97 protein-coding genes, 1 pseudogene and 1 riboswitch (1 of these 99 only partly in view) are annotated in these 113127 nt (G+C 74.7%); of the genes and pseudogenes, 55 read left to right on the forward strand and 43 right to left on the reverse strand.

Annotated features, from left to right (window positions below; genetic code table 11):
• Positions 1 to 268 precede the first annotated feature (268 nt).
• Positions 269 to 1057: a neocarzinostatin apoprotein domain-containing protein gene (locus tag ACVMYR_RS21385; protein ID WP_228987047.1), complete on the forward strand. Its 789-nt coding sequence runs from the start codon at positions 269 to 271 to the stop codon at positions 1055 to 1057.
• A gap of 9 nt (positions 1058 to 1066) precedes the next feature.
• Here the strand turns inward: ACVMYR_RS21385 and ACVMYR_RS21390 are convergent, their stop codons facing one another.
• Both ACVMYR_RS21390 and ACVMYR_RS21395 read right to left on the reverse strand, forming a co-directional pair.
• The gene (locus tag ACVMYR_RS21390) at positions 1067 to 2617 is read right to left on the reverse strand and encodes a WD40 repeat domain-containing protein (protein WP_457122542.1); all 1551 of its coding nucleotides are present in this window, start codon (positions 2615 to 2617) and stop codon (positions 1067 to 1069) included.
• A 104-nt stretch (positions 2618 to 2721) separates the two neighbouring features.
• Positions 2722 to 3342, reverse strand: a complete 621-nt coding sequence (locus ACVMYR_RS21395) for an L-threonylcarbamoyladenylate synthase (protein ID WP_043969213.1) — start codon at positions 3340 to 3342, stop codon at positions 2722 to 2724.
• An 85-nt stretch (positions 3343 to 3427) separates the two neighbouring features.
• Between ACVMYR_RS21395 and ACVMYR_RS21400 the strand changes: the two genes are divergently transcribed.
• Positions 3428 to 3829, forward strand: a complete 402-nt coding sequence (locus ACVMYR_RS21400; RefSeq protein WP_357749605.1) for a hypothetical protein — start codon at positions 3428 to 3430, stop codon at positions 3827 to 3829.
• 55 nt (positions 3830 to 3884) lie between these two features.
• On the opposite strand, the gene ACVMYR_RS21405 is transcribed toward ACVMYR_RS21400, so the two are convergent.
• Genes ACVMYR_RS21405 through ACVMYR_RS21420 form a run of 4 tightly spaced genes read right to left on the reverse strand, consistent with a single transcriptional unit; the run spans position 3885 to position 14407 of the window.
• Positions 3885 to 4127 (reverse strand): acyl carrier protein, encoded by a 243-nt coding sequence (locus tag ACVMYR_RS21405; RefSeq protein ID WP_077940401.1) that lies wholly within the window; start codon positions 4125 to 4127, stop codon positions 3885 to 3887.
• On the reverse strand, positions 4127 to 7255 hold the full coding sequence (locus ACVMYR_RS21410) for a non-ribosomal peptide synthetase (protein ID WP_457122543.1): 3129 nt from the start codon (positions 7253 to 7255) through the stop codon (positions 4127 to 4129). The genes ACVMYR_RS21405 and ACVMYR_RS21410 overlap by 1 nt, the downstream gene beginning before the upstream one ends.
• Before the next feature lie 19 nt (positions 7256 to 7274).
• Positions 7275 to 8777 carry a class I adenylate-forming enzyme family protein gene (locus ACVMYR_RS21415; protein WP_457122544.1) on the reverse strand — a complete coding sequence of 501 codons (1503 nt, stop codon included), beginning with the start codon at positions 8775 to 8777 and terminating at the stop codon, positions 7275 to 7277.
• Positions 8774 to 14407, reverse strand: a complete 5634-nt coding sequence (locus ACVMYR_RS21420; RefSeq protein WP_457122545.1) for an amino acid adenylation domain-containing protein — start codon at positions 14405 to 14407, stop codon at positions 8774 to 8776. Before ACVMYR_RS21420 ends, ACVMYR_RS21415 begins: the two co-directional genes overlap by 4 nt.
• A gap of 144 nt (positions 14408 to 14551) precedes the next feature.
• Here ACVMYR_RS21420 and ACVMYR_RS21425 point away from each other — a divergent pair, with 144 nt between their 5' ends.
• A complete protein-coding gene (locus ACVMYR_RS21425) occupies positions 14552 to 17392 on the forward strand; it encodes a condensation domain-containing protein (protein ID WP_457122546.1) in 2841 nt (946 codons plus the stop codon).
• 160 nt (positions 17393 to 17552) lie between these two features.
• On the forward strand, positions 17553 to 23006 hold the full coding sequence (locus ACVMYR_RS21430) for an ATP-binding protein (RefSeq protein ID WP_457122547.1): 5454 nt from the start codon (positions 17553 to 17555) through the stop codon (positions 23004 to 23006).
• A 208-nt stretch (positions 23007 to 23214) separates the two neighbouring features.
• Here ACVMYR_RS21430 and ACVMYR_RS21435 read toward each other — a convergent pair whose 3' ends face one another.
• From ACVMYR_RS21435 to ACVMYR_RS21445, 3 genes are read right to left on the reverse strand one after another with little or no spacing between them, the layout of a single operon-like run.
• Positions 23215 to 23679 (reverse strand): hypothetical protein, encoded by a 465-nt coding sequence (locus ACVMYR_RS21435; RefSeq protein ID WP_052504067.1) that lies wholly within the window; start codon positions 23677 to 23679, stop codon positions 23215 to 23217.
• Positions 23654 to 24286 carry an RNA polymerase sigma factor gene (locus ACVMYR_RS21440; RefSeq protein WP_077940395.1) on the reverse strand — a complete coding sequence of 211 codons (633 nt, stop codon included), beginning with the start codon at positions 24284 to 24286 and terminating at the stop codon, positions 23654 to 23656. The genes ACVMYR_RS21435 and ACVMYR_RS21440 overlap by 26 nt, the downstream gene beginning before the upstream one ends.
• Positions 24287 to 24314: 28 nt before the next feature.
• On the reverse strand, positions 24315 to 25625 hold the full coding sequence (locus ACVMYR_RS21445; protein WP_228987045.1) for a S8 family peptidase: 1311 nt from the start codon (positions 25623 to 25625) through the stop codon (positions 24315 to 24317).
• 187 nt (positions 25626 to 25812) lie between these two features.
• On the opposite strand from ACVMYR_RS21445, the gene ACVMYR_RS21450 reads away from it, so the two are divergent.
• Positions 25813 to 28422, forward strand: a complete 2610-nt coding sequence (locus tag ACVMYR_RS21450) for a CHAT domain-containing protein (RefSeq protein ID WP_457122548.1) — start codon at positions 25813 to 25815, stop codon at positions 28420 to 28422.
• Positions 28423 to 28548: 126 nt separating this feature from the next.
• On the forward strand, positions 28549 to 29346 hold the full coding sequence (locus ACVMYR_RS21455) for a S1 family peptidase (protein WP_077940392.1): 798 nt from the start codon (positions 28549 to 28551) through the stop codon (positions 29344 to 29346).
• A 61-nt stretch (positions 29347 to 29407) separates the two neighbouring features.
• On the opposite strand, the gene ACVMYR_RS21460 is transcribed toward ACVMYR_RS21455, so the two are convergent.
• Positions 29408 to 30694, reverse strand: coding sequence for a YncE family protein (locus ACVMYR_RS21460; protein WP_077940391.1), 1287 nt, complete (start codon positions 30692 to 30694; stop codon positions 29408 to 29410).
• Positions 30695 to 30875: 181 nt separating this feature from the next.
• On the opposite strand from ACVMYR_RS21460, the gene ACVMYR_RS21465 reads away from it, so the two are divergent.
• Positions 30876 to 32120, forward strand: coding sequence for a PucR family transcriptional regulator (locus ACVMYR_RS21465; RefSeq protein ID WP_457122549.1), 1245 nt, complete (start codon positions 30876 to 30878; stop codon positions 32118 to 32120).
• Positions 32121 to 32356: 236 nt separating this feature from the next.
• Here ACVMYR_RS21465 and ACVMYR_RS21470 read toward each other — a convergent pair whose 3' ends face one another.
• Together ACVMYR_RS21470 and ACVMYR_RS21475 are read right to left on the reverse strand one after the other, a co-directional pair.
• Positions 32357 to 32923, reverse strand: coding sequence for a GNAT family N-acetyltransferase (locus tag ACVMYR_RS21470; RefSeq protein WP_457122550.1), 567 nt, complete (start codon positions 32921 to 32923; stop codon positions 32357 to 32359).
• Complete coding sequence (locus ACVMYR_RS21475) at positions 32920 to 35046, reverse strand: penicillin acylase family protein (RefSeq protein WP_457122551.1); 2127 nt, start codon at positions 35044 to 35046, stop codon at positions 32920 to 32922. The genes ACVMYR_RS21470 and ACVMYR_RS21475 overlap by 4 nt, the downstream gene beginning before the upstream one ends.
• Before the next feature lie 46 nt (positions 35047 to 35092).
• On the opposite strand from ACVMYR_RS21475, the gene ACVMYR_RS21480 reads away from it, so the two are divergent.
• From ACVMYR_RS21480 to ACVMYR_RS21500, 5 genes are all read left to right on the forward strand, one after another.
• Positions 35093 to 35803, forward strand: coding sequence for a siderophore-interacting protein (locus ACVMYR_RS21480; RefSeq protein ID WP_077940386.1), 711 nt, complete (start codon positions 35093 to 35095; stop codon positions 35801 to 35803).
• The gene (locus tag ACVMYR_RS21485) at positions 35800 to 37278 is read left to right on the forward strand and encodes an MFS transporter (RefSeq protein WP_457122552.1); all 1479 of its coding nucleotides are present in this window, start codon (positions 35800 to 35802) and stop codon (positions 37276 to 37278) included. Before ACVMYR_RS21480 ends, ACVMYR_RS21485 begins: the two co-directional genes overlap by 4 nt.
• Positions 37279 to 37610: 332 nt before the next feature.
• On the forward strand, positions 37611 to 39824 hold the full coding sequence (locus ACVMYR_RS21490; RefSeq protein ID WP_457122553.1) for a carbohydrate-binding module family 20 domain-containing protein: 2214 nt from the start codon (positions 37611 to 37613) through the stop codon (positions 39822 to 39824).
• Positions 39825 to 40000: 176 nt separating this feature from the next.
• Entirely contained in the window at positions 40001 to 40579 is a 579-nt protein-coding gene (locus ACVMYR_RS21495; protein WP_077940384.1) for a GNAT family N-acetyltransferase, read from the forward strand.
• A gap of 139 nt (positions 40580 to 40718) precedes the next feature.
• The gene (locus ACVMYR_RS21500) at positions 40719 to 41618 is read left to right on the forward strand and encodes a siderophore-interacting protein (RefSeq protein WP_396792567.1); all 900 of its coding nucleotides are present in this window, start codon (positions 40719 to 40721) and stop codon (positions 41616 to 41618) included.
• A 51-nt stretch (positions 41619 to 41669) separates the two neighbouring features.
• On the opposite strand, the gene ACVMYR_RS21505 is transcribed toward ACVMYR_RS21500, so the two are convergent.
• Both ACVMYR_RS21505 and ACVMYR_RS21510 read right to left on the reverse strand, forming a co-directional pair.
• Entirely contained in the window at positions 41670 to 43280 is a 1611-nt protein-coding gene (locus tag ACVMYR_RS21505) for an RICIN domain-containing protein (protein ID WP_457122554.1), read from the reverse strand.
• Positions 43281 to 43453: 173 nt separating this feature from the next.
• Positions 43454 to 43903 carry a septum formation initiator gene (locus ACVMYR_RS21510; protein WP_457122555.1) on the reverse strand — a complete coding sequence of 150 codons (450 nt, stop codon included), beginning with the start codon at positions 43901 to 43903 and terminating at the stop codon, positions 43454 to 43456.
• Positions 43904 to 44004: 101 nt separating this feature from the next.
• On the opposite strand from ACVMYR_RS21510, the gene ACVMYR_RS21515 reads away from it, so the two are divergent.
• From ACVMYR_RS21515 to ACVMYR_RS21530, 4 genes are all read left to right on the forward strand, one after another.
• The gene (locus ACVMYR_RS21515) at positions 44005 to 44697 is read left to right on the forward strand and encodes a response regulator transcription factor (protein ID WP_043969193.1); all 693 of its coding nucleotides are present in this window, start codon (positions 44005 to 44007) and stop codon (positions 44695 to 44697) included.
• A complete protein-coding gene (locus tag ACVMYR_RS21520; protein WP_457122556.1) occupies positions 44694 to 45977 on the forward strand; it encodes an ATP-binding protein in 1284 nt (427 codons plus the stop codon). Before ACVMYR_RS21515 ends, ACVMYR_RS21520 begins: the two co-directional genes overlap by 4 nt.
• Before the next feature lie 100 nt (positions 45978 to 46077).
• On the forward strand, positions 46078 to 46578 hold the full coding sequence (locus ACVMYR_RS21525; RefSeq protein ID WP_198956789.1) for a PepSY domain-containing protein: 501 nt from the start codon (positions 46078 to 46080) through the stop codon (positions 46576 to 46578).
• Positions 46579 to 47018: 440 nt separating this feature from the next.
• On the forward strand, positions 47019 to 47627 hold the full coding sequence (locus ACVMYR_RS21530) for a sigma-70 family RNA polymerase sigma factor (protein WP_396792556.1): 609 nt from the start codon (positions 47019 to 47021) through the stop codon (positions 47625 to 47627).
• Between the two features lie 85 nt (positions 47628 to 47712).
• Here ACVMYR_RS21530 and ACVMYR_RS21535 read toward each other — a convergent pair whose 3' ends face one another.
• Entirely contained in the window at positions 47713 to 48510 is a 798-nt protein-coding gene (locus tag ACVMYR_RS21535; RefSeq protein ID WP_457122557.1) for a zf-HC2 domain-containing protein, read from the reverse strand.
• Between the two features lie 342 nt (positions 48511 to 48852).
• Between ACVMYR_RS21535 and ACVMYR_RS21540 the strand changes: the two genes are divergently transcribed.
• The gene (locus tag ACVMYR_RS21540; protein ID WP_457122558.1) at positions 48853 to 49569 is read left to right on the forward strand and encodes an AAA family ATPase; all 717 of its coding nucleotides are present in this window, start codon (positions 48853 to 48855) and stop codon (positions 49567 to 49569) included.
• 56 nt (positions 49570 to 49625) lie between these two features.
• Positions 49626 to 50642: a methyltransferase gene (locus ACVMYR_RS21545; RefSeq protein ID WP_363634119.1), complete on the forward strand. Its 1017-nt coding sequence runs from the start codon at positions 49626 to 49628 to the stop codon at positions 50640 to 50642.
• Positions 50643 to 50685: 43 nt separating this feature from the next.
• Here the strand turns inward: ACVMYR_RS21545 and ACVMYR_RS21550 are convergent, their stop codons facing one another.
• From ACVMYR_RS21550 to ACVMYR_RS21570, 5 genes are all read right to left on the reverse strand, one after another.
• Positions 50686 to 51711, reverse strand: a complete 1026-nt coding sequence (locus ACVMYR_RS21550) for a methyltransferase (RefSeq protein WP_457122559.1) — start codon at positions 51709 to 51711, stop codon at positions 50686 to 50688.
• Positions 51708 to 52886: an aminotransferase class V-fold PLP-dependent enzyme gene (locus ACVMYR_RS21555; protein ID WP_228987088.1), complete on the reverse strand. Its 1179-nt coding sequence runs from the start codon at positions 52884 to 52886 to the stop codon at positions 51708 to 51710. Before ACVMYR_RS21555 ends, ACVMYR_RS21550 begins: the two co-directional genes overlap by 4 nt.
• A complete protein-coding gene (locus ACVMYR_RS21560) occupies positions 52883 to 54196 on the reverse strand; it encodes a tryptophan 2,3-dioxygenase family protein (RefSeq protein WP_457122560.1) in 1314 nt (437 codons plus the stop codon). The genes ACVMYR_RS21555 and ACVMYR_RS21560 overlap by 4 nt, the downstream gene beginning before the upstream one ends.
• Before the next feature lie 63 nt (positions 54197 to 54259).
• Positions 54260 to 54964 carry a tryptophan 2,3-dioxygenase family protein gene (locus tag ACVMYR_RS21565; protein ID WP_457122561.1) on the reverse strand — a complete coding sequence of 235 codons (705 nt, stop codon included), beginning with the start codon at positions 54962 to 54964 and terminating at the stop codon, positions 54260 to 54262.
• A 230-nt stretch (positions 54965 to 55194) separates the two neighbouring features.
• The gene (locus tag ACVMYR_RS21570) at positions 55195 to 55962 is read right to left on the reverse strand and encodes an HAD family hydrolase (RefSeq protein ID WP_457122562.1); all 768 of its coding nucleotides are present in this window, start codon (positions 55960 to 55962) and stop codon (positions 55195 to 55197) included.
• Between the two features lie 87 nt (positions 55963 to 56049).
• On the opposite strand from ACVMYR_RS21570, the gene ACVMYR_RS21575 reads away from it, so the two are divergent.
• Both ACVMYR_RS21575 and ACVMYR_RS21580 read left to right on the forward strand, forming a co-directional pair.
• Positions 56050 to 58851, forward strand: a complete 2802-nt coding sequence (locus ACVMYR_RS21575) for a DEAD/DEAH box helicase (RefSeq protein WP_077940369.1) — start codon at positions 56050 to 56052, stop codon at positions 58849 to 58851.
• A gap of 165 nt (positions 58852 to 59016) precedes the next feature.
• On the forward strand, positions 59017 to 59907 hold the full coding sequence (locus ACVMYR_RS21580) for an MHYT domain-containing protein (RefSeq protein ID WP_077940368.1): 891 nt from the start codon (positions 59017 to 59019) through the stop codon (positions 59905 to 59907).
• Between the two features lie 107 nt (positions 59908 to 60014).
• Here ACVMYR_RS21580 and ACVMYR_RS21585 read toward each other — a convergent pair whose 3' ends face one another.
• Entirely contained in the window at positions 60015 to 60935 is a 921-nt protein-coding gene (locus ACVMYR_RS21585; protein WP_431896624.1) for a 5'-3' exonuclease, read from the reverse strand.
• 49 nt (positions 60936 to 60984) lie between these two features.
• Positions 60985 to 61209: a hypothetical protein gene (locus ACVMYR_RS21590; RefSeq protein ID WP_178065474.1), complete on the reverse strand. Its 225-nt coding sequence runs from the start codon at positions 61207 to 61209 to the stop codon at positions 60985 to 60987.
• A gap of 247 nt (positions 61210 to 61456) precedes the next feature.
• Here ACVMYR_RS21590 and ACVMYR_RS21595 point away from each other — a divergent pair, with 247 nt between their 5' ends.
• From ACVMYR_RS21595 to ACVMYR_RS21605, 3 genes are all read left to right on the forward strand, one after another.
• Positions 61457 to 62599: an acyl-CoA dehydrogenase family protein gene (locus ACVMYR_RS21595; RefSeq protein WP_396792538.1), complete on the forward strand. Its 1143-nt coding sequence runs from the start codon at positions 61457 to 61459 to the stop codon at positions 62597 to 62599.
• Between the two features lie 126 nt (positions 62600 to 62725).
• Complete coding sequence (locus ACVMYR_RS21600) at positions 62726 to 63610, forward strand: peptidoglycan DD-metalloendopeptidase family protein (RefSeq protein WP_077940364.1); 885 nt, start codon at positions 62726 to 62728, stop codon at positions 63608 to 63610.
• Positions 63611 to 63703: 93 nt separating this feature from the next.
• Positions 63704 to 64210, forward strand: a complete 507-nt coding sequence (locus tag ACVMYR_RS21605) for an Lrp/AsnC family transcriptional regulator (RefSeq protein WP_077940363.1) — start codon at positions 63704 to 63706, stop codon at positions 64208 to 64210.
• Here ACVMYR_RS21605 and ACVMYR_RS21610 read toward each other — a convergent pair.
• Positions 64140 to 64751, reverse strand: a complete 612-nt coding sequence (locus tag ACVMYR_RS21610; protein ID WP_457122563.1) for a histidine phosphatase family protein — start codon at positions 64749 to 64751, stop codon at positions 64140 to 64142. The two genes, ACVMYR_RS21605 and ACVMYR_RS21610, sit on opposite strands and share 71 nt — an antisense overlap.
• A gap of 105 nt (positions 64752 to 64856) precedes the next feature.
• Between ACVMYR_RS21610 and ACVMYR_RS21615 the strand changes: the two genes are divergently transcribed.
• The 4 genes from ACVMYR_RS21615 to ACVMYR_RS21630 all read left to right on the forward strand — a co-directional run bounded on the left by ACVMYR_RS21615 (position 64857) and on the right by ACVMYR_RS21630 (position 66371).
• Entirely contained in the window at positions 64857 to 65201 is a 345-nt protein-coding gene (locus tag ACVMYR_RS21615) for an ArsR/SmtB family transcription factor (RefSeq protein WP_077940361.1), read from the forward strand.
• Positions 65198 to 65632 (forward strand): SRPBCC family protein, encoded by a 435-nt coding sequence (locus tag ACVMYR_RS21620; protein WP_077940360.1) that lies wholly within the window; start codon positions 65198 to 65200, stop codon positions 65630 to 65632. The genes ACVMYR_RS21615 and ACVMYR_RS21620 overlap by 4 nt, the downstream gene beginning before the upstream one ends.
• A 24-nt stretch (positions 65633 to 65656) precedes the next feature.
• Positions 65657 to 66013: a nuclear transport factor 2 family protein gene (locus ACVMYR_RS21625; RefSeq protein WP_077940359.1), complete on the forward strand. Its 357-nt coding sequence runs from the start codon at positions 65657 to 65659 to the stop codon at positions 66011 to 66013.
• Positions 66014 to 66176: 163 nt separating this feature from the next.
• The gene (locus ACVMYR_RS21630) at positions 66177 to 66371 is read left to right on the forward strand and encodes a CsbD family protein (protein ID WP_043969178.1); all 195 of its coding nucleotides are present in this window, start codon (positions 66177 to 66179) and stop codon (positions 66369 to 66371) included.
• 84 nt (positions 66372 to 66455) lie between these two features.
• On the opposite strand, the gene ACVMYR_RS21635 is transcribed toward ACVMYR_RS21630, so the two are convergent.
• Both ACVMYR_RS21635 and ACVMYR_RS21640 read right to left on the reverse strand, forming a co-directional pair.
• Entirely contained in the window at positions 66456 to 67421 is a 966-nt protein-coding gene (locus ACVMYR_RS21635) for a golvesin C-terminal-like domain-containing protein (protein ID WP_077940358.1), read from the reverse strand.
• On the reverse strand, positions 67421 to 67573 hold the full coding sequence (locus ACVMYR_RS21640) for a hypothetical protein (RefSeq protein ID WP_198956787.1): 153 nt from the start codon (positions 67571 to 67573) through the stop codon (positions 67421 to 67423). Before ACVMYR_RS21640 ends, ACVMYR_RS21635 begins: the two co-directional genes overlap by 1 nt.
• 239 nt (positions 67574 to 67812) lie before the next feature.
• Between ACVMYR_RS21640 and ACVMYR_RS21645 the strand changes: the two genes are divergently transcribed.
• The gene (locus ACVMYR_RS21645) at positions 67813 to 68685 is read left to right on the forward strand and encodes a CPBP family glutamic-type intramembrane protease (protein WP_457122564.1); all 873 of its coding nucleotides are present in this window, start codon (positions 67813 to 67815) and stop codon (positions 68683 to 68685) included.
• A 90-nt stretch (positions 68686 to 68775) separates the two neighbouring features.
• Here the strand turns inward: ACVMYR_RS21645 and ACVMYR_RS21650 are convergent, their stop codons facing one another.
• On the reverse strand, positions 68776 to 70182 hold the full coding sequence (locus ACVMYR_RS21650) for a KamA family radical SAM protein (RefSeq protein ID WP_077940356.1): 1407 nt from the start codon (positions 70180 to 70182) through the stop codon (positions 68776 to 68778).
• 95 nt (positions 70183 to 70277) lie between these two features.
• Between ACVMYR_RS21650 and kdd the strand changes: the two genes are divergently transcribed.
• The 9 genes from kdd (at position 70278) to ACVMYR_RS21695 (ending at position 80552) form a co-directional block, all read left to right on the forward strand.
• Positions 70278 to 71387 (forward strand): L-erythro-3,5-diaminohexanoate dehydrogenase, encoded by a 1110-nt coding sequence (gene kdd, locus ACVMYR_RS21655; protein WP_457122565.1) that lies wholly within the window; start codon positions 70278 to 70280, stop codon positions 71385 to 71387.
• Positions 71388 to 71391: 4 nt separating this feature from the next.
• Positions 71392 to 72963 carry an amidohydrolase gene (locus ACVMYR_RS21660; protein ID WP_091284563.1) on the forward strand — a complete coding sequence of 524 codons (1572 nt, stop codon included), beginning with the start codon at positions 71392 to 71394 and terminating at the stop codon, positions 72961 to 72963.
• Positions 72960 to 74519, forward strand: coding sequence for a lysine 5,6-aminomutase subunit alpha (gene kamD / locus ACVMYR_RS21665; RefSeq protein ID WP_457122566.1), 1560 nt, complete (start codon positions 72960 to 72962; stop codon positions 74517 to 74519). Before ACVMYR_RS21660 ends, kamD begins: the two co-directional genes overlap by 4 nt.
• Before the next feature lie 26 nt (positions 74520 to 74545).
• On the forward strand, positions 74546 to 75319 hold the full coding sequence (gene kamE / locus ACVMYR_RS21670) for a lysine 5,6-aminomutase subunit beta (protein ID WP_096761755.1): 774 nt from the start codon (positions 74546 to 74548) through the stop codon (positions 75317 to 75319).
• Positions 75316 to 75708, forward strand: a complete 393-nt coding sequence (gene kal, locus ACVMYR_RS21675; RefSeq protein ID WP_077940353.1) for a 3-aminobutyryl-CoA ammonia lyase — start codon at positions 75316 to 75318, stop codon at positions 75706 to 75708. The genes kamE and kal overlap by 4 nt, the downstream gene beginning before the upstream one ends.
• A complete protein-coding gene (locus tag ACVMYR_RS21680; protein ID WP_457122567.1) occupies positions 75705 to 77042 on the forward strand; it encodes a glutamate mutase L in 1338 nt (445 codons plus the stop codon). The genes kal and ACVMYR_RS21680 overlap by 4 nt, the downstream gene beginning before the upstream one ends.
• 454 nt (positions 77043 to 77496) lie before the next feature.
• Positions 77497 to 79119 carry an apolipoprotein N-acyltransferase gene (gene lnt, locus ACVMYR_RS21685; protein ID WP_457122692.1) on the forward strand — a complete coding sequence of 541 codons (1623 nt, stop codon included), beginning with the start codon at positions 77497 to 77499 and terminating at the stop codon, positions 79117 to 79119.
• A gap of 55 nt (positions 79120 to 79174) precedes the next feature.
• Positions 79175 to 79969 carry a polyprenol monophosphomannose synthase gene (locus tag ACVMYR_RS21690; protein ID WP_374199689.1) on the forward strand — a complete coding sequence of 265 codons (795 nt, stop codon included), beginning with the start codon at positions 79175 to 79177 and terminating at the stop codon, positions 79967 to 79969.
• Positions 79970 to 80030: 61 nt separating this feature from the next.
• Positions 80031 to 80552: an FxsA family protein gene (locus ACVMYR_RS21695; RefSeq protein ID WP_457122568.1), complete on the forward strand. Its 522-nt coding sequence runs from the start codon at positions 80031 to 80033 to the stop codon at positions 80550 to 80552.
• Positions 80553 to 80615: 63 nt separating this feature from the next.
• Here the strand turns inward: ACVMYR_RS21695 and ACVMYR_RS21700 are convergent, their stop codons facing one another.
• Complete coding sequence (locus ACVMYR_RS21700) at positions 80616 to 80957, reverse strand: RNA polymerase-binding protein RbpA (protein WP_007070998.1); 342 nt, start codon at positions 80955 to 80957, stop codon at positions 80616 to 80618.
• 331 nt (positions 80958 to 81288) lie between these two features.
• Positions 81289 to 81882, reverse strand: a complete 594-nt coding sequence (locus ACVMYR_RS21705) for a LysE/ArgO family amino acid transporter (RefSeq protein WP_457122569.1) — start codon at positions 81880 to 81882, stop codon at positions 81289 to 81291.
• Between the two features lie 69 nt (positions 81883 to 81951).
• On the opposite strand from ACVMYR_RS21705, the gene ACVMYR_RS21710 reads away from it, so the two are divergent.
• Positions 81952 to 82833, forward strand: coding sequence for a LysR family transcriptional regulator ArgP (locus ACVMYR_RS21710; protein ID WP_457122570.1), 882 nt, complete (start codon positions 81952 to 81954; stop codon positions 82831 to 82833).
• A gap of 32 nt (positions 82834 to 82865) precedes the next feature.
• On the opposite strand, the gene ACVMYR_RS21715 is transcribed toward ACVMYR_RS21710, so the two are convergent.
• Both ACVMYR_RS21715 and ACVMYR_RS21720 read right to left on the reverse strand, forming a co-directional pair.
• The gene (locus ACVMYR_RS21715; RefSeq protein ID WP_457122571.1) at positions 82866 to 84011 is read right to left on the reverse strand and encodes a hypothetical protein; all 1146 of its coding nucleotides are present in this window, start codon (positions 84009 to 84011) and stop codon (positions 82866 to 82868) included.
• A gap of 116 nt (positions 84012 to 84127) precedes the next feature.
• The gene (locus ACVMYR_RS21720) at positions 84128 to 85468 is read right to left on the reverse strand and encodes an MFS transporter (RefSeq protein ID WP_457122572.1); all 1341 of its coding nucleotides are present in this window, start codon (positions 85466 to 85468) and stop codon (positions 84128 to 84130) included.
• 73 nt (positions 85469 to 85541) lie between these two features.
• On the opposite strand from ACVMYR_RS21720, the gene ACVMYR_RS21725 reads away from it, so the two are divergent.
• Positions 85542 to 86207: a TetR family transcriptional regulator gene (locus tag ACVMYR_RS21725; protein ID WP_439709635.1), complete on the forward strand. Its 666-nt coding sequence runs from the start codon at positions 85542 to 85544 to the stop codon at positions 86205 to 86207.
• Between the two features lie 20 nt (positions 86208 to 86227).
• Here the strand turns inward: ACVMYR_RS21725 and ACVMYR_RS21730 are convergent, their stop codons facing one another.
• Positions 86228 to 86974: an SAM-dependent methyltransferase gene (locus ACVMYR_RS21730; protein WP_457122573.1), complete on the reverse strand. Its 747-nt coding sequence runs from the start codon at positions 86972 to 86974 to the stop codon at positions 86228 to 86230.
• A 149-nt stretch (positions 86975 to 87123) separates the two neighbouring features.
• On the opposite strand from ACVMYR_RS21730, the gene ACVMYR_RS21735 reads away from it, so the two are divergent.
• From ACVMYR_RS21735 to ACVMYR_RS21745, 3 genes are all read left to right on the forward strand, one after another.
• The gene (locus tag ACVMYR_RS21735) at positions 87124 to 88443 is read left to right on the forward strand and encodes a flavin-containing monooxygenase (RefSeq protein ID WP_457122574.1); all 1320 of its coding nucleotides are present in this window, start codon (positions 87124 to 87126) and stop codon (positions 88441 to 88443) included.
• Positions 88440 to 89267, forward strand: coding sequence for an SDR family NAD(P)-dependent oxidoreductase (locus tag ACVMYR_RS21740; protein ID WP_457122575.1), 828 nt, complete (start codon positions 88440 to 88442; stop codon positions 89265 to 89267). Before ACVMYR_RS21735 ends, ACVMYR_RS21740 begins: the two co-directional genes overlap by 4 nt.
• A gap of 61 nt (positions 89268 to 89328) precedes the next feature.
• On the forward strand, positions 89329 to 89904 hold the full coding sequence (locus tag ACVMYR_RS21745; protein WP_457122576.1) for a GNAT family N-acetyltransferase: 576 nt from the start codon (positions 89329 to 89331) through the stop codon (positions 89902 to 89904).
• A gap of 16 nt (positions 89905 to 89920) precedes the next feature.
• Here ACVMYR_RS21745 and ACVMYR_RS21750 read toward each other — a convergent pair whose 3' ends face one another.
• Positions 89921 to 90940: a GlxA family transcriptional regulator gene (locus tag ACVMYR_RS21750; RefSeq protein WP_457122577.1), complete on the reverse strand. Its 1020-nt coding sequence runs from the start codon at positions 90938 to 90940 to the stop codon at positions 89921 to 89923.
• Between ACVMYR_RS21750 and ACVMYR_RS21755 the strand changes: the two genes are divergently transcribed.
• Together ACVMYR_RS21755 and ACVMYR_RS21760 are read left to right on the forward strand one after the other, a co-directional pair.
• On the forward strand, positions 90935 to 91270 hold the full coding sequence (locus ACVMYR_RS21755) for a cupin domain-containing protein (protein ID WP_457122578.1): 336 nt from the start codon (positions 90935 to 90937) through the stop codon (positions 91268 to 91270). The genes ACVMYR_RS21750 and ACVMYR_RS21755 overlap by 6 nt on opposite strands.
• A gap of 79 nt (positions 91271 to 91349) precedes the next feature.
• Entirely contained in the window at positions 91350 to 91838 is a 489-nt protein-coding gene (locus ACVMYR_RS21760; protein WP_457122579.1) for a DnaJ family domain-containing protein, read from the forward strand.
• A 9-nt stretch (positions 91839 to 91847) separates the two neighbouring features.
• Here the strand turns inward: ACVMYR_RS21760 and ACVMYR_RS21765 are convergent, their stop codons facing one another.
• Entirely contained in the window at positions 91848 to 93014 is a 1167-nt protein-coding gene (locus ACVMYR_RS21765; protein WP_457122580.1) for an erythromycin esterase family protein, read from the reverse strand.
• Between the two features lie 73 nt (positions 93015 to 93087).
• Positions 93088 to 94236, reverse strand: coding sequence for an FAD-dependent monooxygenase (locus ACVMYR_RS21770; protein WP_077940339.1), 1149 nt, complete (start codon positions 94234 to 94236; stop codon positions 93088 to 93090).
• 75 nt (positions 94237 to 94311) lie between these two features.
• Between ACVMYR_RS21770 and ACVMYR_RS21775 the strand changes: the two genes are divergently transcribed.
• Positions 94312 to 94926 (forward strand): TetR/AcrR family transcriptional regulator, encoded by a 615-nt coding sequence (locus ACVMYR_RS21775; RefSeq protein ID WP_096761754.1) that lies wholly within the window; start codon positions 94312 to 94314, stop codon positions 94924 to 94926.
• 63 nt (positions 94927 to 94989) lie between these two features.
• Here ACVMYR_RS21775 and ACVMYR_RS21780 read toward each other — a convergent pair whose 3' ends face one another.
• Positions 94990 to 96060, reverse strand: coding sequence for an adenosine deaminase (locus ACVMYR_RS21780; protein WP_457122581.1), 1071 nt, complete (start codon positions 96058 to 96060; stop codon positions 94990 to 94992).
• Between the two features lie 50 nt (positions 96061 to 96110).
• Positions 96111 to 96185: riboswitch (S-adenosyl-L-homocysteine riboswitch) on the reverse strand.
• A 133-nt stretch (positions 96186 to 96318) separates the two neighbouring features.
• Here ACVMYR_RS21780 and ACVMYR_RS21785 point away from each other — a divergent pair.
• Positions 96319 to 96822 carry an NUDIX domain-containing protein gene (locus ACVMYR_RS21785; RefSeq protein WP_457122582.1) on the forward strand — a complete coding sequence of 168 codons (504 nt, stop codon included), beginning with the start codon at positions 96319 to 96321 and terminating at the stop codon, positions 96820 to 96822.
• A 103-nt stretch (positions 96823 to 96925) separates the two neighbouring features.
• On the opposite strand, the gene ACVMYR_RS21790 is transcribed toward ACVMYR_RS21785, so the two are convergent.
• From ACVMYR_RS21790 to ACVMYR_RS21800, 3 genes and pseudogenes are all read right to left on the reverse strand, one after another.
• Entirely contained in the window at positions 96926 to 98122 is a 1197-nt protein-coding gene (locus ACVMYR_RS21790) for a WD40 repeat domain-containing protein (RefSeq protein WP_457122583.1), read from the reverse strand.
• A gap of 180 nt (positions 98123 to 98302) precedes the next feature.
• Positions 98303 to 98677: pseudogene (locus tag ACVMYR_RS21795) on the reverse strand (helix-turn-helix domain-containing protein); the annotation flags it as partial.
• Positions 98678 to 98818: 141 nt separating this feature from the next.
• The gene (locus tag ACVMYR_RS21800) at positions 98819 to 99394 is read right to left on the reverse strand and encodes a maleylpyruvate isomerase N-terminal domain-containing protein (protein ID WP_457122584.1); all 576 of its coding nucleotides are present in this window, start codon (positions 99392 to 99394) and stop codon (positions 98819 to 98821) included.
• Between the two features lie 259 nt (positions 99395 to 99653).
• On the opposite strand from ACVMYR_RS21800, the gene ACVMYR_RS21805 reads away from it, so the two are divergent.
• Both ACVMYR_RS21805 and ACVMYR_RS21810 read left to right on the forward strand, forming a co-directional pair.
• Positions 99654 to 100349 carry a hypothetical protein gene (locus tag ACVMYR_RS21805; RefSeq protein ID WP_077940333.1) on the forward strand — a complete coding sequence of 232 codons (696 nt, stop codon included), beginning with the start codon at positions 99654 to 99656 and terminating at the stop codon, positions 100347 to 100349.
• Entirely contained in the window at positions 100346 to 100687 is a 342-nt protein-coding gene (locus ACVMYR_RS21810) for a transcriptional regulator (RefSeq protein WP_091284448.1), read from the forward strand. Before ACVMYR_RS21805 ends, ACVMYR_RS21810 begins: the two co-directional genes overlap by 4 nt.
• Before the next feature lie 135 nt (positions 100688 to 100822).
• On the opposite strand, the gene ACVMYR_RS21815 is transcribed toward ACVMYR_RS21810, so the two are convergent.
• Entirely contained in the window at positions 100823 to 101557 is a 735-nt protein-coding gene (locus ACVMYR_RS21815) for an alpha/beta hydrolase (RefSeq protein ID WP_457122585.1), read from the reverse strand.
• A 275-nt stretch (positions 101558 to 101832) separates the two neighbouring features.
• On the opposite strand from ACVMYR_RS21815, the gene ACVMYR_RS21820 reads away from it, so the two are divergent.
• Both ACVMYR_RS21820 and ACVMYR_RS21825 read left to right on the forward strand, forming a co-directional pair.
• Positions 101833 to 102624 carry a phosphotransferase family protein gene (locus ACVMYR_RS21820; protein WP_457122586.1) on the forward strand — a complete coding sequence of 264 codons (792 nt, stop codon included), beginning with the start codon at positions 101833 to 101835 and terminating at the stop codon, positions 102622 to 102624.
• A gap of 250 nt (positions 102625 to 102874) precedes the next feature.
• Complete coding sequence (locus ACVMYR_RS21825; RefSeq protein ID WP_457122587.1) at positions 102875 to 103741, forward strand: alpha/beta fold hydrolase; 867 nt, start codon at positions 102875 to 102877, stop codon at positions 103739 to 103741.
• A 51-nt stretch (positions 103742 to 103792) separates the two neighbouring features.
• Here the strand turns inward: ACVMYR_RS21825 and ACVMYR_RS21830 are convergent, their stop codons facing one another.
• Positions 103793 to 104500, reverse strand: coding sequence for a dienelactone hydrolase family protein (locus ACVMYR_RS21830; RefSeq protein WP_457122588.1), 708 nt, complete (start codon positions 104498 to 104500; stop codon positions 103793 to 103795).
• 144 nt (positions 104501 to 104644) lie between these two features.
• Between ACVMYR_RS21830 and ACVMYR_RS21835 the strand changes: the two genes are divergently transcribed.
• From ACVMYR_RS21835 to ACVMYR_RS21850, 4 genes are all read left to right on the forward strand, one after another.
• Positions 104645 to 105433 carry an aminoglycoside phosphotransferase family protein gene (locus ACVMYR_RS21835; protein ID WP_457122589.1) on the forward strand — a complete coding sequence of 263 codons (789 nt, stop codon included), beginning with the start codon at positions 104645 to 104647 and terminating at the stop codon, positions 105431 to 105433.
• 110 nt (positions 105434 to 105543) lie between these two features.
• The gene (locus ACVMYR_RS21840; RefSeq protein ID WP_077940327.1) at positions 105544 to 105969 is read left to right on the forward strand and encodes an Hsp20/alpha crystallin family protein; all 426 of its coding nucleotides are present in this window, start codon (positions 105544 to 105546) and stop codon (positions 105967 to 105969) included.
• A gap of 268 nt (positions 105970 to 106237) precedes the next feature.
• Positions 106238 to 107902, forward strand: a complete 1665-nt coding sequence (locus tag ACVMYR_RS21845; RefSeq protein WP_457122590.1) for an ABC-F family ATP-binding cassette domain-containing protein — start codon at positions 106238 to 106240, stop codon at positions 107900 to 107902.
• A gap of 13 nt (positions 107903 to 107915) precedes the next feature.
• On the forward strand, positions 107916 to 108917 hold the full coding sequence (locus ACVMYR_RS21850; RefSeq protein ID WP_077940325.1) for a tyrosine-type recombinase/integrase: 1002 nt from the start codon (positions 107916 to 107918) through the stop codon (positions 108915 to 108917).
• 4 nt (positions 108918 to 108921) lie between these two features.
• Here ACVMYR_RS21850 and ACVMYR_RS21855 read toward each other — a convergent pair whose 3' ends face one another.
• Complete coding sequence (locus ACVMYR_RS21855) at positions 108922 to 110655, reverse strand: acyl-CoA dehydrogenase family protein (protein ID WP_457122591.1); 1734 nt, start codon at positions 110653 to 110655, stop codon at positions 108922 to 108924.
• A gap of 93 nt (positions 110656 to 110748) precedes the next feature.
• On the opposite strand from ACVMYR_RS21855, the gene ACVMYR_RS21860 reads away from it, so the two are divergent.
• Positions 110749 to 111207 (forward strand): Rv0361 family membrane protein, encoded by a 459-nt coding sequence (locus ACVMYR_RS21860; protein WP_457122592.1) that lies wholly within the window; start codon positions 110749 to 110751, stop codon positions 111205 to 111207.
• 19 nt (positions 111208 to 111226) lie between these two features.
• Here the strand turns inward: ACVMYR_RS21860 and ACVMYR_RS21865 are convergent, their stop codons facing one another.
• Entirely contained in the window at positions 111227 to 111946 is a 720-nt protein-coding gene (locus tag ACVMYR_RS21865) for a thymidine kinase (RefSeq protein WP_043969141.1), read from the reverse strand.
• Positions 111947 to 111999: 53 nt separating this feature from the next.
• Positions 112000 to 113127: the 3' portion of an MFS transporter gene (locus ACVMYR_RS21870; RefSeq protein WP_457122593.1), read on the reverse strand. 261 nt of this gene lie beyond the right edge of the window; the window shows 1128 of its 1389 coding nt (coding positions 262–1389); the start codon falls outside the window, past its right edge — the gene reads right to left on this strand; its stop codon occupies positions 112000 to 112002.

Consider the following 113127-nt stretch of genomic DNA (forward strand, 5'->3'; position numbering starts at 1 on the left):
CAGCCCCGGCTGCGAAAGCCTCCGGTCATCAAGAGAAAAGCGTCGGGCTGAAGATCTACTCTGACACTTTCCTCTTGATCACCGGAGGTGCTGGCGGGCGTCGCGTCCAGGGCGGCGAGCCGCGGTGCGGCGCTGTCTGACAGCCGACAGCGGCCGGTCCCGTCTCCGGGACTCTCCTCGACTAGGGTCGATTCTGCAACGACGAGTGTCGATAGCCGGCTTGTTGTGGAAGGGGCGCCGCATGAGGTTCCGGTCATGGTTGTCCGCAGTGGTCCTGGCGGTGGGCGTGGTGGCCGTGAGCCCGTCCGCCCCTGCGGCGTCGGCCCAGCTCGACCGCGCGCCGTCGGTCACGGCGCGCCCGTCGACCGGGTTGTCGGCCTCGTCGGTCGTCAGGGTCACGGCGACCGGCCTGCCCAAGAGGACCGAGGTCTCCATCGTCCAGTGCGACAAGGAAACCTACGACTACGACGGCAGCCGCCTCGGCTGCGCGGTCGTGCACACGACGACCACCAGCCGGCTGGGGCGGATCTCCGAGCAGGTGAGCGCCAGCACCAGGGTCTACCGCAGCCGCCCCTACGGTGACGACGAGCCGGTCTACTGCCGCGCGGACATCTGCCGATTCTTCGTCGAATGGGTCGTCGACGATGATTGGCAGTCGGTCGCCACCGCGCCCCTGGAGTTCACCGGCGACCCGGCCACGATCACCGCGACCCCGCACAGTGGCCTGGTCGACGGGCAACTGGTGGAGGTCACCGGCACCGCGAAGGGCTCACCCAGCCGGCACGTGACCATCATTCAGACCGCGTGCTACGACATCATCCAGGACAGCGGCTGCTATGGCGACACACCGCTGGCCACGGTGCCGCTCACCGAGGACGACACGTTCACGGCATCCGTGAACGTCCAGTACTGGCCCAACTGCGCGCCGGATGACTACATGACGACGTGCGAGCTGCACGTGGTGGTGTACGACGCGCAGGGAAAGCCCGACGGCTCGTTCGGCTCCGGCTGGTCCGGCCCACACAGCGCCTACCTCGGCTTCGCCCCGGTCGCCTAGCGTCGAAGGTCAGGCCAGGGCCTGTAGCGCCGGGCGGAGGCGGATCTGGCCGACTGCGCGGTCGTACCCGGCGAACATCAGGAACGCGTCGTCGCCGCTGCCGACCTGGCACATGGACCGGATCCAGCCCGTCGGTCTCGGGTTCAGCAGCATCTGCAGCACGGGCCCCGTGCCCAGGGAACCCCGGCGCGTCCTCGTCGCCGGATCGAACAGCGAGATGCCCACGCCGTCGCCGGCCGCCGCGACCAGGACCTCCCCGTCCAACTCCACGGGGCAGAGCGCGTACCGGGGTGAGCTGTCGTCGAAGGAACCGAGCGCCTTGCCGGTGACGAGGTCCCACAGGCGTACGGTGCCGTCGTTGGCGGCCGAGGCGAGCCAGCCCGCGCCGTCCACGGTGCCGGTGCAGAGGGCGTTGACGCTGCTGGAGTGGGCGGCGATCTGGAGGATCGGCCGTCCGTCGACCGGGTCCCACACCCGGATCCCGCCGTCGGTGTACGCGGCGGCGAGGAGGGCCCTGCCCCCGTCGTCGCGGGCGACGGTGCACAGCGCCTGGACGCCCGCTCGCACTCCGTGCCCGATCATCCTGACCTGCCGACCGGCCTCGGGGTCCCAGATCCGGACCCCTCGCTCGCCGCCGCCGGAGGCGAGCAGGACCGTCCCGTCGACCGGCACGACGCACAGGGCGTTCACGGGGGCCAGGTGGCCGGCGAGGGCGCGCACCGCCTTCCCGGTCGCCGGGTCCCACAGGTGCACGGCCTCGCCGTAGCCGGCGGAGGCGAGCAGCGTGCGCTGCGGCGTCTCGACCGCGCAGAGCGCCCGCACCAGGCCGGGGGTGAGCCGGCCGGCCTGCCGACGCACCGCGTCGGGCGTCGGGTCCGGCAGGAAGCCCGCGAGGTCGAGGAGCACGCCGGAGGAGCCCATCACCCGCAGGTCCGCGCCGGTGTGCGGGTCACCGATCCCGACGAGGTGCCCGAGCCCGCCGTACGCGGCCCTGACGGCGCCGTCCACCGTCACCGGCGTCACGGCGGCGTGCCAGGGCCGGGTGAACGCCAGCACGGCGCCGGTGACGAGGGTGCCGCCCGCGACGATGCCGCCCAGCAGCGCGCCCGGCCAGCGCTGCGCCGACTGCACCCCCGGCACCACGGCGACGGCGGCGAGATACCAGAGCGCGGGCACCGCGAACCGCCCCGCGAGGCGGCCCACGGCGAGCATGTCCGGCGGGAACGGCTCCGCGCGGAGCGTGCCGCCCCGCAGCAACGAGAACAGCAGCGACAGCGCCAGCAGCACCGCGCCCACGATGACGACGGGACCGAAGTCGCCGGTGAACGAGGCCACCAGGGCGAACGCGACGGCGGTGGAGAGCACCCCGCGCACCCACGGTGCCAGCCGCGTGAACAGCACCCGGGACAGCCGCAGGGTCAGGGACGCCCCGGCCGCCGTCACGAGCGCGACCGCCGCCAGCGACCAGAACCCGTCGACCCGCAGGGCGTCCGGTTGTGACCACCGCACCACGACCAGCAGGAGCAGCGTCGCGACGATGGTCAGGAGGAGTCGTACCATCGGATGACCTCGCAGTGCCCGGCCCGGCGCGGCCGGGATCGATGATGTCGAGCGAATGCGGGTCCGATTGTGTCAAGTGGACGCCACGCCGGTGGGGGGCCGGGCTAGGCGAAGCGGGACGGGTCTCCCGCGCCGACGCGCACGATCTCGGGGTCCCCGTCGGAGAAGTCCACCACGGTGGTGGGCTCGGTGCCGCAGTCGCCGGAGTCGACGACCGCGTCGATGGCGTGGTCGAGGCGTTCCTTGATCTCCCAGCCCTGGGTCATCGGCTCGTCGTCGCCGGGCAGCAGCAGGGTGCTCGACAGCAGCGGCTCGCCCAGCTCGGTGAGCAGGGCCTGGGCGACGGTGTGCGCGGGGATGCGGACGCCGACGGTCTTCTTCTTCGGGTGCAGCAGCCGGCGCGGCACCTCCTTCGTGGCGGGCAGGATGAAGGTGTAACTGCCGGGGGTGGCCGCCTTGACGGCCCGGAAGACGGCGTTGCCGAGGTGCACGAACTGGCCGAGCTGCGCGAAGTCGCGGCAGACCAGGGTGAAGTGGTGGCCGCTGTCGAGGTGGCGGATCTCCCGGATCCGGTCCATGCCGTCCTTGTTGCCGAGCCGGCAGCCCAGGGCGAAGCAGGAGTCCGTGGGGTAGGCGATCAGCCCGTCCCGGCGGATGAGGTCGGCCACCTGGCCGATGGTGCGGGGCTGCGGGTTGTCCGGGTGCACGTCGAGGTACTTCGCCATGGCGGGAAGCTTAGGCCCCCGCCCCGACCTGTCGTCTTCCTGACAGTGTTCAAGAGACGTAAAAGTAGACGGTCATCGTTGTGCCATGGCCGTTCGATCGTTCCGTGGGGGCGGATACGGGGACCTGCTGGGTTCCCCGCCGATGCCCGGCCCCGTGCGGGTCACCGTGCTCGTCTTCGCGGTCCTGACGCTGCTGTTCGCCCTGGCGACGGTGCACCGGCTGCTGGTCGAGGACGGCTCGCTCGGCGCCGCGGTGTTCTTCGCCACCATGGCGGCGGCCTGCGCGCTGGTGGCGGGCACCCTGGCGGCCCGCCGGCCGTGGGCGGCCTACCCGGCGTACGCGCTGTCCGGGCTGTTCGCCGCGGCCTCGCTCGGCCTCTTCGGCGCGATCACGATCGTCGGGCTGGGGCTGCTCGCCTGGGTGCTCTGGTCGCTCAACACGCGGCCCGCGCGGGAGTGGTTGAGCGGGCGTCGCCGGCTGCGGTGACGCCCGACCGGGGTGGCGGTGGCGCGGCCCGGGGGGCGCCACCGCCACCCGACGGTCAGCCCCGCGCGACGATCGCCACCAGGTCGTCGACCGTGTCCAGCCGCTGGCCGGGCGCGGTCAGCTCCACCTCGACGCCGTACTCCAGCTCGAGGGCGTCGACGAGGCGCAGCAGGCCCAGGGAGTCCACGCCGAGGGCCATCAGCGAGCCGCCGCCGAGCACGTCGACGGCGGACACCTCGCCCCCGGTGGCCTCGCTGACCAGTGCGGCGATCCGCGTACGCGGGTCGGTGGTGCCCATCAGAGTTCCTCTCGGGACTGTCGGACGATCTCGGCGATCTCCGCGATCGTGGGGGTGTCGAAGAAGGCGTCGAGCGGCACCTCGACGCCGAGCCGCTGCTGGATCCGCCCGCTGATCCGGGTGATGGTCAGCGAGTGCCCGCCCAGGTCGAACAGGTCCTCGTGCAGCCCGATGTCGGGAATCTTCAACACGTCCTGCCAGATCTCGCGCAGCGCCTGCACCACCGGGTCGGCGTCGGTCTCCGGCACGGGGGGCGTCGCCTCCTCGGGGGCGTCGCGGCGCGCCGGCGCGGGCAGCGCGGCGCGGTCGACCTTGCCGTTGGGGCCGACGGGCAGCCCGTCCAGCAGCACCCAGTCGGTGGGCAGGACCGCCGCCGGGAGGCTGAGCGCCAGGTGCCGCCGCAGCTCCGCGGCGTCGACGGCCGAGCCGGCGCGGGGCACGGCGTACGCGACGAGGCGGGCCTCGCCGTCGGCGTCGGCGTGCAGCGTCGCGGTCGCCTCGGCCACCCCCGGGTGCTCCAGCAGGCGGGCGGTGACCTCGCCCAGTTCGAGCCGGTGCCCCCGGACCTTCACCTGGTCGTCGGCGCGGCCGAGGAAGTCGAGGCGGCCGTCCGGCAGCCACCGGCAGCGGTCCCCGGTGCGGTACAGCCGCCCGTCGGCCGCGCCGAACGGGTCCGGCACGAACCGTTCGGCGGTCAGGTCGTCGCGCCCCCGGTAGCCGACGGCGAGCCCCGCCCCGGCCAGGTACAGCTCGCCGGGCACCCCGACGGGCACCGGCCGCAGCGCGGCGTCCAGCACGTACGCCCGCACGTTCGGCAGCGGCCAGCCGATGGTCACCGTGTCCGGGTCGGCGGGGACGTCCTCGACGGTGGCGTAGACGGTCGCCTCGGTCGGGCCGTACCCGTTGACGAGCCGGGCGGTGCGCGCCCGCAGCTCGCGGGCGAGGGCGACCGGCAGGGCCTCCCCGCCGGCGATCGCCACCAGCGACCCGGCCGCACCCGCCGCGCCCGCCGCATCGGCGGCGTCGGCGGCATCGGCCGCGCCGAGGCCCGCCGCCAGCAGCACCCGCCAGCCCGACGGGGTGGCCTGAGCATGGGTCACCCCGGCGTCGCGGACCAGCCGCAGCACGGCCGCGCCGTCGAGGGCGCTGACCCCCGAGGCGACGACCACCCGGCCGCCGGTGACCAGCGGCAGGAACACCTCCACGGCGGAGATGTCGAACGACGGCGAGGTCAGGTGCAGCCAGCGGTGCGCGGGCCCGGCGTCCAGCAGGTCCCGCAGGCCCAGCAGCAGGTTGGTCAGCGCGCCGTGGCCGACCGCCACGCCCTTGGGCCGCCCGGTCGAGCCGGAGGTGTAGAGCACGTACGCGAGGTCGCCCGTCGTCGGGGCGTCGGCGTCGACGTCGGTGTGCCCGCCGCCGAGCAGGTCGACCTCGTCGAGGGCGAGCACCGGCGGCCCGGCGTCAGGGCCGGCGTCCGGCGCGGCGGCGGTGACCACCAGCGTCGGGGCGGCGTCGGCGAGCACGAGCCGCTGCCGCGCCGGGGGATGGCCCGGGTCGACGGGCAGGTACGCCGCCCGGCAGCGCAGCACCGCCAGCATCGTCACCACCGTCCGCCAGGAGCGGTCCAGCGCCACCGCGACCAGCGAACCCGGGCCGACGCCCCGGCCGCGCAGCAGCGCCGCGAGCCGGCCGGCGGCGGCGTCGAGCCGGGCGTAGCCGAGCCGCACGTCGCCGTCGACGACGGCCACCGCGTCCGGGTCGGCGGCGACCCGGGCGGCGAACAGCTCGGGCACGGTGACGTCCGGGTACGCCCGCGCCGTGCCGGTGCCGGCCCGGGTGACCCGCTCCCGCTCGTCGGCGGGCAGCACCGGCAGATCGGCGACCGGCCGCTGCGGGTCGGCCACGACGGCGGCGAGCAGCGTGCGCAGGTGGCCGCCGATGCGCTCTACCGCGTCGGTGTCGATGGCGGCCGGGCTGTGCTGGAGGCCGACGTCGACGCCGGTGGGGCCGTCCACGACCTGCACGTGCAGCGCGTTGCGGGCCGCGCCGCCGAACAGGGTCCACTCCACGGCGGCGGCCACCCCGGCGAACGCGGGGTCGTCGCCGCGCCGGCGGTAGCCGACCGACACGGCCGTGAGCGCGGGCGCGGGGCGCAGCCCCGACACGGCGTGGGCCAGCGGCACGTGCCGGAACCGGTACACCTCGCGCAGTCGGGCCCGCACGGCGCGGGCGTGCTCGGCGAACGAGCCGGCGGCGGGGTCGTCGGCGGTGACGGGCAGCTCGTTGACGAACAGCCCGACCCGGTCGGCCTGCTCCGGCGCGCGGGTGGACAGCGTGACGCCGACGGGCACGCCCCGGTTGCCGTAGCGGTGCAGCAGGGCGTGCACGGCGGCGAGCAGCAGCTCGAACCGGGTCACCCCGAGGCTGCCGGCGACCCGGCCCACGCCGTCGACCAGGTCGGCGGGCAGCGCCACGGCCACGACGGCGCCCGGCTCCGCGCCGGTGGGCACCCGGCGCAGGCCCGGCAGGACCACGTCGGCGGCGTCGGGCCGGTGCCGCGCCCAGAACTCGCGGGCGGCCGGCAGGTCGACGGCGACGCGGTCCCGCTCGGCCGCCGCGTCCCCGGCGTACCCGTCCGCGGGGGGCGTGGCCTGCGCCGCCGTCCCGGCGAGCGCGGCGGCGTACGCGTCGGCCAGGTCGCGGGCCAGCACGTCCTTCGACATCCCGTCGAAGGCGAGGTGGTGGACGCAGACCAGCAGCAGGTGCCGGCCGTCGGTGGCGGTCAGCAGCGTGAACCGGGCCAGCGGGCCGACCCGCAGGTCGTGCGGGCGGGCCAGTTCCTCGGCGACCCGGGCGTCGGTCCACTCGCCGAAGGTCACCGAGGCCCGCCCGTCGGCGGGGGCCAGCCCCGGCGTGCCGTCGGCGTCGGTGACGACCCGGGCGCCGAGCACGGGGTGCCGGTCGGCCACGGCGGCGCACGCCTCGACCAGGGCCCGGCGGTCCAGGTCGGCGGCGAACCGGACGCCGAGCGCCATGTGGTACGCCGTGCCGGCGACCCCGGCCTGCTCGGTGAACCAGACGGCGTGCTGCGCGTATGTCGCCTCGGCGGTGCCCACATGCTCTCCCATGGATCGTTTTCGGGGTGGATCAGTTGTCGAACAGGCCGGTGAGCTGCCGCTTGAGCACCTTGCCGCCCTCGTTGCGGGGCAGTTCGGCGAGCAGCAGCAGCCGGGCGGGAAGCTGGTAGTCGGCGAGCCGGTCGGCGAGGAAGGCGCGCAGCGCCGGCAGGGTCAGCCCGGCGGCGTCGGCGTGCGGCCGGGCCACCACGGCGGCGGCGACGGCCGAGCCGAGTACCGGGTGCGGCACGCCGACGACGGCCGCCTCGGCGACGAGGGGGTGCTCGTGCAGCGCGGCCTCGACCTCCAGGCTGGAGACCTTGAACGCGCCGGACTTGATGACGTCCTGGTGCCGGTCGGTGAGGTAGAGGTAGCCGTCGGCGTCGATGCGCCCGACGTCGCCCATCCGCACCCACCCGTCGCGGAAGGTGGCCCGGTTGGCGGCGTCGTCGCGGTAGTAGGCGCGGGGGTACGGCGCGCGCAGCCACACGTCGCCGGTGGTGCCGGGCGGCAGCGGGTTGCCGTCGGCGTCGGCGACGCGCAGCTGCCCGCCGACCGGGCGGCCCACCGCGTCCCGGCGCGCCGGATCCCAGATCATCGTGGTCTGGGCGGGGGCCGCCTCGGTGGAGGTGTAGTAGTTGACGATGGTCGCCTCGGGAAAGGCCGCGGCGAGCCGGGCCGCCACGGCCGGCGGCAGCGCCGCCGCGGTCGACCCGATCAGGTGTACGCCAGTGCAGTCCCGGCCGCGCAGCGCCCCCGAGTCGAGCAGCTCGATGGCCATCGACGGGACGACGAACAGCGTCCCCGTGCCCGGGGTCTGCACCAGCCGGGCGAACCGGACCGGCGTGAACGCGGGCAGGGTGAGCGCCCCGGCCTTCGCGGTCAGCGCGTTGAACAGCATCGTCTGCCCGGCGTTGGTGCCGATGGCGAACGCGTGCAGGAACCGCTCCGAGTGGGCCAGCGCCAGCCGGCGCGGGTGGGTCGGCGCGCTCGCGGTCAGGTTGGCGTGGCTGGCGGCGACGCCCTTCGGTCGGCCGGTGGTGCCGGAGGTGTAGAGGATCTGCGCGAGGTCGCCGGGGCGTACCGGCGGGGGGTCGGCCGCGTCGGCGGGGCTGGCGGCCAGGTCGGCGGCCCGCCACACCGGCAGCCCGGCGGGGGCGGGCGGCGCGGCCGTGGCGTCGCCGTGCACGACGGCGGCGGCCCCGCAGTGGGTCAACGCGTGGCCGAGCTGGCCGGCGGCGAGCCGGTCCGACAACGGCACCGCGACCCCGCCGGCCCGCAGCACCCCGCAGTACGCCACCGCGAAGCCGGTCCAGTCGCGGGCGCCGAACACCAGCCCGACCCGGTCGCCGGGGCGCACCCCCCGGCCGTGCAGGCCGGCGGCGACCGCCGCGGCGTCGGCCGACCACTCCGCGAAGGTCAGCGCCCGCACCCCGGCCACCTCGACGGCGACCCGGTCGGGGTGCAGGGCGGTGCGCCAGGCCAGCAGCTCCGGGACGGTCCGGGCGGCCGGCGGGGCGGCCGTCGCCGTCACCGTGGCCCGCCCGGGGTGGTGCCCTGGGCCTGCCCCGTGTCGGCGGCGGCGCGGGCCGGGTGCCCGGCGGCGCGGGCCTCGCGTTCGGCGATGCCGACCAGATCGTCCGGCGGCGCGTCGGGCACCTCGTCGTCGAACCGGGCCAGCACCGGCGTGGCCAGCGCGACGAGGGCGGTCAGCGCGATGCACACCCCGAAGACGACGTACAGCAGGCCGTGGCCCCGGCCGGGGCCGACGCCGATGACCGCGCCGACCGTGCCGGCGAGCGCGCCGCCGGGCAGCAGCAGCGGCTCGGCGACCCGCGCCGCGAACGGGGCGACGAGCCCCCACCCCAGCGGCATCGTCGACCAGGCGATCATCTGGTTGAGCGCGAACACCCGGCCGTGGAAGCGCGGCGGCACCTTCGTCTGGATGATCGTGTTGTAGACGCCGTTGACGACGCCCAGCGCCAGGTACATGCCGAACGCGCCCGCGCCGACCACCAGCGGGTCCGGCCGCAGCCCGGTCAGCACGGCGGCCGCCGCGATGCCGAGGGTGCCCAGCAGCACGGCCCGCATCCGGCGGTGGCTCGGGCCGCCCCAGAGGAGCATCACCAGGCCGCCGACGGCCGCGCCGACGCCGCCGGTCAGCGCGATCCGCGCCACCTGGTCCAGGTCGGCGAAGCCGAGCACCAGCGGGGAGAGCAGGTACAGCGCCGGGAACAGGAACAGGTTCAGGGCGGCGAAGAACGTCAGCATGGCCCGGAACTCGCGGCGGCGCAGCGCGTACCGCAGGCCGGCGACCATCTCCTCGCCGATGCCCTCGCGGCGTTGCAGGGCCAGGGTGCGGGGGAACCTGACGAGCCCCAGCACCCCGACCGCGAACACGTACGACGCCACGTCGATGAGCAGGATGCCGCGCAGCCCGACCGCGTCGAGCAGGGCCACCGCGACCAGCGGGACGGTGAACTGGGTCAGCCCCATCGCCGTCTGGGTGACGCCGTTGGCGTGACCGAGGAAGCGTTTGGGCACCAGCTGCGGCACCGCCGAGACGAACGCGAGGCGTTGGAACGCCAGCGCCACCGACAGCCAGGCGACCAGCGGGTAGAAGTGCCACACCTGCGCCCGGTCGGTCAGCACCAGGGCGGCCAGCACCGCGTTCGCGCCCCCGGCGGCGAGGCCGGCGGCCAGCAGCACCCGCCGCCGGCTGGTCCGGTCGATCACGGCCCCGGCCAGCGGCGCGACCAGCAGCCCCGGCAGCAGGCCGAGCACGGCGAACAGGGCGAACCGGGCCAGCGACCCGGTCTCCAGGTAGATCCACAGGGGGATCGCGAAGTTGGTCAGCGCGGTGCCCATGCCGGAGACCACCTGACCGGCGGCGACCAGACCGAACCGGCGCATGCTCGGCTCCGGGGCGCCGTCCGCGCCGGCCGTCGGCCCCGACGGCTGCGGTGCCCCGGGCGGGCCGGCGGGCTGGCGGGAGATCCCGGCCAACTGCCACGCGGGCTCGCTCGCGACCACGGGGGTGGCCGGGGGCGCTGGCGGGGCCGGCGCGTCGAGCCGCCGGTGCACGGTCGTGACGATCTCCGCCAGCTCGGCGGCCCGGTACTTCAGGAAGTAGTGCCCGGCCTCGTCGACCACGGCGAGGGCGGTGCGGTCGCTGAGGAAGTGCCACTCCCGGAACCGCTCGGCGTGGTAGTCGGTGCTGCGGTCCCGCTCGCCGACCACCGAGATCAGCGGGGCGCGCAGCGGGGTGACCCGCCGATGCATCAGCTCGGTGAAGTACTCCTCGGAGACCCGGGCGTCGTGGCGCATCGCCCGGATCAGGAACGCCACCTCGTCGGGGGCGAGCGAGCCGACCGAGGTGCCCTGCGCCTGCAACCAGGTGCGGTAGATCCGGTCGCTGCGGATCCGCTCGGCCAGCCGCAGCCGCAGCAGCGGACCGAGCAGCCCACCGGCGGGACGGCCGAACGGGAACACCGCGCCGAGGTACACGGCGTCGAGGTCGCGCCCCCGCGCCTCCAACAGCCGGGCCACCTCCACGGCGAGTGCGCCGCCGGGGCCGCAGTGCCCGTACAGGATCAGCGGGCCCGACACCCGGGCCAGGATCTCCTCGGCGACCCCGGCGGCGACCTGGTCGATCGGCGCGGGGTCGTCGGCGAGGCCGATGTCGTGGCCCGGCATGGCCACCGACAGCAGCCGGTAGCCGGCGGGCAGCGCGTCGGCCAGCGGCTGGTAGACCACGGCGCTGCCGCCGCCGTACGGGACGCAGACGAGCGTGGCCACGCGGTCGGCGGCGGCCACCGGCGGGGTCAGCTCGTGCAGCAGCCCCGCCGGCCCGGTGTCGCCCCCGGCGGCCAGGGCGGCCAGCTCGCGGACGGTCCGGTGCCGGAACAGGTCCATCACGCTGACCGTGCCCGTCGCGCCGCCGGCCACGGCGGGCAGCTCCCGGCGCAGCCGGGCCACCACCTGCGTGGCCAGCAGCGAGTGCCCGCCGAGGTCGAAGAAGTCGTCGGTCGCGCCGACCTCGGCCACCCCCAGCACGGCCTGCCAGATCGCGGCGACCAGCGTCTCCACCGGCCCGGCCGGCGGCACCCGCTCGCCGGCGGGGACCTCGTCGCTCGGCGCGGGCAGCGCCCGCCGATCCACCTTGCCGTGCTCCTGCAACGGCAGCCGGTCCAGCACCACCCACCGGCCGGGCACCATGTGCTCGGGCAGCCGGTCGGCCAGGGCGCGGCGTAGCCGCGCCGGCTCCAGGGCCTGCGCGTCGGGCGTCGGCTCCAGGTAGGCGACGAGGCGGTCGTCGCGCAGCAGCACCGCCGCCTGGTGCACGCCGGGGCAGTCGCGCAGCGCGGCCTCGACCTCGCCGAGTTCCACCCGGTAGCCGCGGATCTTCACCTGGTGGTCGCGGCGGCCCAGGAACATCAGCTGCCCGTCGGCGCGCCACCGGCCCAGGTCACCGGTGCGGTACAGGCGGGCCCCCGGCGGCCCGTACGGGTCGGGCACGAACCGCTCGGCGGTCAGGCCGGGCCGGTTGAGGTAGCCGCGCGCCAGCCGCTCCCCGCCCAGGTACAGCTCGCCGGGCACCCCCACCGGCACCGGCCGCATCCGCTCGTCGAGCAGGTACACCCGGGCGTGCGGCAGCGGCCGGCCGGTCGGCACCGGGCCGGTGGCGGGACCGTCGGCGGTCACCTCGTAGGTGGCGACGCCGACCGTGGCCTCGGTGGGGCCGTAGTGGTTAAACACCCGGGCCGTGCCGGCGGCGGCGAGCGGGGCGATCCGCTCCAGGTCGGACGCCTCGCCGCCGAGGATCAGCGCGCGGGCGGGCAGCAGGTCGCCGGGCTCGGCGTCGGCGGCCAGCGCCGCGAGGTGCGACGGGGTGATCTTCAGGTAGTCGATGCGGTGCGCGCGCAGCTGCTCGGCCAGTTCGGCGCCGGTGCAGCGGCGCGGCACCAGGTGCACCGTTCCGCCGGTGGCCAGCGCCAGGTAGAAGACGGTGACGGCGAAGTCGAACGACATCGACTGCAGCAGCGCGTACCGGGCGGCCGGGACGACGGCGAACCGGTCGGCCACCCCGTCGAGGTAGCGCAGCACCTGCCGGTGTGCGACGGCCACGCCCTTCGGGACGCCGGTGGACCCGGAGGTGTAGATGACGTACGCCAGGTCGTCGCCGCCGGCTCCGGCCTCCGGGGGCGTGTCGGGCCGGGCGGTGACCTCGGCGGCGATCTCGGCCAGGCAGGCCACCGCGCAGCCCGCGGCGTCCGGGTGGGCCCCGGGCGGCGCGGTCGGCTCCACCGGCAGCCGGTCGCGCAGCCCGGCGCTGGTCAGCACCACGGCGGGCCGGGCGTCGGCGAGCATCAGGCCCAGCCGGGCCGGCGGCTGCTCCGGGTCCAGCGGCAGGTACGCCCCGCCGGCCCGCAGCACCCCCAGCAGCGTCACGGCCAGCTCCACCGACTGCTCCAGCAGCACCCCGACCAGGACGTCGGGGCCGACCCCGCGCCCGCGTAGCCAGTGCGCCAGCCGGTTGGCGCGCCGGTCCAGCTCCCGGTAGGTGATCGCGTCGGCGCCGCACACCACGGCCGGCGCGTCGGGGGTCGCGGCGGCGTGCGGGGCGACCAGGTCGGCCAGGGTGGCCGCCGCGCCGGTGACCCCGGGCCCGCCGCCGGGTTCCGGGTCGCCGCCCCCAGGCCGGGCCAGCGCCAGCACCCGGTCGCGCCCCGCGTCGCCGAGCAGGTCCAGGTCGACCACGGGCAGGTCCGGGCGGGCGACCGCCGCGCGCAGCAGGGCGTCGAGGCTCGCGGCCAGCCGGGCGACCGTCTCGGCGTCGAACAGGTCGCTGTTGTAGACGAACATGCCGCGCAGCCCGTCGGCGGTCTCGCTGACGTACAGCGACAGGTCGAACCGGGCCGTGGCGGCGTCCGCGCCGAGGCTCTCGCTGCTCAGCCCCTGCGGCCACCGGCTGCCGCTGCGGGCGTAGTTCTGCAGCGTGAACAGCACCTGGAACACCGGGGCGCGGCTGACGTCGCGGGGCACGTTCAGCTCCCGGACCAGCCGCTCGAAGGGGATCTCCTGGTGGGCCAGGGCGCGGACGACGGTGCCCCGGGTGCGCCGCAGCAGGGCGGCGAAGCTCGGCTCGGCGGGAGCGTCGCCGGCCAGGGAACCCGCGCCCGCCCCGGCGGCGGGCGGGCCCGCCGCCGGGGAGAGGTCGGCGCGCAGCGCCAGGGTGTTGACGAACAGGCCGATCAGGTTCTCCAGCTCCGGCACCACCCGCCCGGCCACCGGGGAGCCGATGGCGAAGTCCCGCTGGCCGCTGTAGCGGAACAGCACCGCCTGCAGGCCGGTGAGCAGCGTCATGTAGAGGGTGGCCCGGTGCGCGCGGCTCAACCGGCGCAGCGCGTCGGTCAGGTCGGCGTCGACGGTGAACCGGTGGGTGCCGCCCGCGTACGACTGGACGGCCGGGCGGGGCCGGTCGGTGGGCAGCTCCAGCGGGGGCACCCCGGCCAGCGCACCGGTCCAGTACGCGAACCCGTCCCCGCTCGCCGGCCCGTCGAGGCGGTCGCGCTGCCAGGCGGCGTAGTCGACGTACCGCGTGCCGGGGGCCGCCGGCGGCGGAGCGCCGTCGCGCAGCGCGGCGTAGCCGGCCGCCACCTCGCCCAGCAGCAGGTCCAGCGACCAGCCGTCGCTGACGATGTGGTGCATGGCCAGGTGCAGGACGTGGTCGTCGTCGGCGAGGCGGATCACCAGCGCCCGCAGCAGGGGCGCGGCGTCGAGGTCGAACGGGGTGCGCAGGGCGGCGGCCACCTGCTCGCGGGCATCGGCCAGCGACGGCGCGTCGGTGACGGTGACCGGCACCCGCACCTCGGGCAGCACCTCCACGACGGGTTCGCCGTCGGCGTTCTCGGTGAACCGCATGCGCAGGCTGTCGTGCCGGGCGGCGGCGCCGTCGAGGGCCGCGCGCAGCAGCTCGACCGCCAGGGGGCCGCGCAGCCGGGTCGTCGACCACACGAGGTACGCGGCGGTGCCGGGGGTCAGCTGTTCGGTGAACCAGATCCGCTCCTGGCCGAATGACAGCGACGGTTTCTCCGCAGAACGGTGGAACGTCGTTTTCGGCGGGGTGTATGTGGCCCGCGTCGGTACGTCAACATTGGTCACGCGGAAGCCTTCTCACACGCCAGGGTCGGTCAGGAGCACGTAGTCTGCATGCTGCAAACAGAGCATCGCGTCGTCTGATCGGTCCACTGTGGAAAATCCGATCGACCGACCCGGCGCGCCCTACCGCCCGTCGTACGGTCGGGAATGCGATTCGCCGATGCCGTCGTGCCCGCCGAGTGGGCGTCCGAGACCCTGCTGCACGCGCCATTCCGTGGCGTCGGCTCCCCGCCCGCCCCGCTGACCTGGGCGCAGCAGGTGACGTGGCGGGCGGACGCCCGGTACGGCTCCAACCACCGGTTCCTCAGCCTACGCCGCGTCGTGCCGGTCTCGGCGCGGGCCGGTGCGGATCCCGACCGCGCCGTCCGGGCGCTCGGCGCGCTGGTGGGCCGGCACGCCTCGCTGCGCACCCGGGTCCGCGTGGTCGACGGCGAGCCGCGCCAGCAGGAGGCCGCGACCGGCCACCTGCCGGTGCTGGTCGTGCCCGGCGTGGACGACGGCGCGGCCGCCGCCCGGGCCGCCGCCGACCGGCTCGCCGACGTCGCGTTCGACCACGCCGCCGAGTGGCCGGTGCGGGCCGCCGTGGTCACCGTGGACGACCGGGTACGCCAGGTCGTGCTGGTGTTCAGCCACTCGACGGTGGACGCCCACGCCGCCGAGGTGGTGCTGCGGGACCTGCGGCTGCTCCTGCTGCGCGGTCGCCTCGACACCCCGCCCGGCCCCCAGTCGGCGGACGTGGCACGGCTCCAGCACACCGCCGACGTGCGGCGCTCCGCGCGGACGGTGGCGTACTGGCTGCGGGAGTTCGACCGGCTGCCGACCGCACCGCTGCCCGACGGCGGCCCCGGCCTGACCCCCCGGCTGCGCCGGGGCGTGCTGGTCTCCTCGGCCGTCGACGTGGCGTCCCGGATGATCGCCGCCCGGCACCGGGTCAGCACCTCGGCGGTGCTGCTGGCCGGGGTGGGCGCCCTGGCCGCCGCCCGGTCCGGCCGGGAGGTCTGCGGCGCTTTCCCGATGGCGCACAATCGGTTCCCGGCCGGTTACGCGAATGCCGTGGCCAACCTCGGCCAGATCGGATTCTGCGTGCTCGACCTGACCGGCCGGCCGGCATTTGCGGAGGTGCTCTCCCGCGTGTGGCAGGCGTCGCTGAACGGCCTGCGGCACGCCTATTACGATCCGGCCGCGCTGCGCGCGGCTTTCGCCGCGAGCGGCCGCGACTACGACTCGGCATTCCTGCCCCACTACTATTTCAACGACGTCCGGCTGCCCGTCGGCGGCCCGGCCGCCGCGCCGGAGGCGACCCGGGGCGAGCTGCGGGCCGCTGCGGCGCGCAGCGACTTTTCCTGGACGGCCGGGCTGAACCGGTCCTCCTGGCACCTGTTGACCCACGTGGTCGACACCCCGGGCGGGGTGGGGCTCACCCTGAGCGCCGACACCCGGCACGTCGCCCTCGACGCGGTCGAGGTGTTCCTGCGCGAGTTGGAGGAGTTGCTGGTGGAGGCCGCGTTCGCCGAGGTGCCCTGGCCGTCGCCCGTCCCGGCGGCACCCCCGCCGGTGCCGCCGCCCGCCGTGCTCCCGGCCGCCGCCGACGAGGAGCTGGCGTACGCGGAGTTCACCGGCGGCCGGGACGCGACCGGCCCGCTCACCTGGGGCCAGCGGGCGATGTGGCGGGCCGTCGAGGTGTTCGAGTCGCCGCGCCACAGCGTGCTCAACCTGCGCCGCACGCTGGCCGTGTCCCGGCGCGCCGACGTCGACGTGGCGCGGGCCGTGCGGGCCGTCGCGGCGCTGGTGCGGCGGCACGAGTCGCTGCGCACCCGGGTCCGCTCGGTCGACGGCGAGCTGTACCAGTCGGCCACCGGTGCGGGCCGGCTGCCCGTGCTGGTGCACCCGGTGGCGTCGGCCGCGGCGGATCCGGACGGCCGGGCCGCCGCCTCGGCGCTGGCCGCGCGGCTGGGCGACCCCCGCTTCGACCACGCCGCCGAGTGGCCGGTGCGGGCCGCGGTGGTCACCGTCGACGACCGGGTACGCCAGGTCGTGCTGGTCTTCAGCCACTCCACGGTGGACTTCCACGCCGCCGAGACGGTGCTGCGCGACCTGCGGATGCTCGTGCTGCGGGGGTCCGTGCCCACCCCGGCGGGCCCGCAGTCGCTCGACGTCGCCGAGCGGGAGGGCGACGGCGAACGCCGCCGGGGCGACCGGGCGGTGGCGTACTGGACGCGGCACTTCCCCGACCTCACCGTGGGCCTGTTCGACCCGGTCGGCCCGGGCCTGACCCCCCGCTACCGCCGGGGATCGCTGGTCTCGCCGGCCGTGCGCCACGCGGCGCGGATCGTCGCCGCCCGGCACGGGGTCAGCGACGCCACGGTCCTGCTCGCGGCCACGGCCGCCGTGCTCGCCGCCGACGGCGGCGGCGACGTCTGCGGCGTGTTCACGATGGTCAACAACCGCTTCCAGCCCGAGTACGACGGGGCGATCAGCAAGCTCAACCAGATCGGGCTCTGCCGGATCGACCTGGCCGACCGGCCCGCCTTCGCCGAGCTGCTCACCCGGGCCCGCACGGCGTCGCTGGACGCCTACCGGCACGCCTACTACGACCCCCGGGAGCTGGAACGCGCGTTCGCCGCGCGGGGCCTCGACTACCACACCGCCCTGGCCCCGTTCTGCTACCTCAACGACATCCGGCTGCCGCACGACGCCGGCGTCGACCCCGCCGGCTGCGACGAGGCGACGCTGCGGGCGGCGGCGGAGCGCAGCGCGTTCCGCTGGGTGGAGGACCTGGAGGCGTTCAGCTGGCGCTGCCGCCTCCAGGTCCTCGACGCCCCCGGCGCGGTCGAGCTGTCCGTGACCGTGGACACCCGCTACCTGCCGCCGCAGCGGGCCGAGGCGTTCCTGCGCGCCGTGGAGGCCCTGCTCGTCGAGGCGGCCTTCCGGGACGTCCCGTGGCCGTGGTCGCCGCCCGCCGCCCCGCCCGGCGAGTGCCCTGGTTAGGCGTGTGCGGCCAACGGTCTTTGGTGGTTTCCTACAACGTCGGCCGCGCAGCCTGCGCTGTCTGCGACATGGCGCAGCCGCCCCGTAGACGGAAGGGTGAACACTGCCGGGGTCGCAGTGTCGCGTGCGCCCGTCGTCGGTCTACAGGAGGGCTGGGTCGGTGTTCAGTCGTGTCGCCATCGTCAACCGTGGAGAGGCCGCGATGCGGCTCATCCACGCCGTCCGGGACCTGGCCGCCGAGACCGGGACACGGATCGAGACCGTCGCCCTGCACACCGACGTCGACCGCGCGGCCACCTTCGTCCGCGAGGCCGACCTGTCGTACGACCTGGGCCCCGCCTCGGCGCGGCCGTACCTCGACCTGAAGGCCCTGGAGCGCGCCCTGGTGGAGACCGGGGCCGACGCCGCGTGGGTCGGCTGGGGCTTCGTCGCGGAGGACCCGGCGTTCGCGGAGCTGTGCGAGCGGGTCGGCGTCACCTTCGTCGGGCCGAGCGCGGACGCCATGCGCAAGCTCGGCGACAAGATCGGCGCGAAGCTGATCGCCGAGGAGGTCGGCGTGCCGGTCGCGCCGTGGAGCCGGGGCGCGGTCGAGACCCTCGACGACGCCCTGGCTGCCGCGGAGCGGATCGGCTACCCGCTGATGCTCAAGGCCACGGCGGGCGGCGGCGGGCGCGGCATCCGGGTGGTCACCAGCTCCGCCGAGCTGGCCGACGCCTACGAGCGCACCAGCCAGGAGGCGGCGCGCGCGTTCGGCAGCGGCGTCGTGTTCCTGGAACGCCTCGTCACCGGCGCCCGGCATGTCGAGGTGCAGGTGATCGCCGACGGCGCCACCGCGTGGGCGCTGGGCGTGCGCGACTGTTCCGTGCAGCGGCGCAACCAGAAGGTCATCGAGGAGTCGGCCTCGCCGGTGCTCAGCCCCGAGCAGGCCGCCGAGCTCAAGGCGTCGGCCGAGCGCCTCGCCGTCGCGGTCGGCTACCGGGGCGCCGCCACCGTCGAGTTCCTCTACCACCCCGGCGACCGGCTCTTCGCGTTCCTGGAGGTCAACACCCGGCTGCAGGTCGAGCACCCGATCACCGAGGTGACCTGCGGGTTCGACCTGGTCAAGGCGCAGCTGCACGTGGCCTCCGGCGGCCGGCTCGACGGCGCGCCGCCGGTCGAGCGCGGGCACGCCATCGAGGCCCGGCTCAACGCCGAGGACCCGGACCGCGACTTCGCCCCCTCCCCGGGCCGCATCGCCCGGCTCGACCTGCCCGCCGGGCCCGGCATCCGGGTCGACACCGGCGTCAGCGCGGGCGACACCATCCCCGCCGACTTCGACTCCATGATCGCCAAGATCATCGCGTACGGCCGCGACCGCCACGAGGCGCTCGGCCGGCTGCGCCGCGCCATGGCGGAGACCACCGTGATCATCGAGGGCGGCGCGACGAACAAGAGCTTCGTGCTCGACCTGCTCGACCAGCCCGAAGTGATCGACGCCAGCGCCGACACCGGCTGGATCGACCGCGTCCGGGGCGAGGGCCGGCTCGTGACGCACCGGCACTCCGCCGTCGCCCTGGCCGCCGCCGCCATCGAGGCGTACGAGGAGGAGGAGCGCGCCGAGCGGCAGCGGCTGCTGTCGACGGCGTTCGGCGGGCGCCCGCAGGTGCAGCACGCCAGCGGCCGGCCGCTGGACCTGAAGCTGCGCGGCGTCGGCTACCGGGTCCGGGTGGCGCGCGTCGGCGCGCACCGGTTCCGCGTCGGCATCGAGGCCGGCGACGGCGTGCGCACCGCCGACGTCGAGCTCGACCGCTTCGACCGGCACACCGGGCAGATCGCCGTCAACGGCACGCGCTACCGCCTGCTCACCGGCACCCACGGGCCGGTGCACCTGGTCGAGGTCGACGGGGTGACCCACCGGGTCAGCCGCGACGAGGGCGGCGTCGTCCGCTCGCCCGCCCCCGCGCTGGTCGTCGCCACGCCGCTGGAGGTCGGCGCGGAGGTAGAGGCGGGCGCGCCGGTGCTCGTGCTGGAGAGCATGAAGATGGAGACGGTGCTGCGCGCGCCGTTCCGGGCGCGGCTCAAGGAGTGCGCCGTCTCCGTCGGCAGCCAGGTGGAGACCGGCGCGCCGCTGCTGCGGCTGGAGCCCCTCGCCGACGACGACGCCGCCGAGGACACATCGTCCGGTCCGGCCGTCGAGCTGGACCTGCCCGCTGCCGCCGCGACCATCCCGGCGCGCGAGCGCGCCACGCGCGGCCAGGAGGACCTGCGCAGCCTGCTGCTGGGCTTCGACGTCGACCCGCACGACGACCGCCGGGTGCTCGACGACTACCTGGTCGCGCGCCGGGCCGCCGCCGAGGAGGGCTACCGGCCGCTGGCCGAGGAGTTCGGGCTCGTCGACGTGTTCGCCGACCTCGCCGAGCTCAGCCGCAACCGGCCGGCCGGCGAGGACGGCGACGGCCACGTCTTCAGCGCCCGCGAATACTTCCACACCTACCTGCAGTGCCTCGACGTCGAGCGCGCCGGCCTGCCGGAGACGTTCCAGGCCAAGCTCGCCAAGGCCCTCGGGCACTACGGCGTCACCGAGCTGGAGCGCACGCCCGCCCTCGAGGCCGCCGTGTTCCGGATCTTCCTCGCCCAGCAGCGCGCCGCCGCCGACGCCACGGTCGTCGCGACGCTGCTGCGCGAGTGGCTGCGCGAGCCCCCGCCGGACGACGTGCTGCGCGAGCCCGCCGGCCTCGCGCTGGAGCGGCTGGTGGCCGCCACGCAGGTCCGCTTCCCCGTCGTCGCCGACCTCGCGCGCGGGGTGGTCTTCGCCTGGCTGGGCCAGCCGCTGCTGCGCCGCAACCGGGCCCGCGTCTACGCCGCCGTGCGCCGGCACCTGCGCCACCTCGACGCCCACCCCGACGCGCCGGACCGCGCCGAGCGCGTCGCCGAGATGGTCCGCAGCACCGAGCCGCTGGTGCGGCTGCTCGGCCAGCGGCTGGTCCGCGACCACCTCGACAACGCGGTGATGCTGGAGGTGCTGACCCGCCGCTACTACGGCAACAAGGGCCTCACCGGCGTACGCACCAGCTCCGTCGCCGGCTGCACGTTCGTCGTCGCCGACCGGGCCGACTCGCGGGTGGTCTCCGCCGCGGTGCGGTTCGAGGCGCTGGGCGACGCGCTGCGCGGGCTGGCGGAGCTGGCCGGCGGCGAGGAGGCCGTCGACGCCGACGTCTACCTCGCCTGGGAGCGGCAGCCGGAGGACTCCGACGCGATGGCGGCGGCGCTGCACGAGGTCATCGGGGCCTACCCGCTGCCCGCCCAGGTCCGCCGGATCACCGCCACCGTCGCCGGCCGCAGCGGCGCGGTGATGCACCACCACTTCACGTTCCGCCCGTCGACCACCGGGATGGCCGAGGAGCGGCTGGTCCGCTTCCTGCACCCGTACATCGCCCAGCGGATGCAGCTGGAGCGGCTGCGCAAGTTCGACCTCACCCGGCTGCCGTCCTCCGACGAGGAGGTCTACCTCTTCCGGTGCGTGGCGCGGGAGAACCCGTCCGACGAGCGCCTCGTCGCGTTCGCCCAGGTGCGCGACCTGACCGAGTTGCGCGAGCACGACGGCCGGCTGGTGTCGCTGCCGACGGCCGAGGACACCGTCGCCACCTGCCTGGACTCGATCCGGCGCGCGCAGTCGCGGCGGCCGTCGAACAGGCGGGTCAACACCAACCGGATCGTGGTCTACGTCTGGCCGCCGAGCGACATCACCCGCGCCGAGCTGGAGACGATCGCCGGGCGGGTGCTGCCGACGACCGCCGGCGCCGGGCTGGAGGAGATCCTGTTCATCGCGCGGCAGCGCGACCGGGTCACCGGCGAGCTGACCAAGATCGCCGTGCGGGTCTCCTTCGACGCCACCGGCGCCGCCGAGCTGACCGTCGGCGAGCCGTCGGACGAGCCGGTCGAGCCGCTCGACGACTACCGGCAGAAGGTGCTGCGGGCGGCCAGCCGCAACACGGTCTACCCGTACGAGCTGACCGGCCTGCTCGGCGAGTTCGTCGAGCACGACCTCGACGAGCGGCACGCGCTGGTGCCGGTCGACCGGCCCCGGGGCCGCAACCGCGCGGCGCTCGTCGCGGGCGTGGTCACCACCCGCACGACGCGCTACCCGGAGGGTGTCACCCGGGTCGTGCTGCTCGGCGATCCGACGAAGTCGCTCGGCGCGCTGTCGGAGCCGGAGTGCCGGCGGGTGATCGCCGCGCTGGACCTGGCCGAGTCGATGCGGGTCCCGCTGGAGTGGTATGCGCTGTCCTCCGGCGCGCGGATCTCCATGGAGTCCGGCACGGAGAACATGGACTGGGTGGCCGCGGCGCTCAAGCGGATCGTCGAGTTCACCCAGGACGGCGGCGAGATCAACATCGTGGTCGCGGGCATCAACGTCGGCGCGCAGCCGTACTGGAACGCCGAGGCGACGATGCTCATGCACACCAAGGGCGTCCTGGTGATGACGCCGGACTCGGCGATGGTGCTCACCGGCAAGCAGTCGCTCGACTTCTCCGGCGGCGTCTCTGCGGAGGACAACTTCGGCATCGGCGGCTACGACCGGGTGATGGGCCCGAACGGGCAGGCGCAGTACTGGGCGCCGAACCTGACCGCCGCCCGGGACGTGCTGATGGCGCACTACGACCACACGTACGTCGCCCCCGGCGAGTCCGGGCCGCGCCGGGCGACCACGACCGACCCGGTCGACCGTGACGTCTCGGACTTCCCGCACGTCATGGCGGGCAGCGACTTCGCCACGGTCGGCGAGATCTTCTCCGCCCAGGCCAACCCCGACCGCAAGAAGCCGTTCGACATCCGCAGCGTCATGCGGGCCCTGTCCGACCAGGACCACCCGGTGCTGGAGCGCTGGGCGGGGATGGCCGACGCGGAGACCGCGGTGGTGCAGGACGTGCACCTGGGCGGCATGCCGGTGTGCCTGCTCGGCATCGAGTCGCGGTCGGTGCCCCGGCGCGGCTTCCCGCCCACCGACGGCCCGGACACCTACACGGCGGGCACGCTGTTCCCACGCTCGTCGAAGAAGGCCGCGCGGGCGATCAACGCGGCCAGCGGCAACCGGCCCCTCGTGGTGCTGGCGAACCTGTCCGGCTTCGACGGCTCACCGGAGTCGATGCGCAAGCTCCAGCTGGAGTACGGCGCGGAGATCGGCCGGGCGATCGTCAACTTCCGCGGGCCGATCGTGTTCTGCGTGATCTCCCGCTACCACGGCGGCGCGTTCGTCGTCTTCTCCAAGGCGCTGAACCCGAACATGACCGTGCTGGCGCTGGAGGGCTCGTTCGCGTCGGTGCTCGGCGGCGCGCCCGCCGCGGCAGTGGTCTTCTCCGGCGACGTCAACGCCCGCACCGCCGCCGACCCGCGGGTGCGGGACCTGGAGGCCCGCGTCGCGGCGGCCTCCGGCACCGAGCGGGCCGCCCTGACCGCCGAGCTGGACGAGCTGCGCTCGTCGGTGCGGGCGGAGAAGCTGGGCGAGGTCGCCGCCGAGTTCGACCGGGTGCACAACATCCAGCGCGCGGTCGAGGTCGGCTCCGTCGACGCCGTCATCCGCGCGGCCGAGCTGCGGCCCCGGATCATCGAGGCCATCGAGTCCGGTCTGCGCTGAGCCGAGCTCCGGCCGGCCGGTGCCCTCGGGCGTCGGCCGGCCGGAGCCCACCAGCCGGTGGCTCCTTCTCTCGACGCATAGGGAGCTGAGTCGAATACGACATCAAGCGGCCGCCGTGATTCCGGCCGGGTTGATGTCGTGACCGACTCAGCTCCCTATCGCTGACCCGCGGCCTCGGTGGGCCCTGCTCCCCGCTGCGCCACGGGCGTCAGCCCAGGCTGACCCAGTCGGTGGCGACGGCGTACCCGTCGGCGCGGGCGGACAGCCGGACGGGGCCCGTCGGGGGAGCACCCAGCGAGAAGAAGCCCACCTCGTCGACCGGCGACTCGTCGTAGGGGCCGGTGGCCGTGCGGGCGGTGACCCGGCCGCCCCGGGGCGGGGAGAGCTGGCCGACGATGCCGGCCTCGGTCACCTCGATCTCCAGCACCACCTGCCCGCTGCGGAACGACAACGTGCGCGCGGAGCCGCCCGAGCGGGTCAGCCCGGCCGGTTCGGCGTCGCACGCCGAGTCGAACATCAGCTCGGCGACCGCCAGCTCGGCGTCGACCGTCCGCCAGGCGAACGCCGCCCGCGCCGCGGTCAGGAACTCCTCCGGGACCGGCCCGGTGTCCCACAGCGCGGCGCCCAGCTCCACGGTCAGGGCGTCGTCATCGGCCGGCGGCCACGGCGCCATCGCGTTCACCCCCGCTCGTCTCCAGGCCACGGCGCACCCCGACGAACGGGGCGAGCGCCGGGCAGGCGCGCAGCTTGCGCAGGCAGCGCGCCTGGGTCGGGCCGATGCTACCCACCGGCATGCCCAGCCGTTCGCCGATCTCCCGGTAGCTGACCGGCGGGTCGGCCGTCAGCAGCGCCAGCAGGTGCTGGCAGCGGGGCGGGAGCTGCGCGAAGCCCTCCCGCAGCGCCTGCCGCCGTTCGGCCCGCAGCAGTTCCTCGTCGGGCGTCACCGCGTCCACCAGCGACCCGTGCCGGGCGTCGAGCGCGTCGTCGTACGGGTCGACGGGCCGCATGCGGCGGTCGAGGCGGGACAGCCGGTAGCACTCGCGCCGGGTCGTGGTCGCCAGCCAGGCCGCCAGCGCCTCCGGGTCGCGCAGCTGGTCGAGCCGCTCCACCAGGCGCAGCCACACGGTCTGGTTGACGTCGGCGGCGTCGGCGCGGCTCATCCCGTGGGCCCGGATCACCGCCACCACCAGCGGCGTGTAGCGGCGCACCAGTTCCGCCCAGGCCGCCTCGTCCCCACCGGAGGCCGCCGCCACCAGGCGCGTCGCCGTCGCGTCGGTCACCGCGCCTCCCTGTGGCCCGTCGCGCGGCTCATGCGACGAGCACCCCGTAGTCGGGATGCCAGCGGGGGTTGGCCAGCAGCGCGAGGCGCGCCGCGTCGGCGCTCAGGCCACCGGCGGTCATCATCGCGGCGAGCCTACCGGACACGTGGCCCGTGGCGAAGGAGCTGCCGGCCCACGTCGCGAAGCCGTGGAACACCTGGGTCGGCCGCCCCGGCAGCGGCAGCTGGCCCTCGACGTACGTGCTGTCGCGCTCGCCGAGGGCGCAGGCGTCGACCCACGGGCCGAAGCCGCTGTAGGACGCCGGCACGAGGACCCCGCCGTCGCGGGACACCGCGGCCACGGCGAGCACCCGTTCCAGGGCGGCCGGCCAGGCGGGACGGCTGCTGCCGGCGTTGCCGGCGGCGGCCACCACGGCGGTCTGCGCCGGCAGCGCGGCCACGGCGTTGACCAGCGGCAGCGGGGGCACGTCGTCCTGGGTGAAGCCGCCGAGGGACAGGTTGACCACGGTCACCTGCGACCCGAGGCGGGACATGGCGGCCACCAGCATCGCCTCGTCGCCGACGCCGGTGGGGTTCAACGCCTGCTCGGGGTCCACCCGTACCCCCGGCGCGGCCTGCCGGACGACCCCGGCGACGAAGGTGCCGTGCCCGCCCTGCGGGGCCAGCGTGGTGCCGGAGACGTACAGCGCGTCCAGGTCGTCGGCCTCCGGCAGGTAGCTGCCGCCGAGCCACTGGGGATGCCAGGCGCCGGCCTGCTGCCAGATCCCGGTGTCGCAGACCCCGACGGTGACGCCGGCGCCCTCGCCGAGGCGGGCCGGGTCCGGCGGCGGCAGTGCCGCCGCGGCCCGGGGCGGGCTGCCGGGGTTGCCCATGATGTTGCCCAGGCCCAGCAGCACGTGGTGCGGCTGCACCCGGGGGACCTGCTGGCCGGGCCACTGCCTCGGGTCGCGCAGCGCCGTCACCACCGCCGGCACGTCGGTCTCCTTGGCGAACAGCAGCCGGGTGACGCCGGCGAAGCCGGCCCCCACGCTCACCTGGTGCCCGCGCGAGCGCAGCCAGGACAGGACCCGTTGGGCGTCGGCGTTGGCGGCGAGCAGCTGCCGGGGACGGTAGAGGAACTCCCGGCCCGGCGCGGTGTAGCGCCGCACGTCGGGGTCGGCGGCCAGCGCGGCGGAGAACGCCTTCTGGTACGCGTCGTCGTCGGTGCCCTCGGCCGCGGCGGCGGCCGGTCGCAGCACGTCGCCGAGCGGTGCCGCCGCGGCGCACGCGGCCAGGGTGAGCAGCCCGCGCCGGGACAGTCGACCGGCGGGCGGTGGCGTGCGGGGGCGGTCAGGAAGCACCGGTCCTCCAGGCGGTCGCGACGTGCGCGGTCGGCGGTGTCCCGGTGCGACAGCACGTCGGGGCGCTGTCGATTCTTCCAAAGCATAGTTGAAAGTCAATTGGAGGAATGGGCGGTCCAATGCCGGCAATTTCCACTGTCGGACCCCGGATTGACGGTGGCCGGGTCCATCGGGAACGCTGTCTGTCATGGCCGACAGCGCCGGTTCCGCCGGCGCGGCCCAGTCCGCGCTCGACGCCGTGCAGCGCTATCCCCGCGAGGCGATCGCGATCGCGCAGCGGGTGCTCGCCGCCGGTCGCGCCGTCGCCGGTGACGAGCGGTCCACCGCCGAACGGGCGATCGGCCTGGCCCTGCGGGAGCTCAACGACCTGCCCGGGGCGCTGCGGCACCTGCGCCGGGCGGAACGGGCCGCCACGACGCCCCGGGCGCGGGCCCTGGCCCGGATGAGCCTCGGCTACGTGCTGGCCAACGCCGGCCGCACCGCCGCGGCGCTGCGGGCGGTGACCGCCGCCCTGCCGCAGCTCACCGGCGCCGACGCCGGGCGGGCCCGGATGCAGCGGGGCGTGGTGCTGCACTACCGGGGCCGCTACGACGAGGCGGTGCGCGACTACTCCCTCGCCGTCGACATCGCCCAGCGCGAGGGCGACCGGCTGCTGGAGGCCCGGGCCCGCAACAACCGGGGCCTGCTCAACGCCCACCGGGGCGCGCGGGGCCGCGACGACGACCTCGCCCGGTCGGCGGCCATCTTCGAGGGGCTGGGGCTGGACCTCGCCGCCGCCGACGCCCGCTGGAACCTGGGCATCGCGGCCGGCCAGCGCGGCGACACGGTGGGGGCGCTGCGCTGCTTCGCCGAGGTCGAACGGGAATACCGGCGGCTCGCCGTGCCCCGGCCGGCGCTGCTGCTGGACCGCTTCGAGCTGCTGCTGTCGGTGCCCCTGCTCGACGAGGCGGTCGAGGTCGCCGCCGTGGCCGTGCGGGAGCTGAACCGCCGGGGCATGGCCTCCGACCTCGCCGAGGCGCTGCTGGCCCGGGCCAGGGCGGCGCTGCTCGCCGGCGACCTGGACACCGCCACCGGCACGGCAGCCCAGGCGCGGGCCCGGTTCCGCCGCCAGGGCCGCCGCATCTGGGCCGCCTTCGCCCGGCACGTGGAGCTGCGTGCCGAGTTCCGCCGGGGCACCCGCTCGGCGGCCCTGTTGACGGCGTTGGTGCGTACCGCCGGTCAGCTCGACGCGACCGGGTGGCCCGGCCCCGCGTTGACCACGCGGATCGACGCCGGCCGGCTGGCCGCCGCGCTGGGCCGCACCGACCGTGCGGCGGCCCTGCTCGACGCGGCGGCCCGCGCCCGCCGGTGGGGCACCGCGCCCGGCCGCGCCCAGGGGTGGTACGCCCTGGCGCTGTCGCACCGGCTCGCCGGGGACGACCGGGCGGCGGCGCGGGCGCTGCGCCGTGGGCTGGCCGTGCTGGACAGCCACCGGGCCTCGCTCGGCGCCACCGAGCTGCGGGCGCACAGCGGGGCGTACGGGCAGGAGTTGGCCGCCGAGGGCCTCGACATCGCGGTCCGCTCGGGCGCCCCGGCGCGGGTGCTGGCCTGGGCGGAGCGGTGGCGGGCCAGCGCGGTGCGCACCCGGGCGGCGCTGCCGCCGGCCGACCCGGACCTGTTCGCCGCGCTCACCGAGCTGCGGCTGGTCAGCAGCCTGCTGGAGGACACCCTGCTCGCCGGCCGGCCGGCGCACGCGCTGCGGGGCCGGCAGGCCCGGCTGGAGCAGCACATCCGCGACCTGTCCCGGCGGGTGCCCGGCGGCGGGGCCGTGGCGTCGCCGCCCGGCGTGGCGACGCTGGCCGGGCGGCTCGGCCCGCGCGTGCTGGTCGAGCTGGTGGCGCACGGGGAGCGGCTGCGGGCGGTGCTGGTCCGCGACGGGCGGGCGACCCTGCACGACCTCGGCCCGCTCGCCGAGGCGGCGAACCGGGCCCGGCTGCTCCGGTTCGGCCTGCGTCGGCTGGTCACCACCGGCGACTCGGCAGGCGTGCGGGCCGGCGTGGCGCACGCGGCGGCGGCGCTGGACCGGCAGCTGTTCGACCCGTTGCGCCGGCACCTGGGCGACCGCCCCTTGGTCGTCGTCCCGATCGGGGCCCTGCACGCCGTGCCGTGGTCGGGCCTGCCCAGCTGCGCCGGCCGGCCGGTCACCGTCGCCCCCTCGGCCACGGCCTGGCTGGTCGCGGACCGCAGGGACGCGCCGGACGGGCCGCCGGTGCTGGCGGCGGGTCCGCGCCTGCCGGCCGCCCAGACCGAGGTACGCCAGCTCTCCGGCGTGCTGCCGGGCGCGCGGGTGTTCACCGGGGCGGACGCCACCGCCGGTGCGCTGACCGCCGCGCTGGACGGTGCGGCGCTGGCCCACATCGCCGCGCACGGCACGTTCCGGGCCGACAACCCGCTCTTCTCCCGCCTGGAGCTGGCCGACGGGCCGCTGCTGGCGTACGAGCTGGAGCGGCTGCCCCGGCCGCCCGGCTGCGTCGTGCTGTCCGCGTGCGACTCGGGGCTGTCCGGGGTGCGCCCCGGCGACGAGGTCATGGGCTTCACGGCGGTGCTGCTGGCCCGGGGCGCCCGCTGCCTGGTGGCCACCGTGCTGCCGGTGCCGGCCGAGCCCACCACCGCGCTGATGCTCGACCTGCACCGCAGGATGCGCCAGGGTGCGCGGCCGGCGCGCGCCCTGGCCGACGCCCAGGCCGCGTTCGTGGCGACGGGCGACGGCGCCAGCCTGGCCACGGCGGCGGCCTTCGTCTGCTTCGGTGCCGGCTGAGCGCCGCGATAGCGCCGTCGTATGACCAGGTGAGGATGACTGGTAATCGACGTTCCTAAATATGATTCGCGTCATCCGAAGGCGGCGCGTCACCCCCGGGGCGCCGCAGATGATGCGGAGGAACACATGGTTCGCTGGCGCACCCTCACCGGCCTGTTGGCCACCGCGCTCGCCGCGGTGACCGCGGGCAGCCTCACCCTCGCCGCACCCGCCGCCGCCGCGGGCGACGCCACGGTCACCCCGAACGTCGTCGGCGGCACGCCCGCCGCCCAGGGCGAGTTCCCCTTCATGGTGCGGCTCTCCATGGGCTGCGGCGGCTCGCTCTACAGCCCCACCCTGGTCCTCACCGCCGCGCACTGCGTCGGCCGCACCGGCGCCAACACCAGCATCACCGCCACGCTCGGCGTGGTCGACCTGCAGTCGGCCAGCCGGATCACCGTCCGGTCCAACTACGTCTACCGCGCGCCCGGCTACAACGGCAACGGCAAGGACTGGGCGCTGATCCGCCTGGCCACCCCGGTCACCGGCCTGGCCACCCTGCCCATCGCCACCACCGGCGCGTACGACAGCGGCACCTTCACCGTCGCCGGCTGGGGCGCGGCGCGCGAGGGCGGCGCGCAGCAGCGCTACCTGCTCAAGGCCACCGTGCCGTTCGTCAGCGACTCCGTCTGCAGCACCAACTACGGCGGCGACATCATCCCGGCCGAGGAGATCTGCGCCGGCTACGCCTCCGGCGGCACCGACACCTGCCAGGGCGACTCGGGCGGCCCGATGTTCCGCCGCGACGCCGCCAACGCCTGGATCCAGGTCGGCATCGTCAGCTGGGGCAACGGCTGCGCCCGCCCCAACTACCCGGGCGTCTACACGCAGGTGAGCTACTTCGCCTCCGCGATCGCCTCGGCCGCCACCAGCCTCGGCGGCTGACCACGGGCAGACGGGCGCGGCCCGGCCGGATCACCGGCCGGGCCGCACCCGCGCGGGGGGACTACCGGGCAGCCGGCGGGGTCCAGCCGGCGGGGAGGTGCCCGATCCGCACCCGCTGGGGGTGGTCGCCGACGGGGACGCTGACCACCTTCTGGCCCGTGGCGAAGCTGATCGCGGTGACCTGGTCGGCGCCCGACTCCGAGATGACGCAGTCGCGGCCGTCGCCGCTCACCGTCGCCCAGTACGGCTTGCTGGCCGTGACCAGCGGACCCGGGGCGAGGGTGGACCGGTCGACGATCGTGGTGTAGTCGTCCATCGTCCCGGCGACGCAGAGCTTCGCCCCGTCCGGGCTGATCGACATGCCGTGGTGCCGCGAGTCGTTGACCCACTTCGTGCGGTCCTCGGTGGTGTTCGGGTTCTTCGGCAGCGTGGCGACCCGGGTGACCCGGTCGCCGGCCACGTCGTACTCGACGAAGCCGTTGAAGAACGACACCTGGAAGTAGAGCTTGCTCTCGTCGGGGGTGAAGACCGCCGGCCGGACGGCGTCGGAGAGGTCGCTGCGGCCGTACGCGTCGAGCCGGGGCCGCATGTCGATCTCCTTGACCTTCGCGAAGGTGGTCGCGTCGGCAATGGTGATCTTCCGGTCGCCCTTGGTCCAGTCCTGCGACGGGGCGTCGAGCGAGCTGTTGACGTCCCCGATGGACATGTTCCAGATGTGCCGGCCGCCGTCGGTGAAGATGTTCTCGTGCGGGGTGTCGCCGGTGCCGAACGAGCCGACCTGCTTGCCCGTGTTGATGTCGAGCACGTGCACGGTGTCCGAGGTGGACGCCGAGACCGCGACACGGGTGCCGTCTGGGGAGACGGCCATGTGGTCGGAGCGGAACCCGGAGACGGGGAACCGCCAGCGCACCGCGCCGGTGCGCAGGTCGATCGAGACGACGTCGGCGAAGCTGGGCCGGGACGCCACCAGCGCCGTCCCGTCCGGCGTGGTGTACATGTCGTCGACGAGTTGGTCGTGCCCCTCGCCGGGGCCCTGCTGGATGCCCAGGTAGAAGGCGAGCTTGATCGGGTTGAGGTAGATCTCCCAGAGCCGCTGCTGCTTGTCGGGCACGACGTTGACCCGGCCGAGGCGGGCGTAGTCGCCCCGGGAGCGGATGACGTCGACGGTGCCCTCCCAGTTGTTGCCGACGAACATCACCTCCTCCAGGGCGGCGGCGCCCACCGGCGCGGCGGGGGCGGCGACGGCCGGGGCCGGCGCGGCGGTGGCCACGACGGCGAGGGCGGCGGCGAGGGCGCCGTACCTGCGGGCGCGGCGGACGGGCGGGGACGACGGTGCTGCTGCGGGCATGGGCTGCTCCTGCCGGTGGGGGCGACCGATGGTGGCGTTCCGCGGTGCGCTGGTGCGGTGTTACTTTGCGGTAACAGAAGGAAACCAACCGAAGCCGGACTCCCGGTAGGGCACGGGGGCCAAAACCCGGCCGGGTCGTTGTGGACGGCCCACAGTGGCCGGGGCGGAGGGAAGCGGGCCGATGAGGATGCCGGAGCGGGCCGGGGCCCTCGGCGCGCTGCTGCGCGAGCTGGCGACCGACCGGCGGGTCGTGGACGAGATGGTCGAGGCGGCCCGGGAACACTCGCCCGAGGTGGCCCGGCTGCCGACGGCCGAGAACCGCCGGCACGTGGCGGCCCTGCTGACCGCCGGGCTGGCGTCGTTCGAACGGCTGGCGGAGCCGAGCGAGCGGGACTTCGCCGAGGCCCGACGCCTCGGCGCCGACCGGGCCGCGCAGGGCGTCTCCGTCGCCGGCCTGCTGCGCGGGGTGCAGGCTGGCCGGCAGCGCGTGGTCGAGATCGCGCTCGACCGCGGCCGGGCCGCCGGGATACCCGACACCGCGCTGCTGGACGCCCTGCTGGAGCTCGGCCGGTATGCCAGCGCGCTGGAGCGCGCCCTGGTCGACGGCCATCACACGGCGGAGCTGGAACTGGCCCGCACCCGCCGCGACGCCCGCAACCGGCTGCTGCGTCGGCTGCTGCTCGACGAGGCGGGCGATGGGCACCCCGGGGACGATCTCGGGCTGCGCCCCGACGACCTGGCCGCCTTCGGGCTGCGCCCCGACGGCCGCTACCACTGCGTGGTCACCGAGCTGACCGACCCGGCCCGGATCGCGGCGGTGGAGCGGCAGCTCTGCGGCGGCGGCGCGCTGTTCGGCACCGTCGACGACCGGCTCGCCGGCCTGTGCGTACGGCTGCCGCCCGCCGACCTCGCCGACGCGGCCGGGCTCGTGGTGGCCGCCCCGGCACGGCCCCTGGCGCAGGCCCCGGCCCTGCACCGGCTCTGCGTGGCCGCCCTGCGCGCCGCGTCCCGGGCCGGGCTGCGTGGCCTGCACCGGGTGGTCGACCTCGCCGGGGAGACCGCGCTGGCCGCCCAGCCGGCCCTGGCCGACCTGGTCAGCGGGGAGCTGCTGGCAGCCCTCGACCCGGCCGACGAGTTCCACCGGCAGCTCGCCTCGACCGCACTGACCTACCTCGACCACGGCCAGCGGCTGGACCGCACGGCCGAGGCCCTGCACCTGCACCCGAACACCGTGCGCTACCGGCTGCGCCGGGTGCAGGAGCTGACCGCGATGCCGCCGACCCTCGCCGAGCCGGGCGGCCGGTGGCCGGTGCCGCAGACGGTGCGCTGGTGGTGGGCGCTGCGCACCTGGCTCGACGGCGACCCGCTGCGCGATCCGGCCGCCGGCCGTCCCGGGCTCGCCCAGCCGCACCGCCCGGCGAGGTGACTCCACCCCACGCATAGGGAGCTGAGTCGAATACGACATCGCCCGCCGCTCCCCGCCCCGGCTGGCCCGCCCCGGCTTGGCCCGCGCCGGCACCGGGCCGGCCCGGACGGGGAGCGGCGGGTGATGTCGTGGATGACTCAGCTCCCTATGCGCCGGTTCTGCTGCATCGTTCGCCGCCCGCCGCCCGCCGCCCGCCGCCCGCCGCCCGCCGCCCGGCCGATCCGGCCCGCGGGTCGTCAGCCGGGCAGCGGGGCGGGGAAGAGCGCCTCGAAGCGGTCCCGGGTCAGGAACGCCAGCCGGGCCCGCTTGTCCGGCATGTCGATCTCGTCGTCGAACGTGAAGCCGGAGCGCTCCAGCCGGCGCAGCGCCAGCTCGTTGCGCACGTCCGGCTCGACCACGACCCGCTGCCGGGCCGGGTCGCGGAACAGGAACCGCACCAGCGCCGGGCCTACCGTGCCGGTGAAGTCGCGCCCCGCGCGCCGACCGGGGGCCAGCAGCAGGTGCATGCCGACGTCGCCGGGCCGCACCGGGTAGCGCTCGCCGACCGGGTCGGCCTCGGGCTGGTAGGTCTGGAACAGACCGACCGGCGCGCCGTCGAGCAGGATCAGGTACGCGTGATGCGTCGCCAGCCCGTCGACGAAGGCGTAGACCTCGCGGACCTCGTCGACGGTGTAGCCGCCCATGCCCCAGTAGACGGCCCGGGGCTGGGTGACCCAGCCGTGCAGCAGCTCGGCATGGGCCTGCGGGTCGACCGTGGCGAGGGCCAGCTCGCCGAGGCCGGGCAGGGTCTCCAGGGGTGTCACGCGTTCCTCTTCTCGGGGTCGGGGCGCGGTTCGTCGGGTTCGGGGGTGAGCAGCCGCCAGTCGGTCACGACCGGGATCAGCTCGCCGCTGGCCCACCGCGGCAACTGGTCGGCGAAGTGCGGGTCGCCGGGGCGGCCGGACGCGCCGAACGGCACCACCCACCGGCTCTCCGCCCGGTCGGTCAGGTCCCACACGTACCGGGCGACCGGGCCGCGCCAGCAGGCGTCGGACAGGCCGGGGACGCTGCTGGTGGCGAGCACGCAGTCGCTGTCGCCGCCCAGCGTGACGCGGGCGCGCATCGCGTCCACCGCCGCGTCGACCTCGGGGCTGACCGGCAGGTGCACGGGGTGCAGGGTGTGCCGTTGCCCCCAGGTGCCGGGCGGGTCGCCGTGGGCCACCTCCTCCAGCGCGGCGGCGGCCACGGGGTCGACGTCGACGCCGAGGCGGGGCAGCCCGGCCACGACGGCGTCGAGGGCGTACCCGATCCGGCCGAGGGGGTTCGTCCACGGCCCGAACAGCTCGTCGTACGCGCCGGGGGAGCGCAGCGGGCGCAGCGCCGGGTGCTCGTGCAGCCCCCGGGCCAGGGCCGCCCGCCAGGCGGCGTACGCGGCGGCGTCGACGCTGTCGGCGGCCATCCGCCCGTCCCAGGCGGCAAGCCGGTCCCGCAGGTCGCGGGCCGGACCGGTGAGCGCGTCGGGGTCGAGCCGGCCGAGGACGCCGCGCAGCACGCCCGCGTCGAGCCGGGTGTCCATGTGCACGGCCGCCGGTTCGGCGCCCTCGGCGAGCAGGGCGCGGATGCGGCGGGCCCGGTGCGGCGGGGCGAAGTCGCGGCCCAGCGCCGCCACGTCGGGCCGGCGGTCGTTGGCGCAGGCCGTGGGCCCGGTGACCGCCGTGCGGGGCAGCGGCGCGTACTCGCTGCTCCAGCGGTAGCGCGGCTCCCAGGCGGGCACCGGTTCCTGGCGGCACCGGTCGTCGCGCACCGGCACCAGGCCGGCGACGAGCTGGGTGACCGCGCCCGACCGGTCGGCGACGAGCACGCTGTTGACCGGCTCTACCCAGGCCTGCAGCGCGGTGGCGACGTCGTCGACGGTCCGCGACCGCAGCAGCGGCAGCAGCGCGTCGAAGCCGAGCCGCTGCGCGACACGGCTGGGCGTGCGCAGGCTGAGCGCCTCGCCGGTGTGCCGGTCGTGGTCGATTACCGGCCCCCGGGCCGTCTCGATCACTTCGACGGTTTCTGGCTCGCCGTCGCGTACCCCGATGGTCTCGACCCGGCGGCGGGCCGGCGCCCAGCCGTCGGCCTCGCGGACCCAGACCAGGTCGCCCTCGCGGCGCAGCCGCTCGCGGTAGAGGTCCTGGTAGTCGGCCATCGCGTTGGTCACGGCCCAGGCCACGTCGCCGGCATGGCCGAAGTGGGGCAGGCCCGGCACGCCGGGGAACGCGAAGCCGAGCACGTCGAACTCGGGGCAGGCGAGGCGCACCTGGTGGTAAACACCGGGCAGTTCGAGGATGCGGTGCGGGTCGCCGGCGACGACCGGGCCACGGCCGGTGGCCGGGTCGGCGGGCGTCACCCAGGCGTTGCTGCCCGAGCCGCCGGGGGGCTCGGCGTCGAACAGGGCGGTGGCCGCAGGCCCGAGCGTGGCGGCGACGTGGGCGCGCCACAGCTTGGTGGGGAAGGTCGAGAACAACACGTGCTGCACCAGGAAGACCCCCAGCGGCGACCAGGGCCGCCACCGGCCGGGGGCGCAGCCGGCCGCCGCGAACTCCGGCGCCGCGGCGGCCCCCTCGGCCAGCCCGTCGTTGACCCCCTGGGCGTACGCGGCGACCCAGCGCCGGGTGGCCGGGTCGAGCCGCGCGTAGCAGCTGCGGGCGGTGTCGTCGAGGCGGGCGCGGCGGGCGAAGCGGTCCCAGCCGACCTCGGCCGGGCCGAGGTGCTCGGCGAGCCGCCCCTCGGAGCGCCACCGCTCCACCTCGACCTGCCAGGCCCGGTCCAGCGCGGCGGCCCGCCCCTGCAGGCGGGCGAGGTCGTCCACGGTCTCGGCCCACAGGTGCGGCACGCCCCAGGCGTCGCGGTGGATGCCGGCGGCCCGCGTCGGCGGTGCGGCCGACTCCCGTAACAGCGTCATTTAGGTTACCCTCCCCTAACTTAGGCTGACCTTACTGGAGGGGTGCGTGAAACGGAACTGGGAAGCCCTGGTGCTCCGCGCGATGGGCGGCCGGACCTTCCGGCTCACGGTGCGGGGGACCGAGTCGGTGGGCGGGCGGTACCAGCGCCTGCACCTCGACGACGGCGGCCTGCTCGCCGAGTGCGGCGTCCACCCCACCATGTGGATCCGGCTGTGGTTCGACGACGACGGTCGGCCCCACCAGCGCGCCTACACCCTCGTCGACCCCGACCCGGCGGCCGGGCGGTTCAGCCTGGAGTTCGCCCTGCACGACGGATGCGCGGCCCGCTGGGCGGCCGCCGCCCGCGTCGGGGACACCATCGACGCCACCGTGCAGGGCAGCGCGTTCCGGCTGCCCGACCCCGCCCCGCGCCACCTCTACCTGGTCGGCGACGCCGCGTCGCTGCCGGCGGTCAACAGCCTGCTCGACGCCGCCCCCGACCTGCCCGCGACGGTCTGGGTCGAGTACGCCCACGACGACGAGAAGGCGCTGCCGTCCCGGGCCCGCCCCTGCCACGAGGTGGTCTGGGTGCCGCGCCGCGACGGAGGGCGGCACCTGGTCGACACCGTCCGGACGGCCCTGCCCGGCGCCGCCGACGCCCACTACTGGGTGGCCTGCGAGGCGGCCAGCACCCGCGACATCACCCGGCACCTGCGTCGCACCCTGGGAGTCGGCCGGCACCAGCTCACCGCGCTGGCCTACTGGAGCGCCCGGTGACGGCGACGCTGGGCACCCTCGCCCGCCCGCTGCGCACCCGGTGGCTGATCCTCGCGGTGCTCTGCCTCGCCCAGGTCACCGTGGTGCTCGACAACACCGTGCTCACCGTGGCGGTGCCCGTGCTCACCGCCGAACTGGGGGCCAGCACCGCCGACGTGCAGTGGACCATCAACGCGTACGCGCTGGTGCAGTCCGGGCTGCTGATCACCGCCGGTGGGGCCGTCGACCGGTACGGCCGCCGCCGCATGCTGCTCGCCGGCCTCGTCCTGTTCGGACTGGGTTCGCTGCTGGCCGCGCTCGCCGGGTCCACCGGCCAGCTCGTCGCTGCCCGGGCCGGGATGGGCGTCGGCGGGGCCCTGCTGGTCACCTCCACCCTGGCGGTGGCGATGCAGGTCTTCGACGCCACCGAGCGCCCCCGGGCCATCGGCGTGTGGGCGGCGGCGAGCGCGCTGGGCTTCGCGGCCGGGCCGCCCGTCGGCGGCGCCATCCTCGCGCACTTCCCGTGGGAGGCGATCTTCCTGGTCAACATCCCGATCGTGCTGCTCTGCCTGGCGGCGGGCGCGGCCCTGGTGCCGGAGTCCCGGGACCCGGCCGGCGGGCGGTTCGACGTGGGCGGGGTGGCGCTGTCCACCGCCGGCCTCACCGCGGTGGTGTACGCGATCATCGCCGGCCCGGAGCAGGGCTGGCTCTCCGTGCCGGTGCTCGGCGCGGCCGTGGGCGGCGCGCTGCTGCTCGTCGGCTTCGTCCGGTGGGAGCTGCGGGTCGCCCATCCCATGCTGGACATGGACCTGTTCCGCAACCGGCGCTTCGTCGGCGCGATCTCCGGCGTCGTCCTGATCACCTTCGGCGCCACCGGGGCCCTGTTCCTGCTCACCCAGCACCTCCAGTTCGTCCGGGGCTACCCCGCCTGGGAGGCCGGGTTGCGGATGGTGCCGTTCGCGCTGTCCATCGTCGTGCTCAACCTCGCCGGGGTGGCCGCGCGGCTGATCCATCGGCTGGGCACGGCCGCCGCCATCGCCGTCGGCATGACGCTGCTCGCCGGGGGCCTGCTGCTGGTCACCCACGCCCCGTCCGACGGCTACGCCGTGCTGCTGGCCGGGCTGCTCACGATGGGCACCGGCTGCGCCCTGGCCAACCCGGCGATCGTGGAGGCGGTGATGAGCGCGATCCCGCCGGAGAAGGCCGGGGCGGGCGCCGGGGTGGACGGCACGATGACGGAGGTCGGCAGCAGCCTCGGCGTCGCCGTGCTGGGGGCGGTGCTCAACGCCCGGTTCGCCGCGTTGCTGCCCGCCGCGCTGGCCGGTGCCGGCTCGTTCCCCGCCGCGCTCGCCGCCGCGACGGACGCCGAGCGCGGTCAGGTCACCGACGCCTTCCGGGCCGCGTCGGAGGCCGGGCAGACCGTCGGGGCCGTTGCCGTCCTCGCCGGTGGGCTGCTCGCCGCGTGGCTGCTGCGCCGGGCGCAGCGCGCCGGCTGAGGAGGGGCGTCGCGGCGACGGCGAACTGAAAGCAGCTGGAAACTCTTGCGGAGAAAGCTACGTCGGGTCGGGCGGCGCGTCAATGGCGTCCCAGTTTTCGAAGCGCGCTGGGTGCTCGCGCGGTGACCCGCCGCAGTGGAGTGTCCCGGGCTGGCCTGCGACTTTCCGGGGGAGTGTGACCGTTCACGTGGCGGCGGTGTTGCCGATGGGTTTCAAGAATCTTGCCGCAAGGTCTTGCAATCCCTTTCAGGTATGCCGCATCGTTTCGCTACCCGGACGGCCGTCCACACGCGTCAGTGCCTCTTCGACCCCGGAAGAAGGTTCCCCCTGTCATGGAATCCGTAGGGCCACACCCCCGTGGCCGCGCCGGTCGCCTGCTGCTCGCCGCCGCGATCGTCGCGGCCGGCGCGACACCGGCGATCGTCGCTGCCACCACCACCGCCACCCCCGCCCGTGCCGCCGTCGCCCTCAACGACAGCGAGGTGACGGCGAACCTGTGGGAGTGGAACTGGAACTCCGTCTCCGCCGCCTGCACCAACCACCTCGGCCCCGCCGGCTACGGCGCGGTCCAGGTCGCGCCGCCCCAGGAGTCGGTCAGCCTGCCCAACAGCGCCGACGGCGTGCACCCCTGGTACGAGGTGTACCAGCCGGTGTCGTACAAGCTGGAGAGCCGCTTCGGCAACCGCGCGCAGTTCGCGGCCATGGTCACCGCCTGCCACAACGCCGGCGTACGCGTGTACGTCGACGCGGTCGTCAACCACATGGCCGGCGCGAACAACCCGGAGTCCGTCGTCGGCTACGCCGGCACCGACTTCTCCGGCCCCGGCTACAGCTTCCCCGCGGTGCCCTACGGCACCGGCGACTTCCACCGGCCGGGCGACAACTGCCCGACCAACGGCACCATCAACGACTGGAACAACGAGGCCCAGGTCACCAGCTGCGAGCTGCTGTCCCTGACGGACCTGTACACCGAGAAGGACAGCGTCCGCACCAAGATCGCCGCCTTCCTCAACGACATGATCGGCCTCGGCGTCGACGGGTTCCGGGTGGACGCCGTCAAGCACGTCAAGAAGGAGGACTTCGCGGCGATCCTCGGCAAGCTGAACAACACCGTCGCCGAGAACAAGCGCCCGTACGTCGCCCAGGAGATCTTCGACGGCGCGAGCAACGACGCCCTCAAGGCGCGGGCCTTCATCGGCAACGGCGACGTGCTCGACTTCGCGTACGCCAAGGGCCTGAAGTCCGCCTTCCAGGGCTCGATCTCCACGCTCGCCAACGTCGGCAGCTGGAACCTCGACGCGCCCAGCGCCAACGTCTTCGCCATGGTCACCAACCACGACCTGGAGCGCGACGGGGTCGTGCTGTCCTACAAGAACGGCAGCGACTACACCCTGGCCAACTACTTCGCCCTGGCCTACCCGCACGGCAAGCCGTCGGTCTACGACAGCTTCTCCTGGTCCAACCGCAACCAGTCCCCGCCGGCCGACGGCAACGGCTACGTCACCGACACCGTCTGCGGCGGCTCCTGGAACTGCCTGACCCAGTCCACCGGCATCAAGGGCATGGTCGGCTGGGCCAACGCCGCGCGGTCGGTCAAGACCGTCTCGGACTTCACGGCGGTGAACAGCAACGTCATCGGCTTCCACCGCGGCGACCGCGCCTGGATCGGCATCAACGACTCCGGCAGCGCCGCGACCGCCACGTTCACCACCGGCCTCGCCGACGGCCAGTACTGCGACGTCGTCTCCGGCCCCGCCACCGCGTCCGGCTGCGCCGGCGCCACGGTGACCGTCTCCGGCGGCCGGGCGTCGGTGACGATCCCGGCCAACAACGCGGTCGCGATCCACGTGGCCGCCCGCCCCGGCGCGACCCCGTCGCCGACGGCCAGCCCCACGGTGTCCCCGACCGCGTCGCCGACGGCCACCCCGACCAGCAACCCGACCGACAAGATCGCCACGACCTTCACCGTCGGCGCGACCCCGGCCGCCGGCCAGGACGTCTACGTGGTCGGCAGCGTCGCCGAGCTGGGCTCGTGGGCCCCGGCCAGCGCCGTCAAGCTGACCGCGCAGGGCGGCGGCACCTACCGGGCCGTGGTCGACCTGCCCCGGTCCACGGCGGTGGAGTACAAGTTCGTCAAGAAGACCGCCGCCGGCGCGGTCACCTGGGAGTCCGGTGCGAACCGGACGTTCACCACCCCCGCCAGCGGCACCTACGCGGTCACCGAGACGTTCCGCGGCGACACCGTCACGAGCGGGCAGATCGCCACCTCGTTCGACGCCACCGTCACGACCAGCTACGGCCAGAACGTCTACGTCGTCGGCAACGTCGCGGCCCTCGGCGGGTGGAACCCGGCCAACGCCGTGGCGCTCTCCTCGGCCACCTACCCGGTCTGGCGGGCGACGGTCGACCTGCCCCCGAACACCGCCGTCGAGTACAAGTACGTGAAGAAGAACCCCGACGGCACCGTGACCTGGGAGTCCGGCGGCAACCGCACGTTCACCACCCCGGCCAGCGGCACCCGGACCAACACCGACACCTGGAGGTAGCCGCCGCGCACGCGGCGACGCGGGTGGCCGGCCCCGACACCGACGGGGGCCGGCCACCCGTCCGCGTACGTGCCCCGGGTGTCGCGGGTGGACGGGCGACGTGCGCGGCCGTCGATGGTGTGGCTAAGCTGCCCTGACCTGACCGTCCGTCACGGTGTCGTCTACCGAGGAGTCACATGGCGACCGCATCGACCACCTGCCGGCGACACGTCGAGGGGTTCGGCGAGGTGCTCATCCGCCCCGTCGAGCCGGCCCGCGACGTCGACGTGCTCCACGACTGGGTCACCCGGGAGCGGTCGCGGTTCTGGGGCATGCGTGAGGCCAGCCGCGAGCGGGTGCGCGAGATCTACGAGTACCTCGACTCGCTCGCCACCCACCACGCCTACCTCGTGCACCGCGACGGCCGGCCGGCGGCGCTGTTCCAGACGTACGAGCCGGCGGCCGACCCGGTCGGCGAGTGCTACGACGTGCGCCCGGGCGACTTCGGCGTCCACCTGCTGATCGGCCCGCCGGACGGCGGCGTCGAGCCCGGCTTCACCGGAGCGGTCCTCGACGCGTTCCTCGCCTTCGTGCTGGCCGACCCGGGCCGGCTGCGCATCGTCGCCGAGCCGGACGCGCGCAACGACAAGGCGGTCGCCCGGCTGGTCCGCGCCGGGTTCGTGCCCGGGCCGCAGATCGACCTGCCGGAGAAGCGGGCCCAGCTGCTCTTCCTGGACCGGTCGGTCTTCCTCGACCGGGTGGCCGCCCGGGGCTGAGCCGGCGGCCGGTCGCCCGGTGGAGGGACGGCCGCCCACCCCCGTGCGTGACTGTGTAAGGGTAGGCTAACCTGACCGGTGTCCGATGATCGACGCCGGGTGCCGTGGGACGGGACCCCGCCGGAGCCCGAGAGGCGCCATGACCCAGACCCTGCCCATCGCGCCGTGGCGGCTGTTCGACGTCGAGGTCCGCGCCGTGCGGCGGCTCAGCCCGTCGTTCGTCCGCGTCACCTTCACCGGCGCCGACCTCGACCGGTTCGCCGACAACGGCTACGACCAGCGGATCAAGCTGGCGCTGCCGCTGCCCGGGCAGGCCGGGGTGAACCTCCCCGAGGGCCCCGACTGGTACGCCCGCTACCGGGCCCTGCCCGAGCACCTGCGCAACCCGGTCCGCACGTACACCGTCCGGGCCGCCCGCCCGGACCTGGCCGAGGTGGACGTCGACCTCGTCCTGCACGGCGACGGCGGCCCCGCCACCCGGTGGGCCCGCCGGGTGTGCCCCGGTGACCGGGCGGCCCTGCTCGGCCCCGACGCCGGCTTCGACGGCGAGCACGGCGGCATCGAGTTCCGGCCGCCGCCGGCGGGCCGGCTGCTGCTGGCCGGCGACGAGACCGCCGTGCCGGCGATCACCGCCATCCTGGAGCGGCTCCCGGCCGACGCCCGGGGACAGGCGCTGCTGGAGGTGCCCGAGCCCGCCGACACGCTCGGCGTCGCCGCGCCGCCCGGCATGCGGGTCACCTGGCTGCCCCGCGCCGGCGGGCGGCACGGCAGCCGCCTCGTGCCCGCCGTCGCGGCGGCGGCCGACCTGCTCTGCGGCCCCACGCCGGGCGCCGGCCCGGTCGCCGACGTCGACGTCGACCGGGAACTGCTCTGGGAGGTGCCGACCCCGGCGACGCCGGTGCCGCTGTACGCGTGGCTGGCGGGGGAGGCCGGCGTCATCCGTACGCTGCGCCGGCACCTGGTGGCGGAGCGGGGGCTGGACCGGCGGGCGGTGGCCTTCATGGGGTACTGGCGGCTGGGCCGGGCCGACCCCGCCTGAGCCGCCGCCGGTGCGTCTGCGCCCGGCGGCGGCCCGGTGCGGCCCGCTCGCTCAGCAGCGGCTGATCGACGAGTTGTTCAGCGTGACGTTGCTGATGGTCAGGTTGTCCACGCACGGGTTCTCCACGATCCGGCTGTTGACCAGCGTGAAGTTGCGCAGCGTGATGTCACGGGTGCCGGGGAACTCGGTGCGCTCGGCGAGCCGCACCTCCCCGCCGCCGCTGATCGTGCCGCCACCGGAGGCGATGTTCACGCCGTAGCAGTTCTCGATCAGGATGGCGTTGTTGCCGGTGTTGGCGATGTCGACCCGGTCGATCGTCGCCCCGCCGGACTCGGAGACGCAGAAGATCCCCCGGCCGCCGCCGCGGGCGCGCACCGTGCCCACCCGGACGTTGGTCGGGTAGCTGTCGCCGACGCGGCCGTTGCGGTTGGCCATCCGGAACGCCGCGTACCCGGTGCCGGTGCCGGCGTTCTCCGCGTCGACGGTGGTGACGGTGGCGTTGATGGTCTGGTTGAGCAGCAGCCCCGACTCGCCGACGTTGCGGGCGGTGACGGTGCCGACGGTCAGGCCGTCGACGCCGTAGGTCTCGACGGCGTGCGAGCTGGCCCCGGAGACGTAGACGTTGTCGATGCGCACGTTGCGCGTCCACTGGCTGGTGTCGCCGCGGTTGTCGATGCGCACGCCCAGGCCGGCGGTCAGCCGCATGTCGATCTGCCCGAGGACCACGTTGGTGACGTTGCGCAGGAAGATTCCGTACAGCGGGCTGCCCGTGACGGTGAGGTGCTGCACCTCCACCTGTGTGGTCCCTCGGGAGTAGATGGGCGCCTGGTCGCCGGAGCCGGTGCCGGTCACGTTGATCGTGCCGCACACGTCGATGGTGGTGTAGCTGGGCAGCGAGATCCGGGAGCCGGCGCTCATCGAGCCGGAGCCGCGCACCACCACCCGCTGCTTGCTGGTGCGCCCGGCGGTCAGGCTGTTCACGGCGGCCTGCACGGCGGCGCGCATGTCGGTGCCGGTGTGGACCGTGCTGCCGCCGTTGCGGACCGTCCAGGTGCCGCCGCCGAGCACCGCCTCGGCCTGGAACGCGCCCGACCCGCAGTCGGCGGCGGCACCGACCCGGACGAGCTGCCACTGCTGGTTGGCCCCGCCCAGGTCCTGGTACTGCGAGATCATGCCCCCGTCGGCGGTGGACCAGCCCCACACGTCGAGGGCCTTGCCGCTGTGCCGGTTGACGAACCGGACGTATCCGCCGGCGGAGTCGGCGAGCCCGAAGTGCTGCCGGGTGTTGCCGCTGACCGCCGGGTTCTGCACGAGCGGGGTGCCGTCGACGGCGTTGGGCAGTTCGAGGACCTTGCCGCTGTGCGCGGAGCGGATCTGGTAGTAGCCGCCGCCCACGTCGACGAAGCGCCACTGCTGCACGGCGAGGTCGTTGCGGGCGTACTGGTTGACCGGCGCGCCGTCGGCGGTGGACCAGTCGTACAGGTCCATGGCCTTGCCGCTGTGCCGGTTCACGAACACGTACGTGGCGCCGGTGTCGACGGCGGCGGCGGAGGCGGCCTGCGGGGCGACCGCCACGGCCGCGCCGACCAGGGCGAGCGCGGTGGCGACCGGCAGGCCGAACCGCCGGGCGCGGGGGCGTCGACGGGGGACGGGGAGTCTCATCGGTGCTCCTTGGGTGCGGTGGCGTCGGACCGGCCGCGCCCGGGAGCCGGTGGGCCGGCGGGACGGATCGGCAAGCGCTTTCCGAGCAGCGACCATCATCGATGCTTTCGTTCGTCTTCCGCCGTGTCAAGGCGTCGCCCGTCGCGTCGCCCACCGGCTGCCCGTCGCCGTGGTCAGTCGTCCGCGACCGCCACCGGCTCGCCGCCCACGCACCGCACCTTCAGCTCGTGCTCCCCGCCCGGCCCGACGAAGGTGACCTCGACGTCGTCGTCCGGCCCCCGGTCGACGTCGGCGACCCGGTGGTCCTGCGCGGGGGCCCAGGAGACCAGGCGTACCCCGCCCGGCCCGCACTCGGCCACGGCCGTGCCGCCGGCGGTCGCGAAGGCCCGCCGGGCACCGGGGCCGGCCGGCCCCGTGGGCTCGCCGACGCCGGGGGAGGAGGCGCCGGAAGCCGTGGGCGCCGGCGTGGCCAGCGCCCGCTCGACCTCCTCCTGGCTGCGCACCCCGCCCGGGGTGCCGGTGATGCTCTCCCCGACCAGCCGGATGGCGGCCACCCCGACCAGCGTGGCGAGCGCGGCGGTGGCCAGCCACCCCGCGACCGCGAGTAACGAACGACGACCCATTCCCCGACTATCCCCGATCGAGGGTTGACCGTGGCATGGGACGACGCTAAGGGAGGGTTAAGAGCCGGGCCGGCGCCTGCCGGTGCGGCTAGCCTCGTCGTGTGCCCCGCCTGCTGCTGATCGAGGACGACCTGACCATCCGCACGCCGCTGGTGCGGGCGCTGCGGGACCGGGGCCACGCCGTGGCCGCCGCGTCGACCGCGATGGACGGGCTGCGCGACGCCCTGGACAACCGGCCGGACCTGGTCGTGCTCGACCTGGGCCTGCCCGACCTGGACGGGCGGGAGCTGCTGCGGATGCTGCGGGCGGTCAGCGCGGTGCCCGTCATCGTGGCCACCGCCCGCGACGACGAGACCGAGATCGTCCGGGTCCTCGACGCGGGCGCCGACGACTACGTCGTGAAGCCGTTCACCGCCGCCCAGCTCGACGCGCGGGTCCGCGCGGTGCTGCGGCGCGGCGCGGGCACCGGGGCGGACGATCCCACGCTCGTGGTGGGCGGCCTGCGCGTCGACCCGCGCGCCCGCCAGGTGACCCTCGACGGCGTCGCGGTCGAGCTGACCCCGCGCGAGTTCGACCTGCTGCACCATCTCGCCGCCCGCCCCGGCGAGGTGGTCACCAAGCGGGAACTGCTCACCGAGGTCTGGCAGATCCCCTACGGCGGCGCGGACAAGACCGTCGACGTGCACCTGTCGTGGCTGCGCCGCAAGCTGGGCGAGAACGCCCAGCAGCCCCGCTACCTGCACACCGTGCGGGGCGTGGGCGTGCGGCTGGAGCCGCCGGGCGGCGCGGCGTGAGGGCCCGCCTGGCGCTGCTGGCCGCCGCCGTCAGTGTGCTTACCCTCGTGGCGTTCCTCGTGCCGCTGGCGCTGCTGGTGCGCGCCGTCGCCGAGGACCGGGCCACCGTCCGGGCCACCGCCGACGCGCAGAGCCTGGTGCCCGTGGTGGGCACCGCCGACGCCGAGACCATCCGGCTGACCGTCGAGCAGCTCGCCGCCGAGTCCGGCCGCCCGGTCAGCGTCTACCTTCCCGGCGACACCGTGCTTGGCACGCCCGTCCCGCGTACCCCCGCGGTGGCCCTGGCCGAACGCGGGCAGAGCCTCACCGCGGAGTCCGACGCGGGACGCGAGGTGGTGATCGCCGTGCAGGGTCGGCCGGACGGCACCGGGGTGATCCGCACGGTCGTGCCCCGCGCCGAGCTGACGGCCGGGGTGACCCGGGCCTGGCTCGTGCTGGCCCTGCTCGGCGTGCTGCTGGTGCTGGTGGGGCTGGCCGTGGCCGACCGGCTGGCCCGCACCCTGGTCCGGCCGATCACCGAGCTGTCGGCGGTGTCGCACCGGCTCGCCAACGCCGAGCTGGACGCGCGGGTCACCCCCGCCGGCCCGGCCGAGCTGCGCGAGGTGGCCGGCGCGCTCAACCACCTGGCCGGCCGCATCCAGGTGCTCCTGGCGCAGGAACGCGAGCAGGTGGCCGACCTGTCCCACCGGCTGCGCACCCCGCTCACGGCCCTGCGGTTGGAGGCCGAGTCGCTGCCCGACCCGCAGGACGCGGCCCGGATCGCCGCCGCGGCGGACGCGTTGGAGCGGGCGGTGACCGGCCTGATCCGCCAGGCCCGCCGCGACCGGTCACCGGCTGCCGCCCCGAGCGCCTGCGACGCGGCCGCCGTGGTGGCCGACCGGGTGGCGTTCTGGTCGGTGCTGGCCGAGGACACCGGACGGGAGGTCCACCGTGACCTGGCCGGCGGGCCGCTGCCGGTCGGGGTGCCCGCCGACGAGCTGGCCGCCGCGGTCGACGCGCTGCTCGGCAACGTCTTCGCGCACACCCCCGACGGCACCGCGTTCACCGTCCGGCTCGCCCGGCGGGACGGGCGGGTGCTGCTCGCGGTGGCTGATTCCGGCCCCGGCATGCCCGCCGCCACCGTGGCCCGGGGCGCGAGCCCGGCCGGGTCCACCGGTCTCGGCCTGGACATCGCCCGCCGGGCGGCGGAGGCCGCCGGGGGCCGGCTGGAGCTGCGCACCGCCCGCGGCGGCGGGGCGGAGGTGCGGCTCTGGCTCGGTCCGCCGTCGTCGGGCTCCTAGCGCCGGCACGGCCTTAACCGGGCCTTAGCGTCGGTGCAGCGCGCCGCTATCCCGCCGGGACCGATCCTTCTAGGCAGGAACACGAGGAAAGGTGCCCGAGATGAAGCGCAACTCCCTGATCATGGCGTCCCTGGGCGGCGCGGCGATGCTGGCGGCGGCCGGGGTGGCCGTCGGCGTCACCGCCGCCGACGACCGGGTGGCTCGCACCACGCTGACCGCCGCCACCGCCGCCCCGGCGGCCACCACCCCGGACGACGGCGCGAGCGGCACCCCGACCGGCGCTCCCACGGCCACCGGCGTGCCGTCGGCCACCAGTGCCCCGGCGGACACCGGTGCCCCGGCCGGCAAGGTCGACCAGCAGCGGGCCGGCGAGATCGCCCTCGCGCGGGCCGGCGGCGGGCGGATCGTCGAGATCGAGGCCGACGACGAGAACGGCCGGGCGGTGTGGAGCATCGAGATCGTCGACGGGCAGACCGAACACGAGATCGACGTCGACCGCAACGACGGCACCGTGGTCGAGGCCGAGAAGGAGCCGGTGGACGGCGACGATCACCACGACGCGGACGACCGCGACGACGATGACGACCGCGACGACGACTGAGTCGGACGGCGGGCCGAACGCCCGTACGTCACCATGAGACACGAGCGGGCCGCCCCCGATGGGGGCGGCCCGCTCGTCCGCGTCGGGCGGCGCCCAGGCATCCCTGCCCCAGCTCCGTGATCAAGAGGTTTACGTCATCGTCGAGATCAACCCTGACGCTTTTCTCTTGATCACCGAGGCGGGTGGGAAGGGGCGGGGTGGGTGGGGAACGGGTGGGTGGGAACTTTTTGGGGGTGGGGGCCGACAAACCGGGGTGCGGCGCTTCCGGGCGGCGTATCGAGATCGGCCCTTCGCCCCGGCGGAGGGTGCCAACCGCCGGAGCTGGGCCGGGAGACAGACCACGTGAACCGAGCAGCGTCGCGGACCGTACCGGTCCAGGTGAGCGCCCGACGGCACCGTCCGTCGCGGCCGACGATCGGCACCGGCGCGGACGGCCGCCGGTGAGCGGCCCCGGTGGCGGAGCGGGGTGGGCAGCCGGCGCGGGGGCCGACGACGAGCAGGTGACCCGCTGGGCCCGACTGGCCGGCGCGGGCGACCAGCCGGCGGCCGCCGCGTTCGTGCGGGCCCTGCAGGGCCCGGTGTGGCGGTTCCTGGCCCACCTCGCCGGGCCCGGGGAGGCCGACGACCTCACCCAGGAGACGTTCCTGCGCGCGCTGCGCAGCCTGCCCGGCTTCGCCGGCCGGTCCTCGGCCCGCACCTGGGTGTTCAGCATCGCCCGCCGCGTCGCCGTCGACCACGTCCGCACGGCGGTGACCCGCCCGCGCACGGCGGCGTTGCCGGACTGGCAGGCGGCGGCGGAGGGCGCGGGCATGGCCGAGCCGGGCACGGACGACGGGGTCGTCCTGCGCCAGCTGATCGCCGGTCTGGCCCCGGAGCGCCGGGAGGCGTTCGTCGCCACCCAGGTCGCCGGCCTGTCGTACGCCGAGGCGGCGCAGGTGTGCGGCTGCCCCGTCGGCACGATCCGCTCCCGGGTGGCGCGGGCGCGGGAGGATCTTGTGGCGGCCTGGCACGCCGACAGCCGGCCGACCCGGTCGACGCGGGCCGGCTGAGCCCACCCGGCGCCCGCCCCGCGGGTCGGTGGGCCGCCCCCGCGCCCGGTCCAGACGCCCTCGGGTCGCGGGAACCGGTGCCCGGTCAGGCGGCCTGCCGGTCGTCCCGCCCGTCGGGAGCCGCGGTGGGGTGGGCGTGGGCCCGCGCCGAGTACGGGTGCGGGGGCAGCAGCCGCAGCGCCGGCGCCGACGGTTCGGGCGCGTCCAGCTCGACGCGCCAGCGGGATCCCGACGACCGGCCCTGTCGGGGCGCGGGCCCACCCGGCCGCAGGCCGGGGCGCGACAGCAGCGCGGTGAGCACCCAGCCGAACACCAGGATCGCGTGGCTGACCAGCCGCGACACGGCGACCTGGCCGGTCACCAGGTCGTTCACCGACAGCAGCACCAGGGTCGCCACGAAGGCGCTGAGCATCGGCAGCACGCCGGCCGGCGGGAACCGCCGTACCGCCACGAACAGGAATCCGGCGCCGACGGCGACGTTCCAGGCCGCCGACTCGTGCCACAGGTGCTGCCCGGTGGCGTGCGCGTGGGCGACGGTGGTGCCCCGGCCCACCTGCACCAGCCCCAACACCACCTGCACCGCCCCCACCAGCCCCAGCGTGGCCCGCAGCCCGGCGACCAGCCGCTCCCGCCACCGCCGCGCCGACCACCGCCGCCGCGTCGGCGGCGCGGCGGCGACGGCGGCGAGCACCGTGTCGGCCAGGTCGGGCGTCGCCGTCACCACCCGGGTACGCGCCCGGCGGGTCACCGCCGCGGCCGTCTCGAACCACGCCCGGCAGTCACCGCACGTGACCAGGTGCCCCTCGGCCGCGACCCGCTCGGTCGGGGTCTCCTCCCCGTCCAACTGGGCCGACAGCATCTCCCGCCACCGCTCGCACCGCATGTACCGATAGTCGCTCGGCGGCGCGGCGTGGTTCCCGCGCGATCCGGCGGGCGTCGGGACGTGCTCCGACGGCGAGGCGCCCCGCAGTGGATCTCGGCGACCCGGCCGAGCGCTCGGCGGCCCGGCCGGCGTCTTCGGCTACGGTGGGCGCATGGGTTGCTTCGCCGCGATGGACGTCCGCGCCGCCGCATAGCGGCGGTATCGCGGTTGCCCGTGACCGCGGCCTCGTCGCCCGCCCCGTCGGGGTCAGGGCCGGGCGTACCGCCGGATCGGTGTCCCGCCGGCAGCCCGCGCGTCTCGGCGTGCTGCCGGATCGTCCCGCGTGATCCGGGGAGCAGACCCATGTCGCAGCATTCTCGTCCACCGCACCAGGCCACCTTCGCCGGCCCGCCCGGGGCGTCCCGCACCGGAACCGACAGGCTCGCCGCACCCGCACCCGCACCCGCACCCGCGCCCGCCGCGACGCCGAACCGTGACGTGCCGCCCGAACCCGCCACGATGTTCCTGATGGTCGGGCTCCCCGGGGCCGGGAAGACCACCCGGGCCGAGCAACTCGCCGCGGCGCACCGCGCGCTGCGGCTGACCCCGGACGAGTGGATGATCCCCCTGTTCGACGGGTCGCAGCCCGACGGCAAGCGCGACCTGCTGGAGGGACGGCTCATCGCACTGGCCCTGCAGGCGCTGCGCCTGGGCGTGGACGTCGTGCTCGACTTCGGGCTCTGGAGCCGCGACGAACGGTCGGCCCTGCGCTGGCTGGCCGCCTCGGCCGGGGCGGCCAGCCACGTCGTCTACCTGCCGGTCGACCGGGACGCCCAGCTCGCCCGGATCACCCACCGCTGGGCGACGGCGCCGCACACGACCTTCCCGATGAGTGTGGCGGACATCGACACCTGGCGGGGGCAGTTCCAGGCACCGGATGCCGCCGAACTCGGCGGCGACGTTCCCGGCCCGCCGCCGGGGTGGCGTGGCTGGTGGGAGTGGGCCGTGGACCGGTGGCCCTCGCTCGCGCACGGCCGTGCCGTCGAGGGGCGGGGGCGAGACCGGCCGGCGGGCGGGTAGCCGGATCCCCGGAGTGTCCACTGTGGATTGACCGCGGGCTGTGATCTCATGCTTTCATGATCAATCCCTCTCCTCTCATGCGCCTCGTGGCCGGCGTCTGGGGGTTCAAGACCCTCGCCGTCGGCGTCGAGTTCGGGCTGTTCACCCGCCTTGCTGGCGGCCGGACGATCACCGTCGCCGAGGCCGCCGCCGAGTTCGGGCTCGACGAGCGCCCCGCCGACCTCCTGCTGGCCGCGAGCGCGTCCCTCGGCCTGCTGGAGCGGGCCGGCGACGGCTACCGCAACACCGAGCTCGCCGAGCAGTTCCTGGTGGAGGGGCGGCCCTACTACTTCGGTGCGCAGGTGCGCTACTCCGACCTGCGCACCTACCTGCCGTGGCACCGCATCGCCGACGCGCTGCGCACCAACCGGCCGCTGACCTGGGACCCGCAGTCCCAGCAGTCGCTGTTCGACACCGTCGACCCGGAGATGGTGGCGCAGTTCTGGGACGCCATGTTCTCCACCTCCAGCTTCACCGCCCGCGCGCTGGCCGACACGTACGACTTCGGGGCGCACACCCGGCTGCTCGACGTCGGTGGCGGGGCCGGGGCGTTCCCGATCGAGTTCTGCCGCCGACTGCCGCAGCTGCGGGCGACGATCCTCGACCTGCCCCACGTGTGCGCGAAGGCGCAGGAGCGGATCGCGGCGGAGGGCCTGGCCGACCGGATCGGCACGGTCGCGGGCGACTTCCTCGCCGACCCGGCGCTGCCGGGCGGGCACGACGTCGTCCTGCTCAGCATGATCCTGCACGACTGGGACGAGCCGACCAACCGGGCGCTGCTGGCCAAGTGCCACGCCGCGCTGCCGCCCGGCGGTGCGGTCGTGATCTGCGAGCTGCTGCTCGACGACGACCGCACCGGCCCGCCGGAGGCGGCCCTGATGGGCATGAACATGCTGGTCGAGACCGAGGGCGGCAAGAACTACTCCGGCGCCGAGTACGCGGCGTGGCTCGCCGACGCCGGCTTCGTCGACATCGAGCGGCTGACGTTCGACGCGCCGGGCGCCAACGGCGCCGTGGTGGCCCGCCGGGCCTGACGCGCGGCCCGGGTCGGGCGGGCACCAGGCCCGCCCGACCCGGTCAGGCTGCCGGTTTGTACGCGGTGACCAGCTCCCAGCCGCCGGGCAGCACCGCCACCCGCTCGAAGCCGACCTCCTTGAGCAGCCCCGTGTAGAACTCGACCTCCCGCAGCCGGCTGACGCAGGTGTCGACGCCGATCAGGAAGTAGCTCCAGAAGAACTGCATCGCCAGCCGGTCCGGGGTGCGGAACTCCTCGCCGATGAGCAGCAGCCCGCCCGGTTCGAGGGCCCGGTACGCCGCCTCGACCAGCCGGCGGGCGACCTCGTTGGGCCAGTCGTGCAGCACCCGGACGAACGCCAGCGCGTCGTAGCCGGTCGGCAGCGGCTCGGCGAAGAAGTCCCCGCCGACGAAGCCCAGCCGGTCCGGGTGGCCGCAGCGCTGCCGGGTGCCGGCCACCAGGGGCGCCACCGCCGGCAGGTTGAACACGTCGGCCCGCAGGTGCGGGGCGTCGTCGAGCACCCGGGCGGCGAGGGTGCCGTCGCCGCCGCCGACGTCGAGCAGGCGGCGCCGGTCCGCCCAGAGCCGGTCGGCGTGCCGGTGCAGCGTCTCCAGCACCGGGCCGAGCCCGACGGCCATGCTCCGCTCGAACGCGGCGGTCTGCTCGTCGGTGCGCGGCGGCCACGCGAAGTCCTCGTCGGTCAGGCCGACCTCGCCGCGCAGGCTCTCGGCCAGCCGGCCGTGCAGCACCCGCCACGGGTAGCGGTCCCGGTCGCGCTCGACGGCGTCCGGCCCGACGACCGCGGCCACGGCGTCGCGCAGCCCCGGCTCGGCCCGGTAGCGGGCGGCGGCGATGTCGTCGTCGGGTTCCTCGCGGGTGACGACGCCGAGGCTCTCCAGGCAGTCCAGGAACTTGTACAGCCGCAGCGGCCGGAAACCGAACCGTTCGGCGAGGTCACCCAGGCGGGCGGGGCCGGGCTCCAGCGCGTCGAGCAGGCCCAGGGTGAGGGCGGTCTCCAGCACGTCCATCGCCTTCGGGCCGTTGGCGAGCAGGCTCATCAGCGCCCGCGGCGACAGGGTGACGTTCACCGGCGAACCTCCTCTTCCAGCGCGTCCATGAACACGTCGACCTCCTCCAGGGTGTTGTAGACGTGCGGGCCGACCCGCAGCCAGCCGCGCCAGCTGCAGATCACGTCGCGCGCGGCGAGCCGCCGCTTGACCGCCTCCCCGTCGGGCACGTCGAGGCAGACGACGCCGCCGCGGCGGTGCGGCTCGGTCGGGCTGACCACCGCGATCCCGGCGGCGGCGGCCCGCTCGATGATCCGCCCGGTGCAGGCCAGGGAGTGCCGCCGGATCGCGGGCACGCCGACGCCGGCCAGCAGGTCCAGGCCCACCTGGGAGATCAGCGAGGTGAGCGGGAACGGCGTGCCGCCGGCGAACCGTTGCGCGCCGGCCGCCCAGCCGGTCGACGGCCGGAACGTCAGCGCGACGTCCCCGGCCTGCCAGCCGGTCGCCGCCGGTTCCAGCCGGGGCGTCAGGTCCGGCCGGACGTAGCAGAAGGCGGTGCCGACGCCGCACAGCCACTTGTGCGCGCCGCCGAGGACGACGTCCACGCCCAGCGCGGTCACGTCCAGCGGCAGCACCCCGACCGTCTGGAAGGCGTCGACGACCACCAGGGCGCCGGCGTCGTGGGCGTGGGCGACGAGCCGGGGCAGGTCGATGGTGTCGCCGGAGGCGAAGCTGGCGTGCGGCACGCACACCAGCAGCGTCCGCTCGTCGATGCGCGCCTCGAGGGCGTCCTGGTCGAACCGGACGCCGCCGGTGGCGACGACGTCGGCGTGCGCCCCGTAGCGGCCGAACGCGTTCCAGACGAACGGCACGGTCGGGAACTCCAGGTCGGTGGTGACGACCCGGTCGCGGGGCGGGCGGTAGTCGAAGCAGGAGGCGATCCGGGCCAGCAGGGTGCTCAGGTTCGCGTCGGTGACCACGCTGCCCGCCGGCGCGCCGATGAGCGCGGCCACCGAGTCGGCGTACCGGTCGAGGCCGACGTGCCAGCCCTGCCACACGTCGTCGCGCCAGCCGCGCAGGGTCTCCCAGTAGTCGGCCAGGACCCGCTGCGCGCCCTGCGGGACCGCGCCGGTGGAGTTGTTGTTCAGGTAGACGCAGGTGCCCAGCAGCGGGAACTCGGCGCGCAGGGCGGCGTGCGCGTCCGCGTCGAGGCAGCGCGCCTCGTCGGCGGCCGGGGCCGGGTCGGGTGTGCTCACTCGGGACAGCCTCCGGTGTTCGTCGGCGGGGCCGCCGGGCACGGGTCGTGGCCGACGGCGGTGAAGACGGGGGTGGAGCGGACGGCGGCCAGGTAGGGGGTGCCCTCCGTGTAGCCGGTGCCGGGGCGCGCGCCGAGCATCCGGACCGCCAGCCGGTGGTGGGTGCGCCGCCACCCGAGCACCGCGTCGGCGAAGGCGCGCATCTCCCGCTCGACCCGGTCGCGGTCGGCCCCGGCGAGCCGGCCGGCGCGCACCGCCGCCCGGTGGGCCGCGTCGACCGACGGGTGCCCGGCGAGCACCCACTCGCGCACCTCCGGCACCGAGCGGTAGGCCGCCGAGTCCAACCGCGACCCCTCGGGGGTACGGCAGAGCGACTCCACCAGCTTGTAGGAGCGCGACTGGATGGCGCTGGCCCCTTCGGTGTACTCCCGGAAGGTCCGGAAGGACTCCGGCTGCATGGTGGCCAGCAGTGAGAACAGTGGCCCGGCGGCGGCGAGCCGGTCGCGGGCGTACGCCAGCCGGTCGGCCGCCGCCGCCGGGTCCCCGGCGGTCAGGGCGGCGACGGTGCCGCGCAGCTCGTCGGCGAGCCCGGCGAAGACGCACTCGTACGCCTGGAGCACCCGGACGAACAGGTACTCGTCGTGCGACCGGTACACCGGCAGCATGCTCAGCCGCAGCCGGCGCTCCTCGTCGTCGGTGACGTCGGCGGCGGCGAGGGCGTGCAGGGCTCTCGCCGCGGCGGCCGGCTCCCGTTCGTCGACCGTCCGCGTCGGGTCCAGCCGGGACACCGCGGGCAGCGCGGCCCGGACGCCGAGCCGCAGGCGCTTCGCGACCGTCTCCGCGCCGGGGCGCTGCTCGGGCAGCAGGGTGGTGGCCCCGGCCGCGGCGGTCAGCTCGAAGTCGAGGGCGTCGGCGACCAGCCGCAGCAGGAGCCGGTCGGAGGCGCGGCGGGCGTCCGCCGGGTCGGTCTGCGGGGTGTTTCCCGGGCCGGCGACGGGGTCGTCCGCCGTGCAGGGCAGCCGCAGCAGGGGTAGCGCCAGGTAGCTGCGGTAGTCGTACCGGCCGTCCCACTTGTCGAGCGCGACGTCGAGGAAGTCACGCAGCAACCGGTGCGGGTCCGTGGGCCCGCCGGCGGCGCGCCCCGCCGCCGCGACGACGCGCGTCCGAATCTCGTCGAGAAGTGCGAGCAGTTCTTTTTCGACAAAGTGTTTACCGACGCGCTGGAACTCGCCGAGCACCGCAGAGTAGGGAAAGTCACCGGGATCGGATAGGCCGGACCGCCAAGACGTCAGCTCACGCACGAACGGCACCTCAACATTACGATCGTGTTAAATACGGACGGTGAGGAACCGACGATTTCGGCGGCGGCCGGGTCAGGCCCGCGGGGCGGCCGGCGCGGGGCCGGCGGCACCCACCCGCAGCTGCCACAGCTCGGGGAAGAACCGGTGGTCGATCAGCCTGGCGAGCATGGTCGCCGGGCTGCCCGGGGTGCCGGCCGGGCCGTGGCCGCCGATGCGCAGGGCCACCTGGTAGTGCCGCACCCGCCAGGACGCGACCCGCTCGTCCCACTCCACCATGGCCTCGGCCAGCCGGTGCAGCGGATCGGCGGCGTCGGTGCCCGGCAGCGCGGACACGTCGACGCCGAGGGCGGCGAGATGGTCGGCGAAGGCCCGCCCGAGCCGCCGGCTGGCGGCCTGCACCTGCCGCCAGCCAGGCGATTCGGCGCCGGAGCCGTTGCCGAGCGCCGGCTGCATCGCCTGGAAGTCGGCGGGGGACAGGTGGCGGAACATCTCCAGCTGGTCGGTGACCAGCCGCACGCCGAGCGTCGCCCGGGTCAGCAGCAGCTCGGCCGCGCCCGGCTCGCCGGTGTCGAGCCGGGCGGCGGCCTCGCGCAGCTCCGACGCCGCGAGCTTGAGCCACAGCTCGGTCGACTGATGGACCACCTGGAAGAGCAGCTCGTCGCGACAGATCACCTGATCCGGGCCGCGCTGCAGGTCGAGCAGTTCGTCGACGCGCATGTAACGCGCGTAGTCGGTGTCGCCGTCGCCCGGCAGCACGGGTGAGTGGTCCCGCTTCACGGAATTGTCCCCTTCGGTTGGCGTCGGGGCACCTGGACGCGACCCGCGACGACTCATCGCGGCGGACATTATCCAACGACGTCGAGCAATATGTCACGCCCCCCGGCTGCGACCGCCCACCGGTGGGGGTAAATGCATCCTTCTCGGCCGTTTCTATCGAGAAGAATGCGACTCGTCGGCGGGCCGCCGAATGGGAGACGAGTCCCGCCGGACGAAACCGGAATGTGGGATCAGCGGGGCAGGGTCAGGTCGAGCACGGAGCCCAGCCCGTTGGGCCGGCCCGGCTCTGCCTCGGGCAGGACCAGCACCGCGCAGCCGGCCCGCACCGCACCGGCGTCCGCCGCCGTGTCGCCCACCATCAGCGCCCGCTCCGCGTCCACCCCGAGCATCCCGCAGGCCCGCCAGAAGATCGCCGGATCCGGCTTGCAGCGCCCCACCTCGTACGACAGGACGAACGCGTCCACCAGGGCGTCGAGGCCCCACGCGGCGAAGAACGGCCGGATGTCGAAGCCGATGTTGCTCACCACCGCCACCTTCACCCCCGCCGACCGCAGCGCCGCGAGGGTCGGCGCGGTGTCCGGGTAGGGCACCCAGCCATCGGCCACCAGCACGCGCTCGTAGAGCGCGTCGGCGAGGCCGTCGATCCCGGCGTCCACGGTCTCCGCCAGCCCCGTGTACGCGCCCCGGTGGGCGTGCGGGTAGAGGTCCCGCTCGGACCACAGCTCGGCCAGCGCCGGCGGCACCCGCGCCGGCAGCGGGCCACCGGGCCGGCCCGCGGTGAGGAGCCGGTCGGCCAGCGCCGTGGCCCGCATGCGCTCCAGGCTCACCCCGCACGCCCGCGCGGCGGCGAGCACCCAGTCGTGGGGGTCCTCCACCTGGGCGAGGGTGCCGTGGAAGTCGAACAGGACCGCCTCGACGGGCCGACGGGACGCCCGGGCGCCCGCGGCGGCGTCGGCGCTGGGTGGGGTCGACTGGGTCGGTTCGGCATGATCCGGCACGCCGTGCACCCTACCGACCGCCCCCGACCCCCCTGTCGGACGGCCTTGAGGCGGTGGTCGTCGGAGGCACGCACTAATCTTGGGGACATGTCGAGCCCCGCCGAGCGGTACGCCGCGGCGCGCCGCCGGGCCGCGCAGGCCTCACAGTTCCCGGCGCTGGACGAGTTCGCCCTTGACCTGGGGTTCGATCTCGACGACTTCCAGCGGGAGGCGTGCCAGGCCCTGGAACGGGGCAGCGGCGTGCTGGTCTGCGCCCCCACCGGCGCCGGAAAGACCGTGGTCGGCGAGTTCGCCGTACACCTGGCCCTGCGCGGCGCCCCCGCGCGGCCGGCGGCGGCCGACGGCGACGGCCCCCCGCCCACCCGGCGCAAGTGCTTCTACACCACGCCGATCAAGGCGCTGTCCAACCAGAAATACCACGACCTGGTGGACCGCTACGGCGTCGAGCACGTCGGCCTGCTCACCGGCGACAACGCGATCAACGGCGACGCCCCGGTGGTCGTGATGACCACCGAGGTGCTGCGCAACATGCTCTACGCCGGCTCGGCCACCCTGGAGGGCCTGGCCTACGTGGTCATGGACGAGGTGCACTACCTCGCCGACCGATTCCGCGGCGGGGTCTGGGAAGAGGTGATCATCCACCTGCCCGCCTCGGTGACCCTGGTCTCGCTGTCGGCGACCGTCTCCAACGCCGAGGAGTTCGCCGACTGGCTGGTCACCGTGCGCGGCGAGACCGCCGTGGTGGTCAGCGAGCACCGCCCGGTGCCGCTGTGGCAGCACATGCTCGTCGGCAAGCGGATGTTCGACCTGTTCCACGACGCCGACGCCGCCCGCAAGCACGACGTGCACCCGGAGCTGCTGCGCTACACCCGGGAGACGATGCGCCGCCTGGAGCTGGGGGAGGGGCGCAGCGCCGGGCCGGGCGGCGGCCGGCGCGGGCCGCGCTGGCGGGGCCCGCTGCGCCCGGACATCGTGGACCGGCTCGACCGGGAGGGGCTGCTGCCGGCGATCCTGTTCATCTTCAGCCGCGCCGGCTGCGCCGCCGCCGTGCAGCAGTGCCTCGCCGCCGGCCTGCGGCTGACCAACCCGGAGGAACGCGCCGAGATCCGCCGGGTCGTCGAGTCCCGGGTCACCGCCATCCCCGGCGAGGACCTGACGGTGCTCGGCTACTGGGAGTGGCTCGACGGCCTGGAGCGCGGCCTGGCCGCCCACCACGCCGGCATGCTGCCGGTGTTCAAGGAGGTCGTCGAGGAGCTGTTCGTCCGGGGCCTGGTCAAGGCGGTCTTCGCCACCGAGACCCTGGCGCTGGGCATCAACATGCCGGCCCGCTGCGTCGTCCTCGAACGTCTCGTGAAGTTCAACGGCGAGGCCCACGTCGACCTCACCCCGGGCGAATACACCCAGCTCACCGGGCGCGCCGGCCGCCGCGGCATCGACGTCGAGGGGCACGCGGTCGTGGTCTGGTCGCCCGAGACCGACCCCCGGCACGTGGCGGGCCTGGCCTCCACCCGCACCTACCCGCTGCGGTCCAGCTTCCGCCCGTCCTACAACATGGCCGTCAACCTGGTCGGCACGGTCGGCGCGGAGCCGGCCCGCGCGCTGCTGGAGAGCTCGTTCGCGCAGTTCCAGGCCGACCGGTCGGTGGTCGGCCTGGCCCGGCAGGTGCAGCGCAACACCGAGACCATCGACGCGTACGGCGCGGAGGCGGCCTGCCACCACGGCGACTTCGACGAGTACTTCGCCCTGCGGGTGGCCATCGCCGACCGGGAGCGCGCCATCGCCCGGCAGGGCCAGCACCAGCGCAAGGCCGCCGCGGTGGCGTCGCTGGAGCGGCTGCGCGTCGGTGACGTGATCCGGGTGCCGTCCGGGCGGCGCGCCGGCCTCGCGGTGGTGCTCGACCCGGCCACCGGCGGGTTCGGCGAGCCCCGTCCGCTCGTGCTCACCCAGGACCGGTGGGCCGGGCGGGTCAGCCCCGGCGACTTCACCACCCCGGCGGAGGTGCTCGCCCGCATCCGGGTGCCCAAGCACTTCAACCACCGTTCCCCGGCGGCCCGTCGTGACCTCGCCGCCGAGGTCAGCGGCACCGGCCTGGACCGGCACGGCGGTCGGCGCGGCGGCCGGTCCCGGCAGGACGCGGGCGAGGACCACGCGCTCAGCCAGCTCCGCACCGAGCTGCGCCGGCACCCCTGCCACGCCTGCCCCGACCGGGAGGAACACGCCCGCTGGGCCGAGCGCCGCCGCCGCCTCGAACGCGACACCGAGGAGCTGCGCCAGCGGGTCGCCGGCCGCACCGGTTCCCTGGCCCGCACGTTCGACCGGATCGTCGCGTTGCTCACCGCGCGCGGCTACCTGTCGGCCGACGGTGCCGTCACCGACGCCGGCCGGATGCTCGGCCGGATCTGGACCGAGGCCGACCTGCTGGTCGCCGAGTGCCTGCGCCGGGGCGTCTGGGACGGGCTCTCCCCGGCGGAGCTGGCCGCCGCCGTGTCGGTGGTGGTGTTCGAGGCCCGCCGCGACGCCGACGAGCGGGCGTCGCTGCCGCGCGGCCCCGTCGCGGACGCGGTGGACGAGACGCTGCACCTGTGGAGCGGCATCGAGGCCGACGAGGCCGCCCGGGGCCTCGCCGTCACCCGCGAGCCCGACCTCGGCTTCGCCTGGCCGATCTACCGTTGGGCGCGCGGCGAGGCCCTGGCCAAGGTGCTCGCCAGCGGGCACCAGCTCGACGGCGAGATGCCGGCCGGCGACTTCGTCCGCTGGGCGCGGCAGGTCGTCGACCTGCTCGGTCAGGTCGCCGACTCCGGCGGCGCCTCCACCGAGCTGCGCGCCACGGCCCGGCAGGCCATCGCCGCCGTCAACCGAGGTGTCCTCGCCTACCACGCCACCGCCTGACGGTCACCCTGCGTCATTTCGGCGCGGGTCCCATGCATCGGACTGTCACCGCAACAGCACCCCCCGAAGTGGCCGGGGGGTGCTGTTGCGGCAGCTCAACGCGTCCCCGATCATGTCTCCGGCACGTCGTTGACGCGTCGGTAACCGGGTGGGGGGACAACCGCCGTGGCGGAGATCAATCACTTTGAGTACGGCTGGATCACACCGGCGCTCAGCTACGCGCTGTCGGTGCTGGGCTCGTTCCTCGGTCTGGTCTGCGCGGGCCGCATCCGGGTCGCCGCCACCACCGGCCAGCGCGTGTGGTGGGGCATCCTCGCCGCCTGGGCGATCGGCGGCACCGCGATCTGGAGCATGCACTTCATGGCGATGCTCGGCTTCGCCGTCGAGGGCACCCGGATCCGGTACGACGTGCCGGTCACCCTGGCCAGCGCCCTCATCGCCGTGGTCGCGGTCGGCATCGGCCTGGCCATCGTCGGCACCGGCCGGGTCTCCGCGCTGCGCATCGGCGTCGGTGGCGTGTTCACCGGGGCCGGGGTCGCCGCCATGCACTACACCGGGATGGCGGCGATGCGGCTCGGCGGCTCCCTCGGCTACGACGGCGTCCGGGTCGCCCTGTCGGTGGCGATCGCCGTGGTCGCGGCGACCGTGGCGCTGTGGCTGGCCGTCACCGTGCGCCGCGCCCTGGCCGTCGCCGCGTCCGCGCTGGTGATGGGCGTCGCCGTCAACGGCATGCACTTCACCGGCATGAGCGCCCTGTCGGTGCACCTGCACGAGCAGCAGGGCGAGATCACCGGTGCCGGTTTCAGCACCCTGCTGGTGCCCATCGTCCTCGCGGTGATCTTCGTGGTGGTGGGGCTGGTCTACGCCCTGCTCGCGGCGCCCACCGAGGAGGACCGGGCCGGCGCCGCCTACCTCGACGCGCGCCGGGTCGACCCGGCCGGGGCGAGCGTGCCGGATCCGCAGCCGGCTCCGGACCCGGTCGGGCTGCGCGCCCGCGGCACCCTGGCCCGGCCCGGCAGCACGTTCCCGACCCGCCGCGTCGACCCGCCGCGCTGACCCCGCGCCGGGCCGGACGCCGTCCTCGCCGGACCCGGCCGGCACGTTCACCGGGCCCGGGGCTCGGCCCGGGCCGCGGTCGCTGGCGGCGAGGCCGGGCGGCGCGATCAGTCGCGGGTGGCGAGGGCGTCGACGAGGCGGCGGCAGGAACCGGCCAGGTTCCAGCGCTCGGCCAGCTCCAGCAGCCGGTCCGGGTCGGCCGGGGCCTGCGGCAGCGCCGTGGGCAGCTCCGGCAGCGGCACGTCCAGCGCCACCCGCACCACCGTCGGCGCGACGGCCAGGTAGTCGCGCGCGGCGTCCAGCCGGGCCCGCAGGCCCGGGGCGAACCCGGAGCCCGGGTCGTCGAGCGCGGCGAGGATGCCGGCGACGCCGCCGTACCGGTCGACCAGCCGGGCCGCGGTCTTCTCGCCGACGCCCGGCACCCCGGGCAGCCCGTCGCTCGGGTCGCCGCGCAGGGCCGCGAAGTCGGCGTACCGGTCGGCGGGCACCCCGTAGCGGGCGCGCACCGCCGCGTCGTCGCAGTCCTCCAGCTTCGCCACGCCCCGCCCGACGTAGAGCAGCCGCACCCCGCGCGCGTCGTCGACGAGCTGGAACAGGTCCCGGTCGCCGGAGACCACCTCCGCCGGCGCGGGCTGGGTCACCGATAGCGTGCCCAGCACGTCGTCGGCCTCGTAACCGGTGGCGCCGACCGCCGTGATGCCGATCGCGGCCAGCACGTCCAGGATCACCGGCACCTGCGGGCCGAGGGTGTCGGGCACCTCCTCGCCCCCCTCCGCGGCCACCCGGTGCGCCTTGTACGACGGCAGGAGCGCCACCCGCCAGTCGGGACGCCAGTCGTGGTCCAGGGCGCAGACCATCCGGTCGGGGCGGCGGGTGCGCACCAGCGTGGTGAGCATGTCGAGGAAGCCGCGCACCGCGTTGACGGGGCTACCGTCGGTGGCCCGCGCGGCGGACTCGGGGACGCCGAAGTAGGCCCGGAAGTAGAGGCTGGGAGCGTCGATCAGCAGGATCGGGGGTCGGTGTGCCACGCCGGACAGCCTGGCACAGCCGTCCGACGATCCGGGCGCGGCGCGGCGGTCAGCGCGGCCCGTCGTGCCGGTAGAGCGTCTCCCGGCGGGCGAGGCGCTGCACGGCGTAGCTCGCCACCAGCAGGACGAGGGCGACGGCCGCCTCCAGCCACGCGAGCGCCCCGTTGGCGACGGTGAGGCCCACCGCGAGCAGCACCAGCCCGGCGACGGCGAGGATGCCGGCCCACAACAGCCCGCGCCGGCGCCGCGCCCCGCGTTCCCGCTCGCCGCCCATCGCGTCGCCTTCCCGTCCGTCGGCCGGTGTTCCGGTGCCGGCGTGGGTCCAGGCTATCGACGTCGCCGCCCGCCTCGGGCGGGTTCGACGCGACACCGCCGCCGCGAGCGCCTCCCGCAGGCGACCAAACGACCGTTAAGCTCACAGGGTGGGAACCGACGGCAGAACCGGCCACCGGAACCCGACGCCGTCCGCACGACGGGCGGCGAGACCGGCTCAACACCACCCCCACGGAGCTCAGCGCGCTATGACCGTCGACCGGATCCTGCCCACCGACGAGGCCCACGACCTGCTCGACCTCGCCACCGAACTCGCCGACCGGGAACTCGCCCCCCGCGCCGCCGGGTTCGAGTCCCGCGCCGAGTTCCCCCGGGAGGTGCTGCGCACCCTCGGCCGCGCCGGCCTGCTCGGCCTGCCCTACGCCGAGGAGCACGGCGGGGCCGCCCAGCCGTACGAGGTGTACCTGCAGGTGCTGGAGGTCCTCGCCAGCCGCTGGCTCGCCGTCGCCGAGGCGGTCAGCGTGCACACCCTGTCCTGCTACCCCCTGGCGCAGTTTGGCACGGACGCCCAGCGCAAGCTGCTGCCCGACATGATCGGCGGCGACCTGCTCGGCGCGTACTGCCTGTCGGAGCCGCAGGGTGGCTCGGACGCGGCGGCGCTGACCACGAGGGCCGTGCGCGACGGCGAGGCGTACGTGGTCACCGGCACCAAGGCGTGGATCACCCACGCGCAGGTGGCCGACTTCTACAACATCTTCTGCCGCACCGGCGGGCCCGGCCCGAAGGGCATCTCCTGCCTGCTCGCCGACCGCGACACCCCCGGCATCGTGCCGCAGGCCGCCGAGCGGACCATGGGCCTGCACGCCTCCCCGGTGGCGCAGGTCGCCTTCGACGACGCGCGCGTACCCGCCGACCGCCTCATCGGCGGGGAGGGCGCCGGCTTCACCATCGCCATGTCAGCCCTGGACTCCGGCCGCCTCGGCATCGCCGCCTGCGCCGTCGGCCTGGCCCAGGCCGCCCTCGACTACGCGGTCGGCTACGCCCGTGAGCGTCGGCAGTTCGGGCGGGCGATCGTCGACTTCCAGGGCCTCGGCTTCACCCTGGCCGACCACGCCACCCAGATCTCCGCCGCCCGCGCGCTCATGCTGGCCGCCGCGCGGCTGCGCGACGCCGGCCGGCCGTACTCGATCGAGGCGGCGAAGGCGAAGCTGTTCGCCACGGACGTGGCGATGCGGGTGACCATCGACGCGGTGCAGGTGCTCGGCGGGGCCGGCTACGTCGCCGACCATCCCGTCGAGCGCTACCTGCGGGAGGCGAAGGTGCTCCAGATCGTCGAGGGCACCAACCAGATCCAGCGCCTGGTGATCTCCCGCGCCCTGGCCAGGGGCTGAGCGCGCGCCCGCGGTGCGGGCCCGGCCCCGCACCGCCGGCCCCCGGTGTCAACGATTGATGTCTGACTATCTGATGGCTAGCCTCTGCTTGCCATGGTCCGTCGACGACCGCACGGAGGCCCGCGCATGGATCACGAGAACCCGCCCGGCTGCTGCGGCGGCCCGTCCGCGCCGCCGCAGGCCGGGCTCAGCCGCCGTACGCTGCTGCGGGGTGCGGCGCTGACCACCGGCGCCCTCACCGTCGGCGGCGTCGTCGGCCTGCCGGGGATGGCCCACGCGGCGCCCGCCATCTACAACCCGTTCGCCGGCTACCCGATCACCGGCACCTGGGAGGAGCACCTCAGCAGCGGCTCGCTGGGCGGCATCGACTTCGGGATGGGCGTCGGCACGAACCTGCCGGCCTGCGGCGCCGGGACGATCCAGAACATCCCGAACAACGGCACGGGCGGGCACACCGTGACCATCCACCACGCCGACGGCTACCGCAGCCAGTACATGCACCTGTCGCAGTTCCTGCTGTCCGACGGCACCGCCGTCGCCGCCGGGACGGTGGTGGGGCGTTCCGGGGGTGCCGTCGGTGCCCCCGGTTCCGGCAACTCCACCGGCCCGCACCTGCACTGGCACATGATCAACCCGAGCGGGGTGCGGATCAATCCGCTGACCTACGTCGGCCAGAACCCGGGCGGCGGCCTGCCCAAGACGACCACCGAGCAGGACGGCATCCCGGGCCCCATCTGCTACAAGCGGATGCAGAACTGGCTGCGGATCACGTCGGGCTACACGGGCCCGATCGACGGCGTGCCCGGGGTGAACACCTACGCCGCCCTGCAGCGGGCCATGCGCGGCTACGGCTACACCGGCCCGATCGACGGCGTGCCCGGGGTCAACACCTGGAAGGCCGTCCAGCGGCTCGCCTCCGGCTGGGGCTACACCGGCCCGGTCGACGGGGTGATGGGCCCGAACTCCTGGCGCGGCTTCGCCCGCTTCCTCAACCAGGACCAGTGGGACTGAGGCCACTGCGGAAGGTCACCTTAGGTGCACCGGGCGTCACGTAGGGCGGGGGCGTCGTCGCGTGGGAGCGCTTTTACCGGTAGGTTGCACGCCGTGGAGGAGATCGACCGGGCCATCGTCGCGGCGCTGACCGCCGACGGGCGGCTGTCGTACACGGATCTGGCGGAGAAGGTGGGCCTGTCGGTGTCCGCCGTGCACCAGCGGGTCCGCCGGCTGGAGCAGCGCGGGGTGATCCGGGGGTACGCCGCCCGGGTCTCCTTCGAGGCGGTGGACCTGCCGCTGAGCGCGTTCGTGGCGATCCGGCCGTTCGACCCGTCGCAGCCCGACGACGCCCCGGAGCGGCTGGCCCACCTGCCCGAGATCGACTCCTGCTACTCGGTGGCGGGGGAGGACTTCTACCTGCTGCTGGTGCGGGTGGCCTCCCCGGCCGACCTGGAGCGGCTGCTCCAGGAGATCCGCACGGCCGCGAACGTCACCACCCGCACCACCGTGGTCCTGTCCACCCCGTACGAGAACCGGCCGCCGAAGATCAACGGCGAGTTGTCGGCGCGGGCGCGGTCCCGGGCGGCGGGGGAGGCGGCTGGTTCCACCGCAGGATGACCGGCCGGCCGTGCTCGTGGCCGAGGGTGCTGACCGTGGCGGTGTCCAGCCGCAGCAGCCCGCCGCCCGACGGCGGCAGGCCGATCCACCGGGCGCCCAGCACCCGCAGGCTGTGCGCGTGGCCGACCAGGGCGACGTCGCCGTCGGCGAGCGCGGCGGCGGCGCGGGCCAGGACCCGGTCGAGCCGCGCGCCCACCTCGGCGGGTGACTCCCCGGCGGGGCAGCCGTCGGTCCAGATGTTCCACCCCGGGCGAGTGGTGTGGATGTCGGCGGTGGTGACGCCCTCGTACCGGCCGTAGTTCCACTCGGCCAGGTCCTCGTCGACCGCCGTGCTGGCCAGCCCGGCCAGTTCGGCGGTGCGCAGCGCGCGGCGGCGCGGGCTGGCCAGCACCAGGGCGAAGCGCCGGCCGGCCAGGAGCGCGGCGAGGCCGCGGGCCTCCCGCTCGCCGTCGGCGGTGAGCTCCAGGTCGGTGTACGAGGTGTGCCGGCGGCTGGCGCTCCACTCGGTCTCGCCGTGGCGGACGAGGACGATCTCTCCCATCCGCCCAGTCAACCAGCCCCGCCCGTCGGCCGACACGGGAGACCAGCCGGCCGTCCATCAACAAGCCAGTGTTTGTGAAAGCGTTCGTTTGCATTACAGTGAGGCATGCCCTCCTCGCTCCAGGTGCCGGCCCCGGGCCTCGACGCCGCCTTCGCCGCTCTCGGCGATCCGGTGCGTCGTGCCCTGGTGGCCCGTCTCGCCCGCGGTGACGCCACCGTCGGGGAACTCGCCGCGCCGTTCGACCTCACCCCACAGGCGATCTCCCACCACGTCGGTGTGCTGCGGCGGTGCGGCCTGGTCGACCAGCGCCGCGAGGGGACCAGGCGGCCGTGCCGGCTGCGGGTCGACCGGCTTTCCCAGCTCGGCACGTGGATCGACGACCAGCGCCGGGCCTGGCACGACCGGCTCGACGCCCTCGAACAGCACCTCGCCGACGGGGAGGCGTCGTGACCCGCGCGGAGCTCCACGGCGACGAACTGATCGCCCGCCGGCACCTTCCGGCGGCACCCGCCCGGGTCTGGGCGGCGTTCACGTCGCCGACGAGCATCGCGGCCTTCTGGGGTGGTTCGCACGCCGTCGTCCCGCCGGAATCCGTGACCGTCGACCTGAGACCGGGCGGTGAGTTCGCGCTCGACACCCGCGCGCCCGGCGGCGCCGTCCGCCGGCTCCGGTTCGTGTACGTGAGCGTCGTCGCCCCGCGCGAGCTCGTGTTCGACGAGCCCGTGACCGGGCTCCGCACGACCGTGACCATGCGCGCCGCGGGCGACGGCACCGATCTCACGGTCCACCAGCGTCGGCTTCCCCCGGAGCTGCGGACCACCCAGGCGGCGGACGGGCTCGCGTCGATCCTCGCCGCGCTCGCCGCGCACCTGCGGCACTGACGACCACAGAAGTGGAGAGATGCCATGGAACAGGCCACGCAGCGCCAGCTCGTCGAGGAGTACTTCGCCGGGTTCCGCACGAGTGACCACCCCCGGATCCTCGCCACCCTGACCGAGGACGTCGAATGGGTCATCCACGGTCACCGCACCACCCGGGGCAAGGCCGAGTTCGACGGGGAGATCGAGAACCCGGCCTTCACCGGCAGCCCGGACCTCGACGTCCAGCGGGTCCACGAGGACGGCCCGGTCGTCGTCGCCGCAGGCGAGGGCCGGGGTGTCATGGTCGACCACGGGCCGTTCCGGTTCGCCTTCAACGACCTGTTCACGTTCCGCGCCGGGCTGATCGCCCGGGTCGATTCCTACGTCGTCCCGCTGCCGTGAGCCGGCGAGGGCGAGGGCGACCCACTCGACTACCCTAGCAGCCTAGGATGCCCTAGCGGGTGTGTGCCGCCCCGCTGCCACGAGGTTTCCGCTGCCCGCGCCCCGGGCATGCCTATGGTCAGGGGCAGTGAGGCCCCGGAACGCCGGAGCAGAGGGAGTCGACATGAGCTTCACCGACAAGGCGAAGAACAAGGCCCAGGAGCTGGCCGGCGCTGCCAAGGAGCGCGTCGGCGACATGACCGACAACGAGCGTCTGCGGGCCGAGGGCGCCACCGAGCAGAGCGACGCGCGGGCCCGGCAGGCGGGCGAGCACGTCAAGGACGCCGGACGGGACGTGCGCGACGCGTTCACCAAGTGACCCGACCGCGCGGCGGCCCCGGAGGATTCTTCTCCGGGGCCGCCGTCGTCGGTGCCGTCCCCGCCGCCGGGGGAGGAGCGTGGGCTAGGAAACCCGGGTGAGGCGGATCGCGTCGGCGATGACGAGGCCGGTGCCGGTGGTCCACCGGCTCACGCCGACCCGGTTGGCGTCGCCGGCGGGGAGGGTGAAGGTGCCGAGGGCGCGCCACTGCCCGCCGGTGGCACGCTGGTCGGCGTACACGGTCTTGTTGCCGGTGGTGGTGGCGACGAGGTACGGGGTGGCGTTGTTGTATCCGGCGTTGGCCGGCCACCAGGCGTCGACGCGGTAGGTGCCGGTGGCGGGGACGTTGACCCGGTACCAGGCGACGTCGCTGGAGGCGACGGGGTCGGCGTAGCGGTAGTCGGCGCCGTAGCGCTGGCCTGAGTAGGTGGAGACGCGCCAGTTGGCGCTGGCGGTGAAGCGGCCCGAGGTGGCGTTGTCGACGATCGTGCTCCAGGCGGTGCCGCCGCTCATCCGGGCGGCGACGTCGGCGCGCATGACGTCCAGGTCGATGAACGACGGGTCGATCTTGCCGGTGGTGCTGGTCTCGCGGTGGCCGCGGGCATAGCTCGCGTCGCGGCCGAGGCGGGTGAGCACGGCGGCGGTGGCGCGCAGCGACGCCTCGTACTGGGCGGGGGTCATCTCCTGGCTGACGCCGTTGTAGTCGATCTCCCAGCCGATCATGAGGGTGTTGCCGTCGCCGGCGGGGATGGGTCCGCTGCCGCCGCTGGTGCCGGCGTGGTTGGCGCGGCCGGCGGAGATGAGGTGGAACACGCCGTGGTAGTCGACGAGGGCCTGGCAGAGGGGCCCGGGCAGGTCGGAGCGGCCGTTGATGCAGATGCCCAGGGCGGGGTGGGGGTTGGTGGCGCTGGAGGTGGAGGCGGTGTGGTGCCACAGCACGCCGATGGGGTCGAAGTCGCCGGGGCGCATCCGGTTGCGCCAGTCACCCTCCTCGACGACCTGTACGCCGGCGGCGCGCAGGACGTCGGCGAGCCAGCCGACGGTGGCCATCAGGACTGCTCGGTCAGGTCGGCGAGGCACTCGGCGCGTGCCTCGGCCCGGGCGGGCGCGGGGCGCAGGGCGACGGTGAGCGCGGCGGCGACGAGGGCGGGGAAGCCGAGGAGTCCTCGGCGGCGCAGGCGGGCGACGGGTGACGTGGCCACGGCACTCCTCACGGCGGCGGACGGTGGTCCGCCCGGTCGGTGGGCAGGGATGACGGCACGCTATCCGGTTACACCCGTCGATGTCGATACCCTTCAATCGAACTGTCGGGGTTGAAGGTTTCCCGCAACCCGGGCCCGGCCGGAGGCGTTCGTGTCCAGGTTGGACACGGGCTGTCGGCCGGTCTGTCGCGGTCTTCCGGCCCTGTCCGGGGGCGGCCGGCCGCTGCTGTACTCGGGGCATGGTCGTCAAGCTGCGTGGGTTGGTGCGGCGGTGGCCGGTGGCGTCGTTCTTCGCCCTGGCGTACCTGCTGTCGTGGGGTTGGTGGGTGCCGATCGCGGTCGCCGGGGGCGTGGTGCGGGGCGGCGATCCGTGGCCCACGCACATGCCCGGCCTGCTCGGGCCGCTGCTGGCGGCGGTGACCGTCACCGCGCTGACCGGTGGTCGGGCGGCGGTGGCCGGGTACGTCGGCCGGCTGTGGCGCTGGCGCGGCGGCTGGCGTACGGCGGCGCTGGCGGCCAGCCCGCTGGCGATGCTGGCCGCCGGGCTGGTCGTCGCCGCCCTGGCCGGTCAGCCGCTCCCACCCTGGCGGGACCTGTTCGTGATCAGCGGGTTGCCGTCGGCGGCGCTGCCGATGCTCCTGGGCCTGGTCGTGCTCAACGGCCTGGGGGAGGAGGGCGGGTGGCGTGGCTTCGCCCAGGAGCGGCTCCAGGCCCGCCACGGGCCGGTCCGGGCGGTGCTGCTCACCGCCGTCGGGTGGGCGGTCTGGCACGCTCCGCTGTTCGTCATCCTGGCCACCTTCCGCGGCTTCCGCCCCGCCGTGCTGCCCGGCTTCTTCCTCGGCATGCTCGCCGGCGCGGTGGTGCTGGCGTACGTGTACAACGCTGCGGGCGGCGGCATCGCCGTCGCTGCCTGCTGGCACGTGGCCTACAACCTGTCCTCGGCGTCGGCCGCCGCGTCGGGAACCGTCGCCGCCGTCTCCACCACCGTCGTCATGCTCTGGGCGGTGCTGCTGCTGATCGCGGCCTGGCGCGCCGCCCATCGTGGCGCACCCTCGCCGCTGCTCGCCGGCCGGCGCCACGTCGAAGCCGAAGCACCAACCCTAGCATCCTAGGACGCGCTAGGGGGCGTGGCATGCCACGCCGAACCCGAAAAAGCATGGGCCCCGGCATACGCCGGGGCCCATGGGTCGAGCGGGTGTCGATCAGTCGTCGCGGTGCTCGTGCCACCACTGCTGGCCGGCGGCGGGCAGGGTGTCGATCGGGTCGTAGTAGGCGTAGCGCTTGTTGAGCGCCTCCAGGTCGGCCGACTCGATCGAGGTGCGGTAGTTCTTCGTCCAGTAGGAGATGCCGCGCTCGCGGTCGTAGTCGGTGAGCATGTGCACCCACCGCTTGCCGACGAACGGCACGTCGCAGACGATCCGCGGGGTGGCGTAGCCGGGCAGGTAGCCCATGATGTCGTGCTGGAGCTGCTGGGCGTGCCACACGGGGACCCGCCAGTGCTCGGCGTTGGGGATCATGTCGCACATGTAGAAGTAGTAGGGCAGGATGCCCGCCTCGCCCTGGAGTGCGAAACAGAGGTCGAGCAGGTCGGGGGCGGTGGCATTGACGCCGCGCATGAGCACGCCCTGGTTGCGCACGTCGCGTACGCCGACGTCGAGGGCGGTCTGGGCGGCCTTCGCGACCAGCGGGGTGATTGACTGGGCGTGGTTGACGTGGGTGTGGATGGCCAGGTTGACGCCGCGGCGGGCGGCGGTGCGGGCGACCCGCTCCAAGCCCTCGACGACGTCGGGCTGCAGCCAGTGCTGGGGCAGGCCCATGAGGGCCTTGGTGGCGAGCCGGACGTCGCGGATGGTTTCGATCTCCAGCAGCCGCATCAGGTACGACTCGAGGTTGCGCCACGGCACGTTGGCCACGTCACCGCCGGAGACGACGACGTCGCGTACGCCGGGGTGGGCCTTGAGGTAGGTGATGTGGGCGTCGTACCGGTCGACGGGCTTGAGGGTGAGCTTGAGCTTGTCGACGGCGGGGGTGGAGTTGCCGACGAGGTCCATCCGGGTGCAGTGCCCGCAGTACTGGGGGCAGGTGGAGAGCAGTTCGGCGAGGACCTTCGTCGGGTAGCGGTGGGTGAGGCCCTCGGCGACCCACATGTCGTGCTCGTGGAGGGAGTCGCGGCTGGCGTACGGGTGGGAGGGCCAGTCGGTGCGCCGGTCGGAGGCGACGGGGATCATGTAGCGCCGGATGGGGTCGGCGAGGAGCGCGGCGGTGGTCAGGGGCGCGTGCGGCACCATGGTGTTGATCATTTGGGGTGGCACGAGCATGGACATGGTGGCCAGGGCCTGCTGGTCGGCCTCCAGGTCGGCGTAGAAGGACTCGTCGACGGTGTCGCCGAGGACGGCGTGCAGCTGCTTGATGTTCTTGACGCAGTTGACGCGCTGCCACTGGGCGCTTTCCCACTGGTCTCGGGTGACGTGGCGCCAGCCGGGGAAGCGGGTCCAGTCGGGTTCGACCAGGGGGCTGCGGCGGTATTCGTAGGGCTGTCCGGCGGTCGGTGCGGCGACCGGGGCGTGACGGGGCGCAGGGATGGTCTCAGCCGGTTGGGTCTGGGTCACGGCCCCTCCTCGGTGCGTGGTGCGGATGATCGGCGGCCCGTAGGCTACTGGAAAATATCCGGCGAAGAAATTAGTCTGCCGTAAGTTTTCCCGCGATGCGAGTCCCAGGCGGGGCTTCGGGCGGTTGGACAGGGGAGGTCGGCGTGACGTCACCGGTGGGTCTGCACCGCGTTGTCGAACCGGCGGGGGTGCTGCCGCAGGCGGCGTGGCGGTTGGACGCCAGCGCGCCGATCGCGCCGAACGAGGTGCGGATCCGGGTGGAGCGGTTGAACCTGGACGCGGCGAGTTTCCGGCAGTTGTGGCAGAAGCACGGCGGGGACGGGGAGAAGGTCCGCGCCGAGGTGCTGGAGATCGTCGCGACGCGGGGGAAGATGCAGAACCCGGTGACGGGGTCGGGCGGGATGCTGATCGGCACCGTGGAGGAGGCGGGTCGGCGGTCGCCGCTGGGGCTGCGGGTGGGTGATCGGGTGGCGACGTTGGTGTCGCTGACGCTGACCCCGTTGACGATCACCGACGGGTTGGCGCGCTGGGACGGGCGCAGCGAGCAGGTGCCGTGTGACGGGTACGCGATCCTGTTCGCGCGGTCGATCGCGGCGGTGTTGCCGGCGGATCTGCATCCGGAGTTGTCGCTCGCGGTGTTGGACGTGTGCGGGGCCCCGGCGTTGACGGCGCGGGTGGTGGCCGATCAGGTGGCGCGGCGGGAGCGGGCCGGTGATTCCCGGCCGGTGTCTGTGGCGGTGATCGGTGGGGCGGGCAAGAGCGGGTCGCTGTCGTTGGCCGCGGCGCGGCGGGCGGGTGCGGCTCGTACGGTCGGGGTGGTGCCGGTGGTGGCGGAGCGTGACGCGTTGGTGGCGGCGGGTCTGGCGTCGGAGGTGGTGTTGGCCGATGCGCGGGATCCGGTGGGGTTGTCGACGGCGGTGACGTCGGCGTTGGGGGTGCCGGCGGACGTGACGGTGGTGTGTGTGGATGTGCCGGGTTGTGAGCACGGGGCGGTGTTGGCCACGGCGGACGGCGGGACGGTGATCTTTTTCTCGATGGCGACGAGTTTCGCGGCGGCGGCGTTGGGGGCGGAGGGGTTGGCGGCGGACGTGACGATGCTGGTGGGCAACGGGTACGTGCCGGGGCACGCGGAGTTGGCGTTGGGGTTGTTGCGGTCGGAGCCTGGGGTGCGTGGCCTGTTCGAGGCCCGGTTGGCGGCAGACTGACGTCATGACTAGTCCCTCGATCTTGTACCGCGGTGGAGTGCTGCATTGTCCGGCGGATCCGCGTGCGACGGCGTTGTTGGTGCGTGACGGGCGGATCGTCTGGTTGGGGGTGGACGCGGAGGCGCCGTCGGCGGACCGGGTGGTGGATCTGGCGGGGGCGTTGGTGACGCCGGCGTTCGTGGATGCGCATGTGCATGCGACGGACACGGGGTTGGCGTTGTCGGGGCTGGACCTGTCGGGGGTGCGGTCGGCGGGGCAGTTGTTGGACGCGGTGTCGGTGTTCGCGGCGGGGTTGCCGGGCGACGCGGTGGTGTTGGGGCACGGGTGGGACGAGTCGGGTTGGGACGACGTGGCGTTGCCGGATGCGGCGGCGGTGGGTCGGGCGGCGGGTGGGCGGCGGGTGTATCTGTCGCAGGCGTCGATTCATTCGGCGTTGGTGTCGGAGGCGCTGCTGGCGGCGTGCCCCGAGGTGGTGTCGGCGGCCGGGTTCGACGCGTCGGGGTGGTTGCGTCGGGACGCGCACCATGTGGTGCGGGCGGCGGCGTTCGGGTCGGTGACGCGGGCGCAGCGGGTAGCGGCGCAGCGGCGGGCCCTGGCGCATGCGGCGTCGTTGGGTGTCGCCGCGGTGCACGAGTGCGGTGGTCCGGAGATCTCCGACGAGGAGGACTTCACGGGGTTGCTGGGGATGTCCGGGCGGGGTGTGCCGGAGGTGTACGGGTACTGGGGTGAGCTGTTGGGTGCGGCGCGGGCGCGGGAGTTGGGTGCGGTGGGGGCGGGTGGGGATCTGTTCGCCGATGGTGCGTTGGGGTCGCGGACGGCGCACGTGTCGGCGGCGTACCTGGATGGGGAGCCGGGGGCGTGTGGGCACGGGTACGTGTCGGCGGAGCAGGTGCGTGATCACGTGTTGGATTGTGTGGCGCACGGGGTGCAGGGCGGGTTCCACGCGATCGGTGATGCGGCGATCGGGACGGTGTTGGCGGGGTTCGCGGGGGCGGCGGAGCGGGTGGGGGTGGAGCGGTTGCGGGCGGGGCGGCATCGGGTGGAGCACGCGGAGTTGATGAGCCGGCGGTTGATCGCGGGTTTTGTGGAGTTCGGGATCGTGGCGTCGATGCAGCCGGCGTTCGACCGGTTGTGGGGTGGTGCGGGTCGGATGTATGAGGCGCGGTTGGGGTTGTCGCGGTCGTTGGAGTCGAATCCGATGGGTGCGATGCATTCGGTGGGGGTGGCGTTGGCTTTCGGGTCTGATTCGCCGGTGACGCCGTTGGATCCGTGGGGTTCGGTGCGGGCGGCGGCGGCGCATCACAATCCGGTGCAGCGGATGAGTGTGCGGGCGGCGTTCGCGGCGCATACCCGGGGTGGGTGGCGGGCGGTGCATCTGGACAACGAGGGTGTGTTGGCGTTGGGGGCGCCGGCGACGTTCGCGGTGTGGGACTCCCCGGCGGGGGTGGATCGGGGGTTGCCGGTGTTGCAGGCCGAGGACCCGGAGTTGCGGGGTGCGGGTGATCCGACGCCGTTGCCGGTGTGTCGGGCGACGGTGTTGCGGGGTGACGTGATCTACGAGGAAGGCGTGTCGTGACGGGCAAGCTTGGGTTGGATCCGGCGCTGGTGGGGCGGGCGCGGGAGTTGGCGCGTCGGGCCGGGCAGCCGGTGGTGGATTTGGCGCGTAGCCACACGACGGTGTCGGTGGAGCGGGCGGTGTTGCGGCTTGCGGGGGTGTCCGGTGCTGATCCGGACGGGATTCCGTGGGTGAACCGGCTGGTCGACGCGGTGGTCGCCGATGTGGGGTTGGGGCATGGGGTGGCGGTGCCGGTGTTCGACGCGCTGGCGCGGGAGGGCGTGTCGGATGTGACGTTGTTGGCGCAGAAGGCGGCGGCCGGGTCGGTGCGGTTCGCCGTGCCGTCGGGGCGGGCGGCGACGGCGGCGCGTCGGGCGGCGCGTCGGGCGGTGGCGGCGGGGGTCCGGCGGATCGATCGGCGGCGGGCGGAGCGGGATCGTCTGGTGAGGCGGTTCGGGGATCCGGCGCAGCGGCCGTGGATCTATCTGATCGTGGCGACGGGTGACATCTACGAGGACATTCCGCAGGCGCAGGCGGCGGCGCGGGCGGGTGCGGACGTGATCGCGGTGATCCGGTCGACGGGGCAGTCGCTGTTGGACTATGTGCCGGAGGGTGCGACGCGGGAGGGGTTCGCGGGGACGTACGCGACGCAGGAGAACTTCCGGTTGATGCGGGCGGCGTTGGATTCTTCGTCGCGGGAGTTGGGTCGGTATGTGCGGTTGACGAACTACGCGTCGGGTCTGTGCATGCCGGAGATGGCGACGCTCGCGGGCCTGGAGCGGCTGGACATGATGCTCAACGATTCGATGTACGGGATTCTGTTCCGGGACATCAATCCGATCCGGACGTTCGTGGATCAGCGGTTCTCGCGGCAGGTGCACGCGCGGGCGGGAATCATCATCAACACGGGTGAGGACAACTACCTGACCACTGCGGATGCGGTGGACGAGGCGCACACGGTGACGGTGTCGCAGTTGTTGAACGAGTTCTTCGCGCACGAGGCGGGGCTGGCGGACTGGCAGTTGGGGTTGGGGCACGCGTTCGAGATCAACCCGGATGTGCCGGAGTCGTTGCGTCTGGAGTTGGCGCACGCGTTGTTGGCGCGGGAGTTGTTTCCGGATGCGCCGTTGAAGTGGATGCCGCCGACGAAGCACATGACGGGGGACGTGTTCCGGGGGAATCTGCTCGACGGGTTCTTCAACCTGGTGGGTGCGATGACGGGGCAGGGGATTCTGCTGGTCGGGATGATGACGGAGGCGGTGGTGACGCCGTGGTTGTCGGATCGGGACATCGCGTTGCAGAACGTGCGGTACGTGCTGGGTGCGGCGGGCGGGTTGCACGAGGATTTCGTGCCGGCGTCGGGTGGGTTCATCCAGCAGCGTGCGCGCCGGGTGTTGGGTGAGGCGGTGGATCTGTTGGAGCGGATCGGGGACCAGTCGTTGTTGACGGCGATCGCGGAGGGCACGTTCGGGATCATGAAGCGGCCGGCGGATCGGGGGAAGGGTCTCGACGGGGTGGCGCGGCACGAGGGCGACTACTACAACCCGGCCACGGAGATCCTGGAGCAGCCGGCATGAGTGAGCGGAGCGAGGGCCGCGAGAGCATGCCGGGCCAGCGCGGCGTGAGCGAGAAGACGGTGGTGCGGCCGTACGGGGACACGACGGGTGACGGCATGGTGCAGGTGTCGTTCACGTTGCCGGTGCCGCACGACAAGCGGGCCGAGGGCGCGGCGGTGCAGTTGGCGAACAAGATGGGCCTGGATCCGGCGATGCTGGTGCATGCCCGGCAGATGGGCGACGGGTTCACGTTCTTCGTGGTGTATGGGCGGGTGAACCACCTGGTGGACCTGGCGAAGGTGCAGGTGGTGGAGCGTGACTATCCGCTGTTGTCGGCCAAGGAGGTCAACGCGGTGGTGAAGCGGCGGCTGCGGCGGAAGCTGTCGGTGGTGGGGGCGTGCATCGGCACGGACGCGCACACGGTGGGCATCGACGCGATCCTCAACGTGAAGGGCATCGCCGGGGAGAAGGGTCTGGAGTACTACCGGGAGTTGAAGGTGACGAACCTGGGTGCGCAGGTGAGTGTGCCGGAGCTGGTGGAGGCGGCGCGGCGGGAACGCGCTGACGCGGTGCTGGTGTCGCAGGTGGTGACGCAGCGGGATGCGCACCTGCACAACACGAGGGAGATGTCGGCGGCGTTCCGGGAGGCGATGCCGGCCGGGAGGCGGCCGTTGTTGATCGTCGGTGGGCCGCGGTTCGACGAGTCGATGACCGGCGAGTTGGGCGTGGATCGGATCTTCGGCCGGGGCACGACTCCGGGTGAGGTGGCCAGTTATCTCGTTCATGCTCTGATCACGTCGAGGAAGGCGAGTGTCGCATGAGTGATCCCCGGGTCGGTCTGACCGTCGTGCACCGCCGGTATGTGCCGTATTCGCATGCGCATTATGCGGGGAACCTGGTCGACGGGGCGTACGCGTTGGGGTTGTTCGGTGATGTGGCGACGGAGGTGTGTATCCGTACGGACGGGGACGAGGGGTTGTTCGCGTCGTATGCGGAGGTGCAGTTCCGGGCGCCGTTGCGGGCGGGTGACGTGGTGGAGGCGGTGGCGACGGTGACGCGGGTGGGCACGCGGAGCCGCACGATCGACTTCGAGGCGCGGGTGGTGTGTCGGGGCCGCCCGGATCGGGGTGAGTCGGCGGCGGAGGTGTTGGCGGAGCCGATCGTGGCGGTGACGGCGACGGGCACGGTGGTCGTGCCGCCGGTGGCGTGAGCACTGCGGTCTGCGTCGACGTCGGTTCGACGTACACGAAGGCGGTGGTGGTCGACCTGGATGCTGGTCGGCTGGTGGGTGCGGGGGCGTCGCCGACGACGGTGGGTTCGGACGTGGTGCGGGGGTTGGACGCGGCGGTGGGTGCGGCGACGGCGGCGGCCGGTGTGGGTGACGTGCCGTGGTACGTGTGTTCGTCGGCCGGTGGCGGGTTGCGCCTGGCGGTGGTGGGCTACGAGGCGTTGGTGACGGCGCAGGCGGGTCGGCGGGTGGGCCTGTCGGCGGGGGCGGACGTGGTGCATGTGGCCGCGGGCCGGTTGGGTGCGGCGCAGGTGTCGGCGTTGCGGGCGGCGCGTCCGGACGTGGTGTTGCTGGTGGGTGGCACCGACGGTGGTGACGCGGCGGTGTTGACGCACAACGCGACGCGGTTGGCGCGGGCGCGGTGGCGGGTGCCGGTGGTGTTGGCGGGCAACGTCGACGTGCGCGAGGAGTTGCGGGCGGTGTTGGCGGGGGCGGGGGCGCCGGTGACGGTGGCCGACAATGTGCTGCCGCGTATCGGGGTGTTGGAGCCGGGGTCGGCGCGGGCGGCGATCCGGGAGGTGTTCCTGCGGCATGTGATCGGTGGGAAGCGCCTGTCGCGGGGGCCCCGGTTCGGGCGGTTGGTGCGGGCGGCGACGCCGGATGCGGTGTTGACGGGGGTGGAGGTCCTCGCGGACGCCGTCGGTGGTGATCTTGTGGTGGTGGACGTGGGTGGTGCGACGACGGATGTGTATTCGGTGTTGACGCCGGACGAGCGGGCGGCGGGGCCGGGGCGGGAGGTCGCCGGGTCGTTGTGGCGGGCCCGCACGGTGGAGGGGGATCTGGGGGTGCGGTGGAGCGCGCCGGGGGTGGTGCGGGCGGCGGTGCAGGAGCGGCTGGTCGACGCGGTGGAGGAGGTGGCGTTGGCGGTGGCGGCGGGGGTGCGGGCGGCGGATCCGGGGTTCGTGGCGGCGGATGAGGCGGGGTGGGTGGTGGACGCGCGGATCGCGGCGTTGGCGGCGACGGTGGCGGTGCGTCGGCATGCGCGGGGCGGGGCGACGGGGGAGCGTGGGGGGCGGGATCTGCGGGACGTGCGGTTGCTGGTCGGGTCGGGGGGTGTGTTGCGTCACGTGCCGGCGGAAGCGGGTGCGGGGGTGTTGGGGGCGGTGTTGTCGGATCACGCGGGTGGGTGGGCGGTGCCGCGGGCGGCGCGGGCGGTGGTGGACGTCGAGTACGTGCTGGCGGCGGCGGGGTTGTTGGCGGCGGATCATCCGGTGGCGGCGGGGGCGTTGGTGCGTCGGTATCTCGCCGTGGATTGAGACTCGCCGACGCGACACGCCGTGGCGGGTGGGGCGACTGGCCGGGGCGGGTTGACAGGGGCCGGGGGGTGGCACGTACCGTCTTTGAGTCCTACTACGGGAAGCGGCTGTTGTTCGCTTCGTCCCTTCGTCCGCTGGCCGAGTGACCTTCGGGTTACGGCGGCCAGGTCCAGCGGGCGGGGGTCGGCGGGGCGGCGCGAACCGGCCGCGGTTACCGGTGTACGGGCAGGGTGAGGTGCGCGGCCAGTAGACAACGGCCAGGCGGGGGCAGCCAGTTTCCCGTCGGGTCGGTCCGAAGGTCGTTGTGCCTGATCCTCGCCCCACCGGCCGGGAAGGGCCTGGGAGCATCGGGGTGCGGCGTATGCCGCGCCCCGATTTCCGTTTCGCAGGTGGCGTCTGTCGCCGGCTTGTCGGGGTGGGGCGGGTAGCCTTCGGCGGTGTGATCGCAGGTGAGATGCCGGTGACGGCTGTCGCGCAGGACCCGTCGTATGCGCCCGTGGTGCGCCCGGGGGCGGGGCCGCTGCCGTTGCGGGTGGCCGTGCCGGTGGCGGTGGCCGCCGGGCTGGTGCTGTTGGTGGCGTTCCCCCCGTACGACTGGTGGGTGGGTGCCCCGGTGGGGGTGGCGTTGCTGGCGGCGGCGACGCACCGGCGTCGGGTGCGGGCCGGGGCGGGGTTGGGTTTCCTGGCGGGGTTGGCGTTGTTCGCGCCGCTGCTGGAGTGGACGAACCTGCACACGGGGATGCTGCCGTGGGTGTTGTTGTCGTTGTCGCAGGCGGCGGTGGTGGCGCTGCTGGGTGCCGCGTCGGCGTGGGTGTCGCCGGTGGTGGACCGGTGGCGGTGGGCGTGGCCGCTGGTGTGCGGGGTGTTGTGGGTGGGGCAGGAGGCGCTGCGGTCGCGGGCCCCGTTCGGGGGGTTCCCGTGGGGCCGGTTGGCGTTCAGCCAGGGTGATGCGCCGACGGTGCGGTTGGCGGCGTGGGGTGGGGCGCCGCTGGTGACGTTCGCGGTGGCCGCGGCGGGCGGTCTGCTGGTGGCGGCGCTGTGGCGGCCGTGGCGGGCCGGGGGTGCGCGGGTGCGGTGGGCGGCGGTGGGGCCGGCGGTCGCGGCCGTGGCGGTGCTGTCGGTGGGGTGGCTGGTGCCGGTGGGGGTGGCCGGTGGTGGGGCCACGGTGTCGGTGGCGGTGGTGCAGGGCAACGTGCCGCGGCTGGGGTTGGACTTCAACGCCCAGCGGCAGGCGGTGCTGAACAATCATGTGCAGGCGACGTTGGACCTGGCGGCGCAGGTGGCGGCCGGGCAGCGCCCGCAGCCGGACCTGGTGGTGTGGCCGGAGAACGCCAGCGACATCGACCCGTTGCGCAGCGCGGCGGCCGGTGAGCGTATCGGCGTCGCGGCGGCGGCGGTGCGGGCGCCGATCCTGGTGGGTGCGGTGCTGGTGGGGCCGGGGCCGGGGCAGAGCCAGAACGCGGGGATCCTGTGGCGGCCGGGGGCCGGGCCTGATCTGGAGCAGATGTACACGAAGCGGCATCCGGTGCCGTTCGCCGAGTACGTGCCGTTGCGGGACGTGGCGCGGATGATCAGCAAGGAGGTCGACCGGGTCCGCAGCGACATGGTGGCCGGTGACCGGCCGGGGGTCGTGGACGCGGGTGCGGTGACGGTGGGTGACGTGATCTGTTTCGAGGTGGCCTACGACGGGCTGGTGCGGGACACGGTCACCGGCGGGGCGCAGGTGCTGGTGGTGCAGACGAACAACGCGACATTCGACGTGGCGGAGGCGCGCCAGCAGTTGGCGATGGTGCGGTTGCGGGCGGTGGAGCACGGCCGTGCGTCGTTGATGGCGTCGACGGTGGGGGTGTCCGGGTTCGTCGGCGCCGACGGGCGGGTATCCGACGCCACCGGGTTCAACACCCGGGCCGTGGTGTCGCGGCAGTTGCGCCTCGGTGACGGGCGCACCCTGGCCACCCGGGTCGGGGTGTGGCCGGAGGCGGCGTTGGTCGCGGTGGCGGTGGCCGTGATGGCCGGTGCGGCGGTGCTGCGCCGGCGGCGTTCGAGCGCCGGACGGTCCCGGGTGACGGCGGGGTGACGGACGCGCGCCGGCGGTGCCGGCGCGCGGGGCGGGGGGAACGGTGGGTGCAGCGGTGGGCGTGCGAGCGCGGGCGGGCCGGGCGCCGTTGCGGCGGGTGCTGGTGGTCATCCCCACCTACAACGAGGCCGACAACGTGACGTCGATCGTGGCGCGGGTGCGGGCCGCCGCGCCCGAGGTGGACGTGTTGGTCGCCGACGACGCCAGCCCCGACGGCACGGGGGTCCTCGCGGATGCCCTGGCGGCCTGCGACGGGCGGGTGCACGTGCTGCACCGGGCCGGTAAGGAGGGGCTCGGCGCGGCGTATCTGGCGGGGTTCGCGTGGGCGCGGGAACGTGGCTACGACGCGGTGGTGGAGATGGACGCCGACGGTTCCCACGCGCCGGAGGACCTGCCGAGGTTGTTGGCCGCGGCGGCCGACGCGGACGTGGTGATCGGGTCGCGGTGGTGCCGGGGCGCACGGGTGGTGGGGTGGCCGCTGCGGCGGCTGCTGCTGTCGCGGTGCGGGAACCTGTATGCGCGGATGGCGTTGGGGATGCCGGTGACGGACGCGACGGGCGGATACCGGGTGTACCGGTTGGCGGTGTTGGACGCGGTGGACCTGGGGTCGGTGTGTTCGCAGGGGTATTCGTTCCAGGTGGAGTTGTCGCGGCTGGCGCATCGGGCGGGGGCGCGGATCGTGGAGGTGCCGATCACGTTCGCGGAGCGTCAGCGGGGGGCGAGCAAGATGAGCGGGTTGATCGTGGCGGAGGCGTTGTGGCGGGTCAGTGTGTGGGCGGTGCAGGATCGGCGGACGGCGTGGCGGCGGGGTCTGCACGGCACCGGTGACGGTCAGGTGCGGTGGCCGTGAGCGGCGGCGTGTCATGCTTGCTGCGGCAGGTGGTGGGACGCGACGCAGGCGATGGGGTGAGATGCGCCGAGGACTGAGGTTCGTGCCGGTGGCCGCGCTGGCGGCCGTGGTGGCGGAGCTGGCGGTGTTCGTGGGTGTCGGCCGGGCTGTCGGGTTCGGTTCGGCGGTGCTGCTGGTGTTCGCGGCGTCGCTGCTGGGGTTGGTGTTGTTGCGCCGGGAGGGCATGCGGGCGTGGCGGGGGTTCCGCGCTGCGGCGCAGGCGGGCGCGCCGCCGGGCCCGCAGGTCACCGACGGGCTGGTGGGGTTGCTGGGGGCGTTGCTGCTGGCGGTGCCGGGTCTGGTTTCCGGTGTGGTGGGGCTGCTGCTGCTGGTGCCGCCGGTGCGGCGGCTGGCGGGTGCGGGGGTGCGGCGGGCCACGGAGCGGCGGGTGTCGTCGATGGTGGCCGGTGACCTGTTCGGGCCGCGTCGGGTGCGGGTGCGTCGTGGCGACGCGGCGCCGTCCGCGCAGCCGGAGCCGCAGGAGCCGGAGCCGACGGTGGTCGACGGTGGTCGGGCCATCGAGGGCGAGATCGTCGAACGGTAGAGCGGCCACGCGAAACGCCCCCGCAAGGGTGATCCCTGCGGGGGCGTCGTCGTGGGTGTGGGGTCAGGCGCGGCCCCGGCGGGTGCGGACCTCCTGGAGCCGTTCGGCGAGGATGTCCTCCAGCTCGGCGATGGAGCGGCGCTCCAGCAGCATGTCCCAGTGGGTGCGCGGCGGCTTGGCCTTCTTCTGCTCCGGCTCGGTGCCGTCGACCAGGCGGGCGACGCTGCCGTCGAACTTGCATTCCCAGGTCGTGGGGACCTCGGCGTCGACGGCGAACGGCACCTCGAACTGGTGGCCCTTGGCGCAGAGGTACTCGCGGGTCTGACGCGGCGCGAGCTCCGTGTTGCGGTCGGATTCGTAGCTGACCGCGCCCAGACGGCTTCCGCGCAGCATACGCTCGCCCATGATCGACTTCCCCTCGTTCGTAGTGCTGGTCTTCAGGTCCAACGGTGTCTGTCGGCCGGGTCATTCCCGCCCCGCCGGGCCGCACCCCGCCGTGCGGGCGGGACGCGGCGAGCCCCGCCGCCCCTGCAAGGGTAGCCGGCCACGCCAGCTGCCCGGCGGGGTCGTCCCGGCCGGGCGAATCGGTGGAGGTGTTCGGCGGCTCACCGGGCATGCTACCCACTCCCCGGCGGGCGCGGGCGTCGACGCCCGGTGACGCGCCGGCCACGCCGCCGGGAGGCCGCTGGCCACCGGTCGACGCGCACCACGGGCGCGGGCGCGCCGGCGGCGCGGTTCAGCCGGTGACCAGCGACACCGCCACAACGACCATGACCGCGGCGATCGCCGCGTCCACGAACCGCCACGCCGTCGGGCGGGCCAGCAGCGGGGCCAGCCGGCGGGCGCCGACACCCAGGCCGGTGAACCACAGCAGGCTCGCCGTCGCCGCGCCGGCGCCGAACGCCCACCGGTTCGGGTCGTGGTGGGCGACCGTGCCGAGCAGCACCACCGTGTCGAGGTAGACGTGCGGGTTGAGGAACGTGAACGCCAGGCAGGTCAGCAGCGTCGCGCGCAGCGTGGCCGGCGGACGGTCGGTCGGGGTGAGGGCGGTGGGGCGCAGGACGCGGCGGGCCGCCAGCAGCGCGTACCCGCACAGGAACACCGCGCCGCCCCACCGGGCCGCCGTCACCACGGCCGGCGCGTCGGTGAGGACCGCGCCCAGGCCGGCGATGCCGGCGCCCATCAGCGCGGCGTCGGCGGCCGCGCAGACCGCCACGACCGCACCGACGTGTTCGCGGCGCAGCCCCTGGCGCAGCACGAAGGCGTTCTGCGCGCCGATGGCGACGATCAACGCGAGGGAGAAGCCGAACCCGGCCAGCACGGAACCCATGGCAGCGACCGTAGGGCGATGCGCGGCCACACTCCAGCTAAGGATTCTTCAGTACCGTTAGCATCGCTTATGGCCCTCGACCCGGTGCAGCTCGCGACGTTCCAGGCGGTCGTCGAGCAGGGCAGCTTCGACGCGGCGGCGCGGGTCCTGCACGTCACCCCGTCCGCGGTCAGCCAACGCGTCAAGGCGTTGGAGCAGGCCGTCGGTCAGGTGCTGGTGCGCCGGGGCCGGCCGTGCGTGCCGACGGCCGCCGGGCGGCCCCTGGTGCGCCTGGGCGGTCAGGTGGCGCTGCTGGAACACGAGGCCCTCGCCGCCGCCCGGGGTGGGCTCGGCGCGCACGCGCGCACCCGGGTGGCCGTCGTGGTCAACGCCGACTCCCTGGCCGGCTGGTTCCTGCCGGTCCTGGCCGCCGTGCCCGACGTCGCGTTCGAGGTGCACACCGACGACGAGGGGCACACCGCCGACCTGCTGCGCGACGGCACCGTGATGGCGGCGGTGACCGCCGAACGCGTCGCCGTGCAGGGCTGCCGGGTGCAGCGCCTCGGCGCGATGCGCTACGTCGCCGTCGCCGCGCCCGCCGTGGCCTCGGCGTGGTTCGCCGGGCGGGACCCCGGCGAGGCGTTCGCCGCCGCGCCGATGGTCTGCTTCAACCGCAAGGACACCCTGCAGCACCGCTTCGCCCGCGCGGTCGCCGCCGGGCCCGTCGACCCCCCGACGTCGTACGTGCCGGCGTCGGCGAGCTTCACCGAGGCGATCCGCCTCGGCCTCGGCTGGGGCCTGGTGCCCGAGGCCGTCGCCGACGTCGACGTCCCCGCCGGTCGGCTCGTCGCGCTGGCCGGCGGCCGGCACCTGGACGTGCCGTTGTACTGGCAGTGCTGGCGGCTGGAGTCGGCGGCGCTGAGCGCGCTGACCGCCGCGGTGCGGGCCGCCGCCGCCACCGCGCTGCGCTGACCCGCCACCGGCGGCCCGTCGCAGGGTGCCCGTCAGCGCGGCGGGGCGCCCAGCCGGGCCAGCGCGGTGGCGAGGTCGCTGACCTGGTCGACCAGTTGCGCCGAGCGGCGCAGCGCGGCGTCGCGTTCGGCCTCGGCCGCGCGTAGCCGTACCTCCAGCTCGCCGAGGCGGCCCTCGACGGCGGCGGCGGCCTCCCGCGCGGCCGCCGCCTGGGCGGCGGCCGTGTCGTGGGCGGCGGTGGCCTCGGCCAGCCGCGCCGCCAGCGCCGCCGCCTCCTGGCGGGCGGCCTGCGCCTGTGCCCGGGCGGCCTCGGCGTCGCGGCGGGCGTCGGCGGTGTCGGCGCGCAGCCGGTCGGCCTGCTCGCGGGCCCGCTGCGCGTCGGCGCGGGCGGCGTCGGCGCCCGCCGCGGCGGTGCGGGCGTCGGCGAGGGCCTGCTGCGCCTGCGCGTCGGCCTGCTCGGCCCGCTGGCGGGCCTGCGCCGCTGCCTCGGCGTCGCGGCGCGCGGCCTGCAGGGCGGCGTCGCGTTCGGTGATCAGGTCGGCGGCGCGTTGCCGCTGCGCGTCGCGTTCGCCGCGCATCGTGCGCAGCTCGTGGCGGGCCGCGTCGCGGTCCCGCTCGGCCTGCACCCGCAGCGCCTGCGCCGCGCCCGCGTCGCGGCGGGCGTCGTCGCGGGCCGTCTCGGCCTGCTCGGCCCGCTGCCGGTCGGCGGCCGCGTCGGCCTGCGCCGCGTCGGCGCGGGCGACGGCGGCGTCGCGTTCGGCGGCGGCCGTGCGGGCCTGCTGGCCGGCGCGGGCCGCGGCCGCCGCCGCGTCCTGGGCGTCGCGGCGGGCGTCGTCGCGTTCGGTGTGGGCCTGGGCGAGTTCCGCGGCGGTCTCCGCGCGCAGCTGCGCCAGCTGCCGCTGCACCCCCGCCGGGGACAGTTCGGCGTGCAGCGCCTCGGTGAGGGTCTGCACGATCTGGTCGAGGCGGTCCACCGCCTCCCACGTGCGGGCCACCTGACCGGGCAGGCCGGGGGCGTTGCGGTGCCGCATCCGGCTGTTGCGCGAGGCCCGCTGGCAGGCGCCGTCGTTGTCGCGGCAGTAGCGGAACGGCCGGCCCGCGCCGGCCCGTTGCGGCACGTCGCGCCCACAGTGGGCGCAGGGGCGGGTGTCGGCGGTGGGGGAGGGCTGGTCGTCCATCGAGGCGGAAGTCTAGCGACGGTGGCCACCCGGCCCGGCCGTGCCTGCGGCGGCAGGTGGTTAACAAGGGGCCCTTGCGCTACCGGAGGCGATAACAAGGGGCCCCTGCTTGCGCGTCAGCCGGCGGCGCGGGCGGCGCCGTCGAGGGTGTAGCGGCGTTGCAGCAGCACTGCGGCGAGCATCAGCGCCGCCGGCAGCAACCCGAAGCCGTAGCGGATCGCGGCCCCCGCCGTGTCCGGCTGGTCGATCACCTGGCCGCCGGTCGAGGCGACGAACCCGCCCGCGGTCAGGCACACCGCGTACGCGTAGGGGCCCAGCGCCGCGCCGGTGGCCTCGGTGGCCGTCCACACCCCGGTGTAGGTGCCCGCGCCGGTGGTGCCGGCGGCGCGGACGACGTCGGGCATCATCGCGAACGGCAGCAGCTGCATGCCGGCGAACGCGACCCCGAGCACCGTCACCGCCGCGACCAGGACGGGCAGGCCGGCGGGGGCGCCCACGGCGAGGACGAGCGACCCGGCCGCGAACGCGCCCTGCGCGACGAGCAGGGCCCGCTGCTTGCCGGCGCGGCGGGCCACGGCCAGCCAGCCCGGGGTGACCAGCAGCGCCGGCGCCACGAACGCGGCGACGAGCACCGTGGTCAGCGCGGGCCGGCCCAGCTCGTACTCGGCGTAGTACGGCACCCCGGCCAGCACCAGGTGCGTCGTGGTCGACATGGCCAGGTAGGCCGCGACCAGCCAGCGGAACTGTCCGTCGCGCAGCGCCGCCGTCAGCGCCCGCCAGCCGCCCGGCGCGTGGCGCTGCGCGGTGGTGCCGGCGGCCCGGCGTAGCCGGCCGATGCCGGCGACCCCGACCAGCATGGCGGCCAGGGCACCGCCGCCCAGCAGCAGGCCCATCCGCTGGTAGCCGCCGCGGGTCGCGGCGTCGCCGCCGGTCAGCAGCGGCGCGAGCAGCCCGGAGACCAGGATCCCGGCGGTGAGCACCACCATCCGGAACGCCATCAGCCGGGTCCGCTCGTGGTAGCCGATCCGCAGGTCCGCCGGGGTCGCCAGATAGGGCACCTGATAGGCGGCGAACAGCAGGTTCCCGGCGACGAACCAGGCCGCGACCCACGCCGCCGCGCCCACGCCGGTGAGGCCGCCGGGCACCGCGAACAGCGCGGCGAACGCCGCGGGCAGCGCGCAGCCGGCCAGCAGCAGCCGCCGCCGGTCGCCGCGGCGGGCCGACTCGGCGTCGCTGCGGTGGCCGACCCACGGGTGGACCAGCACGTCGACGACCTTCGGGGCGAGCAGCGCCAGACCGGCCAGCCACGGCGCCACGGCGAGCACGTCGGTGAGGAAGTACAGCAGCAGCAGCCCGGGTACGGTGACCCACACGCCCATGCCGAGGGAGCCGGCGGCGAAGCCGAGCAGGGGGCCGCGCGGCAGGTCCGTCGGGGGCGCGGGGGCCGGCTGGGTCATCGTGGGTGTCCTTTCGGCGGCACGCCGCCCGCAAATCCAACGGTTGCTGGATTGTAGGGGGACAATGGCGCCCATGACCATGCCCCGACGACGTCCCGGCCGACCCCGGCGTTCCGAGAGCCGGGACACCCGCGAGGTGGTGCTGACCGCCGCCACCGCGCTGTTCGCCGCCCGGGGCTTCGACGCCGTCGGGCTGCGGCAGGTCGCCGCCGCCGCCGGCGTCGACGTCGCCACGGTCTCCCACCACACGGGTACGAAGGCGCAGCTCTACGACGCCTGCTTCGCCCGAGTGTTCGTCGCCGAACGCGACGCCCTGCAGGCCGCGACGCGGGCGGCCCACGACGCCCTCGACACCGGGCCCGCCGCGGCCCGGGGGGCGCTGCACGACCTGGTCGACGTGTTCGTCGACTTCCTACAGGAGCACCCGCAGACCACCGCCCTGTGGCTGCGCCGCTGGCTGGAGCCGCACCGGCACGCCGACCTCGACGAGCGGTACTCCGCGCCGCTGTACGAGCTGGTGGAGCAGCTGCTGCAGGCGGCGGCCGCCGCCGGGGCGCTGGTCGAACCCACCCCGCACATCACGGTGCGCAGCCTGGTCTGGGCCGTGCACGCGCACGTGGTGGCGCTGGCCGCCGACGCGGCCTCGGCGCAGCGGGAACGCCAGGAGTTCCGCGCCTTCGTGCACCGGTTCCTCGACGGCCTCTACTGGGCCGGCGGGCAGCCGGGCGCACACGCCTGACGCGCACCGGCCGGCGGGCGTCAGCGCCGCATCAGCGCGAACACCCCCCACCCCAGGTGGGGTCGCTGGTAGCGGACGTAGCGCAGCGGCGCGGTGTCGAGTTCGGCGCGCAGCTCGCCGGCCAGTTCGTCGTCGGGGTGGGCGTCGAGCCAGCGGCGCACCGACAACCACTGCGCGGCGACGTAACGGTCCCAGCTGTCCTCGTCGGCCAGGACCATCTCCACCAGGTCGAAGCCGAGGCTGCCGAACAGGGCGACCAGGCCCGGCAGGTCGTGGAAGTCCTCCCGGGCCGTGGCGTGGCAGGCCGTCACCGTCGCCTCATCGGGCGGGTCGACCCGCCAGAACGGCTCGCCGATCAGCAGCAGGCCGCCGGGGCGCAGGGCGCGTTCGAGCAGCCCGATGGTGCCCGCGACGCCGCCGCCGATCCAGGTCGCCCCGACGCACGCGGCGACGTCGACCTCGACCTCGGCGGTGTACGTGGCGGCGTCGCCGTGCACGAACGCCACCCGCCCGGCGACGCCCAGCTCGACCGCGCGGGCCCGGGCGGCGTCGACGAAGACGGTGCTGATGTCGATCCCGGTGCCGGTCACGCCGTGCGCGCGGCTCCACTGGCAGAGCATCTCGCCGCTGCCGCAGGCCAGGTCGAGCAGGGTCGTGCCGGGCCGCAGGCGCAGGGCCCGGCCGAGGGTGGCGAGTTTCCCGGCGGTGAAGGGGTTGTGGATGCGGTGGTCGCGTTCGCGGATGACAAAGCTGCGTGGCAGGTCCACCGAAACACCTTCCCGGGACGTGAGGTCCGTAAGGTAACCGCGGCGCGCGGCGCCGTCGACCGCATTACGGGCCCGGACGCCTTGACGCCGGGCCACCACCCCCCGCATTATCCATCGAGTGTTGGATTAACGTGGGGGAGGACGACGACATGGGGCAACCCCCACGGGTCGCGGTGATCGGCGCCGGCGCCGCCGGCCTGGCCACCCTCAAAGCCCTCGCCGACGCCGGCGTGCCGGCCGTGGCCTTCGAGGCCACCGACACCGTCGGCGGCCTGTGGGTGTACGGGGCACCCGACTCGCCCGCCTACCGCACCCTGCACCTGAACACCAGCCGGACCCGCACCCAGTTCGCCGACCACCCCATGCCCACCCACTGGCCCGACTACCCCGACCACACCCGCGTCGCCGGCTACCTGCGCGACTACGCCCACCGCTTCGGTCTCCTCGACGCCGTCCGGCTGCGGCACACCGTCGTCGGGGTCACCCGCGGCCCCGACGACCGGTGGACCGTGCGGACCACCGGCCCCCACGGCACCAGCGACGTCACCGTCGCCGCCGTCGTCGTCGCCAACGGCCACAACCGGGTGCCCCGCCCACCCGCGCCCCCGCCCGCCGGCGACTGCACCGCCGAACAGCTCCACAGCCACGCCTACCGCGGCCCCGAGCAGCTCGCCGACCGGCGGGTCCTCGTCGTCGGCGGCGGCAACTCCGCCATGGACATCGCCGTGGACGCCTCCCACACCGCCCGGCGTACGCTGCTGTCGCTGCGCCGCGGCGTGTGGGTGGTGCCCAAGCACCTGCTCGGCCGCCCCTCGGACACCCTCAACGGGGCGCTCGCGCGGCGGCTGCCCTGGCGGCTGCGGCAGCGCATCAGCCAGACCCTGCTCACCGCCACCGTCGGCCCGCCCACCCGCTACGGGCTGCCCGCACCCACCCACGGCTTCCTCCAGGACCATCCCACCCTCTCCGACGGGCTGCTGTCGCGGCTGGCCCACGGCGAGATCGAGGCCCGCCCCGGCATCGCCGCGTTCCACGGCGACCAGGTCGAGTTCACCGACGGCCGCGTCGACGCCGTCGACCTGGTCGTCTGGTGCACCGGCTACCGCGTCGAGGTGCCGTTCCTCGACCCCGCGCTGCTCGGCGCCGGCCCCGACACCCTGCCGCTGTACCGGCACGTGTTCCACCTCGACGCCCCCGGGCTGGCCTTCGTCGGGCTGATGCAGTCCACCGGAGCCGCGTTCCCCCTGCTGGAGGCGCAGGCCCGCCTCGTCGCCGCCCGCCTCGCCGGCCGGTACGCTCCGCCGGCCCCGGCGGCCCAACGCGCCGCATGCCGTGCCGAACTGCGCGCCGCCACCGCCCGCTGGGGAGACCGCCGCCCGGCGATGCGCGTCGACTTCGACACGTACCTGGCGCAGCTGGGCCGCGAACTCGCCGCCGGCACCCGCCGCGCCGCCCGGGACGCGACGTGAGCGCCCTGACCGGCCGCCGGGCCCTCGTCACCGGCGCGTCCGGCACCTTCGGCCGGCACCTGTGCGCCGCCCTGCACGCCGCCGGCGCCCACGTCGTCGGCCTCGACCTGCACGCCCACGACGACCCCGACGCCCCCGTGCTCGGCGTCGACCTGACCGACCCGGCCGCCACCGCCACCGCCGTGACCGCCGCCGTCGACCGGCTCGGCGGCCTCGACCTGCTGGTCAACAACGCCGGCGTCGGCGGCCCCGCCCCCGCCGAGCTGCCCCCCGACGACACCGTGCGCCAGCAGATCGAGGTGAACCTGCTCGCCGCCTGGCGCACCACCGCCGCCGCCCTGCCCGCCCTCGTCGCCGACCGCGGCCGGGTGATCTTCGTGGCCAGCCGGATGGCGGTGCTGCCGCTGCCCCTGGCCGCCGCGTACGGGGTCAGCAAACGCGCCCTCGTCGCGTACGCCGACGCCTTGCGCCTGGAGGTCGGCACCCACGTCGGCGTCACCGTCGTCTACCCCAGCATGGTCGCCTCACCCATCCACGACAGCACCGCCCGCGCCGGGCTCTCCCTGACCGGGGTGTCCCGGCCCGAACCCGTCGAGGGCGTCGTCGCGGCGATCCTGCGCGCCGCCGCCGCCCGCCGCGCCCCGCGTGACGTGGCCACCACCGCCCGGGGCCGCCTCGAACTGGCCGTCGCCCGGCACGCGCCCGCCCTGGCCGACCGCCTCGTGCGGCGTACCGTCGCCGGGCGCATCGCCGCCGGTGACCTCGACGCCGCGCCCCTGGCCGCCGGCCTCGTGCGCCGCCACCGTTACCCCGGGACCCCCTGAACGCGGGCCCCGCGCCGCTCGCGGGGCGGCACCGGCGGCGGCGATGGGCGACACTACGGGGATGTCGGTGCTCCTGCGGGCCCCCGCGACCCCCCACCATCCCGAGCTGGAGCTGCGCCCCTGGCGCGACGGCGACATCCCCGAACTGATCGAGGTCTACCGCGACCCGGTGCTGCGCCACTGGACCCGGCATCCGGTCGACGACGCCCGCGCCGCCCACCGGTGGATGGTCCGCAGCCGGCAGGGCTGGGCCGCCGGCCGCCGGTTCGCCTTCGCCGTACGCGAGCCCCGCCGCGACGGCGGCGACCGCCTCGTCGCCACGGTCGTGCTCAAGGACGTCCTGCCCGGGCGTCCACACGCCGAGGTCGGCTACTGGACGGCCGCCTGGGCCCGCGGGCGCGGCGTCGCGCCGCGCGCCGTGCAGGCGGTCACCGACTGGGCGTTCACCCGGTTCACCGCGACCGGCCTGACCCGCCTGGACCTGCTGCACCAGGCCGACAACACCGCCTCCTGCCGGGTCGCCGAGAAGGCCGGCTACCCGTTCCAGGAGACACTTCCCGCCCGGGCGCCGTTCCCCCGCGACGGGCACCGCCACGCCCGCCACGCCGCCCCGCACCCCGGCGAAGACCGAGGGTGAGCGGCAGCGGGCGGCGTCAGGTCGCGCAGGCCCGCAACGCCCGCCGGTAGGCGCCCGGAGTCGTGCCCACCCGAACGCGGAAGCGACGGCGCAGGTTCGCCGCCGAGGCGAGGCCGACGCGGGCCGCGACGGCCTCCACCGGCAGGTCCGTCTCCTCCAGCAGGGTGCGTGCCCGCGCCACCCGGCGAGCCAGCAGCCACGCGCCCGGGCTCGTGTCGAGCTGCTCGGCGAACCGCCGGGCCAGCGTCCGGGGCGAGACGTGCAGATACGCTGCCAGGTCGCCCACCGACAACGACGTTCCCAGGCGCGCCTCGGCCCACTCCAGGAGCCCGTCCAGGCTGTCCGTGGCCGGCGCGGCCAGCACGTGCTGTGTCTGGCCGCCGTCGCGGTGCGGCGGCATCACCATGTACCGCGCGACAAGCGCCGCGTGCCCGACACCGTGGTCCTTCCCGACAAGGTGCAGGCACAGGTCGATGCCCGCGCCGGCGCCGGCGCTCGTGGCCACGTCGCCGTGATCGACGTAGAGCACCTCCGCCTCCACGCGCACCCGGGGGAACTCCTGCCGCAGCTGCTCGGCGCGTGCCCAGTGCGTCGTGGCCGAGCGGCCGTCCAGCAGGCCGGTGCGGGCCAGCGCGAACACGCCGCCGCAGATCGTGACGAGTCGCGCCCCCCGGGCGTGGGCCCGCAGCAGCGCCCGGCGCACCCGCGCCGACAGCGGCGCCTCCACCGGCGCCCAGCCCGGGATCACCACGGTGTCCGCGGAGTCGAGAGCCGAAAGATCCCGCGACACCGACAGCGCGTACCCGGCTGACGTGGGCACCTGCCCGGGCCGCTCCGTGCACACCCCGAACTCGTAGTGGCGGGGCGTGCCAGGGGGCACCGTGCCGAAGACCTCGGCGGCGCAGCCCAGCGCGAACGTCGACTGCACCGGTCGTACCAGGGCGACCACGCGATGCATGGCGAGAAAGTACCCCACGGTGTCCTCGTCCGCCGCTGTCGCGCGGGGCGCGCCGGCGGCACGGTGAAGGGCATGCATCCAGAGATCCTGGCCCAGGAGGGCTACACCGCCGCACGCGTCGAGACGGCCCCCGTGCGCGAACTCTTCCCCGGCATCCGGCTGCGTCCGCTGTGGCGGGGACCGCACGGCGCGCAGGCCGCCGTGCTCGAGATGGACCCCGGCTCGTCGTGGCCGCGCCGCGACGTCCACGCGCCCGGCCCCGAGGAGGTGTACGTGCTCGACGGCACGTTCCACGACGGGGTACGCGACTACCCGGCGGGGACGTTCCTGCACGCCCCGGCCGGGTCGTGGCACGTGCCCTCGACCGTCACCGGTTGCAGGCTGTTTCTCTTCTACCCGGCGGGCTAGGACCGGCACCGGATGGTGATCACCACGTCCCCGTCGCTGGCACGGCCGGGCGGGTACCGTGGATCCGGGAGGTGCCGGGGTGAGCGACAGGTGGGAGGCCGCAGCCGAGGCGCAGATCCGCACCGCCCAGGAACGCGGCGAGTTCGACAACCTGCCCGGGGCGGGCAAACCACTGCCGGGCCGGGGCACGCCCTACGACGAGTCGTGGTGGATCAAGAGTTTCCTGGAGCGCGAGAAGCTGCCCAGCGACCTGCTGCTGCCCACGCCGCTGCTGCTGCGCCGCAGGATCGAACGGGTGCCCGACGAGGTGCGGGACCTGCCCACCGAGGCGGCCGTGCGGGCGTACGTCGCCGATCTCAACCGGGAGGTCGTCGCCTGGCTGCGCAACCCGACCGGCCCGCAGGTCGTCGTGCGTCCCGCCAACGCCGACGAGGTGGTGGCCGGGTGGCGCGCCGCCCGGGAACGGGCCCACGCGGAGGCGGTGGCGGCGGCGCGGTCGGCACCTGGGCCGCAGCACGGTCCCCGCCGCCGGTGGCAGTGGCCGTGGCGGGGACCGCGGCGGCCCTGACGCCTGCTGCTAGCCGGGCGCACCCAGCTCGACGGCCTCCTTGACGAAGACGATGCCGTCGATCGTGTCGAGTTGGGTCGGGTCCAGCGGGAAGTAGGCGAAGTCCCCGGAGACCCGCGGGGCGGCTGCGGTCACCGCCCGGGCCAGGCGGCGGCCGTCGACCACGCAAGCGTCCCACGGCAGGGCGGCCAGGATGCCCTCGGCGGTGTCCGCAGCCGGGGCGTCGCCACCGATCGCGCCGAAGGCCGAGGCGAGGAAGGCGTACCGGTCGCCCAGGCGGGCCGCGGTGATGGCTCCCGCGCTCCACATCCGCACCTCCAGGTCGCCCAGCGACATGCGGCTGTGGTGGCGCTGCAGGTGCAGGTTGTGAGCGAAGACCAGCGCCGGGCCGTGCGCGGCGACAGCATGCAGGTTCGCGGCCATCATCGCGTCCCGCAGCCCCGACAGCCGGGAGATCCGGTCCGCGGCGGTGTCGGCCATCGCATGGTGGTAGCGGAGCAGACCGACGGCGGTACGCCCGTACAGTTCCGCCCGCTCCCGGTCGCGCACGCACAGCTGCGGCAGCTGCGTGTCGAGCAGCGCCAGCAGGTCGTCGGCGATCACCCGCAGCCGCTGGGCGTCGGCGGACCGGCCGATCGACTGGGACGGGTCCATGACGGTGGCCTCGTTCGACCACCGCTCGTCGGGGCCGAGCAGCGCATCGAGGGTTTCCCGGGTGCAGGGCAGCGGGCCGTCGAGGAGGCCGTGCAGCGCGGTGAGCGCCTGACGCGGGCTGGCCGCCCAGTATTCCAGGGGGCCGTCGATCCCGAAGAACCGCAGCTTATCGTCGTGGGCCTCGTTGTAGGTGCGCATCCAGCGCACGAGGTCCCGGTTGGCCGCCGACGCGCCGAAGCCGTGGCTGAAGCCGCGCGCCATGACGTCGTCGAGGTCACCGGCGCCGGTCGCGATGTGGTCGTCCACCACCAGGCCCATCAGGCAGTCACTTTCGATGGCGAACGACCGGTAGCCCTCGTGTTCGACGAGGTGGCGGAAGACCTCGTTGCGCAACGCGCCCAGCTCCCCCACGAAGTGTCGGGCCTCGCCGAGCCCGAGCAGCGCAGGCCGGGCGGGAAGGGAACGCAGGAAGGCCGAGATGGCGGCCCCGTCGAGTTTCCGTGCGATGTTCCGGACAGTCATTCCCTCAACGGTATCGTTGAACGAACGGTGTGAACTTTCTCCGAGAGCAGCAGCTCCCGTCGGAGGTCGACCTTCAAGAACGAGGGGGATGCGGTTGCTCGCCGACCGCCCTCGCCCGCCGGAGCGGCAGCAGCCGGGTGGCGGCGTTGCGGGCCGCGATCCCGAACCGCGTGGTGGGCACGAGGAGCGACGCGGCCCGCGCGACGTTGCGCTGCTTCGGTGCCACCAGCTTCCGGTGGGTCTGCTCGTAGCGGCGCAGCGCCCCCGCGACATCGCCGGGCGTCGCGGCCAGCGACTCTGCGAGCGTCGCCGCGCCCGCCATCGCCAGGGTCGACCCGTCGCCGAAGAGGGACACGCAGGTGGCCGCGTCACCGAGCAGCGCCACCCGGCCGGACGACCACCGGTCCAGCCGGACCTGGCTCACCGAGTCGAGGTAGAGGTCGTCGCTTGCGCGTACTCGCTGAAGGAGCTCAGGTGTCCGCCAGCCGCCGCCGGAGTAGGCGGCGGTGAGCAGGCGCTTGTGCTCGGCGGTGTCGCGGTGGTCGAAGCCGGGCTCCCAGAGGCCGCGAAAGATGAACGCCGCTCCCGCGTTCCCGCGGTTCGGGTGTAGCGCGAGAGCGCGGCCGGGCGCGTTGTGCATCAGCACCTCGTGCGGCGCGAGGTCGAGGCCGTCGACGGGAAGGGTCGCGATCCAGAGGCCCATGTGACGCACGAACCGGCCCTCGTCCCCGAAGACGAGCCGCCGCGTGCGCGAGTGCAGGCCGTCGGCACCGACGACCAGGTCGAACCGGCGCGGCGTGGCCTGCTCGAACGTGACGTCGACGCCAGCTTCGTCCTGCGCGAGCGTGGCGATCGAGTCGGTGAAGAGGTACTCCGCCTCATCGCGGGCCGCCTCGTGGAGGAGCGTCGCGAGGTCGAAGCGGGGCAGTTCCACCTCGCCGCGTGTCTGACCCAGCCGCATGCCGCCGACCCGGCGACCGCTGTCGTCCACGAAGGTGAGCGCGGTCACGTCTGTCGCCGCGGCGCGGAGCCTCGGCATGATGCCCATCGCCTCGGCGATCGGGACGGCGGGCCCGCGCACGTCAACGGGGCTGCCGCTGGAGCGCAGGCCCTGCGCCCGCTCGACGACGGTGGGCCGGAACCCGTGACGGGCCAGCCAGTAGGCCAGAGTGGGGCCGGCGATGCCGGCGCCGGAGATCAGCACGGTCTTCATGTCTGTCATGCCACGAGGCTATCTGCACTCAGTGCAAGGATGCAACCAGTGCAGATGGGCACTGGATGCAGTAGGCTGCCGGCCATGGCGGAACCTTCCCTGCGCGAACGCAAGCGCGAACGGACCCGGCAGGCCATCGTCGACGCGGCGGTCGACCTCTTCGAACGCCATGGCTACGAGGGCACGACGATCGCAGACATCGCCGCCGCGGCGGAGATCGGAACCCGGACGTTCTTCAGCTACTTCGCCAGCAAGGAGGAACTGCTCTTCCCCGAGAACGACGCGCGCGTCGTCGCCGCGATCGCCGCGATCGCCAGCCGCAAGCCCGGCGACCGCCCCGCCGACCTGCTCGTCCGGGCGCTGCGCGACGCCAACGAGAACAGCACAGAGTTGGCGAGCCCCACCGCGCTGCTGCGGATGCGGCTCATCCAGACCGTTCCGGCCGTCCGGGGCCGCGGGTTGCAGCTCCAGCTCGACGCGCAGCGCGAGATCGCCCGCCACCTTCAGGCGGCATTCCCCGACGAACTCGACGCCGTGCAGGCGGGTGCCCTGGTCGGGGCGTTCATCGGCGCGGTAACGGGCGCGCTTCAGGTCCTCCTCGACGAACCGGGCGCGCTGGACGATCCGCGCAAGCTCCAGGGGCGCATGCGCGAGGTGACCGCGGCAGCGCTGCGCCCCTGGCTGTCGGTCGCCCGCTAGCGGGGAGACGGCAGCGGCCCCGCATGTTGACGTGTGCGTACCCGAGGGGGAAAGCCGGGGCGGTCACCGGTGTTCTTCCGCGATCGGGCTGGTCGGCGCGGCCTCGCGAGACGAGAACACCTGGAGATAGCCGTCGATCTCGGCCAGCACGGCGGCCTTGTCCGCAGCGTCGAGGAACGAGTACCGCACGGCCTGGCGGGCCAGCTCCGCGACGCCGTGCTCGTCGAGGTCGAGCAGGTCTGCGGCCACCTGGTACTCCCTGTTCAGGGTGGTGGAGAACATGGGCGGGTCGTCGGAGTTGACGGTGACCGGCACACCGGCGGCCACCAACTGCGGCAGCGGATGCTCGGCCAGCGACGGCACAGAGCGGGTGCAGGCGTTGGAGGTCGGGCACACCTCCAGGGCGATGTCGTGCTCGCGCAGGTAGGCCATCAACTCGGGGTCGCGGGCGGCGGCGATGCCGTGGCCGATGCGTTCCGCGCCGAGATGGCGTACCGCGTCCCACACGGTCTGCGGGCCGGTCGACTCACCGGCGTGCGGGACGCTGCGCAGCCCGGCTGCCCGCGCGGCGGCGAAGTGCCCGGCGTAGCGGGCGCGGGGGATTCCGGACTCCGGGCCGCCCAGCCCGAAACTGACGAGCCCGTCCGGGCGCTGCTTGAGCGCCACCTCCAGGGTGACGTCGGCGCCGGTCATCGTGGGCTCGCCCGGGATGTCGAAGCACCAGCGCAGCTGGATGCCGTGGTCACGGGCGGCCCGCAGCCGGGCGTCCTCCACCGCCTCGCAGTACGCCTCGGACGGGACACCACGCACGATCGACGAGTACGGGGTCAGCGTCAGCTCGGCGTACCGCACCGACTGGGCGGCCAGGTCGGCGCCGATGTCGTAGGTGAGTGTGGCCAGGTCCTCGGCGTCGCGGATCAGGTCCACCACCGACAGGTACACCTCGACGAAGTGCGCGAAGTCGGTGAACGTGAAGTACTCGGCCAGTAGCGCCGGGTCGGCCGGCACCGCGGTGGTCCCGGCGTGCCGTTCGGCCAGCCGAGCCACGGTGTGCGGGGTCGCCGACCCGACGTGGTGGACGTGCAGTTCCACCTTGGGCAAGCCGGCGATGAAGTCAGTCAGGTCCGTTGCCATTGCACAACCCTCACCGTGCGAGTGATCCGCCGGAGGGACGGCAGCCTCCCAGCGGGAGGCGCCCTTGGACCAAGGAACAGGCCGAGCGTGGCGGATGGTCATCCGTCGCAGCGCCTCTCGACCCGCAACGGCACGCTAGCAAGAGCGCTCGGTGACGACAACCCTCCGCGACGGGCCGGGGCTGACCGAGGGGTAAGCGGGCGGTTGATAACCTGCGCCAATGCCGATCATGCGCCTCGTCGCCGCTTCCGACACGGCATGACGCCACACCTGCGTCTCTCCGTCCGCGCGATCGTCCTTGACGACAACGACCGCATCCTGCTCTGCCGGCTCGTCTTTCCCCACCCGGTCGTGCCGCAGCAGTCGAAGGCCGTCTGGGCGGCCCCGGGCGGCGGCGTCGAACCCGGCGAGGACCGGCTGACGGCTCTGCGCCGTGAACTGCGGGAGGAGACCGGTCTGGCGATCGTCGCCGAACCGCCGCACGTCTGGCACCAGGAAGTCGTGGCCGCCGACATCGCGCCGGGCTTCGACGGCGTCGTCAACGACTACTTCCTCGTCCGCACGAACCATTTCCAGCCCCGCGGTGAGCTGACCGACGACCAACTCGCGGCGGAGAACCTGGCCGCGTTCCGGTGGTGGCAGCTCTCGGAGATCGCCGCCTACCGGGGACCTGAGCTGTTCTCGCCCCGCGACCTCACCACACCCCTGACCGCGCTTCTCACCGCGGGCACGCCGGACCAGCCGGTCCAACTGGGCCTCTAGCGCTCTGACCGCATAGGTTCGCCGGGCTGCGCAGCCGCTGGCGGTGTTCTGGTCCTCATCGCCGGGGCGGAACCAGCAACCATCCGGTCACCGCACCAACGGCTCACGGTCCCGTAGAGGCAGGGTCGGCATGCAGGGACAGGACCGCGACGTCGCCGCCGAAGCCCACCACGAGCGAGCCTTCCGGGGTCACGGTCAGCGCATGGACTGGCGCGGGAAACGCCAGCTCCCGGCCGATCTGCCGCCCGGCGGCCAGCTCCCACAGGCACACCGTTCCATCCGAACCACCGGTGACGACCCGGAGTTCTCCACCGATCACCGCGGTCACCACCGCGGACACGGTGCCTTTGTGGCCGACCAGCCTGCCGACTTCCCGTCCCATGACCAGGTCCCACACGCGCACGGTGGCGTCGTAACCTGCCGTGATCGCGTGGGCTCTGCCGTCGACGACCGCTGCCGCGACTGCCCACACCTCGCCGTCGTGGCCCGACAGGGGCTCCCCGACCGGTTGTCCGGTGGTCAGGTCCCACTGCCAGACCTTGCCGCCGCTCATACAGCCCACCGCATGGGGCCTGTCATCGATCACCAGCGTGTCGATGGCCATCAGGAAGTCGTCGTGTCCGGTGAGTTCATCGACCTGTTCCCCACTGGCCAGATCCCAGACCCGCACGGACAGGTCGTCGTCGCTGGCGAGCGCACACGGTCGCCCCTGGACGACAGCCGTGCCCAGACACCACACCTCACCGTTGATCCCCGGCAGCTCGCCCGTCTGCTGTCGGGTGGCCAGGTCCCACGCGAGTACCGCCCAGTCGCTGGCCGTGACGACGTACGGCCGACCGTCCACGACCTCCGTCGCCACCGCCCACACTCTGCCGTTGAGGTCGCTCATGGGCCCGCCGACCGGTTGGCCGGTCTCAAGGTCCCGCACCCGGACCGTCTGGTCCTTGCTGCCGGTGACCACGACGTGGCGGCCGTCCGAGAAGGCTGTCACCACCGCGTCAACACCGCCGGTGTGACCGGACGGGTTCATCTGGAAGTGCGGGTCGCTCTGCGCGTCGGTGGACCACAGCACCCGCCATGGCTCGGCGTCGACATCCTCCACTGACACGGCGGCAATCTGTGCCGACAACTCCCGGTCCCCGTACCGAGCCGCGTCCAGGGCCAGCAGCTGCCTCCGCACCCACGGTGGCACGTCCCGGTGCACGTCCACCGACGCCCGGTAAACCGCAGCCATCAGTCGCGCATCGGAATCCTCATCGGAAGCCAGCAACCCCAGAACCCGCTCCGGATCAGCGTTCACCAGCCATCGCAGGTCCGTCCACCACCCCTTCCGCCCCGACGGATCCGTCGCCGAAGTGGTCATATGAACGTCGTCACTCTCATGGCCGAAACTCTAGTGATGCGGCCGGACAGTCGTCCGCCAGGTTGGATCAAGCTGCGCTCTTGAGAGGCTTTTCTGGCGGGCCCAGCCGGAGCCTGCGGTGGGCCGGTAGGCGGTGAGTTTGCGCAGTGACCAGCGAGTGAAGGGCTGGCCGAGTTTGGTGGGGCGGGTGGTGGCCGTCTGGACGACGAAGTCCTCGTCGGCACGGTTGGGCAGGCGGGGACGGCCTCCCGCCCACCGAGGGTCCAGGCAGGCCAGGCCGATCTCGTTGATCCGGTGGATGACGTCGCGGACGGTGCCCTCGTCGGCCTGCACCAGCTGGGCGATCACCGGCACCCGGTTTTCGCCGGCCGAGGCCAGCAGCATCATCGCGCGCCGGTAGCGCACCGAACTCGTACTGCCGCGGCGGACGATCTGCTGCAGTTTCTGCCCTTCCTGGTCGGTCAGTCTGCGCACACGGACAGGCTCGGCCACCGCTCCTCCAGCGGTCGGATCGGACGTCACCGCACATCCAACCGCCATGACGTCCAACGCGGCGAACCTATGCGGTCAGAGCACTAGCAAGTCGGTGGCAGGCCGGCGACGAGGGGCCCGGGGGCTGATCGGCCGGTGGGGTCAGTTCAGTGCGGCCTGCCACGTCCACGAGGTGCGGCGGGGCCGTCCGTCGAACTCGGCCCGCCCCGTCATCCACAGCAGCACCTCGGCCGGCGGGCCGGGCGGGGCGTCCGGGAACAGCCGGGTCAGCACGGCGGCGGCGGGCGCGGCGGGCGGCTGCCAGTCGACGCGTAGGCCCCGAGTGATGTCGTGGGTGTGCAGCAGGGTCTCCGCCACGCCCATGGCGGCGAACCCGGCCGGGTCGCAGGGGCCGAAGTGCCAGGCCCGCAGGTTCGGGTCGGCCGCGTCGACGGCGGTGGCGAGCAGGCCACCGCAGGCCGCGACGACGGTCAGCACCTGGGCGGGCGTCGCGGTGGGGGAGACGCGCAGGTCGAACGGCAGGTAGCCGTCGGCGGGACGGCCGGCCAGTTGCCCCGCGTACGCGAGCAGGTCGTGCGCGACGTGCGCCGCCGTTGTCCAGCAGCTCCACTCCAGCGTTCCCGCCGGCACCGTCCAGTCGGCGTCGGCGTGCGGGCCGAGGATCCGGCCCATCTCGCCGATCGCGGCGCGCACGCCGGCCCCACCCGTGTCCGTCATGCCCCGACCGTGCCAGCCGTCGCCCCCGCCGACAACCCACCCCGATTACCGCATTACCGGTAACACTAATCCGATAATTTGATGCGGCAAAAGGGGCGAATCACCAGCACACCATAATGACAGTTATGTGCGCGTCGGCGTCATGCATCCCGTGGGTCGACGGATGCGGTGGCCAGCGAGCCGCCGGGTGCGCCGGCGCTGCCGGAAGAGCGCGAACTTGGCACTAGCGCCAATAGGTTTGCTGTGGAAACCTATTGGCATGACTACTGAGCCGGTTGCTGCCGGTGGCGATCCCCGCCGACTGCTGTCCGACATTCGCTCCCTGGCGCACCAGGTGCGCCTCGACCAACGAATGACCTGGGTCGCCCTGCTGGTGTTGGGCGCGGTGACGCTCGCCGGAATCCCGTTCGACTGGCTCGCCATGACGGTGCGCTGCCACCCCGACACCAGCTGCGAGTTCGCGCGGCGGGGCGTGCTGTTCTACTGGCCCTCGGCGCTCCTGCTGGCCTACACGGCGATCGCCGTCTGCTATTCGCGGGCCGCCCGGTCCCGGGGCCTGGGTGCCCGGACGTTGCCGTACGCGATCGTCGGCGCCGCGACGACCGTCGTGTTCACCGCCGCGTGGGTAGCCGCAGCCCTGTACTTTCCGCATCACCCGCTGCCGTACCAGCCGCTGCCGTACTGGTGGTTGGTCCTGGACCGGTTGGTCTCGCCCTGGGGCATGATCGGGATCGCGCTGGTGGTGCTGGCCCGCATCGAGCGCAACATCGGGCTGCTGCTGTTCACCCTCGCCTACCTGGCCCTGGTGCTGCTGGTGCTGCCGACGAACGAGGGCTGGGGACTGGCCGGCTGGGGAATTCAGGCCCGATTCGCGGCACCGCAAGTCGTCAGCGGCGCGCTGTTGCTGCTCGGCGCGGCCGGGTTCTTCAGAGCAGCCCGCAGGCGGCAGCGGTGACGGCGACGATCGGCACCCCGGACCCGGGCCCGGGGCACCCGGTCACCGGGCTGGACGAGGTGGTGCACCAGCGGGCCCGGCTGGGCATCCTGACCATCGCGCACGAGGCCCACCGGGTCGAGTTCGGCTACCTGCGCACCCACCTCGAGCTGACCGCCGGCAACCTCTCCAAGCACCTCAGTGTGCTGGAAACGGCCGGCCTGATCGAGATCCAGAAAGGCTACGAGGGGCGGCGCGGCCGTACCTGGATCACCCTCACCGCCGCCGGAGCCACCGCGCTCGCCGACGAGATCGCGCGACTCAAGCAGCTCATCGCCCGCGTCGAGACGACCAACTGACCGTAGCGTCAGCTGGCAGACCCGAACAGGACCGGGTCTGCCAGCTGACGCGATCGGGCGGTTGCGCATCTCTGCTGGCCGCCGCTGTGCAGGAGGGCCGGCGGCCCGTACCGCCTTCTGCTGGCCTGGCGGCGGCTAGCGCAGGTGCCGGGCGAAGAACCCGGCCGCGTCCTCCCCGGCGAACTGCGGGACACCGGTGTGCCCGCCCATGTTGGCGTGCAGCGTCTTCTCCGGGGAGCCGAAGGCGTCGAACAGGTCCAGGGCCGCCTGGCGGTCGTTGCCCTCGTCGTCCCACTGCAGCAGGACATGCAGCGGAATGGTGACCTGTCGGGCCTCCTCGAACATGGTGCGAGGCACGAAACTCCCGGCGAAGAGACCGGCGGCCACGATGCGGGGCTCGACCACCGCAAGCCGGATGCCGACGGAGATCACACCACCCGAGTACCCGACCGGACCACCGATCTCGGGCAGCGACAGGAGGGCATCCAGGGCGGCCTGCGTTTCCGGGACCGCCCTGTCGACGAGCGGGAGGACGAGGGCGTCGACGATCTCGTCGCTGACCGGCTCGCCGGCCTCCAGTGCCCGGCGCAGGTCGGCGCGGGCCTGCTCGGCGGCGGCCCAACGGGGCCGGTCACCGCTGCCGGGAAGCTCGATGGTCGCCGCGGCGAAGCCGTCCGCCGCGGCGCGCCGGGCCCGGGCCACCAGACGGGGGTACATCTTGCGCAGTCCGAGCGGAGGGTGGCCGAGCAGGATCAGCGGGACCGGCGCGGATGCTGATGCGGGCGTCCACAGGATGCCGGGGATCTCGCCGAGGGTGAACTCGCGTTCGAGGACGCCGTCGTCGAGGCGCTGTTCGGTAGTGAATCGCATGGTCGTGCCTTTCGGGATCGCTCGTAACGGCGCTCCCGGACGACCTACCGCCCGACCGTGACCCCGGAGGGGAGCACCCACGTCGAAACGTTCACGGGTACCACCTCCTCGGTCTCTCGCACGGCCTCCCGAAAGCTAGCAGCGGTCGCCGTGGCCCGCCAACGGTTTCTGCCGTGCTCCCGGAGCCGGCCGTCGTCGGGGACCGGACGTCGAAGTACTGAATTACGGTGGTGGCGATGCGGGCGTACGAGACTCAGCAGGCAACCCGGGCAGCCATGTCGATCGGCTCACAGCTCGGCCTGGCCGTCCGCGACGCCGCGGTCCTGCACAACTCGAACGCGCTCACCCTGCGTCTACAGCCCTGCGACGTGCTCGCCCGGGTGGCGCCGGTCGCACACCAGCGCGCCCAGCTCGAGGTGGACGTCGCTCGGGGATTGGCCGAGGCCGGGAGCCCGGTGGCCACGCTGGAGTCGCCCGAGGTCTTCGTCCAGAACGACTACGTCGTCACCCTCTGGACCTACTACGAACCGGTGGCCGCCCGGCCGATCTCCCGAGCCGGATACGTCGACGCGCTCGAACGCCTGCACGCCGGCATGCGCAGGATCGCCCTGCCCGCCCCGCACTTCACCGACCGGGTCTCTGCGGCCCAGAGGTTGGTGGCCGACCACGCCCGAACGCCGGAACTGACTGCCCCGGACCGGGCTCTCCTCGCCGGCACGTTGGCCCGGATGCGCCGAGCGGTCACCGACAGCGGCCGGCCCGAGCAGCTCCTGCACGGCGAGCCCCATCCGGGCAACCTGCTCTCGACCCGGGCCGGCCCGCTCTTCATCGACTTCGAGACGTGCTGCCGGGGGCCGGTCGAGTTCGACCTGGCCCACGCGCCCGACGAGGTCGGCGACCACTACCCGGGCGTCGATCGCCGGTTGCTCCGAGACTGCCGGACCCTCGTACTGGCGATGATCACCGCGTGGCGCTGGGATCGCGACGACCAGTTCCCCGACGGCCGCCGGCTCGGCATCGAGTGGCTGAACGAACTCCGCAGGACAGCGGCCGCCCTGGACGAGTAAGCCGACTCCGGATTCGGGACCGGACAGCTCAGCCTCCGCCGCGGGCGGGCATGCTGCCGGCCGGCGTCAGTCCGCGACGAGTGGGACCGCCGGCGACCCCTGCCGCACGACTGGCGGCATGCCCGGCAGCGGGCAACGATCCTCGCCGGGTTGTCGACCTCCCCGTCGACGCAGCGGCCCATCTCGACGCCGTGTCAGGGCGCACGGCGCGCACGCTCGGTATCGGAACGATCCCACTACGCTCACGTCCATGACCGAAGCCTTGATCGAGGCGGATGACGGTACGCGGTTACGGACCTGGACCACAGGCCCGACGAACCCGCAGACGCTGCCCCTGGTGATGCTGCACGGCGGCCCCGGGATCCGCGACTATCTGGCCCCGGTCGCCGGCATCGTCGACGACCGGTATCGCGTGCACCGCTACGACCAGCGCGGCACCGGCGGGTCCTCCTGGACCGGGCAGCACACGATCGCCCGCCACGTGCGCGACCTGGCGTTGTTGCTCGACACGTGGGGACACGACCGGGTGGTGCTGGTCGGGCACTCGTTCGGCGCCCACCTGGCCAGCTACTTCCTGTTGGCCCATCCCGATCGGGTAGCCGGGCTGGTGCAGCTCGCCGGGCCCTTCCTGGGGCCGTGGCGGGAGGCCGACCGGGCAGCCCAGCGGGCCCGACGCACCGACGCGCAGCAGGCCAGGCTCGACGCGCTCGACGCGGTGGAGTCCCGCACCGACGCCGAGGAGATCGAGTACCTGACGCTGTCGTGGTGCACCGACCACGCCGACCGGGACCGGGCATGGGAGTGGGCGGCGGCGGCGGCGCGGACGCTGCGGCCCGTCAACTACGCGATGAACCACCAGCTCAACGCGGCGGCGAAGACCGACCCGCTCGAATCGCGCGTGGACGAACTCCGCGAGCGGCTACCGCCCGACGCGATGATCATCGGCGGTGCCGGGGACAGCCGCCCCGCCGATGCGCTGCGCCGGCTGGGGGCATGCCTCGGCTGCGAGGTGACCGTCGTGCCGGACGCGGGTCACCATCCCTGGCTGGAGGCGCCGGAGCGGTTCGCCGCGGTGTTCCGCGCCGCGGTGGGCGGGCAGGCCCGTCGGGGCGGTTGATCAGGGCGGACGTCGCCGCCCGCCCGGTGCGGGGCGGGCGGCGACCGTCGGTCAGTGCGGCGGGGGCGTGAGGTGCCGGGTGAAGAACCGGACCGCGCTGTCCAGTTCGTGTTCGGGCAGCCGGTCGCCGTGCCGGCCCGGGTTGGCGTGCAGGGTCTTCTCGGCCGAGCCGAACGCGTCGAACAGGGCGAGGCTCTGCGCGCGGGGGACCCGCTCGTCGTCCCACTGGATCAGGAACTCGACGGGCACGGTGATCCGCGCGGCAGCCTCGACGGCGGCGGGGGCCGAGGCTCCGCCCAGGCCGAGGACCGCCGCGCGGACCCGGGGTTCGGCGGCCACGAACGGCACGCCGAGCCCGCAGCCCAGCGAGACGCCCCAGTAGCCGACCGCTCCGGGATCGAGGTGGTCCAGGACGGCACGCCATTCCGGTACGGTCTGCGCGGCGACGAGCGCCTGGAAGTCGGCGAGCAGGGGCGCCGGGTCGTCGCCGGTGTCGGCGCGGGCCCGGATCTCGGTGGCGATGCGCTGGTAGCGGTCGTCGCTGGGGCGGTCGCCGTGGTTCGGGGCGTCCACCGCGACGGCCGCGAAACCGCTGGCCGCGAACCGGTGGGCGCGGTGCACGACGGCGGGGGCGGTCTTGTGTTGGCCGCCGCCGTGGCCGATGAGGATCAGCGGGCGGGGGCCGGTGGTGCTGTCGGGCGGGGTCCACCGGACAGCGGGCACACCGTCGACAGTGAAGTGTTCTTCGTGGATGCGCATGCCGAATACGCGCCTTTCAGGGATGCCTTGTGCGGGCGCTCCCTAGGCCATGCGGGGGAGGGAGCCCCGACCGGTCGCAGCGTTGATCGGACTCACCTCCTCGGACAGTGCTCGTGCACGGCGGGGTGACCGTATCATCCGCCCGTGCGCGAGGATGGGACCGTGGGTGAGGAACAGCGATTGGCCGGGGGCAACACCGGCGGCGCGGTCCGCATCGGCGACACGGTGCGGCGTACGCCGGGGCCGTGGACGCCGTCGGTGCACGCGCTGCTGCGGCATCTGGAGACGGCCGGCTTCGACGGGGCGCCCCGGGCGCGGGGCTTCGACGAGCACGGGCGGGAGGTCCTGTCGTTCCTGCCCGGGGAGACGGTCGGCGTCACCCGGCCGTGGCCTGCCTGGGCGCACAGCGACGACGCGCTGCGCCAGGTCGCGCGGTGGCTGCGGGACCTGCACGCCGCGGTGGCGGGCTTCGTGCCGCCCGCCGACGCGCAGTGGCGCGAGGGCGGCGTCTGGCGGCCGGGGCTGATCGTCGGGCACAACGACGCGGCCCCGTACAACGCGGCCTGGGCCGACGGTCGGCTCGTCGGGTTCTTCGACTGGGACCTCGCGGCCCCGGTCACCCGCGAGTGGGACCTGGCGTTCACCGCGTTCGCGTGGGTGCCGCTGCACGCCCGGCACGTGGTCGCCGCCGAGGGGTTCACCGCGTTCGCGGACCGGCCCCGGCGGCTGCGGCTGTTCCTCGACGCCTACGGTCACGCCGGGCCGGTGGGGCCGTTCGTCGAGGTGGTCCGCCAGCGGGTGGCCGCCTCGGCCGAGGGCATCCGCCGCACGGCGGCGGCGGGCGACCCCGCGTACCGGGCGATGGTCGACCACGGCGTCGACGCGGCGCTGGAGACGGCGGTGCGGGAGCTGGCCGACTTCCCGGCCGGGTGAGGCGGCGTCGGGTTGACACGGCCGCCGGCGCGCGCTATCAAAGAACCAGGACTTGAGTCGCCCAGACTCAACTTGACGTCTTCGGCCAGGAGAACCGAGGAGGAACCACGATGCTGATGCGCACCGACCCGTTCCGGGAGATCGACCGGCTCGCCGAGCAGCTGCTCGGCACCCACTCCCGCCCCGCCGTGATGCACATGGACGCCTACCGCGACGGCGACTACTTCTATGCCGCGTTCGACCTGCCCGGGGTGGACCCGGACAGCATCGACTGCACCGTCGAGCGCAACGTGCTGACCGTCCGCGCGCAGCGCCGCCGCCCGACCGGCGACAACGTCGAACTGGTCGCGGCGGAGCGCCCCATGGGCACGTTCAGCCGGCAGCTGTTCCTCAGCGACACCCTCGACACCGACCGCCTCGAGGCGGGCTACGACAACGGCGTGCTGACCCTGCGCATCCCCGTGGCCGAGCGGGCCAAGCCCCGCCGGGTGGCCATCGCCACCGGCGGCACCGGCCACCGGCAGATCGACGCCTGACGGCACCCGACGCGATCAGGGCACCCCACCGCGGGGTGCCCTGATCGCAACGACACGTAAACCGGTCGCGGGCGGCGGCGGGGGATGCCAGACTCGACCACGTCCCCGCAGCCGAGACACCGGAGCCGACCAGCACATGTGATCCCGCAGGCCGCGGCCGGGCCGACCGCCCCGCCGCCACGCGCACCGACCGGCCGCCCGTCGTGGGCGTCCCGGCCCGCCTGCCGTCCCGCGGAGGATCACCGTGTTGAAGGTCGTGTGAGTCAGCTTGCAGTACGACGCCGAGCCGCTGTTCACCGGCGTCGACCTCGTCGTCAACGCCGGTGACCGGGTCGGCCTGGTCGGCCCCAACGGGGTCGGCAAGTCCAGCCTCCTGCGGGTGCTCACCGGGGCCGAGCCGCCGTCGACCGGGCACGTCAGCCTCGCCCCCGGCACCCGGATCGGCTACTTCGCCCAGCAGCCGCCCGACCCGACGGTCACCGTCGGGGAGTTCCTCGCCGCCGGCCTCGGCGAACTGGGCCGGCTCGACCGGCGGCTGCGGACCCTGGAGCGGCGGCTGGCCGGCGGGGACACCACCGCGCTGGACGCCTACGGCGAGGTCCAGGACCGCTTCGCCGCCCTGGACGGGTGGCGGGCGCAGGCCCGGCTGGCCGAGGTCCGCCAGCGACTCGACGTGGCCGGCCTGCCGGACGACGCGCCGCTGCACCGCGTCAGCGGCGGCGAGCAGGCCCGGCTGACCCTGGCCCGGGTGCTGCTGGACACCCCGGACCTGCTGATCCTCGACGAGCCGACCAACCACCTCGACGCCGACGGCATCGCCTGGCTCGGCGGCTGGCTGGCGGCGTTCGGCGGCGGCGTGCTGGTGGTCAGCCACGACCGGGCGTTCCTGGACCGCACCGTCACCCGCGTCGTGGAACTCGACGGCATCCACGACACACCGCAGACGTACGCCGGCGGGTACACCGACTACCGGGCGGAGAAGACGCGCCGCTGGCAGCGGCTGCTGCTGGACTACGAGGCGCAGGAGAAGACCCACCAGCGGCTGCTGGCCGACATCGCGCGCACCAAGGAACACGCGCGCGGGGTGGAGCTGACGGTGCGCCGCGGTCTCGGCGCCGACCAGGCGCGCCGCTACGCGAAGAAGGTCGCGCGTAAGGCCACGGCGCGGCAGCGGCGGCTACGCCGGCAGATGGAGTCGCTGCGGTGGCTGGCGCAGCCGCAGACCCGCCCGACGCTGACCCTGGCGTTTCCCGACCCGGCCGGCGACGACGGCCGGGACGTGCTCGCCGCGCGGGGCCTGGCCGCCCGCGCCGGCGACCGGCCCCTGTTCTCGGGCGTGGACCTGCGGGTGCGCGCCGGCGACCGGGTGCTGCTCACCGGCGACAACGGCACCGGCAAGACCACGCTGCTGCGTATCCTCGCCGGCCTGCGCGAACCCGACGCGGGGGAGGTCACCTGCGGTGCGCCGGTGGCGCTGCTGCCGCAGACCCACGACGCGCTGCGCACCGACGTCCCGGTGCTGACGTGGTTCCGCTCCCAGGTGCCCGTGTATGTCGACGAGGCCGAGCGGCTGCTCGACGCACACCTGTTCGGCCCGGAGCAGTGGCACCAGCCGCTGCGGCTGCTGTCGGCCGGGGAGCTGCGCCGGCTGCTGCTGGCGGTCATGGTGAACGGTCCGGCGCGGGTGCTGCTGCTCGACGAGCCGACGAACTTCCTCGACTTCGACTCCCTGGACGTGGTGGAGGAGGCGCTGCGCGCGTACCGGGGCACGGTGGTGCTGGTGACCCACGACGTGTGGTTCGCCGACGCCGTCGGCTACGACCGGTGTTGGCGGGTCACGGGCGGCGGGGTTCACGAGGAGCCGGCCGGCGGCGGGTGGCCGGGGCGGGAAAGCCCCCGGGCGCGCCTCACCGCCGACGCGCCCGGAGACTGAGAACCTTTCACCCATGCTTCGTCCCGAGTTTCCGGTGCTGCCGCGTGGCGCGGCCCGGCCGGCCCTGCGCGGGGCCGGTCCGGGCGACTTCACCGAGGCGTGGCTGCGTAACCGCCGGTTGTCCGAGCACACCCGCGACGCCTACCGGCGGGACGTGGCCGGCTGGTTGGCGTGGTGCCGGGCCCGGGAGCTGGACCCGCTACGGGCGAACTTCCTCGACGTCAACGCCTACGGTCGGGAGTTGGAGGCCACCCCGGCGGCGCGCAGCGGCCGGCCGTTGACCCCGGCGACGGTGGCCCGCAAGCTGTCGGCCCTGTCGAGCTGGTACGACTTCCTGGTCAAGCTGCGGGCGGTGCAGGCGAACCCGGTAACCGCGGCGGACCGGCCCCGCGTCGACCGGGACCACTCCTCGACGATCGGGTTGACGCCGCAGGAGGTGGACGCTCTGCTGGCCGCCGCGCAGGCCGAGACCGGGCCGACGGCGGCCCGGAACCGGGCGGCGGTGGCGCTGCTGGCCGACCTCGGGCTGCGGGTGGGGGAGCTGGTGTCGCTGGACGTCGCGGACCTGGGCGCGGAGCGGGGGCACCGCAGTGTCCGGTTCGTCGGCAAGGGCGGCAAGCCGCGGCGGCGGGCGCTGACCCCGTCCACGGCGTACGAGGTGGACGCCTACCTGGCGCAGCGGGCGGCGGCGCAGGGGGTGGGCGTCCACGAGGTGACCGGGCCGCTGCTGGTCACCGCGACCGGCGCGCGCCTGGACCGGCACTCGGTGTTCCGGCTGGTGCGGCGGCTGGCCCGCGCGGCGGGCATCCCGGCGTGGGAGAAGTTGTCGCCGCACTCGCTGCGGCACGCGTTCGCCACGACGGCCCGCGCGGAGGGGGTGCCGTTGGAGGACGTGCAGGACGCGATGGGGCACGCGGACCCGCGGACGACCCGCCGCTACGACCGGGACCGGCACAACCTGGACCGCGACCCGGCGTACGCGATCTGGGCGGCGCGGGCCCGCCGGCGCGCCTAGCTGCTCAGCAGAGCAGGTCGAGGTGGCGGTGGGCGTCGGCGGAGATGTCCTCGTGGCGCAGCCGCCGCCGCGCCCACAGCTCGGCGGCGACGCGGGCCTGCTCGTCGCCCCACGCGGCGTGTTCGACGAGCAGGGCGCAGGTCAGCGCCGCCGCCAGGCGTAACGCCAGCGCGCGGGCGCCGGCGACGACGTCGGTGGCACGCGGGTCGGCGGTGACGTCGGCGAGGGCGGCGGTCAACTGGCCGGTGACGGTGGCGAGGGTGTCGGCCAGGGCCGGCGACAGCGGCCGGGCCAGGTCGACGGCGGCGGCGAGGCGGCGCAGCAGGGGCGCGTCGGCGTTCTCGCGGGCGACGGCGCGCAGCACGTCCAGGGCGAGCACGTTGGTGGTGCCCTCCCAGATCGGCAGGACCTGCGCGTCGCGCAGCAGCCGGGGCACGCCGGTGTCCTCGACGTATCCGGCGCCGCCGAACGCCTCCACGTATTCGCTGGCGCAGGCCACGGCGAGGCGGCCGGTGGCGAGTTTCGCCAGGGGCGCGACGACCCGCAGCTCGGCGGCGGCGTCCACGTCGGCGTCGGTCTCGACGCGGCCGAGCAGCGCGAACGCGTGCCCGGCCAGGGCGAACGCGGCGGCGGCGTCGACGGCGAGCGCGCCGAGGGTGGCCCGGTGCAGCGGGCTGTCGGCCAGGCGTCCCCCGGCGACCGTGCGGGCGGTGGCGTAGGCGCGGGCGTAGTCCAGGCCGCGGCGGATCCCGCCGGCCGCGGCGGCGGCGTTGTGCACCCGGGTCACCACCACCAGGGTCATCGCCCGGGCCAGGCCGGGCACCGCCGGGTCGCCCAGCGGCAGCGCGTACGCGTCGGTGAGGCCGATCTCGGCGGTCGGCAGCGCCCACGTGCCCAGCTTGTCCTTGAGCCGGTGCACGGTGACGCCGGGGGCGGGCGCGTCGGCGGCGGCGGTGACCCCGGCCAGGGGCGAGTCGGCGGCGTAGCGGGGCACCAGGAACGGGGCGAGCACGCGACTGCCCCGTCCGGCGCCCTCGGGGCGGGCCAGGGCCACCGCCATCGGCGCGTCGGCGGCGGAGCAGAACCACTTCTGGCCGGTGAGCCGCCACGACCCGTCGGCGGCGGGCCGGCCCACGGTGCTGGAGCCGGACAGGTCGGAGCCGCCCTGCGACTCGGTCATCCACTGCCCGGACACGATCGCCGTGTCGGGGTCGGTGGAGGTCAGCCGGGGCAGCCACGCGTGGCGCACGGCCGCGTCGACGTCGGGCAGGCTCAGCAGCGCCGCCGCGCCGTCGGCCATGGCCACCGGGCAGGAGAACGTGGCCGACTCCGGCCCGTACAGGTGCAGCAGGGCGTGTTGGACGACCCGCGCGCCGGCCCCCCACCGCTGCCGCGCGGACGCCTGGTAGGGCAGGGCGACCACGGCGTGGCGGGCGGCGGCGGCGCGTTGGGCCCGCCAGCCGGCGGACGTGTCGATGCGGTCGACGCGCGCGCCCCACCCGTCGTAGCGGACCAGGACCGGCGGGTGGGCCTCGGCGTCGGCGTGCGCGGCGCGCAGCGGCCCGGCCACGTCGGCGGCCAGGTCGACCAGCCGGGGCTGCGCGGCGTCGTGCCCGGCGGGGCCGAGCAGGCGGCGCAGCCAGGACCGCAGCAGCCGGTCACCGGTGTACGGGTCGTCGGGGGTGGGCACCGGCTGCACGTAACGGGTCATCGTCGCCTCGCCTCCGCGGGTTGCCATCCGTGTGTCGCCGACCGTAGACGATGCGGCCGGGCGGGGCGACCCGGGGCGAGTGCCTGCGCGGCGGCGGCGGGTGGGCCTACGGTCGACGTGATGGGCAGTGAGCAGCCGTGGACGCGGCCGGCGCGGCGGGGCCGGCCGGCGCGCACCGGTCTGCTGGCCGCCGGCGCGGGGTTGGGGCTGTGCCTGGTGGGGGTGGCCGGGCTGGGCGCGTGGAACGTGCAGATGCTGGCCGGCGCCGGCGACCAGGTCCGCGACAGCGCCGACGGGTTCCTGCGGGAGGTCGCCGCGGGCGACGTGGAGCGGGCCTACGAGCGGCTGTGCGCGCAGTCGCGCAGCCGGTGGAGCGCGGTCGGTTTCGCCGGCTGGGTGCGCACGCCGCCGGTGGTCACTGGCTACGAGATCGTCGACGTGTCGGTGCGCACCAAGGGGGGCCGGCCCACGGGTGCGGTGCGGGCGCGGCTGATCCGCGACGGCGGCGCGGGCGAGGACCGCACGGTGCCGATGGTGAAGGAGGACGGCCGGTGGCGGGTCTGCGGTGACCCGTTCTGAGCCGCTGCCGCCCGGCGGGTCAGTCGCGGGGGCCCAGCTCACCGGCGCGGTAGTGCCGCCGGCACAGCACCTGGTAGCGCACGTCGGCGGTGTCCACGGTGTCGCCGATGACGACCTGTTCGCCTTCGCGGACGACCCGGCCGCCGATGACGCGGGCGTTGAGCAGCCCTTCGCGGCCGCACCAGCACAGCACCTCGACCTGGATGCGGGCGACGGAGTCGGCGAGTTCGAACAGCCGCCGGGCGGCGGGGAACAGGCTGGACCGGAAGTCGGTGGCCAGGCCGAACGCGTACACGTCGACGTCGTCGTTGTCGACGAGGTCGGCCATCTGTTCGATGTGTTCGAGGTTGTAGAAGGACGCCTCGTCGCAGATGAGGTAGTCCACGCGTACCCCGTCGGCCCAGGCGTCGCGGACCAGGTCGCGCAGGTCGAGGCCGTCGGTGACCTCGATCGCGGCGTGGGCCAGGCCGATGCGGGTGGTGACCTGTGGGCCCAGGGACCGGTCGATGCGGGTGGTGACCAGGCCGCGGCGGCCCTGCCGGGCGTGGTTGTGGTTCATCTGCAGGGCCATCGTGGACTTGCCGCAGTCCATCGGCCCCCAGAAGAACCGCAGGGCGGCGGCGTGCAGCGGCCGGCCGTCGGCGCCCCGGGTCGCGGCGCAGCCGCGGCGGGGGTCGTCGTCCGGGCCCGGGAGGGGCCGGGCCAGGCAGATCGGGGTGGCAGCGGCGTCGTCGGTCACGTCGGGGCAGCCTAGCCGATCGAGCGCCGCCGATCAGTCGGGTGCGTGTCGGCCTACAGCACCCTCGGCGGGGTGTTGCCGGCGGCGACGATCGCGCGGCGGATCGGCACGGCGGCCAGCAGCGCGAACCCGACCACGAAGAAGATCAGCAGGGAGACCAGGCCCACCCGGTAGGACGCGGTGAGCTGGAACACCAGCCCGAAGGCGAGAGGCCCGAGCCAGCTGGTGCCCTTGTCGCTGATCTCGTAGAAGCCGTAGTACTCGCCCTCCTTGCCGGCGGGGATGAGCTGGCTGAACAGCGACCGGCTCAGCGCCTGGCTGCCGCCGAGGACCAGGCCGATGCAGCCGCCGAGGATCATGAACGGCAGCGGCGCCTCGGCGGGCAGCCGGAACGCGGCAATGATCACGCCGGTCCACAGCACGAGGCTGAGCAGCACCGTCTTCCACGCCCCGATGCGCCGGGCCAGCGCGCCCAGGCCCAGCGCCCCGCCGAAGGCGAGGAACTGCACCAGCAGGATGGTGGTGATCAGGGTGCTCTGCCCCAGCTTCAGCTCCTCGGTGCCGTACTGGCTGGCGAGGGTGATCACGGTCTGGATGCCGTCGTTGTAGACCAGGAACGCCAGCAGGAAGAACAACGTCAGCGGGTACGCCTTGACCTCGCGCAGGGTGCGGCCGAGCTGCCGGAACCCGTCGGTGAGCACGTTGCCGCCGCCGGCCGACGCGGCGACGGGCGGGCGCTCGCGCAGCCAGCGCAGCGGCACCAGCGTGAACACGGCCCACCACACGCCGGCCGACACGATCGACCAGCGGGCCAGGTCCAGGGTGCGCTGCGGGTTGCCGTCCTCGGCGAGCATGGTCACCGCGACGAGGTTCGCGGCCAGCAGCAGCCCGCCGCCGAGGTAGCCGATGGCCCAGCCGCGGCTGGAGATGCCGTCGCGTTCGTCGGGGCCGCCCAGCTGCGGCAGGAACGAGTTGTAGACCACCACGGCCGCGCCGAAGGCGATGTTGGCCACCAGGAACAGCGCCCCGCCGAGCAGGTACCGCTCGCCGGTGACGAACGCGAACGCGATCGTCGCCCCCGCGCCGGTGAACGCCGCCGCGCCCAGCAGCCGCTTCTTGTGCGCCGACCGGTCGGCCACCGCGCCGACCACCGGCAGCACGAACACGGTCAGCAACACCGA

The sequence above is a fragment of the Micromonospora sp. PTRAS2 genome, assembly GCF_054052245.1.

Coding starts and splice junctions, on each gene's coding strand:
- ACVMYR_RS21390 (WP_457122542.1), bottom strand. CDS start 2,617: ATGGTACGACTCCTCCTGACCATCGTCGCGACGCTGCTCCTGCTGGTC.
- ACVMYR_RS21395 (WP_043969213.1), bottom strand. CDS start 3,342: ATGGCGAAGTACCTCGACGTGCACCCGGACAACCCGCAGCCCCGCACC.
- ACVMYR_RS21400 (WP_357749605.1), top strand. CDS start 3,428: ATGGCCGTTCGATCGTTCCGTGGGGGCGGATACGGGGACCTGCTGGGT.
- ACVMYR_RS21405 (WP_077940401.1), bottom strand. CDS start 4,127: ATGGGCACCACCGACCCGCGTACGCGGATCGCCGCACTGGTCAGCGAG.
- ACVMYR_RS21410 (WP_457122543.1), bottom strand. CDS start 7,255: ATGGGAGAGCATGTGGGCACCGCCGAGGCGACATACGCGCAGCACGCC.
- ACVMYR_RS21425 (WP_457122546.1), top strand. CDS start 14,552: ATGCGATTCGCCGATGCCGTCGTGCCCGCCGAGTGGGCGTCCGAGACC.
- ACVMYR_RS21435 (WP_052504067.1), bottom strand. CDS start 23,679: ATGGCGCCGTGGCCGCCGGCCGATGACGACGCCCTGACCGTGGAGCTG.
- ACVMYR_RS21450 (WP_457122548.1), top strand. CDS start 25,813: ATGGCCGACAGCGCCGGTTCCGCCGGCGCGGCCCAGTCCGCGCTCGAC.
- ACVMYR_RS21455 (WP_077940392.1), top strand. CDS start 28,549: ATGGTTCGCTGGCGCACCCTCACCGGCCTGTTGGCCACCGCGCTCGCC.
- ACVMYR_RS21460 (WP_077940391.1), bottom strand. CDS start 30,694: ATGCCCGCAGCAGCACCGTCGTCCCCGCCCGTCCGCCGCGCCCGCAGG.
- ACVMYR_RS21465 (WP_457122549.1), top strand. CDS start 30,876: ATGAGGATGCCGGAGCGGGCCGGGGCCCTCGGCGCGCTGCTGCGCGAG.
- ACVMYR_RS21475 (WP_457122551.1), bottom strand. CDS start 35,046: ATGACGCTGTTACGGGAGTCGGCCGCACCGCCGACGCGGGCCGCCGGC.
- ACVMYR_RS21490 (WP_457122553.1), top strand. CDS start 37,611: ATGGAATCCGTAGGGCCACACCCCCGTGGCCGCGCCGGTCGCCTGCTG.
- ACVMYR_RS21495 (WP_077940384.1), top strand. CDS start 40,001: ATGGCGACCGCATCGACCACCTGCCGGCGACACGTCGAGGGGTTCGGC.
- ACVMYR_RS21500 (WP_396792567.1), top strand. CDS start 40,719: ATGACCCAGACCCTGCCCATCGCGCCGTGGCGGCTGTTCGACGTCGAG.
- ACVMYR_RS21505 (WP_457122554.1), bottom strand. CDS start 43,280: ATGAGACTCCCCGTCCCCCGTCGACGCCCCCGCGCCCGGCGGTTCGGC.
- ACVMYR_RS21510 (WP_457122555.1), bottom strand. CDS start 43,903: ATGGGTCGTCGTTCGTTACTCGCGGTCGCGGGGTGGCTGGCCACCGCC.
- ACVMYR_RS21525 (WP_198956789.1), top strand. CDS start 46,078: ATGAAGCGCAACTCCCTGATCATGGCGTCCCTGGGCGGCGCGGCGATG.
- ACVMYR_RS21535 (WP_457122557.1), bottom strand. CDS start 48,510: ATGCGGTGCGAGCGGTGGCGGGAGATGCTGTCGGCCCAGTTGGACGGG.
- ACVMYR_RS21540 (WP_457122558.1), top strand. CDS start 48,853: ATGTCGCAGCATTCTCGTCCACCGCACCAGGCCACCTTCGCCGGCCCG.
- ACVMYR_RS21545 (WP_363634119.1), top strand. CDS start 49,626: ATGATCAATCCCTCTCCTCTCATGCGCCTCGTGGCCGGCGTCTGGGGG.
- ACVMYR_RS21575 (WP_077940369.1), top strand. CDS start 56,050: ATGTCGAGCCCCGCCGAGCGGTACGCCGCGGCGCGCCGCCGGGCCGCG.
- ACVMYR_RS21590 (WP_178065474.1), bottom strand. CDS start 61,209: ATGGGCGGCGAGCGGGAACGCGGGGCGCGGCGCCGGCGCGGGCTGTTG.
- ACVMYR_RS21595 (WP_396792538.1), top strand. CDS start 61,457: ATGACCGTCGACCGGATCCTGCCCACCGACGAGGCCCACGACCTGCTC.
- ACVMYR_RS21600 (WP_077940364.1), top strand. CDS start 62,726: ATGGATCACGAGAACCCGCCCGGCTGCTGCGGCGGCCCGTCCGCGCCG.
- ACVMYR_RS21610 (WP_457122563.1), bottom strand. CDS start 64,751: ATGGGAGAGATCGTCCTCGTCCGCCACGGCGAGACCGAGTGGAGCGCC.
- ACVMYR_RS21615 (WP_077940361.1), top strand. CDS start 64,857: ATGCCCTCCTCGCTCCAGGTGCCGGCCCCGGGCCTCGACGCCGCCTTC.
- ACVMYR_RS21625 (WP_077940359.1), top strand. CDS start 65,657: ATGGAACAGGCCACGCAGCGCCAGCTCGTCGAGGAGTACTTCGCCGGG.
- ACVMYR_RS21630 (WP_043969178.1), top strand. CDS start 66,177: ATGAGCTTCACCGACAAGGCGAAGAACAAGGCCCAGGAGCTGGCCGGC.
- ACVMYR_RS21635 (WP_077940358.1), bottom strand. CDS start 67,421: ATGGCCACCGTCGGCTGGCTCGCCGACGTCCTGCGCGCCGCCGGCGTA.
- ACVMYR_RS21645 (WP_457122564.1), top strand. CDS start 67,813: ATGGTCGTCAAGCTGCGTGGGTTGGTGCGGCGGTGGCCGGTGGCGTCG.
- kdd (WP_457122565.1), top strand. CDS start 70,278: ATGCGAGTCCCAGGCGGGGCTTCGGGCGGTTGGACAGGGGAGGTCGGC.
- ACVMYR_RS21660 (WP_091284563.1), top strand. CDS start 71,392: ATGACTAGTCCCTCGATCTTGTACCGCGGTGGAGTGCTGCATTGTCCG.
- kamE (WP_096761755.1), top strand. CDS start 74,546: ATGCCGGGCCAGCGCGGCGTGAGCGAGAAGACGGTGGTGCGGCCGTAC.
- kal (WP_077940353.1), top strand. CDS start 75,316: ATGAGTGATCCCCGGGTCGGTCTGACCGTCGTGCACCGCCGGTATGTG.
- lnt (WP_457122692.1), top strand. CDS start 77,497: ATGCCGGTGACGGCTGTCGCGCAGGACCCGTCGTATGCGCCCGTGGTG.
- ACVMYR_RS21695 (WP_457122568.1), top strand. CDS start 80,031: ATGCGCCGAGGACTGAGGTTCGTGCCGGTGGCCGCGCTGGCGGCCGTG.
- ACVMYR_RS21700 (WP_007070998.1), bottom strand. CDS start 80,957: ATGGGCGAGCGTATGCTGCGCGGAAGCCGTCTGGGCGCGGTCAGCTAC.
- ACVMYR_RS21705 (WP_457122569.1), bottom strand. CDS start 81,882: ATGGGTTCCGTGCTGGCCGGGTTCGGCTTCTCCCTCGCGTTGATCGTC.
- ACVMYR_RS21710 (WP_457122570.1), top strand. CDS start 81,952: ATGGCCCTCGACCCGGTGCAGCTCGCGACGTTCCAGGCGGTCGTCGAG.
- ACVMYR_RS21715 (WP_457122571.1), bottom strand. CDS start 84,011: ATGGACGACCAGCCCTCCCCCACCGCCGACACCCGCCCCTGCGCCCAC.
- ACVMYR_RS21720 (WP_457122572.1), bottom strand. CDS start 85,468: ATGACCCAGCCGGCCCCCGCGCCCCCGACGGACCTGCCGCGCGGCCCC.
- ACVMYR_RS21725 (WP_439709635.1), top strand. CDS start 85,542: ATGACCATGCCCCGACGACGTCCCGGCCGACCCCGGCGTTCCGAGAGC.
- ACVMYR_RS21735 (WP_457122574.1), top strand. CDS start 87,124: ATGGGGCAACCCCCACGGGTCGCGGTGATCGGCGCCGGCGCCGCCGGC.
- ACVMYR_RS21745 (WP_457122576.1), top strand. CDS start 89,329: ATGTCGGTGCTCCTGCGGGCCCCCGCGACCCCCCACCATCCCGAGCTG.
- ACVMYR_RS21755 (WP_457122578.1), top strand. CDS start 90,935: ATGCATCCAGAGATCCTGGCCCAGGAGGGCTACACCGCCGCACGCGTC.
- ACVMYR_RS21750 (WP_457122577.1), bottom strand. CDS start 90,940: ATGCATGCCCTTCACCGTGCCGCCGGCGCGCCCCGCGCGACAGCGGCG.
- ACVMYR_RS21765 (WP_457122580.1), bottom strand. CDS start 93,014: ATGACTGTCCGGAACATCGCACGGAAACTCGACGGGGCCGCCATCTCG.
- ACVMYR_RS21770 (WP_077940339.1), bottom strand. CDS start 94,236: ATGACAGACATGAAGACCGTGCTGATCTCCGGCGCCGGCATCGCCGGC.
- ACVMYR_RS21775 (WP_096761754.1), top strand. CDS start 94,312: ATGGCGGAACCTTCCCTGCGCGAACGCAAGCGCGAACGGACCCGGCAG.
- ACVMYR_RS21780 (WP_457122581.1), bottom strand. CDS start 96,060: ATGGCAACGGACCTGACTGACTTCATCGCCGGCTTGCCCAAGGTGGAA.
- ACVMYR_RS21785 (WP_457122582.1), top strand. CDS start 96,319: ATGACGCCACACCTGCGTCTCTCCGTCCGCGCGATCGTCCTTGACGAC.
- ACVMYR_RS21800 (WP_457122584.1), bottom strand. CDS start 99,394: ATGACGGACACGGGTGGGGCCGGCGTGCGCGCCGCGATCGGCGAGATG.
- ACVMYR_RS21805 (WP_077940333.1), top strand. CDS start 99,654: ATGACTACTGAGCCGGTTGCTGCCGGTGGCGATCCCCGCCGACTGCTG.
- ACVMYR_RS21815 (WP_457122585.1), bottom strand. CDS start 101,557: ATGCGATTCACTACCGAACAGCGCCTCGACGACGGCGTCCTCGAACGC.
- ACVMYR_RS21820 (WP_457122586.1), top strand. CDS start 101,833: ATGTCGATCGGCTCACAGCTCGGCCTGGCCGTCCGCGACGCCGCGGTC.
- ACVMYR_RS21825 (WP_457122587.1), top strand. CDS start 102,875: ATGACCGAAGCCTTGATCGAGGCGGATGACGGTACGCGGTTACGGACC.
- ACVMYR_RS21830 (WP_457122588.1), bottom strand. CDS start 104,500: ATGCGCATCCACGAAGAACACTTCACTGTCGACGGTGTGCCCGCTGTC.
- ACVMYR_RS21840 (WP_077940327.1), top strand. CDS start 105,544: ATGCTGATGCGCACCGACCCGTTCCGGGAGATCGACCGGCTCGCCGAG.
- ACVMYR_RS21850 (WP_077940325.1), top strand. CDS start 107,916: ATGCTTCGTCCCGAGTTTCCGGTGCTGCCGCGTGGCGCGGCCCGGCCG.
- ACVMYR_RS21855 (WP_457122591.1), bottom strand. CDS start 110,655: ATGGCAACCCGCGGAGGCGAGGCGACGATGACCCGTTACGTGCAGCCG.
- ACVMYR_RS21860 (WP_457122592.1), top strand. CDS start 110,749: ATGGGCAGTGAGCAGCCGTGGACGCGGCCGGCGCGGCGGGGCCGGCCG.